Source organism: Ruegeria sp. AB10 (assembly GCF_056542745.1).
The window spans coordinates 1-81,806 of record NZ_JBQGAI010000012.1 but is presented as its reverse complement, the minus strand read 5'-3'; the positions used below and the strand labels follow the sequence as shown (position 1 = coordinate 81,806).

Sequence of the window (81,806 nt, the reverse complement as noted above, 5' to 3'; positions counted from 1 at the left end):
ATCATCTCAATTTAGTCCTGACCCGTGGTTACATCGCGAAACTGATGCGCAGCGAGCAGATCACACGCTACCTTTCGCTGCACCATGACGCATTCTTACCCGCGTTTGAAAAGATCATGGAAAACGAGGCATTCACTTCCTGAACCCTCACGGCTGATTGGAATTGTTTTTGGGGACCCGGACCCATCATGCGCGGGGACCGCAGGAGACGCCGCACGGTGGGGCGGATCAAGCGCGGCGATGGGGAGGACGGCGAACCCGTCGGAGCCCATCATGCCGGGCCAGACGCCCGGCAGGTTTCTCGAAAGTCTGCGCGTGTTTCCCGATGCCGAGGCGCGCGCAGACAAATTTCTGCTGAATCGCTTCTCTGTAACAAACTGCAAACATCGCTGAAGCGGCATAATGTGAAGCGATATCTAGTTATGTGGTCTGCTAATCATCGAGACCAACGCCTATTGCTTCAATTCACCTGCTAGCGGCCATTGATCCTGCATGCAGAGAAGGTTGGAAAAGGGCTAGAACGGCCCATCACGCTCTGGACAAGAATGCCGTTCGAATAGCAGCTTTCATCGCGTCCTGCGGCCCATGCCCTTTCGGTCTGCCTGAAGCCATCACAAGTTTGGAGGCAGGTGTGCTCCCAAATCCCAGCCTCTCGTTGACCACGGATAGCCCGATGTGAAGCGACGACCGGCCCAGCAAGCCAACCGCGATCCCTGCCTCTACAGCTGCAATCACGCCAGAAACGCTTTGGCTTGAATAGACGATACGGTAGGGCTTTCTACGGGAATGTAAGGAACTGATTGCCGCGTCGCGCCACCAACACGCTTCATCGAAAAGGGCCACCGGTAGGACTTCTTCGACTGAAAAATCCCGATGTGCCGAAGACACCCAACAAGTCGGGTCTTCATAAAGGAGTTCCTCAAAACCAGATGGAGTTTCGACCTCGTAAACCGCAAGGTCCAACAGCTCTTTGTCGAGCGCATCAGGAAAATGTGCGCTCAAGGCGCAGGTGACCTCCAGTTCGACTTTAGGATGATGACTGGTAAACGCCGCAATAATCGTCGCGAGTTTGGCGCGCCCGTGATCGTCGGGTATGCCCAAGCGTAGTTTTCCGCTCACAGAATTGTGTGAAATCTCCCGCTGTACCGCGTCGAGGCGGGCCGTCACGTCTTTCGCAACGAACAGCAACGTCTGCCCCGCATCGCTCAACACAACCCCGCGACCATGCCGATCAAAAACAGGGCGGCCCAGAATGGATTCCAGGCGTTTGATCTGAAGGCTCGTTGCAGATTGGGACCGGTGGATACGAGCTGCACCATCCGTGACACTGCCAGCCTCAGCCACGGCGACGAAGGTTCGCAAAAGATCGCTATCCAGATTCTCCATCTGTTTTTCCAATATCTGAAATTGAAACTATTCGTTTCAAAGATGGCTCGTGCCACTCTAATTTTCAAGTTCAAAGGAGTAGGTAATGTCCGATCAAACCGCTGCCCATCAACCATCTACCCGGAAAAATCTGATGTGGGGCGTTTCTCTGGTGCTGTTGTCGGGTGTCTGTCTTGTTTGGCCGGAACACGCGGCAAACGCTGCAAAGTTTGTCGTCTTGGGCTTGATTGTCGTCGCGCCAATCGTCATTCCGGGTATCATCCTTGCGGCCTGGATCATTGCCAGCAGCGCGGACACTCATATTGCTGCTGCCTTTGAGGGCAGGACATTTCGATCGGTGTTGGCCGCGTCGCTGATCGGAGCCGTTACGCCCGTCTGCGGTGTTACCGTGTTGCCGTTAATGGCTGGGTTGCTGGCTGCGGGTGTACCGCTTGCACCGATCATGGCATTCTGGCTGTCTTCTCCGATAACGGACCCGGCGATGCTCGCGACCACCGCCGCAACATTGGGTCTGAGCTTTGCGATTGGCAAAACTCTTGCAGCTTTCGGATTGGGTGTATTCGGGGGCGCGATTACCGGTCTATTTTCCAGGGCGCCTTGGGCAATGAATGCGCTTCGCGATAATGATCTCGCTCGCCAACTGAGTGCTGCGCGATGCGGCGAAGGTCAGCCCTTTGATCCCTGGGTATGGCGGTCTGAGGCGAGACGACGTTCCTTCGGCAAACAGTACTGGGCAACCAGTCGGCTTATCCTAATTTGCCTGATACCGGCGTTTACAGCCGAGTACGCCCTGAACACGGCACTGACGCCTGGATCGCTGGCAGTATATGTCGGGGAAGACAAATGGTGGGCCATACCCGCCGCTGTCTTCATTGGTGCCCCAGCCTATATCGACGGGTACGCGGCACTCCCACTGACGCGAGGGCTGATCGACAACGGCATGTCCGAAGGCGCAGCGATGGCTTTCCTTGTATCGGGTGGCGTAGTCAGCATCTGGGGTGCAATGGCCATCGCACCGGTGCTCAAACCGAAGCCATTCATGCTATATCTGCTGCTTGCTGTTCTTGGCTCGATTGGAGCGGGGTATGTCTTTGGGTGGATCGTCTAAGAGACAATGCCAACTGAAAGCAAGCAGTCAACGAATGGCTAATCTGCCCACCAACACAGAAATCTCAAATCTCGAGTTGAACGTCCGGTGTAGGTCTCCCTTGTCGTAATTAAACGCCTCTATTTGTAGGTAACTGCCTGCTCCCAATGGTCGCGAGAGGCGCAAAACCGCCCAATTCAGCATGTTGAAAAGTGCCCACAACCTCAAACCCTACCGCCAAGATGGCAGTAGGCTCATCACGTACAACGCACCGTGGCTAAGGGTTACTGGCCTCAGAAATCCTTCCGACGGAAACCGCCTATGATAGCACCACCCATTAGGCATGTTAGGTTTCGCCAGGATGGCTCAACCGCATAATTGGCCATTTCCGTAGCCAGCGTGTCAAAGGCACCCTTGTTGGTTTTTATCATGTGACCGGGCGACATGAAGCCAGCAGTCAAGATAGATTTCTCGACATTCTCGAAGCACATGGCGTTGCCGAAGTTGCCTACTCCCGAGACGAACTCCTTGCCTTCTTCGTTGCCGCCCCATGTCAGCCAGGGCGAAAGGAAGATGAAGGGTGGCATGGCGTTTACGGCAATTGCACCATACTCCATTTCAGTTACCGCTCGGTCCAGAGCGGCCTGATGCGTCTTCTTGGTGTCCTCGTCGATCAGGATTGCGCTGCCCAACGTGCCAAGCAGCTTTTCATTGCAGAAGGCAACTGCAGCGGGCAGGAATTCAGCAGCGTTGGCAGGCACGTCCAACGGCACCTCACCTATGATCTGGCAGAAGGCCTCGTTGCGCGTGCCATAACTGTCCACTTCGATCCCGGTGATCAGCAGGTTTTCAGCTGCCTTGAACAGACCGCCCTCCGGTGACAGCCGCTCAGCTTGCGGATAGGCGTTGAGGAACCCGTCTTTCACCTCGCCAGCCCCCGGATAGTAGGTGCCCTCGGCGGGCGTGTCTTCGACGATCGCCTTTCGAATGGCATCTAGGAACTGATCCCGCTGGGCCCAGTGTTTCGACGTTACCAAAGTTTGAACTCGACCGCAGACTGCACCACCGTTGAGCTTGTTAATTGTGACGATCTGGTGCGCCTGATGAGCGATTTCCTTATCGGTCCAAGGGCGGTCGCCCGGCACGATGATCACCGGGTTGTTGCCTCCGCATTCGGAGATCAATTCGGCTTGGGTGGCACTTTGGATCGCTTTGGCGGTACCTGCACCACCCGTGAAGTAGATCTTGTCGATCCTGGTATCGGTCGTCAGCACACGGCCTTCATCGTGATCGGCGAAAGCCAGGGCTTGATGATCGATCAGCGGGGTCATGACCTTTTCCCAAACCTTATCGCTCTCGGCATTCAGGTGGTGAGGTTTGTGCACCACAACCTTGTTGTCGAAGAAGATTGCCTTGAGCATCTCCAAGGACGACGAATAGTTCCCCGCGCCCAATACGGCGGTGATACCGGCAGGTTTATCTATCGGATTCACTTGCTTCGGTTCGCCCTTGACCCGAATGACATCCTTCCGGTCGCCGTTCATCAGCTTGTCCTTGGTGTCGATTGGGAAGACCGCAATGTCATAGCGATCATTACCAACTTTGGTGATGCTGATCGGCTCTGGCATCTTTCCATGCACGATGCCTTCATAAACGTCGATGGCGGCAGAAATGGTATTGGCCATTGGAACAATCGTGGCGATCTTTGATAGCGGGTCGGTATAAATCTCTTCGCCCATCTGACCATTCTTCATGGCGGTGTCCGAGGCGGCGAGTTCACCGCCAAATTTCTTTAGGTTTTCGCGCACAGCTTCCAGTAGGGCTAACCGCTCGGCGGGGGAGGTAGCGGCCCATTTCTGCGGGTTCAGGTGAGTAATGGCGTCGTCGGTTTTCATCTAATTGTCCTTAAGTGTTCGGTCGGAGCGAGTTGGGGAAAGCAGGATCAGCGAGCGATCGACATGACCATGCGGTCGAAAGCACGGTCGCCCAACCATTTACGGACGCCCATCATCAAGCTTGCGTATTTTCCGGCGGCGTAGCGGGTCTTGGGTCTGCGGGCCTTCACCGCCCGGGACACAACATCGGCAATCACCTGTGGGGACGAGCCGCCACCATCCTTGTAGTTTTCGGCGGTTGCCTTGGCGACGGTTTTGGCCATCGCTCCATAAGCCGTATTGCCCGAAAACTTCAGCATCGGGCCTTCGACAACATTTCCGAAAGAGGTCTGAATGATGCCGGGTTGGACCACAACCACGTCAATACCAAACTGTTTCAGCTCAAGGCGCAGGCAGTCAGACAAACCTTCGAGAGCGTGTTTCGAGGCATGATACCAAGCACCCAAGGGCGTATAGATCTTGCCACCCATCGACGTTATGTTGATGATCTTGCCTGCACGTTTCTCGCGCATGTAGGGAAGCAGTTCCTGTATCAACGCGGCAGCACCGAACAGATTCACGTCCATCTGATAGCGTGCTTCCTCGATCGGCACGTCCTCGACCGCACCATAAAGTCCGAAACCCGCATTGTTCACCAGCACATCCGCGCCGCCGAACTTGATGGTGATCTCAGCGACAGCGGATTTGCGACTGGCCTCATCTGAGACATCCATGGCAACAGGATGCGCGCCGAGCGCTTTCAGATCGTCCATTTGCTCCACCCGTCGGGCTGCGACGACGACAGTCAATCCATCCTTGATCAGTTGCTGAGCGATCACTTTACCCATGCCCGACGATGCACCGGTAACGAGCGCAACTTGCTGTGTGTTTGCCATTATTTACTCCAATTGTTTTGGACAGCTTGTCTTGTCCCGGATCAGTTGCACCGTTCGGCCCGAGTCGATGCGTTCGGTATCTCCGGATACAAACGCAGACTGGGGCGTACGATTGCGCGGCTGTTCATTTTCGTTGCGGGCGCGGACTAAGTTCCGACATATCCCTCGCCTCGGCCGGGGTCATGCCGGTCCAGCCTTGGAACGCGCGATAGAATGAGTTCGGCTCGCGGTATGCCAGCAAATAGGAGATCTCCTCGACGTTCAGCCCCTCCTCACTCAGATAGTGCATCGCCAGTTCTAAACGGGTTGATTCCAGCAGAGTTTGGAAGGTCTCGCCTTGCTCCTTCAGTTGGCGTTGCAACGTGCGCTTGGACATGGCCATCCTCTTGCACATCGCCTCAATATTTGCCTCACCCGAAGGCAACATGTCATGTAGGACCCGCTTGGCGCGCATCACGATGGGCGTGTCTGTTTCATGAGTCACCATCTTGCGACGAAGTTGCTTCTCAAATTCCGGCCAGGCTTCCTCGTTTTCAGTGATCAGGGGTAGGTCCGCGTCTTCGCGACGAAGTGAAATGCTTGCGCCGGGCGTTGGGTGGCGTCCCAGATACGAAAGTACTTCCTCACCCGGATGTTCAATGACTGGAAGCTTCACGTGTGCTGGCACGATATGCTCGGCAGTGTGGCAACGGGCACACTCCAGCAGGTAAAGCGCTTCGAACCAGAGCATTCGCGGTGGGACTGGAATGGTGGGATCGACTGAGCCGATGGCAACATGCAGGCAATCGTCGTCCTCGGAGAGATCCAGAGTGATCGGTGCCATCAGCGGTTTGAACACCGACAGTCGTTGAAGCCCGGTACGTACATCGGGTGAGCAGGAGAAAGAGAACATCGCGGGCGTGAATGGCGCGTGAGCAAAGAGTTTGCTCAAGATGAGCGGCAAATCTGGGCGTTTAGCTTCTGTTTCAACCGATTGCCACAGATCGAACACCTGTGCGGGCGTCACCCCCTTGCTTTCGTTGCGCAGGAAATCACGCGGGAACCCGGCTCGGAGAAACACCTGCTCGGGTGAGATTTTCAACAACTTGGCCAACTGTGTGATGGATTTGGCCATTGGGTAAAGACGGTTTGGCGATTTCGCCTCCTGAAGCGAGTGTATTAGCGCATCCTATATTCGCATGTGATTTCCACCGCGCCAGAGGCTTGAAACCCTTTGGCGTGTTCTGATGGTCCTTTGGCGCAATATGATAGAGCAACAGCGAAGCCCCAGCATCGTGTTCCTCTCGAACCCGACGTTGACCTTTCACGTTACACTATGTTGCTGCTCTGGCTGCTAGGTCCAGGAAGAGCCCATTTCTTCTAGTTACAAATGTGCTAGTTTTTCGAAATGAAACATGCGGAACCATTCACTTTTCGCAGTGCTACAGTTGCCGATCTTGAACTGCTACTAGACTGGCAATCGCGTCCTCATGTCCGAGAATGGTGGGATTCGACTGAGCCCAGTGAAACCAAGGATTTCGACGACACGCGGGTTGCTAGGTGGATTGTCGGTTTTTTCGATCAACCCTTTGCATATATGCAAGACTACACCGTTCATGGTTGGGATGATCATCATTTCTTTGATCTGCCTAACGGATCGCGCGGCATTGACCAGTTCATTGGCGAATTTGACATGGCTGGAAAGGGGTACGGACCGAACTTCATAACCCAAAGGGTCAAAAAACTTTTTGAGGAGGGCGCACCGGTGATCGCAACCGACCCGCACCCAGAAAATGTTCACGCAATTGCAGCATACAGGAAAGCAGGCTTCAAGGAATTGCGACCTGCTGAGGAAACTCCTTGGGGTCTAGTCCTTCCTATGGCCATTTACCCTTAGACGTCATAGTCCCAACGTCGGTTTCGTCCGAATTGCGGTCGTGGCGGTTTGGCACCACAAATGGCTGGTTTCGCAACCATTGGGTGACTTGCCGCGCCATAGCAAACCGCGAACGTCGTTGAAGCAGTTTTATGTGAAGCGATCTCTGGTTGAGTAGTGGCCCGTCAGTGGAACGAGTACAAAAAGCTGCCTCGCTGACTTTGCTGCCGTCGGTCAATTGTATTCAAAAAGCTACTCTCGGTACCTAAGCGGAGCTTCGGCAATTCTACCGGGCCTAAGAAAACGACCTACGTTTGGGCCAGAAAATGCTTCAGTTACAGGTCTCCCTGTGCCTCCCGCCACCGATCACGCCCGATACTTGGCAAGTTCATTCCAAACCAATTCAACCGTGGCAGACGTGTTCTGCGACTTGCGCGCTGCACAAATGTTCCATGTAAGGTTCTGTTTCATCGACACGGGTTTTGCGGTCTTTGCACGGGTCAGCTCTGCGAATGTGTCCGGCATCCCTCCAACGATAAATTCAGGCTCTGCCAGCAGTCCAGTCAGGAGGTTGTAGTCGTCGCATTCGATATGCGGCTGCGCATTGACCTTTTCGACAGCCTCGGCACCGCCACCAAGTGCTTTTGTCAAAGCGGCTTTCCAATGTTTGTGGAGATGGGGTGATGCAAAGGGAAAATCGAATATGCCTGCCATGGTTTGCGGGCCGCGCTGGTGAATCTCATGATCTCGATGAGCAACAAACTGGATGGGTTGTTTCTCCATCACCATGATCTCGACATCTTCGGCTTCAGGTGTGTAGGTCAGATCGCCAAGGAACACGTCGAATTCCCCTGCCTGCAATAAGTCGAGCGGACGTGCATAGGCACTCACCAGAATTCGGAAGCGCAGGTCAGGCATTGCCCTTCGTACGGCGCGCAAGACTGGCAGGATCAAAGTTCTTGTGGTTAACGGCCCGCAACCAATCAGCAAAGTACCCGGCCCGGTTTCACGCAAACCGGCCACACGGGTCGTATAGCGGTTCAGGTCTTCGCGCAGCGCCTGAGCGATTGGCAAAAACTCCTGCCCCGCGCGTGTCAACGTGCTGCTGTTTCGGCTGCGATGGAACAAAACAAGTCCCGTGTGTTCTTCAGCCTGCCCGACATAGCGGGACAAGGACGCGTTGGATACACCCATCGCACGAGCGGCGTTTTGGAAGCTGCCGGTTTCAGCCAATGTGAGAAAGGCGGTCAAAGCGTTTTCGTTCATCATACGGTCTAATTGTTTCAGGTTTTGTGTTTTAGTTTTCACAATATGAAATCATGGTAAAGCTCTGTTGCGACAAGAAACTCTCAATCGCTATCCCTGATGGACCCTTCGATATTCCCACCATCGATATCGTCTTCCACGTCCACAGAGGTAATAATGTTCATTCTTCGATCTATTGCGGTTTCCGCCACGCTGGCCACGGCGACGGTCTCTGCCATGCCGGTTTTGGCCGGAACCGACCAACCCAATATCCTTGTCATCATGGCCGACGATGTCGGCTGGGCCAGTCTGGGCAGCTATCATCAGGGCGTGAAAAGCATCAAAACCCCCAATCTTGATCAACTGGCTGCCGACGGTATGCGTTTGACGGATTATTATGCTCAGCCAAGCTGTACTGCTGGACGGTCAGCCTTTATCACCGGACAATTGCCAGTTCGTACCGGAATGCACACAGTCGGCCTGCCCGGAGACCCTAAAAAAGGTCTGAACGAAAATGACCCGACTTTGGCCATCATGCTAAAATCTCTGGGCTACACGACCGGTCAATTCGGCAAGAACCATCTGGGGGATATGAACAAATTCCTGCCGACGGTGAAGGGCTTTGATGAATATTGGGGTTGGCTCTACCATCTGAACGCGATGGAATACACATCCGACCCGGACTGGCCGAAAGATCAGAAATTCAACGACACATTTGGCCCTCGGAACATCATTCACGCGTACGCCACGGATACAGTCGATGAAACTGTGGACCCACGCTGGGGTCTGGTTGGCAAGCAACGCATCATCGACGATGGTCCGGCTCCGCCTGAGCGGCAAAAGACGCTGGACGACGAGGTGACAGCACACACGCTGGACTTCATCAACCGCGCGGTCGACAGCGATACGCCTTTCTTTGTCTGGATGGCACCGGCGCGCGCGCATGTCTGGACCCATCTGAGCCCCGAATACGAGGCCATGCTGGGCGACGGGCGCGGCTTGCAGGATGTCGTGATGAAAGAGCTGGATGACAACGTCGGCAAAGTCATGGCGCGATTGGAGGAATTGGGTGTCTCGGACAACACGATTGTTGTCTTTACGTCCGATAACGGCCCCGAAACCATGACCTGGCCCGATGGTGGAACAACACCGTTCCATGGCGAAAAGGGCACAACCTGGGAAGGCGGTTTCCGCGTCCCGGCCATCATTCGCTGGCCCGGAAAAGTCCCCGCCGGAACCGTGAGTAACGGTATTTTTGCCGGTCTTGACTGGATGCCCACCCTTGTTGCCGCCGCCGGAGGGCCGGGCGATCTGCCGGACTCCTTGCTGCAAGGCTATGAAGGCTATCAGGTGCATCTCGATGGATATAACCAACTGTCTTTCTTGACCGGTGAGGGCGAGAGCAGCCGGGACGAGATCATCTACTACGAAGGACCGGACCTGCAAGCTGTACGCCATGGTGACTGGAAAGCACATTTCACGATCCAATCCGAAGGCTGGGCTGGCCCCAAGGAGGAACTGAACGCACCCCTGCTGTTCAACCTGCGTCGCGATCCTTACGAAAAAGCGGCCGAAGAATCCGGGATGTATACCCGCTGGATGGGCAACAAGATGTGGGCATTTGGGCCGGCGGCCAAAATCGTTCAAAACCACCTTTCTACGTTCAAGGACTATCCTCCACGGGGTTCGGACGTCACCAACCAAGGTCATGTTGAAGAACAAATCTCGACCGAAGGCGGGATGTCACAGTAGAAATCAACTCACGGGAGGCACCAATCCTTGCCTCCCGATCCTAACAAGAACTCGCGAGAAACACCTTCTGACGAAGGTTCGCTTATGCACCAAGACTGTCATTTGGATCCAGCGCAGCATTGGTAAGATTGGGCTCCTTCGAGTCATTCGCCGCGTCCCGCCAAAATGTCAGGTTTTGAGTTCTCGGAGGGAAGGCCTTAGATAAAAGCCATTGGACATTGCTGAACGGGTGTTACGTGAACCACCTTCTAGTTACATCGTCACCCATCTGGGTCCTCATCGCTCCAGTGTCCAATTTCGTAAACACCCTGCTTTTTCATGCGACGTATGAACGCTAGGTAGTTAACTACGCGGTCGATCTCATCCAATTCTCCAGAGGCATAGGCGACCGCAATCATCTTGAATTGGGCCTCAAGATCTTCCGCAATTTTTTCGTCTCGTCGGGCGAGATCCTCTCCAATCCCCAAAGAAACAGTAGTTGTGTTGTTTTCGCTCCAAATCTCATCGAGATAGGCCTTTAGATTAAGCGCGGGACTATTCGCGCCCAGCTTGCCTACGGCCTCCCATATTGGTTGAAGCCGTTCAGTAAGATTTCTTCGACTGCTAGTCATTTTTCTTCACCTCGCAGTTCAGCAATTCAACGTAGTTGGCCCAATTGAGAGGCCGCCACTAAAACTGATGAGCATGAGCGGCGGAGCATTAACTTAGCTCCGCTACCAGCTTTTGTTGACTCAAGCAGTCAGTTTAGATTGACGTTTTACCCCCCCAGTCATCAGTTCCCGAACCACATCTCGTGTCTCGTTCGGGTAGGCACGAACAAACCCAGCTTCGCAGGGGATTGTCTCAACATCTCTACGATCCAGTGCCAGCCCGGCGGAACGAACCGGAGGTGGCAAAGGAATGCCCGACGCGGTACCGACAGGGGCCAACCAATCTGGCCGCCGCCAACTCCAACGCTTCAAGTGGCACCCCAGCCAGTTGTGACAGGCGCTCCAGCTGATCCGGATGGGCCGAGCAGATATGGGGCCATCTCAGACCCAGATCTGAACAGAACTCCCTCGTAACACTAAGATTGCGACGTGACAGCCGGGCGACATAGGAAGCAGGCGTCTCCATGTGATGATGAGGCAGAGTCAGAGCAAGCTGTGCTTTCATATTCTCACTCCGCTACTCGAGGGATCATTCAATTCCAACCACCCCATCACGGCTTTGACGTCGATAGTGCGGTAGTCTTCGGCAAGAAACGGATTGAACGCCGGGATACAGCCTGACTTTCGCCGGAATGCCTCAGCAAAGTGCGCCAGCTTGAGTTGATCCGACTCCACGTAGAGTGCTTCTTCAATACCGCAGAGGATCATATCGATGATCAGACCGAACTCGTTTCCACCGGCGTGAACTAAACGTTTCAAAAACGCGTCCTCGCCTAGTTCAACGTCATTCCCCAAACCAGACTTTGAAACAAACCCCGCAAAAAGACCTTTGACATCCGCTTCATGCGAAATCCAGCTCACTGCGTCCAAATGTACAACATCCATTCTCCTTTTGAGTTGCACGTCGGAATTGATCATCTTGATCAGATCTGGCGTCCCGGAGAGCACCAAACCCACCGGCCAGTCTTTGTCGTTCATCAAAGATATTAGTGTGTTCACTACGTCATTGCGGGCCTTGAACCCTTTGCTGATGTAAAGATCCTGTGCCTCGTCCAGATGCACAAACAGTGTACTACGTAATTGGAGAAACTGGCGGACTTGCGTCCAGATGATTGCAGCAGATTTGTCCCGAGCGAGCGGATAACCCAGACCAGACAAAATCGTTGCGCCAACATTCTTCAAGGTCGCTGGCGATGGCACCTGAAGTCGGATCACTTCTGCCACATCTTGCCCTTCAGTAGGCAGGACAAGGCTTGGGTGGTTGTCGAACAAACGGTCCGCAGCCGTGGATTTCCCACTACCAGAGGCCCCAATAAGAGCAATGCCCCGAGCTTCTCCGCGGCTTCCCAATCGAAAGGCCGCCCTCCTTCGACGGAGATGACGGTCGAAGATCATTTCGAGATTTTGAAACGCTTGGTGAGACACAAAAGCGCTGCGCAACTCAGCAATTTGAAGGTCAATATCGTCGGAATTAACTTTGTGTTTATCAATCATCCTCGAACCTCCAAGTAGAAGCTCTGGGTTGCTCCTCAGAAGAGTTTTGGATGTCATCTGCTGAAGTTTCTGAAATTTCTTGGTGCTCGTCTGAAAACGGGATCAGGTACCCAAATAGGTCCGGCTCTGGTGGTAATTCAAATCCTTCGGGATCACCTGACTTGATGCTCAATCCCACGAACAAGTCTTCTCGCGCTCGTTTTAATCCCGCAGGCGTCTGACGCTTTAATACTGCGCCAAATCTACGCCGCTCTTCAGCATCTCGTTGGATAATGGCATCCAAGGCATCGGATAGAGTGCCGCGAGCGTCAGGTTTCAATCTTAGCGCTTAGAATTTCGCATATGCGACGAAAGAGCGCTTTCCGCAGAACCCATTGAATAAAAACGTTTTTTGGCGCATAAATTACTTGTGCGGCCCTAACCGTCGCACTTGTTTTGGGGCCAGCGGGATTCGGATAAGCCAAATGCCCCTGGCCATCAGGGGTAAGACGCTGCCTTCCCCCTCGGGCAACCCTATTAGACAACACCGTGTCCTCGGCTGCGCCTGCGGGCCGCACCACTATTGTCGAATAGCATTGCCTCGCCCCCATCCGCGTTCGCCACGTGGCAGATCAGCAGGAACAGGCGCCTTCGGCGTCTGATCTGCAAATCAGCCCTGATTTTACCAAAAGGAAGTCAGGATCAATGAAATCGGTCTAGGTGCTGGATGAAGGAAGTGAGGCGAAAAAGGCAAGGTTCTGTCGCTGGTGGCAGAACTATGTGTCGCCTGACATGGTGTCGGGCGACACATAGTTTTGCCATTCATCGACATCTAAGCCTTTGATTTTAAATTCCCCTAGAATAGCACGACGCACGAGTCTTGCCATTTGCGACTCAAAAGTTTTCCATCAAGCTTAAGCCATCGCACAGCGGCAATTGCCCTTCTGTATAACAGTTACGGGCAAAAGCCGTATGCACAGACGGATCGCACACTCTAATTTGCTTTAGGTGGCAACGTGCGAAACATCCCTATCTGGCGAATAGATGTCGAGAATATTCCAATGCCCGGTTGTTGGTGTCGGGTTGTTGATCATTGGCACATCGAGCACGGTTGGCTTGCCACTGGCGATTGCCGCTTCCAATGCGGGCAACAGTTCGTCGGCAGCGCTGAGTCTGTGCCCTTCCGCGCCGTAGGCTCGCGCTATATCGGCATAGCCCGGTCCGTTAGCGGGTGCGGCGGCTGATCCGGGGAACGTGGTTCCATAGGTCAGACCGTAGTGCGCTTTTTGAAGGCCGGCGATCGTTCCGAAGGCGTTGTTGTTCATAACCAGCCAGATGATGCCCAGATCAAGCTCGACAGCTGTCGCCAGCATTGACGGGTTTTGACCAAACCCACCATCGCCAACGAGGCTAAGCACCACGCGATCCGGGGCTGCCAGTTTCGCGCCGATCGCGCCCGGAGGGCCAAAGCCCATCGTCGCGAACCCACCCGGAGTCAGTATTGAACCGGGTGTCAGGATATCGAATTGCTGTCCGACACCGTTCTTGTTCCACCCAACGTCCGTGGTGATGATGGCATCCTCGGGCAGTGCCTTGCGGGTATCTGCCAGAATACGCTCGGGCATCATTGGAAAGGCCGATGAGGTCGCCATTTCCACGTTGCGCGCTTTGAAGTCCGTCCGGAAGCCAGCGATCCTCTGCGCCAGCGTGGGGCGCTTGAAGCCGTCCGGATACATCTCGCGGGCAACCCGGTTGAGGACGCGCAATGCGGCCTTGGCGTCAGCAACGACTCCGATCTCGGTGGGATAGTTCCGACCGATCTCCTGCGGCTCAATGTCGATATGAATGACCTTCGACCCGGGAATGTTGAACGTGTAGCCAGGGTACCAACTTGAACAATCAGCCTCTTTGAACCGAGTGCCCACGGCAAAGATGTAGTCCGCATTCAAGCAGGACTGGTTGACCAGTTCGGTGCCCCAAAACCCGGTCATGCCCAACACCAGCGGATGGTCGTCCCGCAACGCGCCCTTGCCCATCAGGGAATGCGCGACGGGCAGGCCCATATGTTCCACAAATTCTCGCAACTCCTCGCTGGCCTGTGCCAGAAGAATACCACCTCCGACATAAGCGACCGGGTTTTCGGCTTTAGCCAACGCTTCGACAATCTCTCCCGCTGTCTCGTCGTCAATCGACGGTTTCTTGAGCGCGCGCGTGTTGTCGCGAATGCGGTCGAAACTGTCCGAGGGGATCACCTCTGAAAAGATGTCCATGGGGACATTGACCAGTACCGGCCCGGGCTGGCCACTTTCGGCAAGATGAAACGCCTTTTCCAGAATCTCGGCCATCAAGTCTGCGCGATCCACCCGCCAGGCACGTTTGACGAATGGGCGATAGATCTCCCACTGGGCAGCGTCCGCGTGCAGGTTCACCTCCTGATGCGGATGTTTGCCGTAATAATGCGTGGGAATATCACCTGCGATCACGACCATGGGGATACAATCCAGCGCCGCGTTGGCGACCCCAGTGGCGCAGTTTGTCAAACCTGGGGAGAGGTGAGACAAGACCACAGAGGCCTTGCCCGTCACGCGGGCATATGCATCCGCCGCGTGGCTGGCGATTTGTTCGTGCCGTACGGTGACGAAATCGATGGGGCTTTCCGCCAAGGCGGCCAGAACCGCGATGTTCGTGTGGCCGCACAGGCCGAACACATGTTTGACCTCACGACGTTCCAAGAAATCAACGATGTGTTCGGCGACGGTTTTACCGTCCAGTTTGCTTGCGTCCATCACGCGACCTCCTGTCCGTAGAACTCACCGAACAAGTCCGGCTCCGAGGGGCGATCCTCTGGGATGGGACGGCTGACCCAAGTGTAGTTCATCATGTGTTTCATAGTGACGTTTTCGTTGGTGATGTTGCCGCCCCAGATGCCGCAGCCCAGGCTGCTGGTCATAGGCATGCCATTTGTCCAGGCACCCGCATTGGCCTTGGATTGAGGCTGTCGCACCATCATACGGCTGACCGGAGCCAGACGCGCCAACCGGTCGATGTGATCGTCATTGTGGCTGTAGATGCCGCAGGAATGGCCCTTGCCCCCGGTGTTGTAGATCTGGCTGACCGTTTCCAGCGCATCATCGAACGTTTCGAAGTGATAAAGCGCCATCAGCGTGGTCAGTTTTTCCTTGGAGAACTTGTGCTGCGGCCCGATTTGCCCCTGATTTTCAACCATCAGAAACTTGCGATCTTCGGGGATGCTAAAACCGGCGACCTTGGCCGTTTGCTGCGGCGGACAGGCAATGGTCGGAAACGTACGGTTTCCCTTTTCATCCCACATGGCCGCTTCGAGCATGGCCTTCTCTTCATCCGAACACAGGTAGCCTCCCTCGGCTTGAAGCGCCTTGACCATATCGTCGTAAACTGAGCGCTGGATGATGATGTTGCCGTCGGCCGAGCAGCCCGACCCAAAGTCGGAGGTCTTTGAAATACGGGTATTCTGCGCGGCGATATCCAGATCGGCAGTCTCATCAATGACAATGGATGAATTGCCTGCGCCGACACCATAGGCTGGACGCCCTGAACTGTACGCCGCTTTGACCATGGGTTTGCCGCCCGTCGCCAAAGTCAAGTCGCAGATCTCCATCAGATGTTGCGTCAATGAGATCGAGGGTTTGCGAATGGATTGAAACAAGTCCTCGGGGGCACCGGCAGCACGACAAGCTGCACGCATAACCTCGACCATTTCGAAGGTCGTATGAGCGGTTCGCGGGTGCGGGCTGAAAATGACGGCATTCCGGGCGTTGGCGGCGGAAACGCCGGTCACCGGTGGTGTCATCGCTGGGTTAGTCATTGGGATCAGGGATGCGATGACGCCAGCAGGTTTGGCATATTTCACCAGACCTTTTTCCTCATCAACCTCGACGATGCCGGTCGAGGGTGTGCGCAAGACATCTCGCAGCACCATGTGAATCTTGAAGCGCTTCGCTGGGCGGCCTTCGCGATCTCCGATACCGCTCTCATCCACGCCTTGTTGAGCCAGACGCGTGAAGGTTTTCTCATTACCTGCATACCACGCGATGGCCTGAGACAGGCGGTCCAGCCTGTCCTGATCCCAATCCTCGATCTCGGCCATGGCAGCGCGGGCGCGTGCCAGCATATCTGCCGCCATGTTGCGGTCGTTTTCAGTGAGCTCTTTGCCCATGATGATCCTCTTGGTGTTTTGGAATTGTAGCATCGGGCATACGACGCTGTGACCGCGCCTCGCCAAATGTTCGCTTGGCGTGGCTGAGACAGCGACGCGCGTGTTCTTCATATCCCAACTCGGCAACGCGGCTTTGGTTGGGCAGTTCGATGGAATAGTCGACGGGCGGCATCCGTTCGATGATGCCGGTGAAATCGATCCATCCCTCACCGGGATATAGCCGCGCATCGCGGGCCAGTTGGATCATGCCCTCACGCGTATCGGCGATGCCGGGCAGGCAATCAGAGATATGCAGGAAGTGAAACAGGTCCGAGGGGACGTGTAGCAACTCTCCCAAATCCACGCGGCTGAGATGCAGATAAAGCGTATCAACCAGAATACCGCCATTCGGCTGATCGGAGGCGCGGACAATGTCAAGCGCCTCATCCAGAGTACGAAGGCGGGAAAAGCTTGGGAACTCCAGGTCCACTGTTAGCCCGTAGGGTGCCGCCAGTTCGCAGGTTTCCGAATAGACGTCGATCAGGAAGTCACGATCATCGCGGGTATTGGTCCACGCGCTCATGATCATGCGCTTGGCACCCAATTCCCCACCGATCTCAAGAGAAGGCTCAAAACTGCGCGGATCGACATCTTCTGTGATGCGCGCAAGTTCGACATCGAGGACTTTCAAGCCAGTGGTAGAGAGAGCAGTTTTGGTGGCATGCACCTGTGCCTTGTCGATTGGAGATTGAGTGAATTCACCGGGCACATGCATCGGAATGAAGCGGGGGCTGACGGCATCGTAACCGGCCCGCGCGGCGATGTAGACCAACTCGGGCGGCGTACAGCCAATCAGCGTCAGATGCGCCAAGGAATAAAGAGAGGGGCCTGCGCCAGCCTCTTCGGGTTTCACCATGAACGACAGCTCCACGTGTCTGCGAATCTCAAATTCATCACACGTAGTCAAAAATATCAGATATTTTTTAAAATATCAACTTTTATTGCTGAGCAGGAATTGGAAACGCCCGAGCAATGACCCGGGCGCGTTTAACCTATGTGTTGGCAGAGCTTTAGATCGCGACCCAGTCGCCTCCGGACTGATGCGAGCACACAGACGCATCAATGAAACGGACGCCGTCTGCGCCTTGATCGACGCTGGGGTAAGTAAACCAATCGGCCGGAACTGTAACGCCATCCCGGCGTGCAGCCACTGCCATGGCAAATTCCGTATAGAGATTGGCCCAGGCTTCGATAATACCTTCGGGGAAGCCGCGCGCAGTACGGATCAGACGTTCCGCGCCGGGACCGATGCCATGCCCGTGACCTCGGCTGATGATACGATCCGGCTCTCCGAACCGATTGAACTTCAGACGTTCTGAATTCTCTAAGTCCCACTCCAGCCCTCCTTCGCTTCCGAATATGCGCAACCGCAACCCACCGCGGTTTCCGGGGGCAAGGCGTGTCGCCATCAGGGTTCCGGGAACTTCACTTTGGTAACGGGTGAACATGAACACCGTGTCTTCCAAAGGCTTTGGCGCGCCGCAGACATGGAGCTCGGCCCTCAGGTCGGTCATCGGCAGGCCCGAGACAAAGCTGGCCAGATGCGCGGCATGGGTGCCAATATCGCCGACACAACTGGTCGGGCCAGAAATCTTTGGGTCCAGCCGCCATTTGACGTGGGGCGCATCAGCCACATCATCGGGAGTCATCCAGTCTTGCATGAACTCGACGTGGATTTGGTTGATTTTACCGATGCCGCCTTCCGCCACGATTTGTTTGGCCTGACGGATTACTGGAAAACATGACATCGCATAGCCGACAGCAAAGATGTGTCCCGTGCGCGCGGTAATCTCCTCAAGCCCCTCTGCCTCGGCGACTTCGTTGGTCAGGGGCTTATCGCACAGCACGTCAATACCCGCCTCCAGAAAGGCTTTGGCCGCTTCGAAATGAACGTGGTTCGGGGTGGTGATCATCACCGCGTCCACACCATCCGGGCGTGCCGCCTCGGCCTTTGCCATCTCGTCGAAGGACGCATAGCACCGATCGGCCGGCAGGAACCACTCGGCCCCGCGCGCCTTGCTTCGCATGGCGTCAGAACTGAGCGCTCCTGCGACGACCTCCCACCGGTCGGTCATCCGCGCGGCCGTTGCCTGCGTGACAGAGATACGTCCACCGCCAACAACGCCCAGCCGCAAACGGCGAGCCAGACGGGGGAAAGGGCCGTCAAAGTTCAGGTCTTCTGGTAAAAGTCTCTCAGCCATTCTGAACCTCCATGTCCGGAATCCTCGCGCCTTCCGGCAGTATTTCGACCGCCATGAAGATACTGGGGGTGATGGTCTCGTATTGATGCCAGGGGTAGATGCCTTGGGCGTCATACATCGGCTTGTGGGTCGTGCCCGGGGCCATGAATTCTTCGAGGTAAAGGGTTTCAACGTCCCGTTCTCGGCATTGCTGCATTTTGCCGAAGCCAACGATTTGCGTATGCACTTCGCGGAACCCCGGTACCGGGCAGAACGGATGATCCTTGTGCAATCCGACATTCAGCGGCACCGAGCCCGAGTGGTACATGGTCAGTCCAACATTCCCCACGAAGACCTTTGGGGACATGTAATGACTTACACCGCGCAGACGCTCCTCTTGACGGACGTCGAAAGCAGATGGCCATGTATCTTTCACCCATGCGAACAACTCGTTTTCATCGGCATGGGCATCGAAACCGTGGACAATGACTGCACGTTCTACGCCGTTAAGCGCGCTGTCTTGCACGATCACAGAGGAAAGCGGTGCAATGGTCTGCTCCACGACAGAGAGATTTCGCCCCCCAAGGTTAAGAACAATGGCGCGACCCTGGACAGATATTCTGTCTTCATCGGTGATGTGCTTGACGCGAAAGAAGGGCTGCGCAAAATCGAGTGTCTCAATCGGCATACACCAGCTCCTTCCTCTCATCATTCAGGAAATCGACCGGCAGAGGCTCCGGTGCTGCGCAACGGCTTTCTATTGTTTGATACGCTCCGAATTTCGGCGCCCGCTCGATTGCGTCCATGACCTCGAACACATGGTAGGCAAGCGCTCCACTTGCACGGGGTTGGCGTCCTTCTTGTGCCGCCAGAGCCAGATCCAAAAGGCCGAGCCCGCGGCTGTCTTCGTTAAACCCATGTTTGTTTTCGACCACCTGCCAGTCTTCGCGACCGGTTGGACGAGGCTGATGAGACCAGCGCGAGGTGTCCCGCGTTTTCAGCCAGACATCCCCTTGAAAGATATTGGCGCCATGAACCGGGTCAGGATCAGGAATGCTGATGGTCCCGTCTTCACCATAGATCTCGAACCGCGGAGTTTCGCTGTCCCAGACGTCGAAGCTCATGGTCATCGACCCTATAGCTCCGGAAGAGAACTGCAGCAGGCTTAGGGAGTGTGTGTCGACCTCGACGTCCATCCATTCGCCGTTGCGAGGGCCGTTTTCGATCATCCTTTTGTCGAACGTGCGCCGCGCCATTCCGGCGACCCGGTCAACGGGACCAAGACAGCAGATCATCGCGGTCAGATAATATGGCCCAAGGTCCAGCAATGGCCCACCACCCGCCTTATAGTAGAAATCCGGGTTGGGATGATGGCGTTCCGTCCCGTGGGTGCCGACATGGGCAAAAACCCCTGTCGGTTTGCCAATGGCACCCTCATCGATCAAGCGCCGAACGGTCTGCCAGCGACCGCCCAGAAACGTGTCGGGTGCGCAGCCGACCAGTAAGCCCTTTTCAGAGGCCATGTGCAGGATCGCCCTTCCATCCGTTCGATTCATGACCAGCGGCTTTTCGGAATAGACGTGCTTGCCCGCCTCTAGCGCGCGCAGGCTGATTTCGGCATGGGCCGCCGGAATTGTCAGATTCAGAACGCAGTCAATTGTCGGATCGTCAGACACTTCATTTGGCGTGCAGGCCTTGACGATGCCGTATTGATCCGCCTTGGCGCGGCTTTCCGTAGGATCGAGGCTGGCGCAGGCCACGACCTCGACGTTTGCGAATTTGGATAGTGTTTTTAGATAGATATCGCTGATACGACCACAGCCGACAAGGCCGACCCGGAAGGATTTCGATGTCTCACGTGTCATCATTCCTGTCTTCGTAGAGGGGTAAGTAATTCGGGGGCATTGGCCCTTTATTGCGGCCACCCTGGCCCATCTGCTCCCAAGCGTGGGCCAGTATTCCAACCGAGCGCGACAGGCAGAATAGCCCCCGCGACAAGGGGGCGGGAAAGCCAAGTTCGCAGAAGATCACAGCTGTCGCGCCATCGATATTCATGGCAATGGGCCGACCTCCGCGTTGGCGACCAAGTTCGGCCTGAACCTCTTCTCCGATATCGGCAAAGCGGCCAGAAACTGTGCCTTCTGTCGCCGCATCACGAACAAGTTGCATCAATCGTGGTGCGCGTGGGTCGACGGGCTTGTGAAAACGGTGGCCAAAGCCCGAGACGATCTTGCCGTACGTCTCGCGCCAACTGTCCAAGCCATCCCGAACAGCGTCATTCAGCGAAGCTCCCGCATCCATGCGGACTGCGATATCATAGTACAGCTCTGCACACTGCTCTCCTGCCCCGCCATGCACGTCGCCCAGCATGTTCACCGCAGTCGCCATCGCATTATTGAGACCGACCCCGCAGGTGGCGGCCATACGCGCAGCCGCGATTGAAGGGGCCTGCGGACCGTGATCCACGCCTGCGACCAAAGCAGCTTCGAACAAGCACGCTTGCGCGTCGCTGGCCAGATCGCCCCTCACCATCAACCAGATCATCTGCGGAAAAGATACGTTCCCGATCAGGTCCTCTATGGCGTTGCCACGAAACGCGATCTGTCCGGGCTTCATGTCGATGATGGAGGTACGCCACCATTGGCGAACGGCGCGTTCATCCATTGTCATGTTTTCATCCAGCACAGTCATTGAGTCTGCACCTCTTTGAGCGTCTGGGTTTTGCTTTGCGCGGCGAGACGAATGGGCGCGTTACGCGCACCGTAACCGGCATAGCCCATGCGGCGTTCAACAATTTCGAAAAAGAAGCCGTTAAAGATGGGGCGGCTGTATATCTGAAAATACTCAGCACCCCCTGCCCGGTCGTAAAGAATGTTGCCCTGGCGCAGTCGTGCGATCAGATCATGATCTAATCCGAAGGTCGCTTGCAGATCGGCGTAGTAGTTCTCTGGGATCGTCAAACTGGGGAAGCCGGATTTACGAAGGTGATCCGACGTTTCGAAAATGTCGTCCGACTGGAAGGCGATGTGCTGCACCCCTGCGCCAAAGCCATCTTCAAGGAATGACGCAGCCAGTGTTCGCCGCCCAACGGCCCCGTTCAGGTTCAGGCGCACTTCGCCCTCGGGGCTTTCGATAGCCTGGCTTTGCACGACACCGGACGGGTCGGCGACATTCACGATCGGTGATTTCGCCATCTCAAAAGTCGAAATGTAGTAGAGTAGCCAGCTTTGCATCTCATCGTGACGCATCGTCTGGGCCAGATGGTCGATACGGCGCAGGCCGGCTGGTTGAGTGGCCTTGGCTTTCGCAACCGGCTCGAACTCGATGTCCCAGACCCGGTGCAGATCGGACTTCTCATCGATGAAATGCACAACATTGCCGCCAACACCGCGAATGGCCGGGATGTCCAGCTCGCCGGTGCCCACCGGCTGTGAGAAATTTGGTGCGCCGAGCGCTGTCGCGCGCTGAACCGTCTGATCCGCGTCCTTGACACGCAATCCCATGTCACAAACCGAAGGGCCGTGGCCCAGAAACGCCGAATGAGCAAAACCTTCCTTTTCGGTGTTCACAACGATGTTTATCGCACCTTGCCGCCACAACTCGACGGACTTGGTGACGTGTTTTCGCTCCATTCGAAAACACATGGCCGAGAGCATGTCTGCCAGCTGCGTACCGCTCGTTTCGTCGGCTGTAAATTCGACGAACTCAAAGCCTGACGCATAGACACGTTCCGGCAGGTCCGGGATGCCGAAATCCGTTCCCGGCTCGGTCCGCGACACCTCATCCAAAAGGTTCACCAACGACCTATAGCTGTCTCGGGCCAGTGTGCGGCCACCGGGTTGAGGAGCTGCTTCGTTGACGCGCGCAATGGACCAAGGCCCCTTGTAACCGGCGCGCGACAACACCCGCACGAAGCCCGCAAGGTTCAGCGATCCGAGCCCGGGCAAAAGCCCGAAATGCCGCTTGAGCCTGCGGATATCCATCTCAAGCCGGGGTGCATCGGACAGTTGCACATGGAACAGCCGCTCTCCGGGAATGTCCCGAAGGCGGGCTGGTTTGGACCCATCGGCAAGCGAGAAGAAGGAATTCAGGGCCAGCCCGAAATGGGGGCTGTCGATGGCTTCAACGACGCGTAACGCCTGCTCATCCGAGTGAATAAGACCCGACCATGGCAAGCCCATATAGGCCAGACGCATCCCCATTTCTTTAGCGATTTGGGCCGCCTCGCCAAGATCTGCGATTACCTGTTCTTCGGTCGCGGCGACATCGGCCTCGAAGGCAGACCCGATAAGCAGCAATTCCGTTCCCAACTCGCTCATCAGGTCGAGTTTGCGCTTCAGTCGATCAAAGGCGCGCTCACGTCCGGCATCGGGCTGGCCTTCAAGGTTATGGAAGGGTTGCAGCAGGCAAATCTTCAGGCCGAGGTCCGATGCAATTTCACGGACTTGCGATGGCGGTCCGTCAAAAGCGGTTAAATCCGGTTCATGTATTTCGACGCCCCCGAATCCCGCTTCAGCGATGGCGCTCAGTTTTTCGGCCAGATCACCGGGGATCGACGTTGTCGAAACCGAGAGGCACATTATCCCTGATATCCAAACATACGCGGCAACCACAGGACCAGATCCGGCATCAGCATCATGATCACCAGGGCGAAGATGAGAACCGCGAGGAAGGCCCAGATTTCCGAGATGATTTCGCGCAGTGGAATGTCCGTCACGGCGTTGATCACAAAGAGTAGAATGCCATAGGGCGGCGTGATCAGACCGATCATCGAGTTCACGACGACCAGCACTCCGAAATGCACCAGATCAATCCCAAGCGCTTCGCAGGTTGGAATGAACAGGGGCACGATCACAAGAATGATCGTTGTCGCGTCCAACACGCATCCCAGCGCGAGGATCAGCAGATTTACGAGGATCAGGAACACAATCGGGCTGACATCCGAACCCTCCAGCAAGGCTGAGATCGACTGCGGGATCTGTTCCTGAATGACGATGAAGTTCAGAATGAACGCGCCACCAATGACCACCCCGACGGCGGCAGAAGAGCGCGCGCTGTCGACGAACACTTGGTAAAGGCCACGGAAGGTCAGTGCGCGGTAGAACAACGCTGCCAGTAGTAGGGCGTAGAATGCAGCCACGGCTGCAGCCTCGGTCGGAGTGGTGACGCCGCCATATATGCCGTACAGCAGGATTGCGGGCATCAGCAGTGCCGGAAACGCGTTTGCGGTTTTAGCCGGCAATTCGCGCAGCGGAACAGGTTCTTCCAATGCAAAGTTCCGCTTGCCGGCAAGATAGTAGTTCATCGCCATGAGGACGACGCCCATGATCAGGCCCGGAAGAATACCGGCCAAAAACAGCGACCCGATAGACGCCTTTGAAACCAGCGCATACAAAACCATCGGGATCGAGGGCGGAATGATCGGGCCGATCGTCGCCGACGCTGCCGTGATTGCGGCTGCGTAACCTCGGCTGTAGCGCCCATCTTTCGTCATCATCTCAATGATGATCTTGCCGATCCCCGCAGCATCCGCGACAGCCGAGCCGGACATACCGGAAAAGATCAGAGACGCTACCACGTTTACGTGCCCGAGGCCGCCCTTGAACCGCCCGACAGCAGCGACGCAGAAGTTCAGCAAGCGGTCGGTGATCGACCCCGCGTTCATTATATTCGCGGCGACGATGAACAAAGGCACGGCAAGCAGGATCGTGCTTTTGTAGAAGCCTTGCAGGATCTTCTCACCCGCAAGCGCGACGTCCAGTCCGGCCACGCCCAGATACATCAACGAGGCCAGCAGGATGGAATAGCCGATAGGTGTCCCGATGCCTGCCAGTACAAAGAGTGTGAGCAAGCAGGAAAGAAGTTCAAAACTCATTTGCTTGCGTCCTCGTCGTCTTCCACATCAACGCGGGGGTGTTCGTCGACCACGTTGTATCCAACCACCATTTCAAGTTCGGTCTTTGGTGGGCCGTTGCGCATAATGTCAAAGAACAGCCACCCATACCGCGCAGCTACGACCAGCATGAACACTGCATAAATTGTGAACACGGTGCGCAGCGGTATCTTCTCACCCGAGAAGGGGTTGCGAACGGTCGCGGTCTTGCGGATTTTCATCCAGTCGATGTAGTCCCACGTCGGAAGGAAACTGTAGAGCATCCCGACCACAATCGCCGCAGCCGCCAACATCGCAAAGACCTGACGAACGCGCATCGGCACCGAAAGGTAGATGATGTCGAACTTCACGTGATCCCTCTCGCGCACGATGAAGGCGCAGCTAAAAAAGATCACCCAGACCCAGAGGATGCCGATGAGTTCAAGCGTCCAGCCAGCGGGGGTAAAGAAGTACCGCAGAAGAATTTGGAGAAGGAAGATCAGGAAGATTGCCGCCAGCATCCCGCCGGCAATCGCTTCGGTCAGTCGGGAGAACCCCTTTATGAAGCCTTTCATTGTGGTTCTCCCTCCCTTGCGTAGACGAAGTTAGTTGCCCAGAGCGTTGATCTGCTCCAGAACACCGTCCGGCCATGACCCGGCGAACTCGCTTTCCAGATACATCGACTGTACCTGATCGCGGAACGCCGCGAGGTCGGGCTCGTAGACCTCCATGCCCTGCTCTTTGAGGAAGCTCACCAGATCCTCTTCTTTCTGAAGCTGCTTCTGGCGACCGGATTCAGCTGCCGCATCCGCAGCTTCCTGAACCTTAGCCTGCTGTTCCGGTGTCAGCCCGTCCCAAACCTCTTTGCCGATGGCGATATAGTTCAAGTCGACCAAGTGCGATGTCAGAACGATCTGGTTGGTCACTTCGTAGAACTTGGCATCCACGACAGTCGGCAGTGGGTTGTCCTGACCGTCAACAGCACCCGTCGACAGCGCGGTGTAGACCTCAGAGAACGCCATCGGTGTGGGTGCAGCGCCCAGCGCCTTGCCAAGGAACTGCCACGCATCTGTGCCCGGCATTCGAAGGTTCACGCCTTCCAAGTCGGCTGGCGTCGAGACCGTCAGTTCATCTTTGGGCTGGCGCAGGTTCACCTGACGACGGCCCAGATACATGACCGACAGCAGTTTGACGCCCAGCTCTTCCTCGGCCTTTTGCTTGAACGCATCCATCAAGGGATCGTTGAAAACGGCCACTTGATGCGCGGCGTCCTGATGGACGTAACCTGCGGTAAAGATCGAAAACTCGGGGAAGAACTGCGCCAGTTCCTGCGCCGAGGTGATCGACATTTCCAGGTTGCCCCGGCTGATGGCGTCAAGCTCGGTGCCCTGAGCGAAGATGGTGCCGTTATAGCTGGGCTCATAACTTGCGAAATCAGCAACCATGGGCGCGAAAACCTCGGCCATAGCGACCGAACGCTGGTCGGTCTCCGATCCTGATGTTGCGAGGCGAAGTTGCACTTTGTCTTCCGCCAGCGCACCGCTTGTTGCGCTAAACAGAACACCGGTTGCAACCAGGGCTGATACAGCAGCCCGGCGGGTAAGTTTGGTAATCACTTTGCTCCTCCCTGAGACATCATGATGCTTCTTTTTTGCGATTCAGAGTTTTGACCTATTTTGGACATTTTGCAAGATTTTTTGCAAAATATCAGATATTTTTTATTACCTGCAGTCTTTGTTGCTGCATTTCTTGAAGGCTTCCTATCGTGACAGTCTCGCCAGTCCTGCAGGAATTTTGAATGGCTTCAATGACTTGAAGTGTTCTGAAACCTTCCCACCCGGACACAATCGGATTTGCTTCGTTCCGAGCTACTTCAACAAAGTGCCCGAGTTGATTGACCAGAGGGTCAGACGCACCCTTCTTCAGCGCGGTTGATGAGATTAGCGTCCACCAGTCCCTTTGCTCTCTCTGGTAACTCCACAGGCGAAGATCGGGAACGGACAACGAACCATGAGAGCCACCTATCATGTAGCAACTCTCAGTGGTCGAAGGATAGATTGGATATTCCTGAGATGTCATCTCCCAGCTCCACGGAGCGACGATGCTGTCGGATACACTTATGGTCCCAATCGCCCCGCTTTCAAACGTCAACAGCGCACCAGCAACATCTTCGTTGTCATAACCACGCTGCGATGCAGCCGCCTGCGCTTGAACGGTCACTACCTCTCCGGCCAGATGCCGCAGAAGATCCACATCATGGACAAGATTGACCGAGATGGGTCCTGCACCAGGTTTCTTTCGCCAAGGCGCGGCATCAAAATACTCGTCTGGCTTATAAAACCAGCAATTCGCATGGACAGCTCGCACATCTCCAATCCTCCCATCGACAATGGCTTCCTTCGCTGACCTGATCAGAGGATTGTGGCGACGATGATGTCCGACCATCAGTGGCACATTCGCCTTCTCCGCTGCTTGAACAAGCTCAAGTGCAGCGGTGGCTTCCACGGCGATCGGTTTTTCGACAAGAATGGGACAACCATGTCGAACACACATGAGACCTTGTTCAACATGAAGCGTGGTCGGTGTCGCAAGCACAGCTCCGTCTGGCGTCTGATTTGCAAACATTTCCTCGAGGGTCTCGTAACATGCGACCCCGTGCTCAACGGCGTAAGCACGACCTTCATCGCTGGGGTCCACCACCGCGACGAGATCAACATGGCGCAACGCTCGGATAGCGTCTGCGTGGCGTCGTCCAACAAGACCAATGCCGACAATGGCAATGCGAAAGTTCTTAGACACTTTGCTTCCTTCCAGAGGGTCCGGAAAATCCCGAAACCGATGATAGCGATCGGGCTGCTTTGCCCAACTTGGCCACGACCGTATTGGGGTTTTCGCGATTCCGCAATAATGTATGATATTTTTATTTTTACCATACATCAGTTTGGATTGCTGATGTCTCTGAAAAATGCTAATTGAACGAGGAAACTGATAATATCGGGTGAAACGCATGGCGAAACAGCCGTCTACGATAGGTGCAAGCACCTATCAGCGCATCAAGCGGGACATCATCTTCGGGGAGTTGCAGCCCGGCTCCAAACTGAAGCTGGACGCCTTGAAGGAACGCTACTCGGCAAGCCTTTCGACACTTCGTGAAACGCTGAACAGGCTCGCCAGCGACGGATTTGTCGAAGCTCCTGAGCAACGGGGGTTCCTGGTCACGCCAGTTTCACGAGAAGACCTAACCGAGATTTCAGAGCTGCGCGTACTGTTGGAATGCCACGCGTTGGTGTTGTCCATTGCGAACGGCGACACGGACTGGGAAGGCAATCTGGTTGCCGCACACCACAAACTTCACCTGATGGAACAGCAGCTTCTCAAGGGCGACGAGTCCGAGAAAGAAACCTGGAAACGATATGATTGGGAGTTTCACCAGGCGATGATCGCAGCCTGCAACTCCAAGAACCTTCTGTCTCTGCACTCGATCATCTACGACAAGTACCTGCGGTATCAGATGCTAGTGTTGACTTATCGCGGTGAAGAGGCCGTCAAGGAGCACAAGGGCATGTTCGATGCCGCGCTGGCCAGAGACGCCGACACGGCCAAGAAACTGTTGGAAGATCACATCCGAAACGGTCTCTCACATACGCTTGAAGCTATGTAGCTCGCTGTTGTTTCTGCCTATCACCATCACCTGGATCAGCGACAGGGGCCTGATAGGCAAGCTTAATTTCTGTGCTTACCAGATGAATTTCGTAAGTTCATTATTCAACTTCCTTACCCCGCTGCATCAGGCAGCCGAATAGACCGTCGAACGTGCCGAAGTTCTCTCGCAAAGTTTCGCTTGAGCGCACGTTTGGCGGGCTTGACTGCAACTGCTAGCCGTCGCCCAGACCTGAGCTGGACCCAGAAGTCAAAGGTATGGGATCTACGACGCCCTAGATGATCCGTATAGAAAACGGGAACAGGCTGCTCTCTGATATCCATGACATCTTTGTTTGCCAGGAACAGCCAAAGCACCCGCTGTTCAAGTTTGCTCTCATACTGGATGACGCGCGCATGATCGTCGGATGGAAGGCGCGCTAGGATAGCGCCTCGTGAACTGGCACGGGATCGTTTGGGTATGTCTCGCGTTGCGCGGCTTGGTAGCGGGGCAAGGTCGCCGCGTTCGAAACTAACGTCGTTGTCGCTCATGTTTATTTTGGCGCGGTTTGACATGCGTTGTGCAGCCCAAACCGCCGCCACCTTCTTCTGAATGTCGATATACAAAGCCCATCCAAGCCCATCGCGTGGAGGAGCGATGAAATGGTTGACTTTTGGGGTCACAAGAGGGAAGAAGATGTATCGGTACGGTATCGATACTGATTGCAAAGGCCCTAGAGAGTTGCCGCTCTCGGGGCCTTACTCTTTTCCCGGACAGCTTGTATTGCTGCTTAGGTTTTCATGGCTAAGTCATTCTCAATCCTCCTCTGTTTGATACCGTTCAGGCCAAAGCTCTTCGGGTGACTTTCCGAGCTGTTCCGCGATAGCTTTCTGGATGCGCCGCGATCGTCGGTATCCCTGAGACACGGTCGACACCGAACTGATGGAAAGCCCCAGTTCCCGGCTTAGTTTGGCCAATGAGCTTCCAGAAATGCGAAGAGCGCATTTGATGCGTTCGTGTTTTTCAAGATCCACAACCAATGGAAGTGCCAAGCCAAGTCCTCCGACCGAGTCTTTCGTCCAATTGGTACTGCGAAACTCACCCAAAGTGCAATATTATTGTTATTTTACAATAATTTACAATAACCCACCCCGTTTCACTTGTTTTAGAAATCGCCTATTTTCAAGAAATAGCGCTGTGGTTGCAAAAAGCTGTTGCTGGCAACATCAATTTCATCACGTTACAGTCGCGGCAAGCTATTGATTTGGGGGAGATATCAGCATGTACAGCAGGGTATTCCCCATAAAACTGCGCTCCGGACATTGCATCGCGGTAGCCACCAGCGACTTCGAGTGTGAAGGATATCGGCCCGCGCAGATCAAACGGCTCTATCGAAGAGGCACGAACTTGCGTGAATTGGCCGAACGCTTTGGAGTTAGCCCGGTTCTTGTCCGCAAGTTGCTGAGACTCGCCAAGATCGACTACGTATTAGATCTCTATGGCCAGTATGAAACTGGCAAAACTTGCACAGAAATTGCTCGCGAAAATACGATCTACACTTCCACTACATTCTACATCTGGCTCAAATGGTTGAAAGGCATTCGTGGCGCACTCTGGATACTTGCCGCCGCTTCTGGAGCTGGCGCAGCGAGCACAGTGCTTAAGCAAAGCGAGGAAAATCAGGTTCTAGTAGCAGGCCTTGCCTTGTTGGCAGTGATCATTCCGGGCGCAATCAAGGCATTAAAACTTGATGATACAATTTTGGACTACGAAACCGCCGCCGCAAAATTCAAAAACGCAGAAGGGACGTTACGAAGGGCAGCTAATGTCTGGTCGCACAAGCCATTCTCCGAGTTTGAGATCGAAGCGCGTGAGGCGCTTTCCGACTTAGACAACGCACGTAATGCATCTCTGACCCCACCAGAATTTTGCTTTAAGGCGGCACAAAGAAAGGTAGCTTCAGGTGACTATGACCCTGACAACATTGAAGGTGGTGGAAATTAAAGACAGTGCCATATGAAAGAAAATTTTGCTTCGTTTATTAGGCGGCACAGATTTCGATTGGCTGATATCGCCAGTCACCGACCACTTACTTTACACGATTACCAGCTAGCGCGCGTATTTCCTGGCGGGCAGTTGCTATGGTTGGACCATAAACGTCAAGAGTTGGAGAGGCTGGGCATTGCGATGGCTATGGCTGGCTATGTTACTGAATGTCAAATTGATGAGCCTGAATTGTTTTCTCAGTTAGCTTCTGATTTACGCGAAGACGAATGGAACTCTGTTTTACGTTTCTGTCCCTTCCAGCCCGTAGATTCTGCACTAAGAAACCTCGACTTGATCGTTTCGGCTTTAGAGGAGGCATGCATTGGATTGAATGCGGCAAAAGCTGGAATGGAAACAGCGATGGATTCTTCTCGCTCTCGTTTAGCAACTCATCAGAGGGAGCAATCCAAAGCAACTGCTCAACTGCTGAACTTTGGTGCACTTTATGCATCATATGTCGATGTCTGCAGACGCATTCGACGCCGCTGTAATCTGGGTGATCAGAAGAGCTACGAGCGGGCGATTGCACGGTTGGTTGCGAAGAATAAAGGTGCACATAGTTTCGCGAAAGACTTACGCAACTATACGCTTCATTTTCAGGTTCCCGAACCCTACGTTACCATCGAACTATCCGAAAATCGAAAGGTTAGCCTTCTGTTGGATAGTTCTGCGCTCCTTTACTCTGGGTTTAAATGGAAAGCCACAAGCAGGGATTTCCTGCAAAACAACGCGAAGCTGGATATTCTAGAGACAGCCACAGAAGTCACGAAAGATGTCGTTCGCCTCGTACGTTTCCATCGCAAGATCGTTGATGCCCGCTTGGCCGACATGAAGTTTGCCTACGAGACCTACTTGAATGAGCGAGTAAGACATAAGCACTTGAGGGACGCAGTGGTTGATGTCGGAGCTGCCTTTAGAATGCCGCGCTCGCTTATCTCCCGCCTGCTAGAGGACAATTTCGTCGAACAGGTGCTCGAAAGCGCGCTACCAGACAAAGATGCTGAAATGGTAATAGTCGAATACGCCAACCGACATCGAAATTTGCCGAAGAAAGTGCTTCAGGAGCTTCGCATTGAAGTTGGCAAGAAGCTAGAAAGTCGGCCGAGGTTTCCAACCGGAGGGGCTTTCTTATCAAAAAGGAAAGTCGAATAACGCCATTCGCGCCAAGCTAAGTTAAGCGGCAACACCCGAATGAACACGGGCAGAAAGACACAAGATGACCACAAGAGTTTTAGGTGAGAAACGGCGATATTGGGAAAGAAGACTATGGGATCTCTTGGGGCCACTCCCAGTCACTGACTTGTTGATCATGAGTTGGGCGATTGAAGCCATTAGAAGCGGCCGGACATCGTCTGCACTGCGTTATGCCGCTATACCCGGGAATCCAGAAGAACACAAAATTACGGGCAAGTATTTCATCCCTCCTTGGAGCATAGATGGGGTCCTCAATGAGAGACTGGTGATGGGCGCAGCAACTTGTGAAAGCAATCGCCGTCTCGACCTCAAGACATGGGGAGGAATCGCTAAACTTATGAATGTATATGGCGGGCTAGCGAACATCGAAGGAGTGAGCGACTACGATAGCAATCAGATAATTGCCGCCATTCCACGACTGTTCTGGCCGCAATATGATTGGCAACTTGGGTTTGAAAACATTTTTCGGATCGCAAGAGCTTGGCATGTTTATGCGACGCCAGAGGGAAGTAGAGCATTCGCTCAAAAACACACTCTTGATCTTGAAAAGTTCCTTAAGGTTGCATTTGCTATCTATGTGTCGACAGAAAGCCATCCTGCAGTTCTCACGTCCTATGTTGCGAGCATCGGAGCAGCTCGGAGCGAAGTTTTGAGGGTTGGAAAAATCATTGGTGGAACTCTTGAAAAGCAGGCCGCATTTGCCAAGGAAATTCGAAACGCTAGCGTTCCGAGAGATTTCAGACGGAGCGTCATTAAGGAGCGCCCATTGTTCGAAGTCCGGGATCGTCAGGGGCCTGCCTTCTTGGTGCCATCTAGAGCCCAATTTATGCTTAGAGTGACTGACGGCCTATACTACGATATTGTGCAGGACGGTGATGCACGGCGGAGTTCAGGAGACCGCTTCGAAGACCTATGCCGCCGCCTTTTGGAACACTATTGTAGCCCTTCTTTCGAGATCGAGGGGGAGCGAGATACTTCTTATGGAAAGAGCGCTGACCTGTTCTTGTTGGGGAACGATTCTGATCTGGGTTTTATTGTTGAATGTAAGATCAGACGTCTACCTCAGAAGGTTTTGACGTCTCCTGATCCTTGGCGTGATTGCGAAAAAGACTTTGGCGATATTATCAAGGGAATAGTCCAAATTTGGCGCACCAACAGCGAACTGGACTCGATGCTAAGGAAGCACATGGTGGGAATAGTCCTGCAATATGATCCTTGGGCAGTCATGGGCAACGCGTTCGTTTCAGAGCTCTTTGAACGAGCGCATCAAATGGCAGACAACCTTTCCGTTCCAAAAAACAAGAGAATTCCAGTTGCGCTAGTTGGATATGCGGACTTCGAACGAAGTCTAAGGTCATATGACCTTTCCGACGTTCATGATGCTGTTTCCAAATCGGTCGAAGAGAAGTTTCATGGTTATGAGTTGTCGGGCATACTTAGTACCGTTGCCGAAAAGGGTGAGAGAAAACCAAATTTCGACTACTCAAGTCTTGTGAAAGCAGCGGCCCCTTGGTGGGGTGAGAAGTGATAGATGATGTCCCTAGCTGACATTGGCCCAAGACGCAGCGAAGGTCAGCTCTCTGCCCTGCCTTCTGGTTGGGTATGTCGGCTTTGGGCTGGGACCTGCCGAATGCGCCCACAGCATCCAGATAATGCGGCAACGACAGGTCAGGGCTCGCTGACCAAGTTCCCTCAAAAAGCCAAGTTCCGCTCTCAGGAAACGGCCCGGAGTCCGGAAAGACTGCTCACTTCGCAAATCCGCCGTCCAAAGTTCTTATTGAGGCAAGTGTGGTGAACAGCTGTCCAGCAGTGACCGAGGATATTCGTTAGTTTTGGCGAAATTCAAACTAGCCAGTTCAGCCAAAGAAAACTCGGCAAATCGTCGTTACGCGCACGCACCTCAAGTGAGCAGACCCAAGGTCATGAGAAATGCGACCAGGCCCAACCACCTCTGCCCAATCCGATTCCGGCATCAGCCATCACCGACTGGCACATAGCGAACCAACAAAAAATGAAGCGTCTATCGCCAATGGAACGACTATGGGTGCCAAATGGCAAAACTATGTGTCGTCCCACACATGGATACCAATGGCGGACCGAGGAGGATTCGAACCCCCGACCCCTTGATTCGTAGTCAAGTACTCTATCCAGCTGAGCTATCGGTCCGCGTTGGTGAGGCGCTATGTAGACCCACCTCTGGGGACGTGCAAGCCGATTCTTCAAAAAAAATCTAAAAAGTCACGCCGCCCCTCGGCAGGCGGATTTCAAAGGTCGTTCCCTGCGGTCCGGTCTCGGACAGCACCAGATCGCCGCCATGCCCGCGCACCAGCTCTTGCGAGATCGCAAGCCCAAGCCCCGAGCCGCCCTTGCGCACCCCGCCCTGAAACGGCGTGAACAGGTTCTCGCGCGCTTTTGGCGGCAGGCCCGGGCCGTTATCCCTGATCTCAACGCACCAGTCGTCTTCGTGTTCGCACCCGGCAATCGTGATCCTGCCCGGTTTGCCGGACGCCACCAGCGCCTGACGCGCGTTGCGCACGAGGTTCATCATGACGCGGAACATCTGCTCGGGGTCCGCGCGTGCGATCAAATCCTCGGGCACTGCGTTGACGATCTCGACACAGGCATCAGCAACGGCCAGTCTTTCGCTGGCCACCACATCTTCGGCCACGTCGTGCAGGGGCACCATGGTCAGGGTCGGAGCGGGCTCTTCCGCGCGACCGAAAGCCAGCGTGCTTTCGCACAATGACACCGCCCGGGTGATCGAGTTCACCAGCTTTGGCGCCATGCGCCGTACCAGCGGGTCGTCACTGGCCTCGATCCGGTCGGTGAATAGCTGTGCCGAGGTCAGGATGTTGCGCAGATCATGGCTGACCTTGGCCACCGCACCGCCCAGCTGCGCCAGACGCTCGCGTTGTTTCAGCGCCTGCGTCAGTTCGGTTTGCAGCTGTTGCAAGGCCTCTTCCGCCTCGCGCAGCTCGGTCACTTTGGAATTGGGAGAGATGATGCCCCGTGCGTCCTCGGGGGCGCCCGCATAGCGCTGCATATAACCCACCACGCCCTTGATGGGTTTCACCAGAACCACGCGAACGGCCAGAAACAGGAAAAACGCGGTGATGATCGAGATGACAAAGGACAGGCCCAGGATGCGCAACCCATAGTCGGTCATCGCCATGCGCAGGGGTTCGCTGTCCGTGGTGACCTCGATCAGCAGCCCCGCCCCTTTGACAGGCTCACCGATCACGCGAATGACCTCGTTTTCCGGCGTGAACAGGCGCGCTACGGCATCCCGGATCAATATCCACGGCCCGGCATCGCGCAGGTCATAGGTTTTGGTGATCGCCTCGGGAATTGGAGAGGACAGCATCAACTGACGCACCTCGTCCCGGCGCAGCACCACGTTGTAGACACCGGCATTGGCCAGCAGTTCGGCCTCAAGATCATCGGCCAGCATGTCATCGGCCAGCAGGGCCAGTGACGCGATCTGGGCGCGCTCAAGCCGGTTCAGCAGGAAATCCTCGCGAAACCGCGCAATCGAGGGAACAAAGATCAGAACCTCGGCCAACATCACGAAGACCGTCGTCAGGATCAGAAATCGGCCCGACAGCGAGTTCAATCTGCTCTCCCTTCCCGGTCAGGGCATCCAGCGCTGGACGAACCGGACCACGCGTTTAACCGTTTGATTCTCAAACAGCCTTGGCGAGAAATAGGCACCCGCCACCCGTTTGTTAAGCTCTCCGATCGTCGGATAGGGCGAAACCATCGCAGCTATCTGCCCCATCTTCAGGTTATTGGCCAAGGCCAGCGACCACAAGTTGATCAGTTCGCCCGCCTGATGGCCTACGATTGTGGCCCCCACCGGACGGCCTTTTACGACCATGACCTTAATGAAGCCTTTCGTCTTGCGTTCCGATATCGCGCGGTCGTTGTGGTGGTAGTCAAAGCGCGCGATTTCGACCCTGTCGCCATGCAGGTCGCGCGCCTGCGCTTCGGTCAGGCCAACCTGCGCCAGTTCAGGGTCGGTATAGGTGGCCCAGGGGATATGCGCCGTTTTCGCCTTGGACGGCAAGCCGAACAGGGCGGACCGGATGATAATCCCGGCGTGATAGCCCGCCACATGGGTAAATTGCATCCCGCCCGCGACGTCGCCGATGGCATAGACCTTGCGGTTTGTGGTGCGCAGTGCGTCGTCCACCTTGATCCCGGTGCGGGTCGGTTCGATCCCCGCAGCCTTTAGGTTCAGGCGGTCGGTATTGGCCTTGCGCCCGGCGGCCAGCAACAGGTGCGAGCCTGTATAGATGTCGCCATTCTCGGTCACGACCTCGACCAGGCCCTTATTGTTGCGAATCTGGGCGACCATGGCCTGTTCGTGGATCGCCACGCCCTCGGCACGCAGCGTGTCCAGGACGATCTCGGCCGCTTCGGGGTCGTCCTTGCCCAGCGCCTGCAGGCCCTCGATCACCGTCACTTCGCAGCCCAGGCGGATATGGGCCTGCGCCATTTCCACTCCGATGGGACCACCGCCGATGATCAGCAGATGCTCGGGTTTTTCGCGCAGATCAAAGATCGTCTCGTTGGTGTAATACGGCACCTGATCCAGTCCGGGAATCGGCGGCACCAGAGGTGATGAGCCGGTTGCAATCACCACCCGCCGCGCGGTGATCAGATGATCGCCAGCCTGCACCTGCGTCGGAGAGACAAAGCTGCCATATTCGCGGATCACCTTGACCCCGAAGCCCTCGAACCGGTCTTGGCTGTCCATCGGTTCGATCTGGGCAATAACGTCATGCACATGATCCTTGGCGGCGGCATAATCCACTTGCGGCACCACATTGGCCACGCCCAGCGCGGCGGAATGGGCCTGCCCATAGGCCGCTTTGCCGCTGGCGATCAACGCCTTGGAGGGCACGCAACCAAAGTTCAGGCAATCGCCGCCCATCTTGTGGCCTTCCAACAGGATGACGTCGGCGCCCATCTGGCTGGCCCCGGCCGCCACGGACAAGCCGCCTGACCCGGCCCCAATCACCAGGATATCGGTTTTCAATTCTTGCATGGACTTAGCCGTCCTTTCGGCCACGCAGGGCTTTGATCACTATTGGCAATGCTGCCAGCACGCACAAGCCGATGATCGGGCCGATGACGAAAGGTTCCCACAGCAACGAGACGTCAGGCGTTTCGCCCCGGTCGAACACACCGCCCAACCCGACACCGATCCACGTATAGACGATGCCGCCCGGAATGATGCCCAGCGCCGTGGTGATCAGGAAATTGCGGAACTTCACACCCACCAGCGCAGGCACCAGATTGGCCACAAAAAACGGCACAACCGGCACCAGTCGCAGCAGGAACAGGACCGAGATTTCATTCTCGCGCAGCCCGTCTTTCAGCTTTTTGATCGCTCCTTCCGAGGATTCCAGTCGCGCCGTCAGGGATTCTCCCAACCCCCAGCGCGCCGCCAGAAAGATGGTCGAGGCGCCGATGGTGGCGGCAAAGACGTTAAAGACGGTGCCCGCAAACAGGCCGAACAAGAACCCTCCGGTCATCGAGGCTACGGCAGCACCCGGCAGCGAAAAGGCGACGATGACGATGTATATCGCCACAAAAGCCGCTGCCATGGACCAGTAATTGGCATCCCGCCACGCCAGCAGCGCCTCGCGGTTGTCGCGCAGGGTCTCGAAGGTCAGGTAATCGCCCAGCGTGAAGAACCCCACCGCAGCCACGGCGAGAATCACCAGCAATGGAATATGGCGCGCAAGCCCGCTGCGCGGCGCCTGAGTTGTATCGCTCATGAGGCTGTCCGGTTTCGTTCGTTTCATTCTGCCCCCAACATGCGCCGCCAACGGGCTGCACAACAGAGACTTCACGCGGCCTTGATGTTAATGGCAGTTAATGTGAGGGTTTCGGGCGTCAAAACAGCGATTTTGAAACCTTTTGCCTGGCGAGCGTACAGAATTGTTGCAAAAGGGGATAAAACCCCCACCTAGGGGTTTGACTTACCCCCCGCTTCCCAGTAGAGGACGGGCTTCGAACACTAGGGCCAGGCGAATCCGCGCCGCACCCCACCGCTATTGATTGGAGACGGAGCGATGAAACGCACCTATCAGCCTTCGAACCTGGTTCGCAAACGCCGCCACGGTTTCCGCGCGCGCATGGCCACCAAGGCCGGCCGCAAAATCCTGAACGCGCGCCGCGCACGTGGCCGCAAATCGCTGAGCGCGTAAACCGCTCACCGATCAGGTTAAGAACATGACGCCGCCGGAGGCCCCTGAGGATGGTAGCAACCAGCCGAGGGTCAAGCCCCCGGCGGCGTCCGTTTGCGCGCCTGAAACATTGACTGTGCTCAGGAAACGGTCGGATTTCCTGAAAGCCGCGCGTGCGCGTCGGCAGGGCACGTCGTCGATGATGGTACAGGCCCGCAAACGCGCCCCGGATGAAGCGTCTGGGATTCGCGTCGGTTTCACCTGCTCCAAGAAGGTCGGCAATGCCGTGGCCCGCAACCGCGCCAAACGACGCCTGCGCGAGGCCGCCCGCGCCGTGCTGCCCGCGCAAGGGCAGGACGGCTGGGACTACGTGTTGATCGGCCGCGCCGAAGTGACCGCCGCACGCCCGTTTGAGGCCCTTCTGGACGATCTGCGTTATGCCCTGCGCAAAGTGCACGGGCCGCGGAAGTGACCCTGTTGGCGCATATCCTTGCCCTGCCCGTCCGGGCCTATCGGCTGGTCTTCAGCCCCTGGGTCGGGTTCAACTGCCGCTATCAGCCCACGTGCTCGGCTTATGCGCTGGAGGCGTTGGAAAAACACGGTGCCGTCAAAGGGGCTTGGCTGGCAGCCCGGCGGATCGGGCGCTGCCACCCGTGGGGTGGTGATGGCTACGATCCGGTGCCCGAATGCAAATGCGACGATTCCGCGTGACTACCCGGTCAGGCTTGACCCATCACATTCTGCGCTGAACACTTGGACCCACACAGCCCGAGGTCCAGATGGCATCCGACGCGCGCCAAACGCTGCCCACGCATGAGGTCCTGAATCAACCGCCCGCGCGCGGGGATGCTGACCTTTGGGCGTCGGATCCGGTTCTGCGCAATGCGGTTGGCTTTGCCGTAGGCCGCTCCGCGCCTCTGGAGGCATATGGCACACATCTGGGACGCGCTGAAACCCGCGAGCTGGGGCGCGTCGCGAACCGACACCCGCCTGAACTGAAGCTGTTCGACGCAGGCGGCAGGCGTCTGGACGAGGTGCGCTTTCACCCCGCTTACCATCAGATGATGCAGATCAGCCAATCTGCCGGATATGCGGCCTTACCATGGGATGGGCAGCCGGGTGGCCACGTAACCCATGCCGCGATGAACTATATGGCCAGTCAAGTCGAACCCGGCCATTGCTGCCCACTGACCATGACCTACGCGGCCTATCCGGTATTGGCCGCCAATGCGGACATTGCCGCCATCTGGCAACCAAAGCTGACAGCACGCATATACGACCCGGCAACAAGACCGGTTGCCGAGAAAGCCAGCGCCACGCTGGGCATGGCGATGACCGAGAAACAGGGCGGCTCGGATCTGCGCGCCAACACCACCACGGCCACGCGGGACGGTGCGCATTGGCGGTTGCGCGGGCATAAATGGTTCTGCTCGGCCCCGATGTCGGATGGCTTTCTGACGCTGGCGCAGGCGCCGGGCGGGCTGACCTGTTTCCTTGTCCCTCGCTGGCTGGAGGGTGAGCGCAACCCCATCCACCTGATGCGGTTGAAGGACAAGCTGGGCAACAGGTCCAACGCCTCGGCCGAGATCGAATACCACGACGCGCTGGCCTATCAGCTGGGCGAGCAGGGCCAAGGCGTGCACACAATCATCGAAATGGTGCACCACACGCGGCTGGACACGGCCATGGCCCCCGCTGGCCTGATGCGCGCAGCTTTGGCAGAAGCACACCACTGGGTCACCCATCGCAGCGCCTTTCAGCGCCGGTTGATCGACCAGCCGCTGATGCGGGCGGTTCTGGCCGACCTGGTGTTGGACTGGGAAGGCGCGCTGACGCTGGGGATGCGCGTGGCACAGGCGTTCGACGGCCAGACCGCCGAGGACAAGGCTTTTGCCCGGATCAGCGTCGCCCTTGCCAAATTCCTGAACAATAAACGTTGCCCCGTGGTCGTGGCCGAAGCGATGGAGGTACTAGGCGGTATGGGCTACGTCGAGGACACGCCCCTGCCGATGCTCTATCGCGAAGCCCCTCTGAACGGCATTTGGGAGGGGTCGGGCAACGTTATCTGCCTCGATATCCTGCGCACCCTTGCCCGCGAGCCGCTGGCCGCGGACGTGCTGCAGGCAGAACTGGACGCCGCAATGGGCGTAGATCGCGCCTATGACGCGGCCCTGAAGGCGCATCGCAAACACTGGCCCGACCTGCCGCCCGAGGCCGAGGCGCGCTGGTTCGCCGAACGCACCGCACTGCTGCTCACCGCTTCACAGCTGCTGCGCCACGCACCCGGCGCGGTCGCCGATGGTTTCGTCAACACGCGCCTCTCAGACGACAGCGGGCGCATCCCCGGATCAGTATCCGGACTGGACACGGGCGCGCTGCTGGCCCGCCTTGGCTGACCCGTCCCCTTGCCCGGTTGCGTCAACTGCTGTAGGGGCTGCGCATGTTTGACGAAGCTGACGATATCCACCCGCTGTTTGCCGGCGCGCCCTCGACCACCGAGTTCAAGAAGCTGCGCAAACGCATCGTGCGCCAGACCCGCGAAGCCATCGAGCAGTATGGGATGGTGGACCCGTCGGCGCATGACAAGGACGGTAAACCACCGCGCTGGCTGGTCTGCCTGTCGGGCGGCAAGGACAGCTATACCCTGCTGGCGGTGCTTTATGAGTTGAAGTGGCGCGGCCTGTTGCCGGTCGATCTGTTGGCCTGCAATCTGGATCAGGGGCAACCGGGCTTTCCCGCCATCGTCCTGCCCGAATTCCTTGAACGGATGGGCGTGCCCCACCGCATCGAATATCAGGACACCTATTCTGTCGTGATGGACAAGGTCCCGCAGGGCCGCACCTATTGCGCGCTGTGTTCACGCCTGCGCCGGGGCAACCTGTACCGGATCGCGCGCGAGGAAGGCTGCAGCGCCGTGATTCTGGGCCATCACCGGGATGATATCCTCGAGACATTCTTCATGAACCTGTTCCACGGCGGGCGTCTGGCGACGATGCCTCCGAAACTGGTGAACGAAGAAGGCGATCTGTTCGTCTTCCGCCCGCTGGCCCATGTGGCCGAAGCCGACTGCGAGAAATTTGCCACCTCAATGAACTACCCCATCATTCCCTGCGACCTGTGCGGCAGTCAGGACGGGCTGCAGCGCCAGCAGGTCAAACAGATTCTGGACCAGTGGGAAAAGAACAGCCCCGGTCGGCGTCAGGTGATGTTCCGGGCCCTGACCAACGCACGGCCCTCGCATCTGCTGGACCCGAAACTGTTCGATTTCCAGGGCCTCGCGCTAAACCCCGGCAAAAAAGACGAAAATTCGGGTGAAATTCCACAGTTGCGTTAACGTCTGACTCAGATTGGTTTTCTACGGTTGCCCAATACGTGCTATGCCTAAACGTAGAGGCCCAGAAAACCGATGTGGAAACGTCTCACAGTCGAACGCGTTCTCGATGTTCTTACTTCCGTTCTGAGCGGCCCAGCCGCCTTGGCCTTTGTCCCGGCGATCAGCCTGGCCGCGTTCTGGATTGGCGGAGAGCGGGCATTGGTGGTCACCGCCCTTTGTTTGCCGCTGGTATTCATAGGTGCCGCCGCCTTTGACGCCCGATCCGACCGGCAGCGCCAGCGGCGCAACCTGTCCGTTGGGATGATGGCAATCGACGCCTTCGCCACCGAACTGGAAGGTGTTTTCAAGACATTCACGCCCGGCGGGGCAGATTCGGCCTGCATCCTGGTTGCGCTGGATGATTACCCGAATTTTCTGGACCTTCACGGCAACGCCGCGGCCGACCATCTGGCCCAGCAGTTCGGCCACCGCATCCTTTCGGTCATCCGTACGCAGGACATCGTGACCCGGCTGGATCAGAACAAGATCGCAATCGGCCTGCAGCCTTCAAGCCAGTTGGATCTGGAGGCCTGCATTCAGATGGCCGGGCGCATTCAGTCCGTTGTTGAGGAGCCCTTCACGCTCAACGGTACCGGGGTGTATGTGTCCTGCTCGATCGGGTTCAGCCAGTTGTCCAGCGCGGCAGATGGCCGGTACGAGGATTGGATCGACGCGGCATCGGCCGCATTGGGCGAAGCGCAAAGGAACGGACCATCGACCATTCGCGCCTTCTCCAGCGAAACACAGCGCCGCTCGCGCATTCGCGCCAATCTGCGCAAAGAGTTCGAGGCAGCGCTGGACAATGGTGAAATCCGTCCGTGGTACCAACCTCAGATTTCGACCGATACCGGGCGCGTCACGGGGTTCGAGGCGCTGGCCCGCTGGGAGCACCCGCAGAAGGGAGTGCTGAGCCCGCAGGTCTTCCTGCCCTTCGCCGAGCAGGCCGAATTGATGGAAAAGCTTGGTCAGGCGATGCGGCATCACGCCTTTGCCGCCGTGCGCGACTGGGACCGCGCCGGGATCGTGGTACCCCGCATCGGCGTGAATTTCTCGTCTGATGAGCTGCGCGACCCGGCCTTGATCGACCGGCTGAAATGGGAGCTGGACCAGAATGACCTGACGCCCGACCGGCTTGCGGTCGAGATCCTGGAGACAGTATTTTCGCGCCGGCCCGATGATGTCATCACCCGCAACGTGACCAGCATGTCCAAACTGGGATGCTGCATTGATCTGGATGATTTCGGCACCGGGCATGCCTCGATTGCATCGATCAAGCGCTTCAATGTCTCGCGGATCAAAATCGACCGGTCCTTTGTTGCCAAGGCGGATCGCGACGCCAGCCAGCAGCAACTGGTCAGCGCCATCCTGACCATGGCCGAACGCCTGAACGTCGAAACGCTGGCCGAAGGGGTCGAGACCCAGGGCGAACATGCCTTGATGGCGCAGTTGGGATGCGATCATGTTCAGGGGTTCGGGATTGGCAAGCCGATGCCGTTTGAAAAGACGCTGGACTGGGTTGCGGCACATCAGAACAAGGTCGACGGAATGCCGAAGATCGGGCGCAAGACTGGTCCGTAATCGCAGATTTACGCCACAGAAACGCGATCCGTGACGAATTGACAGGCGATTCCGCTTGACCTTTGGGCCTGCACTCTGTTGAACCCACCGGGTGTGTTTCACTGCTTAAGGTGGCTGTCCCCGATGGACGATCAGAACAAGAATCTCATCCTTGCAACCGCGCTCAGCTTTCTCGTGATCCTTGTTTGGTTCGTGCTGTTCCCCCCGCCGGAACAAGCGCCGACACCAGATCAGGCCGAGATCACCGCCGTCGAGGGCAATGAGGTTCAAACCCCAAGCGCCACGGGTACCGGCACCGTTGGTGAAGCGACAACCGCCACCGAGGAAACCCTGCCCGAAGAACAGGCCCCGCGGGTCGAGATCGACACGCCGCGCCTGAAGGGCAGCCTGTCGCTGTCGGGTGGCCGCATCGATGAGCTGTTCCTGAAGGACTACAAGGTCTCGATCGAAGAAGATGCGCCGATTGTTGAGCTGCTGTCGCCAGTTGGATCGGATTCGGCCTATTACGCCCTTTATGGCTGGGCTCCGGGCGCTGGTGTCGCTGGTGCAGATGTACCCGGCCCGAACACGCTCTGGACGGTAGAACAGGGTGAGAAGCTGGGTGTTGATACTCCGATCACCCTGAAATGGGACAATGGCAAAGGCCTGACTTTCCGCCGCACGCTCTCGGTGGACGAAAACTATATGTTTTCGGTCACGCAGTCGGTCGAGAACAACTCGCAATCCGAAGTTGGAATGGCGCCCTATGGCATTCTGGCACGCCACGGCATTGGCGAGGATGGCGACCTGCCCGACTTGAAGAATTTCTTCATCCTGCATGAAGGCGTGATCGGCATGGCCGACGGCACGCTGGCCGAGATCGATTACGGCGATGTCCGCGATTTCGATATCGATCCGAATGAACGCGCGCAGGCCGAGGTTTATCAGGTCAAGGAAGACGGCTGGATCGGCTTTACCGACCACTATTGGATGACCACGCTGATCCCCGAACCGGGAACCGCGTTCAAGGCCGCCGCGAAATATGACGCACGCCGCAAGATTTATCAGACCGAAACGGTTCTGCCGACGCTGACCGTTGCCCCCGGTGCAACGGAAGAGGTCACCACGCAACTGTTTGCTGGTGCCAAGGAATGGGAAACCATCCGTGAATACCAGAAGGAAGGCGTGCAAAAGTTCATCGACAGCATCGATTGGGGCTGGTTCTTTTTCCTGACCAAGCCGATCTTCTGGCTGCTGCACAACATCAACGCCCTGATCGGCAATATGGGTTGGTCGATCATCGGCCTGACGCTGATCATCAAAGCGATCCTGTTCCCGCTGGCGTTCAAATCCTACGTCTCGATGGCGAAGATGAAGGAGCTGCAACCGCAGATGGAGGCCCTGAAAGAGGCCGCTGGCGACGACCGCCAAAAGATGCAGCAGGGCATGATGGAGCTGTACAAGAAGGAAAAGGTGAACCCCGCCGCGGGCTGTCTGCCGATCCTGATGCAGATTCCGATCTTCTTCTCGCTATACAAGGTGATCTTTGTCACCATCGAACTGCGTCAGGCCCCGTGGTTTGGTCCGTTCCAGGACCTGAGCGCGCCGGACCCGACCTCGATCATGAACCTGTTCGGCCTGCTGCCCTTTGCCGGACCGCAGCCCGACAGCCTCATGGCGCTGATCTTCATCGGTATCCTGCCGCTGCTGCTGGGTATCTCGATGTGGCTGCAGCAAAAGCTGAACCCGGCACCAACCGACGCGACACAGGCGATGATCTTTGCCTGGATGCCGTGGGTGTTCATGTTCATGCTGGGCAGCTTTGCCAGCGGGCTGGTGGTTTACTGGATCGCAAACAACACGATCACGTTCACCCAACAATACCTGATCATGCGCAGCCAAGGATATACGCCGGATGTGTTCGGCAACATCAAGTCCGGCTTCAAACGCACGCCGAAAACGGATGATAAATGACAGCTGAAGTAACCCAGCTTTGGCGGCATCCGATCAAAAGCCATGGTCGCGAAGCCGTCGAAACCGTAACCGTGAGCCCCGGGCAGACCATGCCCGGGGATCGCGTTTGGGCGGTTGCGCATGAGGCATCCAAGGCGGACGGCTCGGAATGGGCCCCCTGCCCCAATTTCAGCCGGGGTGCAAAAGCGCCGCAGCTGATGGCAATCTCGGCATTGTCCAACGGCGAGACCCTGACGTTGTCCCATCCGGATCGCCCGGACCTGACCTTTGCCCCGGACAGCGAACAGCAGGCGTTTCTGGACTGGGTCAAGCCCCTGATGCCCGCAGACCGGGCCGCCTCGGCGCGTATCATCCGGGTTCCGGGGCGTGGCATGACCGACAGCGATTTCCCCTCGATCAGCCTGTGCAACATGGCGTCTCACCGCGCGGTTGGGCAAAAGCTGGGACAGGACCTGTCGATCCATCGCTGGCGCGGCAATGTCTGGTTCGATGGTATGCCACTGTGGGAAGAATTCGAGTGGCTGGGCCAAGAGGTTCGGATCGGCGACGCTGTGTTCCGTGTCCGCGAACGGATCACCCGCTGCCTGGCCACAACGGCCAACCCTGAAACCGGCATACGTGACGCCGATACCCTGGGCGCCCTGAAAACCTGGGGCCATCAGGATTTCGGTGTCTATGCCGAGGTCGTCAAAGGCGGCGCAATCTCGGTTGGCGACAAGGTAGAACTGCTATGAGCACCCTCCCCTTTCCTTTGGCTGAAGACCCGGATGAATTCGCGTCCGAGCGTGGTCGCAAGCTGTTCGCAGGCGAGTCCGAATTCGTCAAAGGCGTGGTTGCCATGAATGGCCTGCCCGCGCCCGACCGGTTGGAGGTCTGCTTTGCAGGCCGTTCCAACGTGGGCAAATCCAGCCTGATCAATGCACTGACCGGAACCAAGGGGCTAGCGCGCGCGTCGAATACGCCGGGTCGCACGCAGGAAATCAACTTTTTCACCCAAGGCCCCGAGCTCTATCTGGTCGACCTGCCCGGCTATGGCTATGCCAACGCGCCGGTGAAGGTGGTGGAAAAGTGGCAGCGGCTGCTGAAACAGTATCTGAGCGGTCGTCAAACCCTGCGCCGGGCCTTTGTCCTGATCGACTCGCGCCATGGGGTGAAACCGGTCGATGCCGAGATCATGAAGCTGCTGGACACCAGCGCCGTGACATTTCAATGCGTGATGACCAAGGCCGACAAGGTCAAGGCCAAGGATCGGGAAAAAGTTCTGGATCAGGTGCGCGGCGCGTTATCGAAACACCCGGCGGCCTTTCCGGAAATCGTGCTGACCTCGTCTGAAAAGGGCGACGGCATTCCGACACTACGTTCGATCATCGCGCATCTGGAATAGCTTGCCTCTTGGCAGCACCGCGCAAAGGCCCTAACACGGAACGTCAAAGGGACCTAAGCCATGAAGACAAGAGATATGAACCGGGATTGGATCGCCACCGCCGCCACTTTGAACAGCGCCTTGCCCTATCTGCAGCGCTACGACGGCGCGATTGTCGTCATCAAACTGGGCGGTCACGCCATGGGCAGCGACGAGGCGATGGAGAGCTTTGCCCGCGACGTCGTGCTGATGCGTCAGGTCGGCGTGAACCCGGTGATCGTGCATGGCGGCGGTCCTATGATCAACGCAATGCTGGATCAGCTGAATATCCAGTCCGAATTCGTGAACGGCAAGCGGGTGACCGACAAAGCCACCGTTGAGGTGGTTGAGATGGTCCTGTCCGGCCTTGTGAACAAGCGCATCGTACAGGCGATCAATGGTCAGGGCGGTACGGCCGTGGGCCTGTCGGGCAAGGATGCAAACCTGATGGTCTGTGATCAGGCCGATCCGGCGCTGGGATTTGTCGGTTCTCCGTCCAAAATGGTCCCGAAAATTCTGCACGACCTGTTCGCGCATGATGTGATCCCTGTAATTGCCCCTCTGGGCGCAGGCAAGAACGGTGAGACGTTCAACATCAATGGAGATACGGCGGCGGGCGCCATCGCATCCGCGCTCAAGGCAGACCGGCTGCTGCTGCTGACCGATGTGTCCGGCGTCAAGAACGCCGCCGGAGAGGTTGTGACCGAACTGAAGGCAGGTCAAATCCGTGAAATGACGATGGACGGCACGATTGCAGGCGGCATGATCCCCAAAACCGAAACTGCGCTGGACGCGCTGCACAGCGGTGTGCGGGCGGTTGTGATTCTGGACGGTCGCGCGCCCAATGCGGTGCTGCTGGAGCTGTTCACCGAGCACGGCGCCGGGTCACTGATCCGCCCCGATTGACCCAGCCCGCGGAGGTGAGATGACCGGACATCCCCCACCCTCCTCGTACGCGGCAGCAATCAGTTATGGCTGGGTAATGCGCGCGGCGTATCAAGCGGGTCTGATCGTCATGGGCGCGACTCATCCGCGAAAAAGCGGCGCCAAGGGTCTGGATGGGGGAACTCTGATCCTTTTGGGCGCGGGTTCAGCTTTCTGGCCTGTCTTGAAGGCATCCCCGGAGTGGTCGGAGCCTGACCCGGTGGACCGCTGGTCCAGCCGCGTCATTGGTCAGATGGCGCAGGATCTGGGCGCGCAGGCACATTTTCCGTTTGGCGGACCACCCTATGCGCCTTTCATCGACTGGGCGCTGAAATCCGGGCGCACCTTCAGCAGCCCGGTTGGCGCTTTGGTGCATGACACCGTGGGTATGATGATCTCGTTTCGTGGGGCGCTGCATTTCGCGCGGGAATTCGACATCCCCGAAGGCAGCAGCGCGTCGCCCTGCATGGATTGCCCCGCCCCATGTGCAACCTCCTGCCCGGTCCAGGCACTGAACACCCGAGACTTTTATGACGTAGCCGCCTGCCATGCACATCTTTTCACCCCAGAGGGGCAGACCTGCATGACCGGAGGCTGCCTTGCGCGGCTGTCCTGCCCGCTCAGCGCAGGTGCGGGGCGCGACCCGGAGCAATCCGCCCACCACATGAAAGCGTTTCACCCGTCATGACCCGCACCCTGATCCTGACCCGTCATGCGAAATCCAGTTGGAGCAACCTGGGCCTCAGCGATCACGACCGCCCCCTGAACAAGCGCGGGCGCAAATCGGCCCCGGCCATTGCAAACTGGCTAAGCGAAAACGGCTGGCTGCCGGATGAGCTGCTGAGTTCAACTTCGACCCGCACACGCGAGACCTGGGATCGGATGGGGCTGCACGCGAACAGGGTCTGCTTCCACCGCACGCTCTATCACGCAGCCCCCGAGGACATGCTGGTCGAACTGTCGGGCGCCACGGAACCCACGGTGCTGATGCTGGGCCACAACCCCGGCATTGCCGCATTTGCCAATCGTATCGTCCGGCACGCCCCGGACCACGCGCGATTCCACGATTACCCGACCTGCGCCACGACCGTGATCCGGTTCGACATCGACGATTGGGCGCAGGTCCGCTGGCACAGCGGTAACGTGCAGGGATTTGTCATTCCGCGCGAGCTGCTGGAATGAAAAAAGGCGGGGCAAAACCCCGCCTTTTGATCTGTTTCGTTAGGCTTAGTGGCCCAGAATCTGGCTCAGGAACAGCTTGGTCCGTTCGCTCTGCGGGTTGTTGAAAAACTCTTCCGGTTCATTCTGTTCCACGATCTGACCCGCATCCATAAAGATCACCCGGTTGGCGACCTGACGGGCAAAGCCCATCTCGTGCGTCACACACAGCATGGTCATGCCTTCCTCGGCCAGCTCGATCATGGTGTCGAGCACCTCTTTGATCATCTCGGGGTCCAGCGCCGATGTCGGTTCATCGAACAACATGATCCGCGGCATCATGCACAAGCTTCGCGCAATCGCCACACGCTGCTGCTGACCACCCGAAAGCTGACCGGGATACTTCAGTGCCTGATCAGGAATCTTCACCTTTTCCAGGAAATGCATCGCGCGCTCTTCGGCCTCTTTCTTGGGCGTCTTGCGCACCCAGATCGGGGCCAGCGTGCAGTTTTCCAGTATGGTCAGATGCGGGAACAGGTTGAAGTGCTGGAACACCATGCCAACCTCGGACCGGATCTTGTCGATGTTTTTCAGGTCATTCGACAGCTCGGTCCCGTCCACCACGATAGTGCCCTGCTGGTGTTCTTCCAGCGCGTTCAGGCAGCGGATCAGGGTGGACTTGCCCGACCCCGACGGCCCCGCGATCACGATCCGCTCGCCCTGATTGACGGTCAGATTGATGTCGCGCAGCACGTGGAAGGACCCGTACCACTTGTTCATGTTGGTGATTTCGATGGCGACCTCGTCGCTCACCTGCATCTTGGAGCGGTCGATTTCGCGTTCAATTGCAAGTTCAGACATGTGTTGAACTCCTTAACGGTGGCCAGTCTGAAGCTTGCGCTCCAGATACATGGAATAACGGGACATGGAGAAGCAGACGACAAAGAACAGCGCCGCGATGAACGCGAACAGTTCCCAGTAGACGCCGTTCCAGGCGGTGTCGGCGCGGATGGCAGATGCCAGTCCGATCACGTCGAACAGCCCGATGATTGACACCAGTGTCGTATCCTTGAAGATCCCGATGAATGTGCTCACGATGCCCGGAATTGAGATTTTCAGGGCTTGCGGCATGATGATCAAGCGCTGTGCCTGCCAATAGTTCAGGCCCAGACTGTCGGCCCCTTCGTACTGGCCGCGCGGCAGGGCTGCCAGACCACCCCGGATCACCTCGGCCATATAGGCGGCCGAGAACAGGGTCATCATGATCATCACCCGCAGGATGATGTCAAAATTGGTGCCCGGCGGCATGAAGATGTTCAGCAGCAGCGAGGCCACGAACAGCAAGGTGATCAGCGGCACACCGCGGATGAACTCGATAAAGCCCACGCACAGGTATTTGACGATCAGCAGATCGGATTGACGGCCCAGCGCCAGAACGATGCCGATGGGCAGCGAGACGCCAATGGCCACAACCCCCAGCAGGATCGCCAGCATGAACCCACCAAAGGCGCGGCTTTGCACATATTCGATGCCGATCGGCAGGATCGAAGCCATCGCGTCCGTGAAATAGCTGGACAGGACCAGCCACCAGATCAAAGACGCCGCGACCCCAGCAATCAACGCAAACAGGTTGCTGAGTTGTTTGCCAACAACGGTATAGACCCCCCAGCCAACAACAAAACCCAACGCGGCCGAGATCGGCGCCCAGATGGTCCCGCCCCACATCAGCCATGGCATCAGGAAGGGATAGATCGCTGTCAGGATCAGCAGCTTGGTCGGAACGCGGTCCGAGTAGAGCACCGGCGCCAGAGCCACCAGCAGCAGGAGCAACGCCAGAATCGGACGCCAGTACAGATGGCTCGGGTAGAAGCCGAACAGCAGCTGCAGCCAGCGGTCGTTGATGACACCCCAACATGCGTGACCGTGGGTTGAGCCCCACGTGGCCATCATGATCTCGCGGCACTCATTCAGCGAGTTGGCGTTCCAGACGGATTCGAATATCCACGGCAAAACACCAGCCAGCACGTACCAGATCGCATAAAGCGACACGAGCGTCAGGATCGAGTTCAGCCAGCTTGAGAACAGGTTGTGCCTGACCCAGCCCACGACACCGACCTCAGAGGCGGGCGGTGCCTTTTCGGGCAACATTTCCGTGCGGACAAATGAAACATCACTCATATTACCGCTCCACCAGTTTGACACGGTTGTTGTACCAGTTCATCACTGCCGAAACGCTCAGCGAGATGGCTAGGTAGACCAGCATCAGCAGCAGAACACATTCCAGCTCGCGCCCGGTCTGGTTCATGGTGATGCCGCCCAGGGTCCCCGTGATGTCCATATATCCGACCGCGATCGCCAGCGACGAGTTCTTGGTCAGGTTCAGATAGTTCGAGATCATCGGCGGGATGATCACCCGCAGCGCCTGCGGCAGGATCACCAGCCGCATGGTCCGGCCCGGGCGCAGGCCCAGTGCGGATGCGGCCTCGGTCTGACCCTTGGAGATGGCCAGAATACCAGCGCGCACGATCTCGGCGATGAAGGCCGCAGTATACAGCGACAAGGCCAGCCACAGCGCGATCAGCGAGTTCCGAAGGTGAGTACCGCCGCTGAAGTTAAAGCCCTTCAGCTCGGGGTAGCCCAGGTGGAAGCCCAGCGCGCCCAGCAGGATCGCCGACGGCACAAAGAACAAACCCAGCTGGATGTACCAGATGGTCGGACGGTCACCCGACTTTTCCTGCGTGGCGTTGGCCCAGGCCGTCACCTTGCGCATGGCAAAGATACTGCCGCCGAACACGATCAGGAACGCGATCAGATCCAGCGAGACGTCAAAGCGCAGGCTCGATGTGCCGAACAGGTGGATGTCACCCAATCCGCGCGAGAACAGGAACTCGGGGATATAGACCCCGCGGTTGGTCACTGCGACGGATTCGAACAGTTTCATCGTCGCCTCGGGGTCTTCCCCCCGGAAGGCGCGTGGCGCGGGCAGGCCCTCGATCAGAATGGCCATGGCCAGAACGATCCACAGCAGCACCGGCACGTTGCGGAACATCTCGACATAGAAGGTCATGATCCGGGCGACCAGCCAGTTGTTGGACAGGCGCAGAACACCGACCATGACGCCGACGATGGTTGCCGTAATACACCCCAGAACCGCCACAACCAGCGTGTTCAGCAGCCCGATAAAGGCCGCTCGCAAATGGCTGTCGCGCGAGTTGTATTCCAGCAGGCGCTGGTTGATGTCATAGCTGGCCGGTTCGCCGAAAAAGCCGAACTCGACCGTTTTACCCAGCGCTTCCAGGTTTTGAATGGTGTTGTTGATCAGCCAGGCTGCCAAAAGCATGAAACCGATCAAAGCGATGACCTGAATGGTCGCAGATCGATACCGCGTATCGTAAAGGAGCATGGACAGCCGGAAGTGCTCCTTCGGCGGGTCAGTGAGTGTCGTCATGACCTAAGTATTTCCCCGTGCATCCCGGTTCTCAGTGGCAGAGTTGGTCTCTGCTCAGAACGTTCCGGGCGTGTTTCTTATTGATTGAAAAAGGGCGCAGGTTGCCCTGCGCCCTTTTCCGTGGATTTTAGCGGAACGGCGGTGCGTACAGCAGGCCGCCATCGGTCCACTGTGCGTTCAGACCGCGTGCCAGACCGATCGGAGTTTCCTCACCGATGTTCTTGGCAAAGACCTCGCCATAGTTGCCGCCGGCCTTGATCGCGCGCTGTGCCCAGGTTGCGTCCAGACCCAGCATCTCACCCAGAGTGCCTTCGCTGCCCAGCAGACGGTTCACTTCGGGGTTGTCGGTGCCAGCAGACATCTCGTCGATGTTTGCCGAGGTCACGCCCAGCTCTTCGGCTGCGATCAGTGCGTTCAGGGTCCAGCGTACAACATCACCCCACTCGTGGTCGCCGTGGCGGACCAGCGGTCCCAGCGGCTCTTTCGAGATGATTTCGGGCAGGATCACGTGGTCGCCCGCGTTTTCAAAGGTGGCGCGAGTCGCCGCCAGGCCCGATGCGTCGGTGGTGTAGACGTCACAGGCACCAGCCAGATACTGCTGCTGCGCTTCGGCGTTGGTTTCGATCGGAACCGGCTCGTAGCTCATGTTGTTGATGCGGAAGAAATCCGCCAGGTTGAGCTCGGTGGTGGTGCCGGTCTGGATGCAGACGGTGGCGCCGTCCAGTTCCTTGGCCGAGCTGACGCCCAGAGCCTTGGGAACCATGAAACCCTGACCATCATAGTAGTTGATGCCGACGAATTCGAACTTCAGGTCGACGTCGCGGCTGAAGGTCCAGGTGGTGTTACGGGCCAGCATGTCGATCTCGCCCGAAGCCAGCGCGGTGAAACGGGTTTTACCGGTGGTCGGAATGAATTCAACAGCCATCGGATCATCCAGAACAGCGGCTGCAACTGCGCGGCATACAGCCACGTCAAAGCCCTGCCACACACCGTTGGCATCCGGGCTGGCAAAGCCGGGAACGCCGGTCGCCACGCCGCAGTTCAGCTTGCCGCGCGCCTTGACATCATCGGCAGTCCCCGCTGCCGCTGCACCAGCAGCCAGGCCGGCGATGGTTGCCACGCCCAAGATTACGGATTTTTTCATTTTTACCTCTTCCTGATTTTCCGCCCCGATCAAAGGACGGTTCTGTCCGGCACCTCTGGCACCAGAAAGGTTTCCCAAAGGTGTCTCCCCTTTAGTGGCCACGAGTTTGGGCGCATTCATAAACAAACGTCAAGGGTTCGATCAGGGAAAACGATGGGTCAATCCAGAGATGACTCGCCCATCGTTCGAAAATCAGGCCCTGAGGGATCAAATCGAGAGGTCAAAGAACCGTTTGGCGTGCAAAAAGGCCGCTTTCTTGGTCTCGGCAACGGCGTGGGCCTCATCATCATGGCCCCATTGGTCGATCTGCCATTGCTCATCCAGCCTTGAAATCTGCCAGATTTCTTCGGCATCGCCCCGGTTTTGCGCCGCTGCAAATCCAAGGATGAGAGAGCCCGAAAGGCTGACCAGATCGTGAAAGGCTGCAAGTTGAAAGTCGCTCAGCCCATGCACACGCTGCCTGAGCGTTTTCAGCGCCGCCTCCGGCTGCGGTTGGTGTAGCACACCGGCCACAGGCAATAGCCGCGCCGACAGCGTTTCGGCGGCCCAATCCAGCACCGGGTCCCAGTGTTCGGCCTGACGCTGCTGCAACTCCTGCGGGTGAACCGCGCGGTAACACAGCAGATCCGAATCGCCGTAATCGGCCAGCATGTCTGCAACCTCGGCGTGTTGATGGCAGACCTTGTCGATGGCGGCATTCGCCGACCGGGTGAACGGCATCACCGTCGGGTCGATCACCTTCTCCTGAGCGTCCCATTCCGCGGCAACCTCATCGGCCATGGCGCGGGTCGGCAAAACCAAAGCGGCCTTGGCCGGGGTTTTCACACGGCGGCCATCCAGCTCGACGGTATAGCCACCTTCGGCTTCGACCACCGCGCTTGCGGTCCAAAATCGCTTGGGTTTCCAGTCGCTCATGATGTCAGGTCCAGATATCGTCCAGCGCGCGGGGCAACTGGTCAAAAGTTTCAATAATGCAGGTGGCGCCGTTCAAGGCGGATCGGTCATGATAACCCCAGGTCACGCCGATGCCCGCCACCCCGGCGGCGCGGGCCATGTCCATGTCGAACCGAGTGTCACCGATCATCACCGTATGGGCCGCCTCTACCCCGGTTTCATTGCGCGCCGTGTCGATCATCGACGGGTGCGGCTTGGAGGGGTGGTGATCCGCCACCTGACGGGTCACAAAGTAACGCTCCAACCCGTGCGCTTCGATCAGCGCGTCCAGACCGCGCTGCGATTTCCCGGTGGCCACGCCCAGCAGAACCTCGGGCACCGCGTGCAGGGCTTCGATGGCGGCGCGCGCGCCCGGATACAGCGGAGAGCTTGCCGCACCCTGCTCCAGCCGTTGCGCGTGATAGGCTTCCTTGTACCCTTCGACCAAGCGATGCTGCACGCTGTCGGAATGCTGGGGCGCCAGCTGCGCCATGGCGTTGGGCAGAGACAGCCCCACGATGGACAGGATCGCATCGCGGTCCGGCACCGGCAGGGATTGAGCGTCAAAGCAGGCGGTCATCGCCGAAACGATACTGCCCTGACTGTCGACCAGCGTGCCGTCCACATCGAACAGCACCAGACGCAGCGGTGCGCTCATTGCAGTTCCTCGAACGGGTCGTCTGCGGCCAGGTCCTCGGCCCAGCCGAAGGTGTCCCAACTGTGCTTCATGTGATCCGGCAGCGGCGCGGTGACGGTGATGGTCTTACGCGTCATCGGGTGCTGGAACGTCGCCTGCCGGGCGTGCAGATGCAGCTTTTTGCTGATGATTCCGCCCAGCTGCGCACCCCAGCCATCGCCGAGGTTTTCCTGCCCCGAACCGCCGTATTTGCCGTCACCAATGATCGGGTGCCCAATTGCCGCCATATGCGCCCGCAACTGGTGGGTGCGGCCGGTGATCGGCTCCATCGCCACCCAGGCCGCGCGGCCAGCCACCCGATACAGCGTCGCATAAAGCGTATGCGCCCGTTTCGCGCCCGGCGTGTCGTTGATTTCGTTCAGGTGGACGGGGATCATCTTTTCGCCCTCGCCCTGCTGACCATGACCCGAAGCCTTGACGAGGCCGGTCTTGATCTCACCCAGATAGGGGGTCGGCACCCCGGCCACCAAAGCCCAGTAAATTTTGCGCGTATCACGATGCCGGAACGCCGCCGTCAGCCCCTTGGCGGCCTCGCGCGTGCGGGCCAGCAACAGAACGCCCGAGGTGTCCTTGTCCAGCCGGTGCACCAGGCGGGGGTTCTCGTCATAGCCAAAGCGCAATGCCTCGGACAGGCTGTCCACGTGGCGGGTCTGGCCGCTGCCGCCCTGCACCGGCAACCCGTGGGGCTTGTTCAAGGCCAGCACGTGGTCGTCGCGATAGATCACGCAGGACTGGATCATCTTGGTATCGGCATCCGAGATGCGCCGCTTGACCTCGGCGGGCTTGTGATCAGCATCGGGCAGAGGCGGCACGCGCACGACCTGCCCGACCTCAAGCCGGGTCGAAGCCTTCACCCGGCCGCCTTCGACGCGCAGTTCACCCTTGCGGCACATCTTTTCGATGCGGCCCTGACTGACATGCGGGAACAGGCGGCGCAGCCAGCGATCAATCCGCTGGTCGCCATCCCCTTCTGCCACGGTGATCATTTGTACGCCACTCATGCCGATATCCCCTTCACGCGGCGGTTCCGCGCGGATTGTGTGCCCTTAGGTGCCTTAGAAAACATGCGCGTCTGTGGCGTGCCGCACGGAAAGAGTCAAGCCAGCGCTAGCCCTTGTTCCGCTGCGCCCGCAGTTTGGCAAAGTAATCCAGCCGCTTTTTCAGCTCGCGCTCAAACCCGCGCTCAACCGGCTGATACAGCTCGGGCCGCTCCATTCCGTCGGGGAAGTAATTCTGGCCCGAAAACCCGTCCTCGGCGTCATGGTCATAGGCATAGCCCGCGCCATAGCCCTGATCCTTCATCAGCGAGGTCGGGGCGTTCAGGATATGCTTGGGCGGTGGCTCGCTACCGGATTGCTTGGCCAGCCGCATCGCCGCCTTGTAGCCCACGTAAGCGCCGTTCGATTTCGGAGCCAGCGCCAGATAGACCAGCGCTTGCGCCAGTGCCAGCTCGCCCTCGGGGCTGCCCAGCCGTTCATAGGTCTGCCACGATTGCAGGCAGATTGCCTGCGCCTGCGGATCGGCCAGACCGATATCCTCAACCGCCATGCGGGTGATCCGCCGCGCCAGAAAGCGCGGGTCCTCGCCCCCCGTCAGCATCCGCGCGAACCAGTAAAGCGCCGCATCCGGGTCCGACCCGCGCACCGATTTATGCAGGGCCGAGATCAAATTGTAATGCTCATCGCCGGATTTGTCGTATTTCGCCGCCCGGCGCATCAGCCGCGTCGACAGCGCATCGGGGTCCAGCGGCGCATCAACTTTCCACGCCGCGATCTGTTCGATCAGGTTCAACAGCGCCCGGCCATCGCCATCGGCCATTTCCTGCAACGCCTCACGTGCAGGTCCGGTCAGGGGCAGCGCGCGATCCAGCTCTTTCTCGGCCCGTTGGGTCAGGCGTTCCAGATCGGCAAGGCTGAGGCGTTCCAGCACCAACACCTGCGCCCGGCTAAGCACAGCGGCGTTCAGCTCGAAGGACGGATTCTCGGTCGTGGCCCCGACCAGCAGGATGGTGCCGTCCTCCATATGGGGCAGGAATCCGTCCTGCTGGGCTTTGTTGAACCGGTGGATCTCATCCACGAATAACAGCGTGCCCTGCCCATTCTGGCGACGGATTTTCGCAGCCTCGAACACCTTTTTCAGGTCAGGCACACCGGTGAAAATCGCGCTGATCTGAACAAAATGCAGATCGGTCTCCTGCGCCAGAAGCCGCGCGATGGTTGTCTTGCCGACACCCGGAGGCCCCCAGAACACCAGACTGGACAGGCTGCCAGAGGCCAGCATAACCCCAAGCGGCGCGTCCGGGCCCAACACCTGCTCCTGCCCGATCACCTCGGCCAGTGTCTGCGGGCGCAGCCGGTCGGCCAGCGGGCGGTGCGCGGGCGGTGCGGGCTGGGCAGCCCCGGTATCGAACAGATCGCTCACGTCACAACCGGAACCGAAGCGAGATCGAACGGCCCCCTCTGAGAACATCCAGATTGATCCGGCGCCCCGGGTCGGTCAGCGCATCGACCACGTCGCCGGGAGTTTCAACCCGCGTGCCATTGATGCTGTTGACCACATCACCCGCACGTAGCCCGGATCGGCCACCATAGGGGCCGGCATCCATCACAACGACACCAGTCTGAGACAGCACAAGCCCCATCTTGGCGATCACCGCCGGGTTGACGCGCGAGACCGTCAGGCCCGGCATCACGGTCTGGTCATCCAGTGTGGTTTCCTCGGCCGCCGGGGTGTCGGGCGCTTTGATCAGCGCGATTTTCACCTCGGCGCGTTCTTCCCCGCGCAGCCGGGTTACCGTGGATGTGCCACCCACACCGGCAACCGCCATGCGGAACTTCATCTCGGCGGGTGAGTTCACCTCATCCCCGTCCACATGGGTCACCACGTCGCCCACACGCAATCCGGCCTCGGCCAAGGGGCTCAGGGGGTGCAGGTCGGAAATCACCACGCCCAGGGGGATCACCAGACCCAGAGACTCGGCGATATCCGCGCTCATGTGCTGGCCCGCCATTCCAGCCCAGGGGCTAATGAAACTGTCATTGCCGCCCTGCGCCTGCCGCAGGAATTCGGCCACCAGATTGGCGGGGATAGCAAAGCCGATGCCGTTCGAGCCGCCCGAGCGGGTCAGAATCGCGGTATTGATCCCGATCAGATCGCCATTCACATCAATCAGCGCTCCGCCGGAATTCCCTGGGTTGATCGCCGCATCCGTCTGAATGAAATAGCCCCGCGCATTGCCGGTGGCCGCCCCGGTCCGCGCCAGCCCCGAGATGATGCCCGACGACACTGTCTGCCCCACGCCGAACGGATTGCCGATGGCCAGCGCCAGCTCACCTACCTCGACCTGGTCCGAGTCCCGCATCTGCAGGTAGGGCAGGTCCTCGGCTTCTTTCAGCCGCAGGATGGCGATGTCACTTTCCTTGTCGCCCAGAACCACCTGCGCCGAAAACTCGCGCCGGTCCGTGGTCACGACCCGGATTTCGGTGGCCGTACCCACCACATGATAGTTCGATACCACGAAACCATCTTCCGACAGGATCACGCCCGACCCCAGAGAGTTCTGCACCCGCGGGCGGGGCTCATCGAACCCACGGCCAAAGAAGTCCTGAAAGAACGGGTCCGAGAAAAACGGATTCGCCCGCCCCTGCCGCACGATCTTGGCATAGATGTTGACCACCGCCGGAGAGGCCTGCTTGACCACCGGCGCAAAGCCAATCGAAATCTCGGCCTGCGATTGCGGTACTTTCGTTTGGGCCATCACCGGCGCGTTCAGGAGTGCAAGCGGCAGACAAAGCAAAAGCGTGCGGAACATGAGACCCTCTTATACGTTCAAGGATTGATATGTCCGCAAGCAACACCGTTTGCAAGATCGCTATTCGTTTGCTGGCCGCCCATACCCGGGGCGCCCCGTTCGGCTCTGGGCGACGTCGAAATTCCAGACAATTGCCATATTGGTGATCAAGGCGCCAAGAAACGAGTAGAACAATTGCGCAGGGCTGAGCACAAAGGCCGAGGCGAGAAAGACCGTGGCATCGACGGACAGCTGAAACCAACCCGCTTTGAACCCGGTTTTATGTTCCAGAATAATACCGAGAATGGTCATCCCTCCGGCCGAGGCATTGTGGCGGAAGATGGCGATCAACCCCATTCCGCTGCAGGCTCCGCCCAGAACCGCGGCGGCCAGCGGGTCCAGCCGCTCGAACACCACAATATTGCCAAGGAACTGGGACAAAACCGAAATCCCGACCACAACGACAATTGTACGAATGGCAAAGACCGGCCCGCGTTTGACCCATGCCAAAATCAGAAACGGAATTCCGATCAGAAAAAACAGCGGGCCGAATCCAAGCGGCAACACATAGGACAGCAGCAGAGCGATTCCTGCGGTTTGCCCCGTCACCAGTCCGGCGGCTTTCAGAAATACGACACTCAAGCTTGTCATGACGATGCCGAAGGCAAGGCCCTGAACATCAAAAACGGACATGCGGATGGTCAATGGGATCTCCGGGAGCTTCATTAGATCATTGCCGTCCCATACCTTGAACAGTCGGCAAAGAAAAACCCCCGCTCAACCGAGCGGGGGTCTATGAACAGGTATCCCTGATCAATTATTCTTCTGCAGCTTCTTCCGCAGCAACGCGGGCTTTGTCGGCCGCGCCTTTGGCGTCGACGTCACGATCAACGAATTCGATGATCGCCATCGGTGCCATGTCGCCATAGCGGAAGCCAGCTTTCAGGATGCGGACATAACCGCCCTGACGCTCAGCGTAGCGGGGGCCCAGAACTTCGAACAGCTTTGCGACGTCTTTGTCTTCTTTCAGCTGTGCTGCGGCCTGACGGCGGGCGTGCAGGTCGCCGCGCTTGCCCAGAGTGACCAGCTTTTCGATGATCGGGCGCAGTTCTTTTGCCTTGGGCAGGGTCGTTTTGATTTGCTCATGCTCGATGAGCGAGCCAGCCATGTTCGCAAACAGCGCCTTGCGGTGCTCATGAGTACGGTTCAGGCGGCGGTAACCACGTGCGTGACGCATTTTCAGTTCCTTCTTTCGCGTTTTGCTTTGTCTGGCCGGCGATGCGTGTCACCGGCTCTCCTTGGGGCGGAAGTGCCCATACAGTCCCCGGCAGCCCGGGCATTGAGGAAGACGCGCTTAGAACGCGTCTTCGAATTTCTTCGCCAGATCTTCGATGTTGTCGGGCGGCCAGTCCTCGACATCCATGCCGAGGTGCAGACCCATGCCGGACAGCACTTCTTTGATCTCGTTCAGCGACTTGCGGCCGAAGTTCGGGGTGCGCAGCATCTCGGCTTCGGTCTTCTGGATCAGGTCGCCGATATAGACGATGTTGTCGTTCTTCAGGCAGTTTGCCGAACGGACCGACAGTTCCAGCTCGTCCACTTTCTTCAGCAGCAGCGGGTTGAACTCCAGACCATCGTCTTCGTCCTGGCGGCCCGCCGATTCCGGCTCGTCGAAGTTGACGAAGATCGACAGCTGATCCTGCAGAATGCGTGCGGCAAAGGCCAGCGCGTCTTCCGGCGTGATCGAACCATCGGTTTCGATCTTCAGGGTCAGCTTGTCATAGTCCAGAACCTGTCCTTCACGGGTCGGCTGAACGTCATACGCAACCTTCTTTACCGGCGAATAGATCGCGTCGATCGGGATCAGGCCGATAGGTGCGTCTTCCGGCTTGTTCTTCTCAGCCGAGACGTAACCTTTGCCGGTGTTGACGGTCAGTTCCATGAACAGGTCGGCGCCATCGTCCAGGTGACAGATGACGTGATCGCGGTTCAGAACCTCGATGCCGGCGCTTTCGCTGATGTCGCCAGCGGTGACAACTGCGGGGCCTTTGGCATTGATCGACAGACGCTTGGGGCCTTCGACTTCCATGCGCAGGGCAACCTGCTTGAGGTTCAGGATGATGTCGGTAACGTCTTCACGCACACCTGCGACCGACGAGAACTCGTGCAGGACGTTGTCGATCTGGACGCTGGTGATGGCCGCACCTTGCAGCGAGCTCATCAGAACGCGGCGCAGAGCGTTGCCCAGGGTCAGACCAAAGCCACGTTCCAGCGGTTCGGCAACCAGGGTCGCCTGACGTGCGGGATCGTTGCCCGGCTTGCCTTCCAGCTGGGTCGGCTTGATCAATTCTGCCCAATTCTTATGGATCATGTAATCCCTCCATTCCTGTCCGCGCCCCATGACCAACAAGGTGCAGACGCCCGAGGTTCAAAATGACGTGCTGGGGCCGTGCAAAAACACAGCCCCAGCTCAATTCAAAATCGCTTAGACGCGACGACGCTTCGGCGGACGGCAGCCATTGTGAGCAATCGGTGTCACGTCGCGGATCGACGTGATGTTGAAGCCCACGGCAGCCAGCGCACGCAGAGCCGATTCACGACCCGAACCGGGGCCCTGAACTTCGACTTCCAGCGTCTTGACGCCATGTTCCTGCGCCTTCTTGCCTGCGTCTTCTGCAGCCATCTGAGCGGCGTAGGGTGTCGATTTCCGCGAACCCTTGAAGCCCATGGTACCGGCAGACGACCACGAGATGGCGTTGCCCTGTACGTCCGAGATCAGGATCTTGGTGTTGTTGAAGGTCGAGTTCACATGGGCAACGCCCGATGCGATGTTCTTACGCTCTTTGCGCTTAACGCGAGTCTTATCACGTGCCATCAGTCAGACCCTCCCTTATTTCTTCTTACCAGCGATGGCCTTTGCGGGGCCTTTGCGGGTACGAGCGTTGGTGTGGGTGCGCTGACCGCGAACCGGCAGGTTGCGGCGGTGACGCAGACCGCGGTAGCAGCCCAGATCCATCAGGCGCTTGACGTTCATCTGAACTTCACGACGCAGGTCACCTTCAACGGTGAAGTTTTCGTCGATAAATTCGCGGATCTTCAGAACTTCGGCATCCGACAGTTCGTTGACGCGACGGGTCGCTTCAATACCCACGGCTTCGCAGATCGCTTTGGCCGAGGTGTTTCCGATACCGGTGATATATGTGAGGGCGATAGGTACCCGCTTTGCAGTCGGGATGTTTACGCCGGCAATACGTGCCACGTGTCACTTTCCTTTTCGTTGCGGTTCCGTAACTCCAGAACCTTTTTTCACAACGCTTAACCTTGGCAGTGCCGCCAGTGGGTTCAGCATTATTCGAGGTGGTCGGGGCAGTTGGGACGAATCCCGCCTGCGGTCTTGATTCCCCAAGGGGATGGGGGTCGATATGGGGTTTTGGTGGGGCCGTCAAGCCCCAACCTGAAGTCAGCCCAGAATCGCCTCGATCGAGGCGGTGACTTCCTTGATCTCGGCCAGGCCATTGACCGGGCGAAGATCGCCTTTGGCATAGTAATACCCAATCAGCGGCGAGGTCTTTTTGTAGTACTCCATCAAGCGCGTGCGCAGGCTGTCTTCGTTGTCATCCGCACGACGCTGGAAGTCATTTTCCTTGCCGCAATTGGTGCACTTGCCATCGGCGGGGATCGGCTTGGTGATGTCGTTATAGACCTCACCGCAGCCACCACAGGTCGAACGCGCGGTGATCCGCTGAACCAGCGCTTCGTCGTCAACGCGCATTTCGATCACGGTGTGCAGCGACTGACCCAGCTTGGCCAGCAACGCGGCCAGCGCGTCGGCCTGCGCCAGCGTCCGCGGAAAGCCGTCAAAGATGAAGCCGGCGCCGGTTTCAGTGGTCAGCTTCTCTTCGATCAGGCCGATCACGATCTCATCGGTGACCAGCTTGCCCGCGTCCATGATCGCCGCAACCTTCTGGCCCATCTCGGTGCCCGAGGTCTTGGCCTCGCGCAGCATGTCGCCGGTGCTCAGCTGAACCATGCCCCGTGTTTCGACCAGGTGACGCGCCTGCGTCCCTTTACCGGCCCCCGGGGGCCCAAGAAGAATGATGTTCATCGACGAGCGGGTCCCTTCCTGCTGCGTTTCTTACCTTTGCCCCGCAGTTGGGACTTTTCAATCAGCCCTTCGTATTGATGCGCCAGCAGGTGGCTCTGAACCTGTTGGATCGTATCCATGGTCACAGAAACGATAATCAGAACCGAAGTGCCGCCGAAATAGAACGGGATGGCAAACTGGTTCCGCAGAATCTCAGGCAGAAGACAGACAGCCGCCAGATAGGCCGAGCCCAGAACCAGCACACGGTTGACCACGTATTCCAGATATTCAGCGGTTTTCTTGCCCGGACGGATCCCCGGCACAAAACCGTTCTGCTTTTTCAGGTTGTCCGCCACATCGTCCGGTTTGAACGACACGTTGAACGTGTAGAAATAGGCGAAGAACACGATCATGGCCGCGAAGAACAGCAGGTACAGCGGCTGTCCGGGACCAAAGTTGGCCAGCAGCCAGGACATGATCGGCCCGCTGGTGGCACCCGACGAAAAGGTCGAGATCGTCACCGGCAGCAACAGCAGCGAGCTGGCAAAGATCGCCGGAATCACGCCCGCCGGGTTCACTTTGACCGGCAGGTGGCTGGAGCCGCCCTCATAGATTTTCATACCGGCCTGACGGCGCGGGTATTGGATGTGAATCTTACGCAGCGCGCGTTCCATGAACACCACAAAGGTAATCACGGCGATCACCATCACGATCACACCGATGATCACGGCGGGGCTGATCGCGCCCGAGCGGCCAGAGGCGAAGAACTGCGCCAGCGCGGCCGGAACCTCGGCGATGATGCCGACGAAGATGATCAGGGAAATACCGTTGCCGATGCCGCGTGCGGTGATCTGCTCGCCCAGCCACATCAGGAACATGGTGCCGCCGACCAGAGTGATCATGGTGGACATGCGGAAGAACATGCCCGGATCGGTCGCCAGATCGCCCGATTCCAGCGAAACGGCCAGACCATAGGCCTGAACGGTGGCCAGTGCCACGGTGCCGAAACGGGTGTATTGGTTGATTTTCTTGCGGCCCTGCTCGCCCTCTTTCTTGAGCTGTTCGAGCGCGGGAACCATCGAGGTCAGCAGCTGCACGATGATCGAGGCCGAGATATAGGGCATGATGCCGAGGGCAAAGATACCCATCCGCCCCAGCGCCCCGCCGGTGAACATCGAAACCATGCCGCCGATGCCCTGCCCCGCCTGCTCCATGAACTCGCGCAGCGCCTGCCCGTCGATCCCCGGCACCGGAATGAAGGTGCCCAGACGATAGACGATCAGCAAACCCAGTGTGAACAGGATGCGGTTGCGCAGATCGGTGGCTTTGCCCAAAGCAGCCCAGCTTGTGTTGGCTGCCATTTGTTCTGCTGCTGATACCATAAATCGGTCTCTCTTATGAAAACACCGCCCGGAACCGTTTTCCGGCTCGGGCGGCGTCTTGGAAAACTCTGAGGTCTATGTAAGCGGGTCTTGGCCCGCTCACAAGCGCTTACTCTGCCGCAGCGGCTTTTGTGACCGTCAGCGAACCGCCCGCTTTTTCGACTGCCTCAACAGCAGCTTTCGAAGCACCGGTCACTTCCAGGTTCACTTTGGCGCTGATTTCGCCTTTGGCCAGAACGCGGATACCGTCCAGCTTGCGGCGGACCAGACCGGATGCAACCAGTGCGTCCTCGGTAATCGCAGCTTTGGCGTCCAGTTTGCCGGCGTCGACGAATTTCTGGATCAGGCCCAGGTTGATAACGGCGAATTCCTTGCGGTTCGGCTTGTTGAAGCCACGCTTGGGCAGGCGCTGGTACAGCGGCATCTGGCCGCCTTCATAGCCATTGATGGCCACACCCGAACGGGATTTCTGGCCTTTGATACCACGGCCACCCATTTTACCTTTGCCCGAGCCGGGACCACGACCAACGCGGGTGCGTTTCGGGTTGGCGCCGGGATTGTCGCGCAGTTCGTTCAGTTTCATTTCGCTTCTCCTAAGCCGGATGTGACCCCCGAAGCGTGATGGGCCAAACACGGCATTTCTTGGTTTTGATTCTCATGGGCATAAACCCACCGGAGGCGTATAGGCCCGTTGCCCCCGCTTGGCAAGCCCGTGGATCGGCGCAGGATCAGCCGTCGGACTGCGGTGCCTCGGCTTCATCCGCAACCTGTTTGGCAACAGGCGCGGCAAGTGGATCGATGCCGTGTTTTTCGACCAGCCGTCCGATCAGGCTGTCAGGATCGGGCTGGCCGTCATATTTGTCCCGCATGATCGCCCGCATCCGTCGGCCATAAAGATGGATGGAAACCGTGTCGTCCTTGAAAAAATGGTCGATTTCGGCCCCGGGCCGGGCCAAAGCCCGCCGGCGCGTGTAGTTGAGCGGGTAGAACACATGCTCTGGCAACGCATATTTTATCTCGCCCGTTTGCTTCAATGCCCAGGTAAATGCGTTCGGACCCCAAACGCCCCAAAGCGCTTCGGGCACGTTCACGGGCTCTCCGTTCTCCAGCGCCTCTTCCAGCGGCTTGCGACGCCGAGGGGGCAGCCAGGGCGGGATAAGATACGGATCGTTGGTATAGTCGATCAACTTGCCCAGCGTGTCGCTATCCTGAGGCAGGGCAAGCACGCCGATGGCCACCTCGCCCTCGAGATAGCTGTAGTAATGTCCGTTTTCGGTTGTGAACGGCTTGAGGCAATAGGCATCCGTATCCGCCCAGATCAAGTCAGGCTCCTGCGCCAGCATCCGGTACCGGAACTTGTCCGAGTGCGGCGCGGGGCTTCCGGTTCTGCCATGGGTGATGAATTCGGAATCGGGCAGAACCTCGCGTGCATCGCGCTGCTCTACGCCTTCAGGGATACCTGTCACGGTTCCATAAGTGTACAGACGTACATGTTGCCCGGCATCCAGATAGGACTTGATGCATAACTGCTCGAGAAAGCTCAGCGGTCCATCGACCCACAGCATTCCGATCTGATATTCGCGCGCCATAAATACGTCTTTCCACACAGTTGTCGCGACTTCAAACAGCCGCCCAATCCGCATGTGACTCAATAGAGGCACCGTCGCAATGCTTGTCGCCCAAATATATGCTGCCTGTGGCGGGATGGACCCTGAAACCAAAAGAGGCGCCAATTGGCGCCTCGGGCTGACTGCATCAGGGAATGCGCTTAGGCGCAGTAAACGTGATCATGCGCGATATCCTTGATATCGCAACGGCGTACGCCGATGTCGTTCAGCTCACGGTCGGTCAGACCCTGCAGTTCCGAATAGGTCCGGTTGTACATCGCGCGCAGGGCATAGGCCTGTTTCACCTTTGCGGCAAATTCTGCGACGCGTGCGATCAGGTTGATGCCGCCATGCGTGGTTGTTGCTGTGTAAGCCATATCTGAATTCCTTTTCTGATCGGGGCGTATTCCCCGATGACTTTGTTCTGTTCCTGTTTGGGACAGCGTTCAGATAGGCTGGGCGCATAGCGCTAACAACCGAAGTTTCGGTCTAGCCGTTATGCGTTGGGGGAATGGCGCAGCAATCTGATCACTCGGCACCACATGCGATTTAGGTCCGCTATGCGGACTTAGCCGCCGTACGGTCACTGGCGATAGGTCGCAATCTTGTAGGCTGCGAAACTGAAAAAGATGCCGAGCGATCCTTCGATCCATCGACGTGTCTTTTGATAGGCAACCACCACTGGCGCTGTAGAGAATGTAACCGCGTAGAGAGTGTGAACAGCTAACGATAGTGCTGTAGCAATCAAGATTAGCGCAATACCGACCCATAACGGTGCCTCATTGCCAAGGCCAACGCCAACAATTGCAATCCACTGGAGCGCAGCTTTTGGGTTTGTAAGTTGAATTGCGATACCTTGAAGATAGAGGTTCTTTCCGCGAGCAGCCTTTGGTTTGTGCAAGTGAGAGGGGGTCGCCGCCGAGCGAAACGCTTTGTATGCCAACCACAAAAGGTATGCTGCTCCGAAAATCTTCAGGATTGTGACTGCACCCGCATAGGCTGTGATCAGAGCAGTCAGACCCGCAACGGTGCATGTGGCCCAGACCGCCGAGCCGGACCCTACTCCGAGAGCCAGTTTTACTCCGGCCTCCCGTCCACGCTCCATCGAGGTGCCGATAATGGCGAGAATATTCGGGCCGATACTGACAAAGCCAACCGAAAAGATACCCAAAGCCAAAAGCAAACTTGAAATATCTGCGCTCATTATCAAGCTCCTTTCGCTTTCCCTGAACGCTAACAGGCAGAGTGAGACGAAAGAAGCGGTCATTCGCCGCGCTTTGACGAATGAGCCGGTTTGGGCTCAAAGCAGACAAATGCTACAAAAAGAAAACGCCCCCGAATATTCGGAGGCGTTTCTTTGTTCGCTGGAAGTGCGCTTAGCCGCGCTCTTCGACGATCTCTACCAGATGCGGGATCTTGCGGATCATGCCGCGGACCGAAGGAGTATCCTCCAGCTCACGGGTCTTGTGCATCTTGTTCAGGCCCAGACCGATCAGGGTTGCGCGCTGTTCGGCGGGGCGGCGGATCGGGGAACCGATCTGCTTGACGACGATGGTTTTTGCCATTGCTCGCTCTCCTTACGCTTCGGCTTCAGCCGGTGCTTCGTCCCGCTTGGGCAGGATGTCGGCAACTTTTTTACCACGACGTGCGGCAACCGAACGCGGGCTCTGCTCTTTCTGCAGGCCGTTGATGGTGGCGCGGATCATGTTGTACGGGTTCTGCGAGCCCAGCGATTTGGACACAACGTCCTTAACGCCCAGCATTTCGAACACAGCACGCATCGGACCACCGGCGATGATACCAGTACCTTCAGGCGCGGTGCGCATAACCACTTTACCGGCGCCGTGACGGCCTTCGATGTCGTGGTGCAGGGTCCGACCTTCGCGCAGTTGCACGCGGATCATCTGACGCTTGGCTTGTTCGGTCGCCTTGCGGATGGCTTCAGGTACTTCTTTCGCTTTACCTTTGCCAAAGCCGACGCGGCCTTTCTGATCGCCGACAACCACCAGAGCGGCGAAGCCAAAGCGCTTACCACCTTTTACGGTTTTCGACACGCGGTTGATTGCGACCAGACGATCGGCAAATTCCGGTGTTTCTTCACGGTCGCGGCCACGGCCCCGACGGTTTTCACGTTCTGCCATTTGGCATCCCTTTTCTCATGTGGCGCATACGGCGCCGTTTTCTTCAATCCAAGTGAGCCCCGACTGTTGCCGAGGCCCCCGGATCATCGGGGCAGCCGCAAAGCTGCCCGCAAGTCTTAGATCTTAAGACCACCTTCACGCGCGGCGTCGGCAACTGCCTTCACCTTGCCGTGGAACAGGAAGCCACCACGATCGAAATAGGCCTCTTCGACGCCTGCCTTCTTGGCACGCTCGGCGATGGCCGCGCCCACTTTCGTGGCCGCTTCGACGTTGTTCTTGCCAACAACACCCAGATCTTTTTCCAGGGTCGAGGCCGAGGCCAGGGTCACGCCACGAACGTCGTCGATCAGCTGAACGCTGATGTTCTTGTTCGAACGGTGAACCGACAGGCGTACACGGCCCGCGTTGACTTTGCGAAGTTTGTTCCGAACGCGCAGGCGGCGCTTCAGAAACAGGGTTCTTTTGCTGTTTGCCATTGTCTGCGTCCTTACTTCTTCTTGCCTTCCTTGCGGAAGATGAACTCGCCCTTATAGCGGATGCCCTTGCCTTTGTACGGCTCGGGACGGCGCCATTCGCGGATTTTGGCCGCGACTTCGCCCACCTGCTGCTGGTCGATACCTTCCACAACGATCTCTGTCTGCTTCGGTGCGGTGATGGTGACACCTTCCGGAGCAGTGAAATCAACATCGTGGCTGTAGCCCAGGTTCAGCTTCAGGGTGTTGCCCTGCATCTGAGCCCGGTAACCAACACCCTGGATCTCCAGCTCTTTTTTGAAGCCTTCGGTCACACCGGTTACCAGATTGGCAACCATGGTGCGGCTCATGCCCCACTGCTGGCGGGCACGCTTGGACATGCCACGAGGGTTGATTTGCACGACGTTGTCTTCAACCGACAGCGTTACGTCATCAGTTGCGGTGAAGCTGCGGGTGCCTTTCGGACCTTTCACTTCGATGGTCTGACCCGACACAGAGGCGGAAACGCCGCTGGGCAGCTCGACCGGTTTTTTACCAATACGAGACATTGCAGACCTCCTTAGAAGACGGTGCAGAGCACTTCGCCGCCAACATTGTTGGAGCGAGCGTTTGCGTCCGACATCACACCTTTCGGAGTGCTGACAATCGACACGCCCAGACCCTGACGGACCTGCGGGATGTCATTGACGCCCATGTAGACGCGACGGCCAGGCTTCGAGACCCGCTTCAGTTCGCGAATGACAGGGGTGCCTTCGTAGTATTTCAGGCTGATTTCGATGGCCGGATGACCGTTTTCACCGGTCGTCGCTTCGTAGCCACGGATGTAACCTTCGTCCGCCAGCACGTCCAGAACCCAACCGCGCAGCTTGGAAGCCGGGGTGGAAACGGTGGACTTGCCGCGCATTTGCGCGTTGCGGATACGGGTGAGCATATCGCCGATAGGATCGTTCATATCTATGTCTCCCTTACCAGCTCGATTTCACCATGCCGGGGATCTGACCAGCAGAACCCAGCTCGCGCAGCGCGATACGGCTGACCTTCAGCTTACGGTAGTAAGCGTGGGGACGACCGGTCAGCTGACAACGGTTGTGCAGACGGGTAGCCGAGCTGTTGCGCGGCAGTTTCGCCAGTTTCAGACGCGCTTTGAAACGCTCTTCCATCGGGCGGCTCTCATCATTCGCGATTTCTTTCAGCTCGGCACGCTTTGCGGCATATTTGGCCACCAGGCGTTCGCGCTTCTTCTCGCGTTCGATCATTGCTTTTTTAGCCATGTCTCTATCCTTCCGGCGCTTACGCGTTGAACGGCATGTTGAATGCTTTCAACAGTGCCTTTGCTTCAGCGTCGGTTTTCGCTGTGGTGGCAATTACGATGTCCATGCCCCAGACCTCGTCGACCTTGTCGAAGTCGATTTCCGGGAACACGATGTGCTCTTTCATACCCATGGCAAAGTTGCCCTGACCATCGAAAGACGGCTTAACACCGCGGAAGTCACGAACGCGCGGCATCGCGATGGTGATCAGACGATCCAGAAATTCGTACATCCGGTCACCGCGCAGGGTCACTTTCGCGCCCAACGGCATGTCTTCACGGACGCGGAAACCCGCGATCGACTTCTTCGCCTTGGTCGAAACGGCCTGCTGGCCAGCAATCGCAGTCAGATCCTCGACAGCAGCTTTCGCTTTCTTCGAGTCCTTGACGGCCTCAGCACCACACCCGATGTTCAGAACGATTTTTTCCAGCTTGGGCAGCTGCATGTCGTTCTTGTAGCCGAACTCTTCTTTCAGAGCGGCACGGATGGTTTCAACGTACTGAGCTTTCAGACGCGGGGTGTAGGTTGCGGAATCAAGCATCGATCACGTCCCCTGTGGTCTTGGCGAAACGAACCTTCTTGTCGCCTTCCATGCGGAAGCCAACGCGGGTTGCTTTGCCGTTCTTGTCCAGCAGAGCCAGGTTCGACAGCTCGATCGGGTTTGCCTGAGGCAAACGGCCGCCTTGGCTGTTCTGGGTCTGGCGGGTGTGGCGGATGGCGATGTTGATGCCGTCGACAACAGCTTTGCCGGCTTTGGGGTCAACCGAGGTAATCGTTCCCTCTTTGCCCTTGTCCTTGCCGGCCAGCACGACGACCTTGTCGCCTTTGCGGAGTTTAGCAGCCATGATTACAGCACCTCCGGAGCCAGCGAGATGATTTTCATGAAGTTCTTGCCGCGCAGTTCACGAACAACCGGGCCAAAGATACGGGTACCTACGGGCTCGTTGTTGTTGTTCAGGATGACGGCGGCGTTGCGATCGAAACGGATCGCGGTGCCGTCTTCGCGACGGACTTCCTTGGCGGTGCGTACGACGACGGCCTTACGGACGTCCCCTTTCTTTACGCGGCCGCGCGGGATGGCTTCCTTCACCGAGACGACAATGATGTCGCCGACGGAGGCGTATTTACGCTTGGAACCACCCAGGACCTTGATGCACTGAACTCGGCGTGCGCCGGAGTTGTCAGCGACATCCAGATTGGTCTGCATCTGGATCATGTGGTTTCTCCCGACCTGTGGGGGCTGGTCTGATTAAATCCCCCAGGGTTTCGACAAATGGGAAAATCCCGGAAGCTTACGCTTCCAGAACTTCCCAACGTTTCGTCTTCGATTTCGGCGCGCATTCGATGATGCGTACAGAGTCGCCGACCTTGAAGGCGTTCTTTTCGTCGTGAGCCCGGTACTTCTTGGACTTACGAACGGTTTTGTGCAGCAGCGGGTGCTTGAAACGGCGTTCAACCGAAACAGTCACGGTTTGCTCGTTGGCGTCGCTGGTTACGATTCCGGACAGGATACGCTTGGGCATAGGATTACTCCTCCGATGCCGCAGCAGCGGCCTTTTCGTTCAGAATGGTTTTGACGCGGGCAGCATTGCGGCGGGCCGCTTTGATGCCGGCAGTGTTTTCCAGCTGACCGGTTGCCTGTTGAAAGCGCAGGTTAAAGCTTTCTTTCTTCAGGTTGGCCAGTTCCTCGCGGAGCTGGTCCGGGGTCTTGTCACGCAGTTCTTGGGCGTTCATCGCCTTTTTCCTTTGCTCAAAACACCAGAAGGCCCCCTGACAGGGTCACCTTGGACCTGGTGGATGACTGATAGACATACGAATCGCCCGACAACGCCGGGAGATCGCAGGATGCCGCCGTATAAGGGTTTGGGGGGTGGGTGGCAAGAGGAAGTTTGGATCACTAGCAGGTACCATCCGCAAAGCAGGCGCAAAGGCGAAACTGCACGTCAGAGCCCTCCCTTAAGCTTGCGCACAATCCAACACCACTGTACCCGCACTCTAGATGCGTTAATACACAGGTAAGTTATGAAGAATTTGTATTGGACCGCTGCCCTGGCACTGATTGCCAGTTCCACTCAAGCCCAGACGTATGCCGGGAAGGACGTTTGCTCGAGAGCCGTTGCAGAGGATCGCATGAACGGGATGTCTATCGACCAGTGTATTTGCGTGGCCGAGATTGCGAAGCATAACATGTCCCCCGAACTATATGCCTTGTGGACCCAGGCGATGTACTTAGGTGAATCGCGAGAGCAAGAGATGAACTCTCTGAAGCAATCTCAACGAAAAACCCTTAGCCAAATGAAAAAAACGGCTCGGCTATCCAAAAAACAATGTGGAGCAAAGTGATCAAACTCCTAAGGCAAAAGGAAGTCCACAAGCTGCGGCGCGCTCGTGGACTCTCTTGCCTGACTTAATCTGGAGCGAAGTTTTCTGTTGCCTCACCCGAGGCAAAGCTTACTCCCACTTATAATTAAAACTCACCGAAATCCGTTCTTCTTCAGCCATGTTCATCGGCACCTCATGGCGCAGCCAGCTTTCCCAAAGCAGAACGTCGCCGACCTGCGGCTTCATATAGATGAACGGCTGCAAATCCCGCCGCCCACCCTTCAGGCGCGTCGGCGCGGCCATCATGCGACCTGAACGGGGATCTTCCAGCTTCAACGCGCTCGCGCCTTCTGGCATCGACACATAAGTCGTGCCCGAAATGACGCTGTGCGGGTGCAGGTGGCTGGAGTGCATTCCGCCCTCAGGCAGGATGTTGATCCATAGGTCCTCCAGCTTCAGCTCGCCCTCACCCAGATCGAACTCCAGATCCTTGGCAAAGGCCGCGACGTGCTGATCCAGCGCAGTGACCAGATCGGCAAAGATCGGGAAGCGCCAGGGCAGATCGGTCAGCGAGGCATAGCTGGTATAGCCGGGATAGCCGTTCTCTTCGCACCATTCCTGCCCGGCCTCATCATCCTCGGCGATGACAAGGCAGGAATTTTCCAGTTCTTCCGCGTCGATCTTGGGGTCGAACTCGGACAAAGCTGCGCGATAAAGACGGGTAACGAAGAGTGATTCAATCTGTGCCATGGGCCGGGCATACCTCAGCCCTTTCGGCAAGACCAGACGCTTAGGTCTTGATGGGCCCTTTGCCACAGCGCGGGATCGGGCGACCGCCATCAGCATAAGCAAGGCACAGCACGATCTCGTCCGGTTTCGGCGCGTCCGGAATGTTGAGCGTCATCGTGTCGAAATAATCGAATGACCACGGATTGTCCTTGTGCCCCAGCGGCAGATCAATTGCACAGCCCGGCGCGCCCAGCTTGGCATTCGAAGGGATCACCGCCTCACCTCCGCCCGCTGCCGCGCGCATGGGTGCGCCGAGCTTGGGATGGATCACCGCCCCGCCCTGCTCAAGGTCGCCGTTCATGCCGATGATTGCTGCCTTGCCATATGACACCGGCGCACCGTCCAGTTGCGAGACCGCATCAGCCGCAAGGTCAGGCCCCAGAAGGGCTCCGATCTCGAACAGCTCTGAAAGGTCATCCGCATGACGCCCGGCCAATGGGTTCTGTATCACCGCCAAGGCAGCGACCCGGCTGACAGGATCACAAGGTTGGCCCAACTGATCAGTGGTTATGATTTCCTTGACAAACATCTTTTTGCGTAGCCGCACCATAGGGCCCTCCCATTCCTGCAGGTTAACGTAGGGGCGGCGCAGTGAGACGTCGACTGTTTTGACCGGCTGGCAGATCACAAGAGGTCGACCCAAAAGAAAAACCCCCGCCGGTGTCCCGACGAGGGTTTCAAATCGTAGGATCGGGTTTTACCCCGCCGCCTTACCAGTCTTCGCGAACCACGACGCGGGTCTTGATCGGCAGCTTCATCGCTGCCAGGCGCAGAGCCTCGCGGGCGATGTCGTCATTGACGCCGTCGATCTCGAACATCACGCGGCCAGGCTTGACTTTGCATGCCCAGCGGTCGACCGAACCTTTACCTTTACCCATACGAACTTCGATCGGCTTAGCCGTGACCGGAGTGTCGGGGAAGATGCGGATCCAGACGCGGCCCTGACGCTTCATGTGACGCGTCATGGCACGACGTGCAGCTTCGATCTGGCGTGCAGTTACACGCTCAGGCTCAAGAGCTTTCAGGCCGTAGGTGCCAAAGTTCAGATCAGAGCCGCCTTTGGCGAGACCCTTGATCCGGCCTTTGTGCATCTTGCGGAATTTAGTACGCTTTGGTTGAAGCATATCTTTCCCTCCTTAGCGACGACCGCCACCAGCACCACGAGGTGCAGGGCCGTCCTGGAGTTCCTGTGCTTTACGGTCACGTGCCTGCGGATCGTGCTCCATGATCTCACCTTTGAAGATCCAGACCTTGATCCCGATGATCCCATAGGGGGTCATCGCTTCGGCATGTGCGTAATCGATGTCGGCACGCAGGGTGTGCAGAGGCACGCGGCCTTCGCGGTACCACTCGGTCCGTGCGATTTCGGCGCCGCCCAGACGACCAGCGACGTTCACCCGGATACCCAGGGCGCCCATGCGCATGGCGTTCTGAACCGACCGCTTCATCGCGCGGCGGAACGAGACGCGGCGCTCCAGCTGCTGAGCAATGGACTCGGCAACCAGCTGCGCGTCAAGCTCGGGCTTGCGCACTTCGACGATGTTCAGGTGCAGTTCGCTGTCGGTCATACGAGCAAGCTTTTTGCGCAGAACTTCGATGTCTGCACCTTTCTTGCCGATGATGACACCGGGACGTGCAGTGTGGATCGTAACGCGGCACTTCTTGTGCGGACGTTCGATGATCACACGGGCAACACCGGCCTGCTTGCACTCTTTGTTGATGAACTCACGGATCTTGAGGTCTTCCAGCAGAAGATCACCGTAGTCCTTGGTGTCGGCGTACCAGCGGCTGTCCCAGGTGCGGTTGACCTGCAGGCGCATGCCGATCGGATTTACTTTATGACCCATTAGGCTTGCTCCTCAACTTGACGCACCTTGATGGTGATCTCCGAGAACGGCTTCATGATCTTGCCGAAACGGCCACGGGCACGCGGACGACCGCGCTTCATGACCAGGTTCTTGCCAACCCATGCTTCGGCGACGATCAGCTCGTCAACGTCCAGGTTGTGGTTGTTTTCGGCATTCGCGATTGCGGACTGCAGGCACTTCTTGACGTCCTGCGCGACACGCTTGTTCGAGAAAGTCAGGTCGGTCAGAGCCTTCTCAACTTTCTTGCCGCGGATCATTTGCGCAACCAGGTTCAGTTTCTGCGGGCTGGTGCGAAGCATGCGGGTTTTCGCCATTGCTTCGTTTTCAGCCACGCGGCGGGGGTTCTTTTCCTTGCCCATGACTTACTTCCGCTTCGCTTTTTTGTCTGCGGCGTGGCCATAATAGGTGCGGGTCGGCGAGTATTCACCGAACTTCTGACCGATCATGTCTTCCGAGACGTTGACGGGGATATGTTTCTGGCCGTTGTATACACCAAAGGTCAGACCCACGAACTGGGGCAGAATGGTGGAACGACGCGACCAGATTTTGATGACTTCGTTGCGGCCCGACTCGCGCGCTGCTTCGGCTTTTTTCAGCACGTAAGCATCGACGAAAGGACCCTTCCAAACAGAGCGAGACATGGATTAACGTCCCTTCTTCTTGGCGTGCCGCGAGCGGATGATCAGCTTCTGGGACGCTTTGTTCTTGTTGCGGGTACGCTTACCCTTGGTGTCCTTACCCCACGGCGTAACCGGCGTACGGCCACCCGAGGTACGACCTTCACCACCACCGTGCGGGTGATCGATCGGGTTCATTGCAACACCACGAACCGACGGACGCACGCCCTTGTGGCGCATACGACCGGCTTTACCGAGGTTCTGGTTCGAGTTGTCGGGGTTGGACACGGCACCAACGGTGGCCATGCATTCCTGACGGACCATGCGCAGTTCGCCCGAGCTCAGACGGATCTGAGCGTAGCCGCCATCGCGACCAACGAACTGAGCGTAAGTACCAGCCGCACGTGCGATCTGACCGCCTTTACCAGGCTTCATCTCGATGTTGTGGACGATGGTACCGATCGGCATGCCCGAGAACGGCATTGCGTTGCCCGGCTTGATGTCGGCCTTGGCGGATGCCACGACTTTATCACCAACAGCCAGACGCTGCGGAGCCAGGATGTATGCCTGCTCGCCGTCTTCGTATTTTACCAGTGCGATGAATGCGGTCCGGTTCGGGTCATATTCGATCCGCTCGACGGTTGCCGCGACATCAAATTTGTTCCGTTTGAAGTCAACGATCCGGTAGAGACGCTTTGCGCCACCGCCGCGGCGGCGTGAAGTGATCCGTCCGGTGTTGTTCCGGCCGCCCGATTTGGTCAAACCCTCAGTGAGAGACTTGACCGGACGTCCTTTCCAAAGCTCCGAACGGTCGATCAGCACCAGCCCGCGCTGGCCCGGCGTCGTCGGCTTGTACGACTTGAGTGCCATGCTTTCTGTCTTCCGTTTAGCAAGTGCAGGGAGTTTCCCCGCTATGTGATAGGCCCCCGTAGGTGCCAAGGGTATAGGGCCCCGAAGGTCCCCGGTTACAAATATCAGAGGCCCCGGAACGAATCCGAGGCCGCAAGATTGGGAGCGTGTAGCAGGGTTGGGGGTGGGTGTCTATAGGGTACGCACATTCTCTTGGCGGGCACAGTCACTTGATACTGAAATCATGTTGGACCAAGGGCGCGAACGTGCGGCGTGCGCCCGACCAGTCAAAGTGAAAAAGCGGGTCCGGTATGCGCCAGTTTTCCCCATAACTCTGGGCCAGCAGGGCCGGTGGGTCCTGAGGCAGCATAATCTGCCCGTCATTCAATGCCCTGAGCGGAAAGATCGAACTCTCGGGTACGCCGTTGAAAGAGTAAGGGTAGACGCTGAAGCGTCCGTTTTCAGTCCAGGCCGGAAACAGGTCAACATCGATCCCCAGGCCGTTTTTCACCTTGAATATCGGAGAGCTTCGGGTTGATGGCGTGGCATCCAGACAGCCGCTTTCCAACAGGGCATTTTGGTACATGGCCCATTTCTCGGGTATTTCTTCAAGCGTGGACTCACCCAGGTGCACCGCAAAATCCACGTCATCGTCATGGTCGATCAACCGACCATCGCGCACGTAGCCCAACAACGCACCGGCATACAGGAATATCGGTTTGCCGAGTTGGATGACGGGTGCCAACTCAGCTTCGAGCTTCTGGAAAATACCGCCGGCATTCATTTCCCCGAAGGTTCTGTTATAGCCATGCGGCGTGATGAAATCGGGGTGAAGAGCCTGTTTGACACATTCGAAAAACGCCGCAAACCGCGCTTCCTGCCCCTTGCGCGCATAGCGCCTTTCCATCCGCTTGAGCCTGCCATGCGTTCGCGCGGCCCTTGATCGCCGGTGGCAACAAAGCAGAAGATCGATTTCTTCCCAATCGTCAAACAATGCCGGGTTGTTCAGGTCCCGAACAGGATCTTGCAATGCCTGCACAGCCAGACGGGTTTTGCGTGGACGCGGCAGGGCGGTCTGGGCCGTTGCATGTTCAAACACAACAGCACGAAGCGACGCCAGCTTTTTGATGATTTCTGTTTCGGTCATAGGTCTTTTTCATAGATTGCCCGGGCGACGATCGCATCCTCTGTCTTGTATTTTGCGAACCCGACCCCTTCGACACCGTATCGTTTGGCGAACTGAAACTGCTTCATTTTTTCGTCCAGCTCCGCCGCGCACAGATAGCGCCGGAAATGCGGCGGTGCTACTTTTGTTGTGTCGCGGTCCGCCAATGTCCGGTATTCGAACGCAACAATGTCACCCGGCTGGCACCCCTCATGCAGGGCATCGATCAAGGCATCTTCTTCGTCATCAGTGATCGCGTGCAAAAAAAAGCGCGCATAGACACAGACCGCCTTCGCGCGCCGATTGGACAGCACCTGTTGAACCACCCCGTCCTTGAGGTTGGTTCTGGCAAATTCAAGACCGTCCCCGCCCTGCGTCTTTGTGTGTTTTCTGGCTGACGCAACGGCGGCTTCTGATGCATCCAGTCCGGTCACAAGGAACCCGTGCCGCGAAAAGAAGAAACTGTCACGGGCGTTGCCGCACCCGATGTCAACAACATGCGCCTTCCGATCAATTTCATTGGCCACAAACGCGGCGAACTGTGATGGCAGCGACAACTCCCAAGACTCTGCAGAATTCTCGTAGAACTGGTTCCAAAAATCGCGGCGGCCGTCCGACCGGGCCTGCTGAGATGGTTTGGGGATCATTGGTATTTTTTCTTTCGCAAGACGGTTAAACGGCACTGGGGCGAAATCTGTCAGACCTCAAACTCAACTGCAATCGCTTCTTTGCGCATCAGTTTCGGGCACCTTAATGTGCAGCTGGTTAAATTTGGCCTTTGAATAAAAAAAACCCCCGCTTTCGCGGGGGCCTTTATCTTGCTCCAAAGACGGACCGGATCAGAGACCGGTGGACACGTCGATGGTGTTACCCTCTTCCAGGGTCACATATGCTTTTTTGACGTCTTTCCGACGGCCCAGCTGGCCGCGGAACCGCTTGACCTTGCCTTTGGTCACGGTGGTGTTCACCGCTTTGACCTTCACACCAAACAGCGCCTCAACGGCCTCTTTGATCTGCGGCTTGTTGCTGTCGATCGCCACTTCGAAGACAACCGCGCCGTTTTCGGACGCCATGGTCGACTTTTCGGTGATGATCGGCTTGCGGATCACGTCGTAGTGTTCTGCCTTCGCGCTCATTTCAGACGAGCCTCCAGTGCTTCGACAGCCGCTTTGGTGAGCACCAGGGTGTCACGCTTGAGGATGTCATAAACGTTTGCACCCATCGACGGCAGGATATCCAGACCTTCGATGTTGCGCGACGCCTTCAGGAAACCTTCGTTCACAGTCGCGCCGTCGATGACCAGAGCGCGTTTCCAGCCCAGGTTTGCAACCTGTTTGGCCAGAGCGGCGGTCTTGCCTTCGGCTTCGGCGTTCTCGATCACAACCAGTTCACCCGCCTTGGCTTTGGCCGACAGAGCGTGGCGCAGGCCAAGCTTGCGGAACTTCTTCGGCAGGTCGTGGCCGTGCGAACGTGGGGTCGGGCCCTTGTAGATACCACCCTTGCGGAAGATCGGCGCGTTACGGTCACCATGGCGTGCGCCACCGGTGCCCTTCTGGCGATAGATCTTCTTGGTCGAGTAGCTGGTTTCCGAGCGGGTCTTGACCTTGTGGGTGCCGGCCTGCGCGTTGTTGCGCTGCCAACGGACCACACGATGCAGGATGTCCGCACGCGGCTCGAGACCGAACAGATCGGCGTTCAGCTCGATGTCGCCGGCTTTGCCGCCGTCCAGTTTGATTACATCAAGTTTCATGCTTCACCACCTTCCGCGGGCGCTTCTTCCGCAGGTGCTTCGGTTGCAGCCGATTTCACAGCAGCCGGGAAAGGCAGGCCTTCCGGTGCTTTCTTCTTCACGGCGTCCTTGACGGTGACCCAGCCCGATTTCGGTCCGGGAACGGCGCCTTTGATGAAGACCAGACCACGGTCGGCGTCGGTTTTGACGACTTCCAGGTTCTGGGTGGTTACACGGGCAGCACCCATGTGACCGGCCATCTTCTTGCCTTTGAACACCTTGCCCGGGTCCTGACACTGACCGGTCGAACCGTGCGAACGGTGGCTGATCGAAACACCGTGCGAGGCGCGCAGACCACCGAAGTTGTGGCGCTTCATCGCACCGGCAAAGCCTTTACCGATCGAGGTACCCGAAACGTCAACTTTCTGACCTTCCAGGAAGTGTTCTGCCGAAATCTCGGCGCCCACTTCGATCAGGCCATCTTCCGACACGCGGAACTCGGCCAGCTTACGCTTGGGCTCGACCTTGGCAGCGGCGTAGTGACCGCGCATGGCCTTCGAGGTGCGTTTTGCCTTGGCAGCACCGGCGCCCAGCTGAACGGCGGTGTAACCGTCTTTGTCAGCGGTACGCTGTGCAACGACCTGCAGGTTGTCCAGGTGAAGAACGGTCACAGGAATCTGCTTGCCGTCTTCCATGAACAGGCGGGTCATGCCAACTTTTTTTGCGATAATACCAGAGCGCATAATCTATACCCTCCGATCTTACGACTGCAGCTTGATCTCGACGTCCACACCAGCAGCGAGGTCGAGCTTCATCAGCGCGTCAACGGTCTGGGGGGTCGGATCAACGATGTCGAGCAGACGCTTGTGCGTGCGGATCTCGAACTGGTCGCGGGATTTCTTGTCAACGTGAGGGCCACGGAGAACCGTGAACTTCTCAATCTTGTTCGGCAGCGGGATCGGGCCGCGCACGTTCGCGCCGGTCCGCTTGGCAGTGTTGACGATCTCTTGCGTGCTGGCATCCAGAACGCGATAGTCAAATGCCTTCAGCCGAATACGGATGTTTTGGCTTTGCATATTAACAGCCTTTTATCAGGCGTTGAGGTTGAGAGGAGGACAGGCGCGCATCGCCAACCCTCATCGAACCCAAAAGGCGGGAATCACCCCGCCTTGATGTTCTTGTTGAGAACTCGCGCGTATTAGTGGGGTTGGTAGGGTTTGGCAAGGGACAAAATATCCCGGCAGTTCAGCTGGCGCCAGAATATGCAACTGCGGTTGCCACCAGAGCAACAAACAGAAAAACGAAAACCAAGAGGAATTTCTTTCCAAATCTGCCGATCCCATCCAGGCGCATTTGTTTTACTTCGCCATGTTCCGAGACGTTAACGGCGATGTCATCCAAGGGGAGCGGCAAAAACGGGGATTCAATGACACGAGAGGGCCAAACAACGGCATTACCTTTGAAGAAAGAGCCGTATATCGCGTTGATCTTCGGAAAATTGCGTTCCGCTCTGAGGTTTTCGTAGTCTCTTACCAGCATAACTATGTAGCTCACCGCGGCAGCACTGGCGGAAACGACTATGGTCTCGATGAATCCTTTTGGTGCGCCTAGCGCGCCCAAAAGAATGCTAAGCCCACCAATTGACGCGATGACGGCAAGCTCTCCGGTATTTGCCTTACTGTGGTGAATCGTCAGCCAGAGCCGCGTTTCTTTATCGAGCGTCTCAAGCGTTCCGAGAACCTCGGGGGAAAGGCCCTTGTGATTGTCACCCATATGGAAAATGTCATTCAAAGCGCACTCATCGTCTGCGCCACAACCATCCGCAATTAGGACTGCATCCCGAAAGCTCGCCATTTTTTCCTGGATGTCAGGCTCATCCGGAACCAATTGCTCCAACTTTCGAAAGACGTGCCCGACCCGAACGAGCGCCGCCTCTCTTTCGTGAACCCGGTCAGCAAGGCGAAAAATTGTGAAACCGGCCAAAACGCTGAAAATGGTACCCAGTGACCCGACCGTTGTCGGATCAATTCTGACAAGTTCCGCATCTGGCTTCACCAGCATCGCAATAGCCGCCAGCATCGCCACTATCGATGCACCGAGTTGCGCGGTCGTGTGGACTTGGCGGCTGCTGACCAACAGGGCCGAGAGAATAATCAGGCACGCCCCTGCAAGGCCATAAAGAGTAAAATGCTCCTTGAAAAAAATGAACAGCAAAATCGTACTGAGAATTGGCGTCAAGAAGGACAACGCGCTCATCGAGGGATGAGTGAACAGCCTGATCGCTCTGGTCCATGCCGTTTGACCAACAGGGATTACGAACATTCCAAGATACAAAGCAAATGGTGCAGCCTCTAGCAGCCCGCTTGTATCCGGTTTCCCGATCCAGGCCACTGCTGCAGCAGTCAGGATTGCAGGTAACGCCAATCCCCATAGATACAGCTCTCTGTTTCCGATATTGTAAGGCTCTAACTGGTGGACGATCACAAAGTACAAACCTGCAAAGACAGCCGCAGCGAGCGCGACCAGATACCACGGATTGAAGACATCGAAGCCAAGGTCGTCGTTACCGCCAAACATCAATAACACCACGCCGGCAAAGCCGATAAACATGAAGCCGATTTTTTGGCGTGTAAGCGGGTACTGTTCCCTGAACATTAAGCCCGCGAAAATTGTGTAGAATACGGGCCACAAGTAATTGATGATATTGGCCTCAACACTCGGGGCATAAAAAAGCGCCGTGTAAAGACAGACATAGTACAGGGATACAAGGCAACCAAAGAGAAGAACCTTGAGTTTCGCGTCAAGCGGCAAGCTGACGAGTCTCTGCCAGGACGCGCGGCCTTGCGGTGCCAATTGGATGGATAACGACAACACCGCTCCGACAAGGATGATTGCCACAAATTCAAGTGAATTCACTGAAACTGATGCGCCAACGGCTACAGGTGCAGCTGTACTCCAGACTGCAACGGCCACCAAGGCCAGAAGAATCGATTTCATTGTGGTTCCGACACCAGCTGGCTGCTGACCTTATAGAGTGATTGCTAAACGCGCCCACTTTCTTCGCATTTTCTTTCAACCGCAAGCTGACACTTTGCAGGCAAGGATTGAAAACTTCGCCGCACGAAAAAGGGCGCCCCGAGGGGCGCCCTTCTTTACTCTTCACCGAGTTGCTCCCGGCGGACTTTCCGTTGGAAAACCGCCTGCCGCAACCAGGCGCGGCAAGCGCGCCTTACTCGATGATTTTCGACACAACGCCGGCGCCGACGGTGCGGCCGCCTTCGCGGATCGCGAAGCGCAGACCGTTTTCCATCGCGATCGGCGCGATCAGCTCAACGCCGAACGACACGTTGTCGCCGGGCATGACCATCTCGGTGCCTTCGGCCAGGGTCACGGTGCCGGTCACGTCAGTCGTACGGAAGTAGAACTGCGGACGGTAGTTCGCGAAGAACGGAGTGTGACGGCCGCCTTCTTCCTTGGTCAGGATGTAGG

General features: G+C 57.4%; 90 protein-coding genes and 1 tRNA gene. 19 read left to right on the top strand and 72 right to left on the bottom strand.

Annotation, left to right across the window (positions count from 1 at the left end):
* Positions 1-528: 528 nt before the first annotated feature.
* On the bottom strand, positions 529-1,386 hold the full coding sequence (locus ACR0NT_RS17580) for a LysR family transcriptional regulator (RefSeq protein WP_170449099.1): 858 nt from the start codon (positions 1,384-1,386) through the stop codon (positions 529-531).
* Positions 1,387-1,471: 85 nt separating this feature from the next.
* On the opposite strand from ACR0NT_RS17580, the gene ACR0NT_RS17575 reads away from it, so the two are divergent.
* Entirely contained in the window at positions 1,472-2,494 is a 1,023-nt protein-coding gene (locus tag ACR0NT_RS17575; RefSeq protein WP_170449098.1) for a permease, read from the top strand.
* A gap of 272 nt (positions 2,495-2,766) precedes the next feature.
* Here the strand turns inward: ACR0NT_RS17575 and ACR0NT_RS17570 are convergent, their stop codons facing one another.
* The 3 genes from ACR0NT_RS17570 to ACR0NT_RS17560 all read right to left on the bottom strand — a co-directional run bounded on the left by ACR0NT_RS17570 (position 2,767) and on the right by ACR0NT_RS17560 (position 6,357).
* Positions 2,767-4,368: an aldehyde dehydrogenase family protein gene (locus tag ACR0NT_RS17570; RefSeq protein ID WP_170674893.1), complete on the bottom strand. Its 1,602-nt coding sequence runs from the start codon at positions 4,366-4,368 to the stop codon at positions 2,767-2,769.
* A gap of 47 nt (positions 4,369-4,415) precedes the next feature.
* Complete coding sequence (locus ACR0NT_RS17565) at positions 4,416-5,243, bottom strand: oxidoreductase (protein ID WP_170440557.1); 828 nt, start codon at positions 5,241-5,243, stop codon at positions 4,416-4,418.
* A 124-nt stretch (positions 5,244-5,367) separates the two neighbouring features.
* Positions 5,368-6,357: an AraC family transcriptional regulator gene (locus ACR0NT_RS17560; protein ID WP_170440554.1), complete on the bottom strand. Its 990-nt coding sequence runs from the start codon at positions 6,355-6,357 to the stop codon at positions 5,368-5,370.
* Positions 6,358-6,630: 273 nt separating this feature from the next.
* Between ACR0NT_RS17560 and ACR0NT_RS17555 the strand changes: the two genes are divergently transcribed.
* Positions 6,631-7,119: a GNAT family N-acetyltransferase gene (locus tag ACR0NT_RS17555; RefSeq protein WP_170440552.1), complete on the top strand. Its 489-nt coding sequence runs from the start codon at positions 6,631-6,633 to the stop codon at positions 7,117-7,119.
* A 345-nt stretch (positions 7,120-7,464) separates the two neighbouring features.
* Here ACR0NT_RS17555 and ACR0NT_RS17550 read toward each other — a convergent pair whose 3' ends face one another.
* A complete protein-coding gene (locus tag ACR0NT_RS17550; RefSeq protein WP_170440550.1) occupies positions 7,465-8,406 on the bottom strand; it encodes a LysR family transcriptional regulator in 942 nt (313 codons plus the stop codon).
* A gap of 114 nt (positions 8,407-8,520) precedes the next feature.
* Between ACR0NT_RS17550 and ACR0NT_RS17545 the strand changes: the two genes are divergently transcribed.
* The gene (locus ACR0NT_RS17545) at positions 8,521-10,095 is read left to right on the top strand and encodes an arylsulfatase (RefSeq protein ID WP_170440548.1); all 1,575 of its coding nucleotides are present in this window, start codon (positions 8,521-8,523) and stop codon (positions 10,093-10,095) included.
* 260 nt (positions 10,096-10,355) lie between these two features.
* Here ACR0NT_RS17545 and ACR0NT_RS17540 read toward each other — a convergent pair whose 3' ends face one another.
* From ACR0NT_RS17540 to ACR0NT_RS17470, 15 genes are all read right to left on the bottom strand, one after another.
* Positions 10,356-10,706, bottom strand: a complete 351-nt coding sequence (locus tag ACR0NT_RS17540; RefSeq protein WP_170674892.1) for a hypothetical protein — start codon at positions 10,704-10,706, stop codon at positions 10,356-10,358.
* 540 nt (positions 10,707-11,246) lie between these two features.
* Positions 11,247-12,239, bottom strand: a complete 993-nt coding sequence (locus tag ACR0NT_RS17535) for an ATP-binding protein (RefSeq protein ID WP_170440542.1) — start codon at positions 12,237-12,239, stop codon at positions 11,247-11,249.
* Positions 12,232-12,558: a hypothetical protein gene (locus tag ACR0NT_RS17530; RefSeq protein ID WP_170440540.1), complete on the bottom strand. Its 327-nt coding sequence runs from the start codon at positions 12,556-12,558 to the stop codon at positions 12,232-12,234. The genes ACR0NT_RS17535 and ACR0NT_RS17530 overlap by 8 nt, the downstream gene beginning before the upstream one ends.
* A 664-nt stretch (positions 12,559-13,222) precedes the next feature.
* Positions 13,223-15,004: a thiamine pyrophosphate-binding protein gene (locus ACR0NT_RS17525; protein ID WP_170674890.1), complete on the bottom strand. Its 1,782-nt coding sequence runs from the start codon at positions 15,002-15,004 to the stop codon at positions 13,223-13,225.
* Entirely contained in the window at positions 15,004-16,413 is a 1,410-nt protein-coding gene (locus tag ACR0NT_RS17520; protein ID WP_170674888.1) for an aldehyde dehydrogenase family protein, read from the bottom strand. Before ACR0NT_RS17520 ends, ACR0NT_RS17525 begins: the two co-directional genes overlap by 1 nt.
* Positions 16,394-17,308, bottom strand: a complete 915-nt coding sequence (locus tag ACR0NT_RS17515) for a sugar phosphate isomerase/epimerase family protein (protein ID WP_170674886.1) — start codon at positions 17,306-17,308, stop codon at positions 16,394-16,396. Before ACR0NT_RS17515 ends, ACR0NT_RS17520 begins: the two co-directional genes overlap by 20 nt.
* A gap of 154 nt (positions 17,309-17,462) precedes the next feature.
* Positions 17,463-18,653 (bottom strand): Gfo/Idh/MocA family protein, encoded by a 1,191-nt coding sequence (locus tag ACR0NT_RS17510; protein ID WP_170674884.1) that lies wholly within the window; start codon positions 18,651-18,653, stop codon positions 17,463-17,465.
* Positions 18,646-19,320, bottom strand: coding sequence for a hypothetical protein (locus ACR0NT_RS17505; RefSeq protein WP_170674882.1), 675 nt, complete (start codon positions 19,318-19,320; stop codon positions 18,646-18,648). Before ACR0NT_RS17505 ends, ACR0NT_RS17510 begins: the two co-directional genes overlap by 8 nt.
* Positions 19,310-20,497 (bottom strand): Gfo/Idh/MocA family protein, encoded by a 1,188-nt coding sequence (locus ACR0NT_RS17500; protein ID WP_480443437.1) that lies wholly within the window; start codon positions 20,495-20,497, stop codon positions 19,310-19,312. Before ACR0NT_RS17500 ends, ACR0NT_RS17505 begins: the two co-directional genes overlap by 11 nt.
* Entirely contained in the window at positions 20,487-21,323 is an 837-nt protein-coding gene (locus tag ACR0NT_RS17495; RefSeq protein ID WP_480443434.1) for a citryl-CoA lyase, read from the bottom strand. Before ACR0NT_RS17495 ends, ACR0NT_RS17500 begins: the two co-directional genes overlap by 11 nt.
* Entirely contained in the window at positions 21,320-23,212 is a 1,893-nt protein-coding gene (locus ACR0NT_RS17490; protein ID WP_170674878.1) for a sugar phosphate isomerase/epimerase and 4-hydroxyphenylpyruvate domain-containing protein, read from the bottom strand. The genes ACR0NT_RS17495 and ACR0NT_RS17490 overlap by 4 nt, the downstream gene beginning before the upstream one ends.
* On the bottom strand, positions 23,212-24,507 hold the full coding sequence (locus tag ACR0NT_RS17485; RefSeq protein WP_074736095.1) for a TRAP transporter large permease: 1,296 nt from the start codon (positions 24,505-24,507) through the stop codon (positions 23,212-23,214). Before ACR0NT_RS17485 ends, ACR0NT_RS17490 begins: the two co-directional genes overlap by 1 nt.
* Complete coding sequence (locus ACR0NT_RS17480; RefSeq protein WP_170674876.1) at positions 24,504-25,079, bottom strand: TRAP transporter small permease subunit; 576 nt, start codon at positions 25,077-25,079, stop codon at positions 24,504-24,506. The genes ACR0NT_RS17485 and ACR0NT_RS17480 overlap by 4 nt, the downstream gene beginning before the upstream one ends.
* Positions 25,080-25,109: 30 nt before the next feature.
* Positions 25,110-26,120, bottom strand: coding sequence for a TRAP transporter substrate-binding protein DctP (gene dctP / locus ACR0NT_RS17475; RefSeq protein WP_170674874.1), 1,011 nt, complete (start codon positions 26,118-26,120; stop codon positions 25,110-25,112).
* A gap of 91 nt (positions 26,121-26,211) precedes the next feature.
* Positions 26,212-27,513, bottom strand: a complete 1,302-nt coding sequence (locus tag ACR0NT_RS17470; protein WP_480443431.1) for a Gfo/Idh/MocA family protein — start codon at positions 27,511-27,513, stop codon at positions 26,212-26,214.
* Between ACR0NT_RS17470 and ACR0NT_RS17465 the strand changes: the two genes are divergently transcribed.
* Positions 27,512-28,165: a GntR family transcriptional regulator gene (locus ACR0NT_RS17465; RefSeq protein WP_170674872.1), complete on the top strand. Its 654-nt coding sequence runs from the start codon at positions 27,512-27,514 to the stop codon at positions 28,163-28,165. The genes ACR0NT_RS17470 and ACR0NT_RS17465 overlap by 2 nt on opposite strands.
* Positions 28,166-28,278: 113 nt before the next feature.
* Here ACR0NT_RS17465 and ACR0NT_RS17460 read toward each other — a convergent pair whose 3' ends face one another.
* Positions 28,279-28,488 carry a Tn7 transposase TnsA N-terminal domain-containing protein gene (locus ACR0NT_RS17460; protein ID WP_480443440.1) on the bottom strand — a complete coding sequence of 70 codons (210 nt, stop codon included), beginning with the start codon at positions 28,486-28,488 and terminating at the stop codon, positions 28,279-28,281.
* A 471-nt stretch (positions 28,489-28,959) separates the two neighbouring features.
* Positions 28,960-29,178 carry a helix-turn-helix domain-containing protein gene (locus ACR0NT_RS17455; RefSeq protein WP_298937879.1) on the bottom strand — a complete coding sequence of 73 codons (219 nt, stop codon included), beginning with the start codon at positions 29,176-29,178 and terminating at the stop codon, positions 28,960-28,962.
* 247 nt (positions 29,179-29,425) lie between these two features.
* Here ACR0NT_RS17455 and ACR0NT_RS17450 point away from each other — a divergent pair, with 247 nt between their 5' ends.
* From ACR0NT_RS17450 to ACR0NT_RS17440, 3 genes are all read left to right on the top strand, one after another.
* On the top strand, positions 29,426-30,148 hold the full coding sequence (locus tag ACR0NT_RS17450) for a hypothetical protein (RefSeq protein ID WP_170674862.1): 723 nt from the start codon (positions 29,426-29,428) through the stop codon (positions 30,146-30,148).
* A 12-nt stretch (positions 30,149-30,160) separates the two neighbouring features.
* Complete coding sequence (locus ACR0NT_RS17445) at positions 30,161-31,342, top strand: hypothetical protein (protein WP_170674859.1); 1,182 nt, start codon at positions 30,161-30,163, stop codon at positions 31,340-31,342.
* Positions 31,343-31,406: 64 nt separating this feature from the next.
* Positions 31,407-32,912, top strand: coding sequence for a hypothetical protein (locus tag ACR0NT_RS17440; RefSeq protein WP_170674857.1), 1,506 nt, complete (start codon positions 31,407-31,409; stop codon positions 32,910-32,912).
* 561 nt (positions 32,913-33,473) lie between these two features.
* Here the strand turns inward: ACR0NT_RS17440 and ACR0NT_RS17435 are convergent.
* The 4 genes from ACR0NT_RS17435 to ACR0NT_RS17420 all read right to left on the bottom strand — a co-directional run bounded on the left by ACR0NT_RS17435 (position 33,474) and on the right by ACR0NT_RS17420 (position 37,170).
* Positions 33,474-33,550: transfer RNA gene (locus tag ACR0NT_RS17435), tRNA-Arg, on the bottom strand.
* A gap of 64 nt (positions 33,551-33,614) precedes the next feature.
* On the bottom strand, positions 33,615-34,997 hold the full coding sequence (locus tag ACR0NT_RS17430; RefSeq protein WP_480443428.1) for an ATP-binding protein: 1,383 nt from the start codon (positions 34,995-34,997) through the stop codon (positions 33,615-33,617).
* Positions 34,998-35,015: 18 nt separating this feature from the next.
* Positions 35,016-36,434 (bottom strand): FAD-dependent oxidoreductase, encoded by a 1,419-nt coding sequence (locus ACR0NT_RS17425; RefSeq protein WP_170440538.1) that lies wholly within the window; start codon positions 36,432-36,434, stop codon positions 35,016-35,018.
* Positions 36,435-36,438: 4 nt separating this feature from the next.
* Positions 36,439-37,170 (bottom strand): TVP38/TMEM64 family protein, encoded by a 732-nt coding sequence (locus ACR0NT_RS17420; RefSeq protein ID WP_170440536.1) that lies wholly within the window; start codon positions 37,168-37,170, stop codon positions 36,439-36,441.
* Positions 37,171-37,467: 297 nt separating this feature from the next.
* On the opposite strand from ACR0NT_RS17420, the gene rpmH reads away from it, so the two are divergent.
* From rpmH to ACR0NT_RS17360, 12 genes are all read left to right on the top strand, one after another.
* Positions 37,468-37,602: a 50S ribosomal protein L34 gene (gene rpmH, locus ACR0NT_RS17415; protein WP_005980833.1), complete on the top strand. Its 135-nt coding sequence runs from the start codon at positions 37,468-37,470 to the stop codon at positions 37,600-37,602.
* 25 nt (positions 37,603-37,627) lie between these two features.
* Positions 37,628-38,053 (top strand): ribonuclease P protein component, encoded by a 426-nt coding sequence (gene rnpA / locus ACR0NT_RS17410; protein ID WP_170440534.1) that lies wholly within the window; start codon positions 37,628-37,630, stop codon positions 38,051-38,053.
* Entirely contained in the window at positions 38,050-38,292 is a 243-nt protein-coding gene (gene yidD / locus ACR0NT_RS17405) for a membrane protein insertion efficiency factor YidD (protein ID WP_170440532.1), read from the top strand. Before rnpA ends, yidD begins: the two co-directional genes overlap by 4 nt.
* Before the next feature lie 68 nt (positions 38,293-38,360).
* Positions 38,361-39,977 carry an acyl-CoA dehydrogenase family protein gene (locus ACR0NT_RS17400; RefSeq protein WP_170440530.1) on the top strand — a complete coding sequence of 539 codons (1,617 nt, stop codon included), beginning with the start codon at positions 38,361-38,363 and terminating at the stop codon, positions 39,975-39,977.
* A 44-nt stretch (positions 39,978-40,021) separates the two neighbouring features.
* On the top strand, positions 40,022-40,915 hold the full coding sequence (gene ttcA, locus ACR0NT_RS17395) for a tRNA 2-thiocytidine(32) synthetase TtcA (RefSeq protein WP_170674855.1): 894 nt from the start codon (positions 40,022-40,024) through the stop codon (positions 40,913-40,915).
* A gap of 72 nt (positions 40,916-40,987) precedes the next feature.
* On the top strand, positions 40,988-42,532 hold the full coding sequence (locus tag ACR0NT_RS17390) for a bifunctional diguanylate cyclase/phosphodiesterase (protein ID WP_170674853.1): 1,545 nt from the start codon (positions 40,988-40,990) through the stop codon (positions 42,530-42,532).
* A 123-nt stretch (positions 42,533-42,655) separates the two neighbouring features.
* The gene (gene yidC, locus ACR0NT_RS17385) at positions 42,656-44,485 is read left to right on the top strand and encodes a membrane protein insertase YidC (protein WP_170674851.1); all 1,830 of its coding nucleotides are present in this window, start codon (positions 42,656-42,658) and stop codon (positions 44,483-44,485) included.
* On the top strand, positions 44,482-45,219 hold the full coding sequence (locus ACR0NT_RS17380; RefSeq protein WP_170440522.1) for an MOSC domain-containing protein: 738 nt from the start codon (positions 44,482-44,484) through the stop codon (positions 45,217-45,219). The genes yidC and ACR0NT_RS17380 overlap by 4 nt, the downstream gene beginning before the upstream one ends.
* Entirely contained in the window at positions 45,216-45,869 is a 654-nt protein-coding gene (gene yihA, locus ACR0NT_RS17375) for a ribosome biogenesis GTP-binding protein YihA/YsxC (protein ID WP_170440520.1), read from the top strand. Before ACR0NT_RS17380 ends, yihA begins: the two co-directional genes overlap by 4 nt.
* Before the next feature lie 60 nt (positions 45,870-45,929).
* The gene (gene argB, locus ACR0NT_RS17370; protein ID WP_170674849.1) at positions 45,930-46,793 is read left to right on the top strand and encodes an acetylglutamate kinase; all 864 of its coding nucleotides are present in this window, start codon (positions 45,930-45,932) and stop codon (positions 46,791-46,793) included.
* 19 nt (positions 46,794-46,812) lie between these two features.
* Entirely contained in the window at positions 46,813-47,499 is a 687-nt protein-coding gene (locus tag ACR0NT_RS17365; RefSeq protein ID WP_170440516.1) for a ferredoxin, read from the top strand.
* A complete protein-coding gene (locus ACR0NT_RS17360) occupies positions 47,496-47,993 on the top strand; it encodes a histidine phosphatase family protein (protein WP_170440514.1) in 498 nt (165 codons plus the stop codon). The genes ACR0NT_RS17365 and ACR0NT_RS17360 overlap by 4 nt, the downstream gene beginning before the upstream one ends.
* 45 nt (positions 47,994-48,038) lie before the next feature.
* On the opposite strand, the gene ACR0NT_RS17355 is transcribed toward ACR0NT_RS17360, so the two are convergent.
* The 46 genes from ACR0NT_RS17355 to ACR0NT_RS17130 form a co-directional block, all read right to left on the bottom strand.
* Complete coding sequence (locus tag ACR0NT_RS17355) at positions 48,039-48,830, bottom strand: amino acid ABC transporter ATP-binding protein (RefSeq protein WP_421596689.1); 792 nt, start codon at positions 48,828-48,830, stop codon at positions 48,039-48,041.
* Between the two features lie 12 nt (positions 48,831-48,842).
* Positions 48,843-50,147 (bottom strand): amino acid ABC transporter permease, encoded by a 1,305-nt coding sequence (locus tag ACR0NT_RS17350; protein WP_170440512.1) that lies wholly within the window; start codon positions 50,145-50,147, stop codon positions 48,843-48,845.
* 1 nt (position 50,148) lies between these two features.
* A complete protein-coding gene (locus ACR0NT_RS17345) occupies positions 50,149-51,417 on the bottom strand; it encodes an ABC transporter permease subunit (RefSeq protein ID WP_170674847.1) in 1,269 nt (422 codons plus the stop codon).
* 127 nt (positions 51,418-51,544) lie between these two features.
* Positions 51,545-52,561, bottom strand: coding sequence for an amino acid ABC transporter substrate-binding protein (locus ACR0NT_RS17340; protein WP_170440508.1), 1,017 nt, complete (start codon positions 52,559-52,561; stop codon positions 51,545-51,547).
* Between the two features lie 207 nt (positions 52,562-52,768).
* The gene (locus ACR0NT_RS17335; RefSeq protein WP_170674845.1) at positions 52,769-53,476 is read right to left on the bottom strand and encodes an ATP12 family protein; all 708 of its coding nucleotides are present in this window, start codon (positions 53,474-53,476) and stop codon (positions 52,769-52,771) included.
* A gap of 4 nt (positions 53,477-53,480) precedes the next feature.
* A complete protein-coding gene (locus ACR0NT_RS17330) occupies positions 53,481-54,152 on the bottom strand; it encodes an HAD-IA family hydrolase (protein ID WP_170674843.1) in 672 nt (223 codons plus the stop codon).
* Positions 54,149-55,192: an RluA family pseudouridine synthase gene (locus tag ACR0NT_RS17325; RefSeq protein WP_170674841.1), complete on the bottom strand. Its 1,044-nt coding sequence runs from the start codon at positions 55,190-55,192 to the stop codon at positions 54,149-54,151. Before ACR0NT_RS17325 ends, ACR0NT_RS17330 begins: the two co-directional genes overlap by 4 nt.
* Before the next feature lie 106 nt (positions 55,193-55,298).
* A complete protein-coding gene (locus ACR0NT_RS17320; RefSeq protein ID WP_170674839.1) occupies positions 55,299-56,612 on the bottom strand; it encodes a replication-associated recombination protein A in 1,314 nt (437 codons plus the stop codon).
* 1 nt (position 56,613) lies between these two features.
* A complete protein-coding gene (locus ACR0NT_RS17315; protein WP_170674837.1) occupies positions 56,614-58,002 on the bottom strand; it encodes a trypsin-like peptidase domain-containing protein in 1,389 nt (462 codons plus the stop codon).
* A gap of 60 nt (positions 58,003-58,062) precedes the next feature.
* Positions 58,063-58,674 (bottom strand): YitT family protein, encoded by a 612-nt coding sequence (locus ACR0NT_RS17310; protein ID WP_170442897.1) that lies wholly within the window; start codon positions 58,672-58,674, stop codon positions 58,063-58,065.
* Positions 58,675-58,798: 124 nt separating this feature from the next.
* A complete protein-coding gene (gene rplQ, locus ACR0NT_RS17305; RefSeq protein WP_170334079.1) occupies positions 58,799-59,218 on the bottom strand; it encodes a 50S ribosomal protein L17 in 420 nt (139 codons plus the stop codon).
* Positions 59,219-59,335: 117 nt separating this feature from the next.
* Positions 59,336-60,352 carry a DNA-directed RNA polymerase subunit alpha gene (locus ACR0NT_RS17300; RefSeq protein ID WP_058276312.1) on the bottom strand — a complete coding sequence of 339 codons (1,017 nt, stop codon included), beginning with the start codon at positions 60,350-60,352 and terminating at the stop codon, positions 59,336-59,338.
* A gap of 114 nt (positions 60,353-60,466) precedes the next feature.
* Entirely contained in the window at positions 60,467-60,856 is a 390-nt protein-coding gene (gene rpsK / locus ACR0NT_RS17295) for a 30S ribosomal protein S11 (protein WP_008757289.1), read from the bottom strand.
* A 15-nt stretch (positions 60,857-60,871) separates the two neighbouring features.
* Positions 60,872-61,240 carry a 30S ribosomal protein S13 gene (gene rpsM, locus ACR0NT_RS17290; protein WP_170377641.1) on the bottom strand — a complete coding sequence of 123 codons (369 nt, stop codon included), beginning with the start codon at positions 61,238-61,240 and terminating at the stop codon, positions 60,872-60,874.
* Between the two features lie 201 nt (positions 61,241-61,441).
* Positions 61,442-62,086, bottom strand: coding sequence for an adenylate kinase (locus ACR0NT_RS17285; RefSeq protein WP_170328763.1), 645 nt, complete (start codon positions 62,084-62,086; stop codon positions 61,442-61,444).
* Positions 62,083-63,447, bottom strand: a complete 1,365-nt coding sequence (gene secY, locus ACR0NT_RS17280; RefSeq protein ID WP_170440495.1) for a preprotein translocase subunit SecY — start codon at positions 63,445-63,447, stop codon at positions 62,083-62,085. Before secY ends, ACR0NT_RS17285 begins: the two co-directional genes overlap by 4 nt.
* A 109-nt stretch (positions 63,448-63,556) precedes the next feature.
* Complete coding sequence (rplO, locus tag ACR0NT_RS17275; RefSeq protein WP_170387765.1) at positions 63,557-64,030, bottom strand: 50S ribosomal protein L15; 474 nt, start codon at positions 64,028-64,030, stop codon at positions 63,557-63,559.
* Positions 64,031-64,175: 145 nt separating this feature from the next.
* Positions 64,176-65,036, bottom strand: a complete 861-nt coding sequence (locus ACR0NT_RS17270) for a hypothetical protein (protein WP_170440493.1) — start codon at positions 65,034-65,036, stop codon at positions 64,176-64,178.
* A gap of 179 nt (positions 65,037-65,215) precedes the next feature.
* Positions 65,216-65,431, bottom strand: coding sequence for a DUF1127 domain-containing protein (locus ACR0NT_RS17265; protein ID WP_170440491.1), 216 nt, complete (start codon positions 65,429-65,431; stop codon positions 65,216-65,218).
* A 206-nt stretch (positions 65,432-65,637) separates the two neighbouring features.
* Positions 65,638-66,258, bottom strand: coding sequence for a LysE family translocator (locus ACR0NT_RS17260; RefSeq protein WP_170440489.1), 621 nt, complete (start codon positions 66,256-66,258; stop codon positions 65,638-65,640).
* 172 nt (positions 66,259-66,430) lie between these two features.
* Positions 66,431-66,619: a 50S ribosomal protein L30 gene (gene rpmD / locus ACR0NT_RS17255; RefSeq protein ID WP_050605831.1), complete on the bottom strand. Its 189-nt coding sequence runs from the start codon at positions 66,617-66,619 to the stop codon at positions 66,431-66,433.
* A 12-nt stretch (positions 66,620-66,631) separates the two neighbouring features.
* Positions 66,632-67,195: a 30S ribosomal protein S5 gene (rpsE, locus tag ACR0NT_RS17250; RefSeq protein WP_170440487.1), complete on the bottom strand. Its 564-nt coding sequence runs from the start codon at positions 67,193-67,195 to the stop codon at positions 66,632-66,634.
* A gap of 116 nt (positions 67,196-67,311) precedes the next feature.
* Positions 67,312-67,671 carry a 50S ribosomal protein L18 gene (gene rplR / locus ACR0NT_RS17245; protein ID WP_039523386.1) on the bottom strand — a complete coding sequence of 120 codons (360 nt, stop codon included), beginning with the start codon at positions 67,669-67,671 and terminating at the stop codon, positions 67,312-67,314.
* 11 nt (positions 67,672-67,682) lie between these two features.
* A complete protein-coding gene (gene rplF, locus ACR0NT_RS17240) occupies positions 67,683-68,216 on the bottom strand; it encodes a 50S ribosomal protein L6 (protein ID WP_170440485.1) in 534 nt (177 codons plus the stop codon).
* 11 nt (positions 68,217-68,227) lie between these two features.
* Positions 68,228-68,620, bottom strand: coding sequence for a 30S ribosomal protein S8 (rpsH, locus tag ACR0NT_RS17235; protein WP_010437099.1), 393 nt, complete (start codon positions 68,618-68,620; stop codon positions 68,228-68,230).
* Positions 68,621-68,633: 13 nt separating this feature from the next.
* A complete protein-coding gene (gene rpsN, locus ACR0NT_RS17230) occupies positions 68,634-68,939 on the bottom strand; it encodes a 30S ribosomal protein S14 (RefSeq protein ID WP_068340744.1) in 306 nt (101 codons plus the stop codon).
* A gap of 19 nt (positions 68,940-68,958) precedes the next feature.
* Positions 68,959-69,519, bottom strand: coding sequence for a 50S ribosomal protein L5 (rplE, locus tag ACR0NT_RS17225; protein WP_170440483.1), 561 nt, complete (start codon positions 69,517-69,519; stop codon positions 68,959-68,961).
* Positions 69,512-69,823, bottom strand: a complete 312-nt coding sequence (rplX, locus tag ACR0NT_RS17220; RefSeq protein WP_170440482.1) for a 50S ribosomal protein L24 — start codon at positions 69,821-69,823, stop codon at positions 69,512-69,514. Before rplX ends, rplE begins: the two co-directional genes overlap by 8 nt.
* A 2-nt stretch (positions 69,824-69,825) precedes the next feature.
* A complete protein-coding gene (gene rplN, locus ACR0NT_RS17215) occupies positions 69,826-70,194 on the bottom strand; it encodes a 50S ribosomal protein L14 (protein WP_008757934.1) in 369 nt (122 codons plus the stop codon).
* A gap of 76 nt (positions 70,195-70,270) precedes the next feature.
* Positions 70,271-70,501 (bottom strand): 30S ribosomal protein S17, encoded by a 231-nt coding sequence (gene rpsQ / locus ACR0NT_RS17210; RefSeq protein ID WP_170440480.1) that lies wholly within the window; start codon positions 70,499-70,501, stop codon positions 70,271-70,273.
* Positions 70,502-70,505: 4 nt separating this feature from the next.
* Positions 70,506-70,712, bottom strand: a complete 207-nt coding sequence (gene rpmC, locus ACR0NT_RS17205; RefSeq protein WP_010437082.1) for a 50S ribosomal protein L29 — start codon at positions 70,710-70,712, stop codon at positions 70,506-70,508.
* 717 nt (positions 70,713-71,429) lie between these two features.
* A complete protein-coding gene (locus ACR0NT_RS17200) occupies positions 71,430-72,050 on the bottom strand; it encodes a 2OG-Fe(II) oxygenase family protein (RefSeq protein WP_170440478.1) in 621 nt (206 codons plus the stop codon).
* Positions 72,051-72,090: 40 nt separating this feature from the next.
* Positions 72,091-72,639, bottom strand: coding sequence for an amino acid synthesis family protein (locus tag ACR0NT_RS17195; protein WP_170440475.1), 549 nt, complete (start codon positions 72,637-72,639; stop codon positions 72,091-72,093).
* A 160-nt stretch (positions 72,640-72,799) separates the two neighbouring features.
* Positions 72,800-73,213 carry a 50S ribosomal protein L16 gene (rplP, locus tag ACR0NT_RS17190; protein WP_058283513.1) on the bottom strand — a complete coding sequence of 138 codons (414 nt, stop codon included), beginning with the start codon at positions 73,211-73,213 and terminating at the stop codon, positions 72,800-72,802.
* 12 nt (positions 73,214-73,225) lie between these two features.
* Positions 73,226-73,936, bottom strand: coding sequence for a 30S ribosomal protein S3 (gene rpsC / locus ACR0NT_RS17185; RefSeq protein ID WP_008758042.1), 711 nt, complete (start codon positions 73,934-73,936; stop codon positions 73,226-73,228).
* Positions 73,936-74,316 (bottom strand): 50S ribosomal protein L22, encoded by a 381-nt coding sequence (gene rplV, locus ACR0NT_RS17180; RefSeq protein WP_039538267.1) that lies wholly within the window; start codon positions 74,314-74,316, stop codon positions 73,936-73,938. Before rplV ends, rpsC begins: the two co-directional genes overlap by 1 nt.
* Positions 74,317-74,319: 3 nt before the next feature.
* Complete coding sequence (gene rpsS / locus ACR0NT_RS17175) at positions 74,320-74,598, bottom strand: 30S ribosomal protein S19 (protein ID WP_005980699.1); 279 nt, start codon at positions 74,596-74,598, stop codon at positions 74,320-74,322.
* Between the two features lie 3 nt (positions 74,599-74,601).
* Complete coding sequence (gene rplB / locus ACR0NT_RS17170; RefSeq protein ID WP_008757664.1) at positions 74,602-75,444, bottom strand: 50S ribosomal protein L2; 843 nt, start codon at positions 75,442-75,444, stop codon at positions 74,602-74,604.
* Between the two features lie 205 nt (positions 75,445-75,649).
* Entirely contained in the window at positions 75,650-76,417 is a 768-nt protein-coding gene (locus ACR0NT_RS17165; RefSeq protein WP_170674834.1) for a hypothetical protein, read from the bottom strand.
* A gap of 149 nt (positions 76,418-76,566) precedes the next feature.
* Positions 76,567-77,271 (bottom strand): class I SAM-dependent methyltransferase, encoded by a 705-nt coding sequence (locus ACR0NT_RS17160; RefSeq protein ID WP_170674832.1) that lies wholly within the window; start codon positions 77,269-77,271, stop codon positions 76,567-76,569.
* Between the two features lie 156 nt (positions 77,272-77,427).
* Entirely contained in the window at positions 77,428-77,724 is a 297-nt protein-coding gene (locus tag ACR0NT_RS17155; RefSeq protein WP_008757532.1) for a 50S ribosomal protein L23, read from the bottom strand.
* Positions 77,721-78,338 (bottom strand): 50S ribosomal protein L4, encoded by a 618-nt coding sequence (gene rplD / locus ACR0NT_RS17150; protein ID WP_155148664.1) that lies wholly within the window; start codon positions 78,336-78,338, stop codon positions 77,721-77,723. Before rplD ends, ACR0NT_RS17155 begins: the two co-directional genes overlap by 4 nt.
* Positions 78,335-79,060 carry a 50S ribosomal protein L3 gene (gene rplC, locus ACR0NT_RS17145; protein ID WP_170351686.1) on the bottom strand — a complete coding sequence of 242 codons (726 nt, stop codon included), beginning with the start codon at positions 79,058-79,060 and terminating at the stop codon, positions 78,335-78,337. Before rplC ends, rplD begins: the two co-directional genes overlap by 4 nt.
* An 18-nt stretch (positions 79,061-79,078) precedes the next feature.
* Positions 79,079-79,393: a 30S ribosomal protein S10 gene (gene rpsJ, locus ACR0NT_RS17140; RefSeq protein ID WP_008756422.1), complete on the bottom strand. Its 315-nt coding sequence runs from the start codon at positions 79,391-79,393 to the stop codon at positions 79,079-79,081.
* 169 nt (positions 79,394-79,562) lie between these two features.
* Positions 79,563-81,314, bottom strand: a complete 1,752-nt coding sequence (locus ACR0NT_RS17135) for an EamA family transporter (protein WP_170440461.1) — start codon at positions 81,312-81,314, stop codon at positions 79,563-79,565.
* A gap of 232 nt (positions 81,315-81,546) precedes the next feature.
* Positions 81,547-81,806: EF-Tu C-terminal domain-related protein (locus ACR0NT_RS17130; RefSeq protein ID WP_480443169.1), on the bottom strand; the 260-nt coding region annotated here is incomplete at its 5' end.

Bases quoted from the DNA above. Each gene is read 5' to 3' on its own strand.
- ACR0NT_RS17545 (WP_170440548.1), top strand. From the start codon at position 8,521: ATGTTCATTCTTCGATCTATTGCGGTTTCCGCCACGCTGGCCACGGCG.
- rpsE (WP_170440487.1), bottom strand. From the start codon at position 67,195: ATGGCAGAACGTGAAAACCGTCGGGGCCGTGGCCGCGACCGTGAAGAA.
- ACR0NT_RS17310 (WP_170442897.1), bottom strand. From the start codon at position 58,674: ATGTCCGTTTTTGATGTTCAGGGCCTTGCCTTCGGCATCGTCATGACA.
- ACR0NT_RS17270 (WP_170440493.1), bottom strand. From the start codon at position 65,036: ATGGCGCGCGAATATCAGATCGGAATGCTGTGGGTCGATGGACCGCTG.
- ACR0NT_RS17390 (WP_170674853.1), top strand. From the start codon at position 40,988: ATGTGGAAACGTCTCACAGTCGAACGCGTTCTCGATGTTCTTACTTCC.
- ACR0NT_RS17460 (WP_480443440.1), bottom strand. From the start codon at position 28,488: ATGGATATCAGAGAGCAGCCTGTTCCCGTTTTCTATACGGATCATCTA.
- ACR0NT_RS17440 (WP_170674857.1), top strand. From the start codon at position 31,407: ATGACCACAAGAGTTTTAGGTGAGAAACGGCGATATTGGGAAAGAAGA.
- yidC (WP_170674851.1), top strand. From the start codon at position 42,656: ATGGACGATCAGAACAAGAATCTCATCCTTGCAACCGCGCTCAGCTTT.
- ACR0NT_RS17265 (WP_170440491.1), bottom strand. From the start codon at position 65,431: ATGGCTTACACAGCAACAACCACGCATGGCGGCATCAACCTGATCGCA.
- rpsH (WP_010437099.1), bottom strand. From the start codon at position 68,620: ATGAACGATCCTATCGGCGATATGCTCACCCGTATCCGCAACGCGCAA.
- ACR0NT_RS17575 (WP_170449098.1), top strand. From the start codon at position 1,472: ATGTCCGATCAAACCGCTGCCCATCAACCATCTACCCGGAAAAATCTG.
- rpsQ (WP_170440480.1), bottom strand. From the start codon at position 70,501: ATGCCCAAGCGTATCCTGTCCGGAATCGTAACCAGCGACGCCAACGAG.
- rplX (WP_170440482.1), bottom strand. From the start codon at position 69,823: ATGGCTGCTAAACTCCGCAAAGGCGACAAGGTCGTCGTGCTGGCCGGC.
- ACR0NT_RS17300 (WP_058276312.1), bottom strand. From the start codon at position 60,352: ATGATCCATAAGAATTGGGCAGAATTGATCAAGCCGACCCAGCTGGAA.
- ACR0NT_RS17335 (WP_170674845.1), bottom strand. From the start codon at position 53,476: ATGAGCGACTGGAAACCCAAGCGATTTTGGACCGCAAGCGCGGTGGTC.
- ACR0NT_RS17465 (WP_170674872.1), top strand. From the start codon at position 27,512: ATGGCGAAACAGCCGTCTACGATAGGTGCAAGCACCTATCAGCGCATC.
- rpmC (WP_010437082.1), bottom strand. From the start codon at position 70,712: ATGAACGCCCAAGAACTGCGTGACAAGACCCCGGACCAGCTCCGCGAG.
- ACR0NT_RS17470 (WP_480443431.1), bottom strand. From the start codon at position 27,513: ATGCGTTTCACCCGATATTATCAGTTTCCTCGTTCAATTAGCATTTTT.
- ACR0NT_RS17560 (WP_170440554.1), bottom strand. From the start codon at position 6,357: ATGGCCAAATCCATCACACAGTTGGCCAAGTTGTTGAAAATCTCACCC.
- secY (WP_170440495.1), bottom strand. From the start codon at position 63,447: ATGGTATCAGCAGCAGAACAAATGGCAGCCAACACAAGCTGGGCTGCT.
- rplQ (WP_170334079.1), bottom strand. From the start codon at position 59,218: ATGCGTCACGCACGTGGTTACCGCCGCCTGAACCGTACTCATGAGCAC.
- ACR0NT_RS17350 (WP_170440512.1), bottom strand. From the start codon at position 50,147: ATGAGTGATGTTTCATTTGTCCGCACGGAAATGTTGCCCGAAAAGGCA.
- ACR0NT_RS17260 (WP_170440489.1), bottom strand. From the start codon at position 66,258: ATGAGCGCAGATATTTCAAGTTTGCTTTTGGCTTTGGGTATCTTTTCG.
- rplF (WP_170440485.1), bottom strand. From the start codon at position 68,216: ATGTCTCGTATTGGTAAAAAACCGGTCGAGCTGCCCAGCGGCGTTTCC.
- ACR0NT_RS17345 (WP_170674847.1), bottom strand. From the start codon at position 51,417: ATGACGACACTCACTGACCCGCCGAAGGAGCACTTCCGGCTGTCCATG.
- rplB (WP_008757664.1), bottom strand. From the start codon at position 75,444: ATGGCACTCAAGTCGTACAAGCCGACGACGCCGGGCCAGCGCGGGCTG.
- ACR0NT_RS17495 (WP_480443434.1), bottom strand. From the start codon at position 21,323: ATGACTGTGCTGGATGAAAACATGACAATGGATGAACGCGCCGTTCGC.
- ttcA (WP_170674855.1), top strand. From the start codon at position 40,022: ATGTTTGACGAAGCTGACGATATCCACCCGCTGTTTGCCGGCGCGCCC.
- ACR0NT_RS17510 (WP_170674884.1), bottom strand. From the start codon at position 18,653: ATGGCTGAGAGACTTTTACCAGAAGACCTGAACTTTGACGGCCCTTTC.
- ACR0NT_RS17195 (WP_170440475.1), bottom strand. From the start codon at position 72,639: ATGGTGCGGCTACGCAAAAAGATGTTTGTCAAGGAAATCATAACCACT.
- rpsN (WP_068340744.1), bottom strand. From the start codon at position 68,939: ATGGCTAAAAAAGCAATGATCGAACGCGAGAAGAAGCGCGAACGCCTG.
- ACR0NT_RS17580 (WP_170449099.1), bottom strand. From the start codon at position 1,386: ATGGAGAATCTGGATAGCGATCTTTTGCGAACCTTCGTCGCCGTGGCT.
- rplC (WP_170351686.1), bottom strand. From the start codon at position 79,060: ATGCGCTCTGGTATTATCGCAAAAAAAGTTGGCATGACCCGCCTGTTC.
- rpsC (WP_008758042.1), bottom strand. From the start codon at position 73,936: ATGGGTCATAAAGTAAATCCGATCGGCATGCGCCTGCAGGTCAACCGC.
- ACR0NT_RS17500 (WP_480443437.1), bottom strand. From the start codon at position 20,497: ATGACACGTGAGACATCGAAATCCTTCCGGGTCGGCCTTGTCGGCTGT.
- rplD (WP_155148664.1), bottom strand. From the start codon at position 78,338: ATGAAACTTGATGTAATCAAACTGGACGGCGGCAAAGCCGGCGACATC.
- ACR0NT_RS17340 (WP_170440508.1), bottom strand. From the start codon at position 52,561: ATGAAAAAATCCGTAATCTTGGGCGTGGCAACCATCGCCGGCCTGGCT.
- ACR0NT_RS17200 (WP_170440478.1), bottom strand. From the start codon at position 72,050: ATGGCACAGATTGAATCACTCTTCGTTACCCGTCTTTATCGCGCAGCT.
- rplN (WP_008757934.1), bottom strand. From the start codon at position 70,194: ATGATCCAGATGCAGACCAATCTGGATGTCGCTGACAACTCCGGCGCA.
- ACR0NT_RS17135 (WP_170440461.1), bottom strand. From the start codon at position 81,314: ATGAAATCGATTCTTCTGGCCTTGGTGGCCGTTGCAGTCTGGAGTACA.
- ACR0NT_RS17400 (WP_170440530.1), top strand. From the start codon at position 38,361: ATGGCATCCGACGCGCGCCAAACGCTGCCCACGCATGAGGTCCTGAAT.
- ACR0NT_RS17570 (WP_170674893.1), bottom strand. From the start codon at position 4,368: ATGAAAACCGACGACGCCATTACTCACCTGAACCCGCAGAAATGGGCC.
- ACR0NT_RS17380 (WP_170440522.1), top strand. From the start codon at position 44,482: ATGACAGCTGAAGTAACCCAGCTTTGGCGGCATCCGATCAAAAGCCAT.
- rpsK (WP_008757289.1), bottom strand. From the start codon at position 60,856: ATGGCACGTGATAAGACTCGCGTTAAGCGCAAAGAGCGTAAGAACATC.
- ACR0NT_RS17155 (WP_008757532.1), bottom strand. From the start codon at position 77,724: ATGAGCGCGAAGGCAGAACACTACGACGTGATCCGCAAGCCGATCATC.
- rplO (WP_170387765.1), bottom strand. From the start codon at position 64,030: ATGAAACTGAACGAACTGCGCGACAATCCCGGCGCCAACCCGAAACGC.
- ACR0NT_RS17490 (WP_170674878.1), bottom strand. From the start codon at position 23,212: ATGTGCCTCTCGGTTTCGACAACGTCGATCCCCGGTGATCTGGCCGAA.
- rpmD (WP_050605831.1), bottom strand. From the start codon at position 66,619: ATGGCAAAAACCATCGTCGTCAAGCAGATCGGTTCCCCGATCCGCCGC.
- ACR0NT_RS17505 (WP_170674882.1), bottom strand. From the start codon at position 19,320: ATGCCGATTGAGACACTCGATTTTGCGCAGCCCTTCTTTCGCGTCAAG.
- ACR0NT_RS17355 (WP_421596689.1), bottom strand. From the start codon at position 48,830: ATGTCTGAACTTGCAATTGAACGCGAAATCGACCGCTCCAAGATGCAG.
- ACR0NT_RS17330 (WP_170674843.1), bottom strand. From the start codon at position 54,152: ATGAGCGCACCGCTGCGTCTGGTGCTGTTCGATGTGGACGGCACGCTG.
- argB (WP_170674849.1), top strand. From the start codon at position 45,930: ATGAAGACAAGAGATATGAACCGGGATTGGATCGCCACCGCCGCCACT.
- ACR0NT_RS17325 (WP_170674841.1), bottom strand. From the start codon at position 55,192: ATGAGTGGCGTACAAATGATCACCGTGGCAGAAGGGGATGGCGACCAG.
- ACR0NT_RS17565 (WP_170440557.1), bottom strand. From the start codon at position 5,243: ATGGCAAACACACAGCAAGTTGCGCTCGTTACCGGTGCATCGTCGGGC.
- ACR0NT_RS17315 (WP_170674837.1), bottom strand. From the start codon at position 58,002: ATGTTCCGCACGCTTTTGCTTTGTCTGCCGCTTGCACTCCTGAACGCG.
- ACR0NT_RS17525 (WP_170674890.1), bottom strand. From the start codon at position 15,004: ATGGACGCAAGCAAACTGGACGGTAAAACCGTCGCCGAACACATCGTT.
- ACR0NT_RS17420 (WP_170440536.1), bottom strand. From the start codon at position 37,170: ATGAGCGATACAACTCAGGCGCCGCGCAGCGGGCTTGCGCGCCATATT.
- ACR0NT_RS17520 (WP_170674888.1), bottom strand. From the start codon at position 16,413: ATGGGCAAAGAGCTCACTGAAAACGACCGCAACATGGCGGCAGATATG.
- rplP (WP_058283513.1), bottom strand. From the start codon at position 73,213: ATGCTTCAACCAAAGCGTACTAAATTCCGCAAGATGCACAAAGGCCGG.
- rpsS (WP_005980699.1), bottom strand. From the start codon at position 74,598: ATGTCTCGCTCTGTTTGGAAGGGTCCTTTCGTCGATGCTTACGTGCTG.
- ACR0NT_RS17450 (WP_170674862.1), top strand. From the start codon at position 29,426: ATGTACAGCAGGGTATTCCCCATAAAACTGCGCTCCGGACATTGCATC.
- rpmH (WP_005980833.1), top strand. From the start codon at position 37,468: ATGAAACGCACCTATCAGCCTTCGAACCTGGTTCGCAAACGCCGCCAC.
- ACR0NT_RS17360 (WP_170440514.1), top strand. From the start codon at position 47,496: ATGACCCGCACCCTGATCCTGACCCGTCATGCGAAATCCAGTTGGAGC.
- ACR0NT_RS17480 (WP_170674876.1), bottom strand. From the start codon at position 25,079: ATGAAAGGCTTCATAAAGGGGTTCTCCCGACTGACCGAAGCGATTGCC.
- ACR0NT_RS17425 (WP_170440538.1), bottom strand. From the start codon at position 36,434: ATGCAAGAATTGAAAACCGATATCCTGGTGATTGGGGCCGGGTCAGGC.
- rplE (WP_170440483.1), bottom strand. From the start codon at position 69,519: ATGCTTGATTCCGCAACCTACACCCCGCGTCTGAAAGCTCAGTACGTT.
- rnpA (WP_170440534.1), top strand. From the start codon at position 37,628: ATGACGCCGCCGGAGGCCCCTGAGGATGGTAGCAACCAGCCGAGGGTC.
- ACR0NT_RS17515 (WP_170674886.1), bottom strand. From the start codon at position 17,308: ATGGTGAAACCCGAAGAGGCTGGCGCAGGCCCCTCTCTTTATTCCTTG.
- ACR0NT_RS17555 (WP_170440552.1), top strand. From the start codon at position 6,631: ATGAAACATGCGGAACCATTCACTTTTCGCAGTGCTACAGTTGCCGAT.
- ACR0NT_RS17485 (WP_074736095.1), bottom strand. From the start codon at position 24,507: ATGAGTTTTGAACTTCTTTCCTGCTTGCTCACACTCTTTGTACTGGCA.
- rplR (WP_039523386.1), bottom strand. From the start codon at position 67,671: ATGGCAAACAGCAAAAGAACCCTGTTTCTGAAGCGCCGCCTGCGCGTT.
- ACR0NT_RS17535 (WP_170440542.1), bottom strand. From the start codon at position 12,239: ATGATTGATAAACACAAAGTTAATTCCGACGATATTGACCTTCAAATT.
- ACR0NT_RS17285 (WP_170328763.1), bottom strand. From the start codon at position 62,086: ATGAACATCATTCTTCTTGGGCCCCCGGGGGCCGGTAAAGGGACGCAG.
- ACR0NT_RS17365 (WP_170440516.1), top strand. From the start codon at position 46,813: ATGACCGGACATCCCCCACCCTCCTCGTACGCGGCAGCAATCAGTTAT.
- yihA (WP_170440520.1), top strand. From the start codon at position 45,216: ATGAGCACCCTCCCCTTTCCTTTGGCTGAAGACCCGGATGAATTCGCG.
- rpsJ (WP_008756422.1), bottom strand. From the start codon at position 79,393: ATGCAAAGCCAAAACATCCGTATTCGGCTGAAGGCATTTGACTATCGC.
- ACR0NT_RS17540 (WP_170674892.1), bottom strand. From the start codon at position 10,706: ATGACTAGCAGTCGAAGAAATCTTACTGAACGGCTTCAACCAATATGG.
- rplV (WP_039538267.1), bottom strand. From the start codon at position 74,316: ATGGGCAAGGAAAAGAACCCCCGCCGCGTGGCTGAAAACGAAGCAATG.
- ACR0NT_RS17445 (WP_170674859.1), top strand. From the start codon at position 30,161: ATGAAAGAAAATTTTGCTTCGTTTATTAGGCGGCACAGATTTCGATTG.